This window comes from Klebsiella sp. CN_Kp106 (genome assembly GCF_040064575.1).
Classification (GTDB): Bacteria; Pseudomonadota; Gammaproteobacteria; order Enterobacterales; family Enterobacteriaceae; genus Klebsiella; species Klebsiella michiganensis.
Window position 1 is genome coordinate 1 of sequence record NZ_JBEAIG010000002.1, and the last position, 115343, is coordinate 115343.

Here is a 115343-nt window from a genome sequence, read left to right on the forward strand (position 1 = left end):
AGTTAGCCGGTGCTTCTTCTGCGGGTAACGTCAATCGACAAGGTTATTAACCTTATCGCCTTCCTCCCCGCTGAAAGTACTTTACAACCCGAAGGCCTTCTTCATACACGCGGCATGGCTGCATCAGGCTTGCGCCCATTGTGCAATATTCCCCACTGCTGCCTCCCGTAGGAGTCTGGACCGTGTCTCAGTTCCAGTGTGGCTGGTCATCCTCTCAGACCAGCTAGGGATCGTCGCCTAGGTGAGCCGTTACCCCACCTACTAGCTAATCCCATCTGGGCACATCTGATGGCAAGAGGCCCGAAGGTCCCCCTCTTTGGTCTTGCGACGTTATGCGGTATTAGCTACCGTTTCCAGTAGTTATCCCCCTCCATCAGGCAGTTTCCCAGACATTACTCACCCGTCCGCCACTCGTCACCCGAGAGCAAGCTCTCTGTGCTACCGTTCGACTTGCATGTGTTAGGCCTGCCGCCAGCGTTCAATCTGAGCCATGATCAAACTCTTCAATTTAAGTTTGATGCTCGTAGAATTAAACTTCGTAATGAATTACGTGTTCACTCTTTGAGACTTGGTATTCATTTTTCGTCCGAGGACGTTAAGAATCCATGTCACTTTGAGTGCCCACACAGATTGTCTGATAAATTGTTAAAGAGCAGTGCAACGCGGCTTTCGCTCACCGTTGCGAGGTGGCGTATATTACGCTTTCCTCTTTCAGAGTCAACCCGTTATTTCAGGATTTTTTCTCTTCAACCGACCCGGTTGTTTGTGAAGTGATTCACATCTGCCGTGTCAGTGGGAGCGCATTATAGGGAGTTATTCGGCGGTGACAAGCGGTAAAATGCAATTTTATTTCAACCGCTCACCTTTTATACATAACGCTTATTTTTGCTGCTTTTTGATAGCATCCGGCAGGTCTGCCAGGCTATTAAGTACCCAATCAGCGGCACTTTCGGCTTCTGGGGTCACCGGCTTGCCGGTGCGCACTAATACTTTCGTGCCGACATTGGCCGCCAGAGCTGCCTGCATATCTTCGACTTTATCGCCAACCATAAAGGAAGCCGCCATATCAATATGCAGATAGTCGCGCGCCGAAATCAGCATACCCGGATGCGGCTTGCGGCAGTCGCAGGTCTGGCGAAACTCTTCAACGGTTCCCTGCGGGTGGTGCGGACAATAATAGATACCATCCAGATCAACGCCGCGATCGGCCAGCGACCAGTCCATCCACTCCGTCAGCGTTTCAAACTGCTCTTCAGTAAACTTACCGCGGGCGATACCGGACTGGTTGGTCACCAGCACCAGCGCGTAGCCCATCTCCTTTAATTGACGCATTGCGTCAATGACGCCATCGATAAATTCAAAGTTGTCGATTTCATGGACATAGCCGTGATCGACGTTAATCGTGCCATCACGGTCAAGAAAAATTGCGGGTACTGACATTGCCACCGGTTTGCTCCTGATAAAGGCTAATGCGCGTAGTATCGCATGTTTCCGGACGCAAGAAAGTGCTCATTATACAGAGTCAGATTGATTTAGACGTCTGGATGCCTTAACATCCATTTCATTGACAGGCATCGCCTGGACACGGCAGAAGAAAATGCCACGGCAAACGGCTAAACGATAATAAATAACTGATGATTAAACTTTCGAATATTACCAAAGTGTTCCAGCAGGGAAATCGCAGCATACAGGCGCTGAACGATGTCAGCCTGCATGTCCCCGCCGGGCAAATTTATGGCGTCATCGGCGCTTCCGGCGCGGGTAAAAGTACGTTAATCCGCTGCGTTAACCTGCTCGAACGTCCAACGCAGGGCAGCGTACAGGTGGGCGGTCAGGAACTAACGGCGCTGTCAGAAAAAGAGCTCACTCGCGCTCGTCGCCAGATTGGCATGATCTTCCAGCACTTTAACCTGCTTGCCTCACGCACCGTATTCGGCAACGTGGCGTTGCCTCTGGAGCTGGATAATACGCCGAAAGATGAAATCAAGCGCCGGGTGACCGAGCTGCTCGATCTCGTCGGTCTGGGGGATAAACACGACAGCTATCCGGCAAATCTCTCCGGCGGTCAAAAACAGCGCGTGGCCATCGCCCGTGCGCTGGCGAGCAATCCAAAAGTCCTGCTCTGCGACGAAGCCACCAGCGCTCTGGACCCGGCCACTACGCGTTCAATTCTGGAACTGCTGAAAGATATCAACCGTCGCCTGGGCCTGACGATTTTGCTGATTACCCATGAAATGGATGTCGTCAAACGCATCTGCGATTGCGTTGCCGTTATCAGCAACGGCCAGCTGATTGAACAGGATACGGTGAGTGAGGTCTTCTCTCATCCCAAAACCCCACTGGCACAACAGTTTATTCAGTCAACGCTGCACCTTGATATCCCGGATGATTATCAGGCCCGCCTTAAACCTGAAGCGCTTCCCGATAGCGTGCCCATGCTGCGCATGGAGTTTACGGGTCACTCCGTTGATGCCCCGCTTCTTTCTGAGACTGCCCGTCGTTTTAATGTGAATAACAACATTATTAGCGCGCAGATGGATTACGCGGGCGGCGTGAAGTTCGGCATTATGCTCACTGAGATGCACGGCACGCAGGAAGATACCCAGGCCGCAATCGCCTGGCTACAGGAACACCATGTAAAAGTAGAGGTACTGGGATATGTCTGAACCAATGATTTGGCTGCTGGTTCGCGGCGTATGGGAAACGCTGGCCATGACGTTTGTCTCCGGCTTCTTCGGTTTTGTTCTCGGCCTGCCGGTCGGCGTGCTGCTGTACGTCACCCGTCCGGGGCAAATTGTCGCTAATGCGAAGCTCTACCGCACGCTTTCGGCGGTGGTGAATATTTTCCGCTCGATTCCTTTTATTATCCTGCTGGTGTGGATGATCCCATTCACTCGCGTGATCGTTGGCACGTCGATTGGCCTGCAGGCGGCTATCGTTCCGCTGACGGTCGGCGCCGCGCCGTTCATCGCCCGTATGGTGGAAAACGCCCTGCTGGAGATCCCCACCGGCCTTATCGAAGCATCCCGCGCCATGGGCGCAACGCCGATGCAGATCGTGCGTAAGGTTCTGCTGCCGGAAGCGCTGCCGGGCCTGGTGAATGCGGCAACCATCACGCTCATTACGCTGGTCGGCTATTCCGCGATGGGCGGCGCCGTGGGTGCCGGTGGTCTCGGGCAGATTGGCTATCAGTACGGTTATATCGGCTACAATGCAACGGTAATGAATACCGTACTGGTGCTGCTGGTTATTCTGGTGTACTTAATCCAATTCTCAGGCGATCGTATCGTCCGGGCTGTGACTCACAAATAACATTACACAATACAGAATCTTACAGGAAGGAAATAACATGGCCTTTAATTTCAAAACCTTTGCGGCAGTCGGCGCGTTAATCGGTTCTCTGGCTCTGGTGGGTTGCGGTCAGGACGAAAAAGATCCTAACCATATTAAAGTAGGCGTTATCGTCGGTGCGGAGCAGCAGGTTGCGGAAGTCGCGCAGAAAGTAGCAAAAGAAAAATACGGCCTTGATGTCGAACTGGTGACATTCAACGACTACGTTCTGCCGAACGAAGCGCTGAGCAAAGGTGATATCGACGTTAACGCCTTCCAGCATAAACCGTATCTTGACCAGCAAATCAAAGATCGCGGCTACAAGCTGGTTTCCGTAGGTAACTCTTTTGTTTACCCGATTGCGGGTTATTCGAAAAAAATCAAATCGCTGGACGAACTGCAGCCGGGCTCTCAGGTTGCGATTCCTAACGATCCCACCAACCTTGGCCGCTCTCTGCTGCTGCTGCAACAGGTTGGCCTGATCAAACTGAAAGAAGGCGTTGGTCTGCTGCCAACCTCTCTGGATATTATTGAAAACCCGAAAAACCTGAAAATTGTTGAGCTGGAAGCCCCGCAGCTGCCGCGCTCTCTGGATGATGCGCAAATCGCTCTGGCGGTTATCAATACTACCTATGCCAGCCAGATTGGCTTAACGCCGGCAAAAGACGGTATTTTCGTGGAAGGTAAAGAGTCTCCGTACGTGAACCTGATTGTCGCTCGCGAAGACAACAAAGATGCGGAAAATGTTAAGAAATTTGTTCAGGCCTATCAGAGTGATGAAGTTTACGAAGCGGCTAACAAAATCTTTAACGGCGGTGCGGTGAAAGGCTGGTAATCTTTTCTCAGCGTAATATCATTCAGGACGGGCTTTATGCCCGTCTTGTCATTTATGCAAGCACCTGATTCAATAGCGCCCTGTTTTATTATTTATTGAGGAAATACTATGCGTGCTTTACCGGTCTGTTTGTTAGCACTCATGTTAAGCGGTTGTTCTATGCTAAGCAGATCTCCCGTCGAGCCTGTACAAAGCACCGTAACCCCGCCTGCCAAATCGGAACCGGCAAAACCGAAAGCGACGCGTCCGGCCCCGGTAAGAATCTATACCGATGCAACAGAATTGGTGGGTAAACCTTTCCGCGAACTCGGCGAAGTCACCGGTGAATCATGCCAGGCCTCGAATCAAGACTCTCCGCCCAATATCCCGACGGCGCGCAAGCGCATGCAGATTAACGCTGCAAAAATGAAAGCCAATGCCGTGCTGCTGCACCGCTGCGAAGTGACCAGCGGAACTCCGGGCTGCTACCGCCAGGCCGTCTGCCTTGGTTCAGCGCTTAACGTTACGGCGCAATGAGTGATTTTCAGTTTGCGCAGATAGGCGTTATTCGCTCGCCCTATAAAGAAAAATTTGCCGTCCCCCGCCAGCCTGGGCTGGTTAAAAACGGCGGCGGCGAATTACATCTTCTGCCCCCCTATAACCAGGCCGATGCCGTACGTGGCCTGGAAAACTTCAGCCATCTGTGGATCCTGTTTGTGTTTCATCAGACCATGGAAGGCGGCTGGCGCCCGACCGTGCGCCCTCCCCGCCTCGGCGGTAATGCGCGGATGGGCGTTTTCGCCACCCGTTCGACCTTTCGCCCTAATCCAATCGGTATGTCGCTGGTCGAGCTAAAAGGTATTCGCTGCCAGAAAGAACACGTCGTTCTGGAACTCGGTAGTCTGGACCTGGTGGATGGTACGCCGGTCGTGGACATCAAACCTTACCTGCCCTTTGCCGAAGCGCTGCCGGAAGCCAGCGCGAGCTACGCGCAGCAGGCACCGCAGGCGGAAGTGGCGGTGAGCTTCACGCCCGAAACAGAAGCCCGGCTTTTAGAACTGGAAAAGCGCTATCCCCGACTTAAGGTGTTTATTAGCGAAGTTCTGGCGCAAGATCCGCGCCCGGCATATCGTAAAGAAGAAGACCCGGGAAAGACCTACGCCGTCTGGCTGCTGGATTTTAACGTGCGCTGGCGGGTGATTTCGTCCGGTTTTGAAGTCTTTTCTCTCGAACCACGCTAATTTTATTTTCCTCTCTTTTGGCATCTTTGCCACACTGGTAAACTAAACCACTTTTTTGTGTCAGGCTGGCTCCCAGCCTGTATCGATCGTCCAAATGGAACCGTAACAACATGCGTACTAGCCAATACCTGCTCTCCACTCTGAAGGAGACACCTGCCGACGCCGAGGTTATCAGCCATCAGCTGATGCTGCGCGCCGGGATGATCCGCAAGCTGGCCTCCGGGTTATATACCTGGCTGCCGACCGGCGTGCGCGTCCTGAAAAAAGTCGAAAACATCGTGCGTGAAGAGATGAACAACGCCGGTGCAATCGAGGTGTTAATGCCGGTAGTTCAGCCCTCTGAGCTGTGGCAAGAGAGTGGTCGCTGGGAACAGTACGGCCCGGAACTGCTGCGTATTGCTGACCGTGGCGAACGTCCGTTCGTACTCGGCCCGACTCATGAAGAAGTGATCACCGACCTGATTCGTAACGAGCTGAGCTCTTACAAACAGCTGCCGCTGAACTTCTATCAGATTCAGACCAAATTCCGTGACGAAGTGCGCCCGCGTTTCGGCGTGATGCGTTCCCGTGAATTCCTGATGAAAGATGCTTACTCTTTCCATACCTCCCAGGAATCTCTGCAGGAAACCTACGACGCGATGTACGCCGCGTACAGCAAAATCTTCAGCCGTATGGGCCTGGATTTCCGTGCGGTACAGGCTGACACCGGTTCTATCGGCGGTAGCGCATCTCACGAATTCCAGGTGCTGGCGCAGAGCGGCGAAGATGACGTGATCTTCTCTGACTCTTCCGACTACGCGGCCAATATTGAGTTCGCCGAAGCCGTTGCGCCGAAAGAGCCGCGCGCGGCCGCCACTCAGGAAATGACGCTGGTCGATACGCCGAACGCCAAAACCATCGCCGAGCTGGTTGAGCAGTTCAATCTGCCGATTGAGAAAACGGTGAAAACCCTGCTGGTCAAAGCGGTAGAAGACAGCAAGTCTCCGCTGATTGCCCTGCTGGTTCGCGGCGATCATGAGCTGAACGAAGTGAAAGCGGAAAAACTGCCGCAGGTCGCCAGCCCGCTGACCTTCGCCACCGAAGAAGAGATCCGCGCGCTGGTGCAGGCGGGTCCTGGTTCTCTGGGCCCGGTTAATATGCCCATTCCGGTGATTATTGACCGTACCGTTGCCGCAATGAGCGATTTCGCCGCGGGCGCGAACATCGACGGGAAACACTACTTCGGCATCAACTGGGATCGCGACGTCGCCACCCCTGAAGTGGCTGATATCCGTAACGTCGTGGCGGGTGACCCGAGCCCGGACGGTAAAGGTACGCTGCTGATTAAACGCGGTATCGAAGTGGGCCACATCTTCCAGCTGGGTACCAAGTACTCTGAAGCGATGAAAGCCTCCGTACAGGGCGAAGATGGCCGTAACCAGATCCTGACGATGGGCTGCTACGGTATCGGTGTGACGCGCGTGGTGGCGGCCGCCATTGAGCAGAACTTTGACGATCGCGGGATTCTGTGGCCGGAAGCTATCGCCCCGTTCCAGGTTGCGATTCTGCCGATGAACATGCATAAATCCTACCGCGTGCAGGAGCTGGCCGAGAAGCTGTACGCAGAGCTGAGCGCGCTGGGTATCGACGTGCTGATGGACGACCGTAAAGAGCGTCCGGGCGTGATGTTCGCCGATATGGAGCTTATCGGTATTCCGCACACCATCGTGCTGGGCGACCGTAACCTCGACAACAACGATATCGAATATAAATATCGTCGCAGCGGCGAGAAGCAGCTGATTAAAACCGGCGATATCGTGAATTACCTGGTACAACAAATTAAAGGTTAACGCCAAAAGAGGCTCTGGTTTCAGAGCCTCTTTTTTACAAGGATTGTAATCATGGCTAAACAACGGGCAAATTATGTCCTGCTTTTTCCCGCATTGTTTTTACTTTCGGCCTGCACGGTAGACGTCAGCCGGTCCGCGCCTTCCGCTTCCGCTATTAAGCCACCATCGCAGCAATGGGCAGTTAAACTTCAGCGCCAGAGCTCGGTGGCTAATAACACGCTGACTGAAATTAACGCACAAGACCTGCTCCCCGGCGATCTCCTTTTCTCTTCCAGCATTGGCGTGACGTCCCTGGGGATTCGTGCTTTTAGCACATCGTCCGTTAGCCATGTTGCTATCTATATCGGTGATAACCAGGTTGCAGAAGCAACCGGCGCTGGGGTGCAGATTATTCCGCTCCAGCAAGCAATGCAGCACAGCGATAAGCTGTTTGCCCTAAGAGCGCCTGACCTCACGCCGCAACAGGCCGCAGGCATTAAAAATTTCGCCTATAAAAACAGAAACAGCGGCTATAACTATCGCGGCATCATTGAATTTGTGCCCTTTATGGTAACCAAACAGCTCTGCTCCCTGAATCCCTTTTCGAAAGATTTCCGCCAGCAGTGCGTGAATGGCCTGGCCAAAGCGCAGCTTAGCGATGCCGTTTCCGGGGACAAAAAAATGTGGTTTTGTTCTGAGTTTGTCAGCGATGCCTTCGCGAAGGCCGGACACCCGCTGACCCTGGCTCAACCGGGCTGGATTAGCCCATCAGACCTGCTTCATATGCGTGAGGGGGACGTGGCAAACTTTAAGCCCGAAACACAATTGCAGTATATCGGGCATCTTAAATTGGGAATTTATATCAAGACAAGCCGTCTCGTAGGACTCAATTAACTAACGAGAATTGCAGTCTTCTTTTTGATAAAACTTGCCTGGTGAATCCACCGCCAGAACTTTAACCGGCGCTCCCGAATCCGGATTCGCTTCCAGCGTAAAGTGCCCCTCGACCACCAGCAGCACCGGGCGAGTATCCGTTCCGCGCGCCGCGGCATAATCACGCTCGAGCTGCGCGTTATTCGCGACTGCCACTCGCTTGCCGGTTGCGCAATCGGTAAAGGTCGCGGCATCCGCCATATAGAAGTACATTCCGCGCATCGCCATTGGCGTGATGGGCAGGCTGGCTTTGACTGACTCAAGCGTATAGTTCAGCGTAGACTCGATGGGATTACCGTCGCGATCGAGCATTTCCAGCTTGTCGCCCTTCGCCCGATAGTAAGACTTCTCGCCTTTGCTGTCGGTCAGCACCAGCTTATCGGCCGTGCGCGCCCAGGTGCCATAGGAAGCAAAGGAGGAAGGCTCGCGACTGACGCCCTGATACCGCTCGTTCATCACCCAAGTGCCGTCTTTCTCAAGAAAGAGCGAAGTTTCGATGCCTTCGCAGTCGGCACACGGCAGCATGCCGCGCCAGCTCTGCTGCATCGGCTTTAGCTCTTCCATCGGCGCCGGTTGTAGCGTGTCCATCTCCGCGCGATGGTTACAGCCGAATAGGGCAAAAAGCGAGCATGCCGCCACGACTGAAAATACGATTTTCTTCACTGTAAATTCCTTATTATCCATTCCACCGGTTCGCCATGCCTTTAAGGACGAACTTTCCCACGCAGCGCCTTAACTGAGGATTTTTGCGCCTTTGAGGCAAGCCGGCGCTCTTTTGACGCTCTGGTCGGTCGCGTCTCCCGGCGGTGCTTCTGCACTGCGGTTAATTCTTGTATTAAGGCAACCAGACGCGCAATCGCCGCTTCGCGATTCATCTCCTGGCTGCGATATTCTTGAGCCTTAATGATAACCACACCCTCGGCAGAAATTAAGTGATGGCTGGAGGTAAGCAGACGTTCCTTATAATACTCAGGCAGGCTCGATGCCTTAATATCAAAGCGCAAATGGATAGCCGTCGATGCTTTATTGACATGCTGACCGCCCGCCCCCTGGGCACGTATCCCGGAAAGTGAGACCTCGTCATCCGCAATCGCCACGCTGCGGCTAATCGTAATCATGCGGATGTTTGCCAGGCCGTTAAATGAATTTCCAGATTATTCTTAGCGTCAGATAACCAGATAGCGCCATCCTGGATAGTCGCCTGTAGCGACATTGTCCGATCGGCAAAAGCACTGAGCTGCGCCAGCTGAGTATCATCTAAATACCATACGGTTAGCTTTGAAAACTGTGCCATTTTGCTTTTATTTTGCTGCCACCAGATTTCTGCCGCCCGGCTATTATAGGCAAACAGCGCCACCTCTTGCGCCCGCGAACAGGCTTTTTTAATCCGCCGTTCGTCCGGCAGCCCCAGTTCAATCCATAGATCAACGCCCAGATGATCGTTTAGCAGCCAGAGTTCAGCTTCATCATCGGAAGACAGACCGCGGGTAAACTGCAGACGCTCGTCGGCGTATTTCATCCACGCCAGCAGGCGCAGCATCATGCGCTCCTGGGTTTCTGACGGATGCTGGGCAAGCGTCAAACTGGCATCCAGAAACTGGTTGCGGTCCAGGTCGGCCACGTTCACCGTCGCTTTATAAATCGTCGCTTTCAGCGCCATGAGGAAACTCCTGATAAAAATGGCGTTCATTGTAGCGAAACTGGCGGCAAAAGGCTGTCAGCAATCGCAGGATCCCCTTTCATCCTGCTGATATTGCTTAAATGACTATGGTATAGTCACCTTGCTAAACAGAGTTTATCTTCGTAGGCTTAAACTTACATCCCACGGTTAAGTCAGAACGCTGACAGGAGGGCATGTGGACAAATATTGTGAGTTAATACGCAAGCGGTATGCGGAAATAGCCAGCGGGGACCTTGGGTATATCCCGGATGCGCTAGGTTGCGTGTTGAAAGTATTGAATGAGGTTGCGGCGGATCAGGCCCTTGCTGAGTCAGTCAGGGAAAAGGCCGCATATGCGGCGGCAAACTTACTGGTGAGCGATTATGTCAATGAATGATACTTATCAACCCATCAATTGCGATGATTATGACAACCTCGAACTTGCCTGTCAGCACCATCTGGTCCTGGCGCTGGAGCTCAAAGATGGCGAACAGCTGCAAGCGAAGGCCAACGATCTTATCTCGCGCAAAAATATCGAGTATCTCGTCGTGGAGCTCGCCGGTGATGTCCGCGAACTGCGCCTGGATAAAATCGCCAGCTTCAGCCATCCGGAAATCGGTACGGTAGTGGTCAGCGAGTCCTGAAGCAAAACGGGTGGCTCAGCCGCCCGTTTTCATCCACATCATCTGCACGCCTTCACCTTCCTGAACTTTCCCATCGACGGTAATAAACAGACCATCGGCTGCAGCGATAAGCGTTTCGCCGTAAAACAGCAGCGGCGTGGTATCGCGCCGCCAGGGCGCAACGTTGAGCTCCTGCCAGATTTTCTTCAGCTTGCGGCCGCCCTGGCGACCGACGATATGCAGATTACCGCTGGCGCGAAAACGAATAGTGACCGCTTCATCCTGGCGCGGGCCGCGTAACGGGCCGCCGGCCAGGAGCTTCAGTTCGCCAAGGCCGTCGGGTAACGGCAGCGGCCTGGCAATATCGCGCCACGCCAGCACCGTCTCGCTCTGTCCGGGGAGATATTTCACCCAGTGCAGCCGTTGCTGATAGCGACGAACGGCGAAGTGGCCAAGGCGCAGGCAGGGATACGCATCCTCGCGCGCCATCGCCACTTCACGCCAGATACGCTCCGGCATCTCGCGCGAAGGCATCGGCGCATTGAGCCCAGCCAGCCAGCGGCGCAGCAGCGCGGCCCGACGCGGCGCGCTCATGGCCGCCAACGGTTCGATAGTCAACGCGCCATCCTCCGCCACCAGCGTTGCCAGCTCCGCAGCGAGCATTTCATCCAGCAGCTGTTCCTGCTCGCCGCACAGGCTGGCGCTGCGCGCTACGGCCTCGGCGAAGTGCGGCCAGCGAGCGTTAAGCAGCGGAACAATTCGCAGGCGGAGAAAATTGCGATCGTAGGCGTCGTCCTGGTTACTTTCGTCTTCAATCCAGCTGAGCTGATGGGCTATCGCCCACCGGTGCAGGGAGTCGCGGCTTTCGTTAAGCAGCGGACGCAGCAGTTTCGTCCCGGCAAAATCGGACTCGCCGGCCATCGCCGAAAGCCCGGTTGGGCCGCTCCCCCGCTTAAGCGCCAACAGAAAGGTTTCACACTGGTCGTCAAGATGCTGTGCCGTCACCAGCACTTCGCCGGGTAATAGCGCCGAACGGAAAGCCTGATAGCGCGCCTGACGCGCGTGGGCCTCAATCCCCAGCCCCTCATCGGCGAGCGCCACCCGTTCAACCAAAAGCGGTACCTGCCACTGCTGGCATATTTGTCGGCAGTGCGCCACCCAATCGTCGGCGTTCGCGCTGAGGCCGTGGTGTATATGCATCGCCCGCAGCTGAACGGTAGGATCCTGTTCGCGCCAGCAAACCAGGCGATACAGGAGCACGCTCGAATCCAGCCCGCCGCTAAAGGCCACTAAAAAATGGCGGTGCGGCTGTAGCGTTTGCGCCATGTCTGGGATCATCATCATGAGAGTACTAACTGAGGAAAGCGTGTCCGGCACGTTACCCGGCAGAACACGCTCTGACAAGAATTACTGCTGATAAATCTCCAGCGGTAGCCCGTCCGGATCGTTAAAAAAGGTGAATCGTTTACCGGTGAAGGGGTCGATACGAACGCCTTCACAGGCCACGCCGTGGGCCTCAAGATGCGCAACGGCGGCATCGACATCATCAACGCTAAACGCCAGATGGCGCAGCCCGCAGGCTTCGGGGCGGCTCGGACGCGCAGGAGGAAACGGGAATGAAAAGAGTTCAATAACATATTCGCCATTTAGCGCCAGATCGCCCTTCCATGAATCGCGCTCCTGGCGATAGAACTCGCCCTGCAGGGTGAACCCCAGAATGTCGCAGTAGAAGGCTTTACTCTTCGCATAATCCGTCGCAATGATGGCGATATGGTGAACCCGTTTTAAACCCAGCATGGTACAACTCCTCCAGTTGAAGCCAACAAAGTTACTCGTTCAGTTCGTGAGTGCGCAAGCGCTTAGTCATTTTTTAAGACTCGAACCCAGTACACGCCGTCTTCATCGCGTTTCGCGCCGTGGATATCGGTTTCGAAACCCGGATAGTGGCGGCCGATGGAGCACAGCATAAGCAGGAAATTGAGCACCGCGCGGCTCTCTTCGGCGATCATCTCGCCGGGCATCAGCAGCGGCACGCCGGGCGGGTACGGTAGGATCATATTCGCTGAAATACGCCCGACCAGATTCTCCAGTTCAATGGTTTCCACTTCGCCTTTAATCTGCCGCTGCCAGGCCTGATGCGGCGTCATTTTCATCTCCGGCAGGACGTCGAAAGCGCTAAGCATCAGCTGCGAGAGCTGGTGCTGGCGAATCAGACGATGAATACCCTGAGCCAGATCCTGAATACGCATGTTGCGGTAAAAATCCGGATCTTCGGCGTACAGATCCGGCAGCATGTTTTTCACCCGTAAATTGAGATCGTAAGCGCGTTTGAACTCGGTCAATCCGCGCAGCAGCCCCATCGCCCGGGTTTTATCTATACCGATACTGAACAGGAACAGCAGGTTGTACGGCCCGGTTTTTTCTACCACCACGCCGCGCTCATCAAGGAACTTCGCCACCAGCGCGGCCGGAATGCCTTCGCTATCCATGTTGCCCTGCTCGTCCATACCGGGCGTCAGAATGGTGACTTTCACCGGATCGAGGAACATATGGTCGTCATCGGCGTCCTGAAAGCCATGCCACCTTTCTCCGGGTGAAACCGGCCAGCACTGCGCTTCCCCCACCTCTTCCGGCTGCCAGATATCAAAAAACCAGCCGTCAGACTCTTCGCGCAACCGCTGCACCTCTTTACGAAAATCCAGCGCCCGCTCAATCGAACGCTGAATCAGTCGTCTGCCGGAGTTGCCGCGCAGCATGGCGGCAGCCGTCTCAATGGAGGCAACGATCGGGTAGCTCGGGGAGGTCGAGGTGTGCATCATAAAGGCTTCATTGAAGGTATCCTCATCATAGCTGCCTTTAATATGAATCAGCGAAGCCTGCGATAGCGCGGCCAGCATTTTATGCGTCGACTGCGTTTCAAAGATCACTTTCCCCGCAATGCGATCGCCGCTCATCCCGCTTTTACCCTGATAGATCGGATGAAAATGGGTATAGGGCACCCAGGCGGAATCAAAGTGGATTGACGGTACGTCGAGGGTCTCTTTGATCCAGGTGGTGTTATACAGCAGTCCGTCATAGGTGGAGTTGGTGATCACCGCATGCACAGGCCACCCGGTGCCGCCTGTCGCATTAACCTTTTGCTGAATACTGTCGCGGGTAAATTCGCGCTTGGGTATGCCGCCGAGGATCCCTAGCGCATTGCGCGTCGGCTTTAGCCACAGCGGCACCACGTCGCTCATCATCAGTAAATGAGCCAACGATTTATGGCAGTTGCGATCGATAAGCAGGGTGCTGCCCGCCGGAGCAGAATACATACCGACAATCTTATTCGACGTCGAGGTTCCGTTGGTCACCATATAGCTCTGTTCGGCGCCGAATGCGCGGGCAATATACTCTTCCGCCTCCAGATGCGGACCGCTATGATCGAGCAGCGATCCCAGCTCCGTCACGGAAATAGAGACGTCGGCCTTTAGGGTATTCCCGCCAAAGAAATCATAAAACAGACAGCCCACCGGACTTTTTTGATATGCCGAGCCGCCCATATGCCCGGGGGTACAGAAAGTATATTTCCCCTCCTGCACATAGTTGAACAAGGCTTTGGTAAACGGCGGGGTTATGTTGTCGAGGTATTCGCGGGTGTATTGACCGATGCGGGTAGCGATCTCTTCCGCCAGCCCCAGCGCGTATTCAAAGAACCATAGCGTCATGCGCAGGTCCTGGCTGCTGACGTCCATCGTCGAATGGGCGTTGATAAATGCGTACAGCGGTAGATATTCATTTAAGCAATTAATATCGCTGCACAGATCAACGCTGTATTCATCCCAGTCAAAAATAACCCCGCAGATCCGCGGATTATGCTCGATAAATTGCAAAAGATCGGCGCTATTTTGCGGCCAGATGGTCTGGAAACCTTGCCGTTGCAGGGCGGCTTCCAGTTCTTTGATCGGTTCGTCTTTATAATAGACGCCGTGGGGACCCATGATCGCAATGATATTCACGCTTTCCTCCTGAATTTACCTAAGGAAAGCATCATATCACCCCGCCAGCGCTAAGCACTGGCGGATTTATCTCTATTACAGCGCTTTCCACGCATCGCCCCAGGCAATGCCTGCGCCGGGCTCATAGTAGGTCGGCGCCACGTTGCACCACGCCCCTTCAGGTAGCGGTTTACACTGATACAGCGCGCCGTGGTTATTAACGATATCGCCCGCTTTCCAGGTCTGGGTACTGCTCCAGGAAGGATAGCTGATGGTGTCGCTGTCTTTGCCATCGGTCGTTTCATCCGCAGCAGCAGCTTTAGCCTTCACGTTCAGGGTGTACGTTGCCGTGCTGGATAAGGTCCCGTCGCTTACCGTCAGGCTCACCACATATTGCGCATCGCGATCTTTTTCCGGAGCGGTAAAGGTGATAACGGCTTTATCCTGTCCGCTGATAGTCTGACCGTCCTGCGACATCCAGGTATAGGTGAGCTTATCGCCATTCGCATCGGTAGAGCCCTCCGCGCTCAGGGAAACCCTGGCGCCCGCTTCGATAGCGCCAATCGGACCGGCGATACGCGCAACCGGCGCCACGTTAGTTTCCTGCGCAGGCGTGGTATCGTCAGGCGTCGCCGGGGTAGTATCCTCGGCCTGGCCGGTATCGTCGATGATATTGACGTTGAAGTGGCTCTGGACGCACTTCGCATAGTCACCTTGTTTAAAGGCGCTATACGGCGTCTGGTAGCCCACCAGCTGGCAGGCGTTAGTCTTGCCGTCAGCGGTGTCCGGGCTCCATCCCCAATCCTCTTCCCAGTAAATCGGTAACGCGCCCGCGCCGCCTTCATCGAACTGCTTCATATTCTTACAGCCGAGAACTTCATCATCAGCAATCGGCACTTTCAGGTAGTTTGCGAACTCTTTGTAGTAGGCAATACGGTTCAGAGACTGCGCGTTCTCTTCCGCCCCGCCGCACTCGACGCCGCCGTTGATAATTTGAATGGTGACCCCAAAGCCTTCAACCAGGCCATTCGCTTTATCATGATCGTTTGGTACCCAGGTTCCGTCGATGACGTGCAGCATAGAGGGCTTCGGCGGCTGCGGGTAAACGAAGAAGAACACCGCGCTCGCCAGGTTCATCCAGGTATCCGCCACCCGCTCCGGTTTATCCAGCAGAGGACGAACGTCGCCATCGTACATGGCATCGGAGAACGGGCCGTAGTTGTAGTTATAGGAGAGCTGTTTTGCGCCGCGGCCAAAGTAGCTCAGGTAGTCGCCGTCTTTATCTTTACCGCAGGGCCAGGTCTGCCCCTGCCAGATATCCGGGTTACACTCCCCGTTGTAGCCGCCTTTCTGACCTTCAACCCAGCCCACTTCACGGAGATAAACCAGCGCCTGGCGCCACTCGGGAATATCGCGCCAGCTTTCGTGGCCGCCGGTTTCCTGAGCAAAGTGGGCAAACATGGTTGCCAGAGATTTACGGCATATGGCATCGCTATCGCGTCCGTCGGTATAGGTCCCGCAAACCGCAGGGAATTTACCAATAGCTTTCAGAAAGTTAGAGTAGGTATATTCTGCCGCGCGCATCGGGAACAGATATTCCCAATCCTTTTCGGACAGAATGCTTTCCACGCGCTTCACGTTTGCCGGGTTAGTCGCCAGACCCGGCTCGATTTTTTCAACTTCGCTGTTCGGCAGCGTTTGAATCGATGATTTTACCGATGTCATGAGCGGAAAGTCGGTTAAGGCTTTTTCTTTCGCGGCCAGGTCACTCGCCTTGATGGTTGTCGCTTCCGTTGCGCCAAGCAACGGTGTGGCCTGTGCGGCCCCCAGGCTTAACATGATCCCTGCGGCCACGGCGCTTAATGCGACGGTTTTGTGCAATGCCATAGTATTTCTCCTTTATCCTTGTTAACGGCCTGCCGGGTCGCAATCCCTGGCAGTTGCTGCAGTTTCAGGAGAGATCGGCATCATCGGCTAATCACAATTGCTCTTATTCATCTCATCTCGTCTCAGTAAACAACACATAAAAAAAGGGCCGGAAAATCCGGCCCTTAGGGATAAAAAATGAGTCAGATAATCAGGCGTAGCCGTAGCTCATCAGACGCTGATAGCGACGGTTCAGCAGCTCTTCTTCACTCAGAACATCGAGGTCAGCCAGATCGGCCAGCAGCTGCGCTTTCAGAGAGGCGGCCATGACTTCCGGATTACGATGCGCGCCGCCCAGCGGCTCAGGAATGATGGAGTCAATCAGCTTCAGCTCTTTCAGACGCGGGGCAACAATCCCCATCGCTTCGGCGGCCAGCGGCGCTTTATCGGCGCTTTTCCACAAAATGGAGGCACAGCCTTCCGGGGAGATAACGGAATAGGTGCTGTACTGCAGCATATTCACTTTATCGCCCACGCCGATTGCCAGCGCGCCGCCGGAACCACCTTCACCGATAACGGTGCAGATAACCGGGACGCTCAGACGCGACATTTCACGCAGGTTGCGGGCAATCGCTTCAGACTGGCCGCGCTCTTCCGCACCGACGCCCGGGTAGGCGCCCGGGGTGTCGATGAAGGTGATGATCGGCATTTTAAAGCGTTCGGCCATTTCCATCAGGCGCAGTGCCTTACGATAGCCTTCCGGCGCCGGCATACCGAAGTTGCGGCGAATTTTCTCTTTGGTTTCGCGCCCTTTCTGGTGGCCGATAATCATTACCGGACGCCCGTCCAGACGCGCAATCCCGCCGACGATAGCTTTATCGTCAGCATAGGCACGGTCACCGGCCAGTTCGTCGAATTCGTCGAAAGCCAGGCGGACATAATCCAGGGTGTACGGGCGACGTGGATGGCGCGCCAGTTGCGCAACCTGCCATGCACCAAGATCGGCGAAGATCTTGCGCGTCAGCTCTACGCTCTTTTCACGCAGGCGATGCACTTCTTCATCGATATTAATATCCAGTTTCTCATCCTGGCGGCTAACCGCAGTCAGAGAATCGATTTTCGCTTCCAGCTCTGCAATCGGCTGTTCAAAATCAAGGAAATTCAGACTCATAGTATTCCTGTATTAGTCAAACTCCAGTTCCACCTGCTCCGAGCCGATAAGGCCACGCAGATCGTTAAGTAAACGATCGCTCGGAGAGACGCGCCATGTTGCGCCAAAACGCAACCGCGCGCGTGCATCCGCCCTCTGATAATAGAGGTGTACTGGAATAGTTCCCGAACGGTGGGGTTCCAGAGACTGACGGAGTCGGTTTAAAAGCTGGTCATCAATTTGCCTGTCCGTCAGCGAGATAGCAAGCCCGCGAGCATATTTTTCCCGGGCTTCGTCAATGTCCATGACTTCACGAGCGGTCATTTTAAGCCCCCCGCTGAAGTCATCAAAGCTGACCTGTCCGCTGACGATAAGTATGCGGTCTTTTTCCAGCAGCTGCTGGTATTTATCCAGGGCGTCGGTGAACAACATCACCTCCAGACGCCCGGAACGGTCATCCAGCGTGCAGATGCCGATACGATTGCCGCGCTTGGTGACCATGACCCGCGCGGCAATAACGAGCCCGGCCGCCGTGGTCACTTTACCACGATCGGTCGGATGCATGTCTTTGAGTCGTACGCCGCCTACGTAGCGCTCGATCTCTTTCAAGTACTGGTTAATCGGATGCCCGGTCAGGTACAGCCCCAGGGTCTCCCTTTCGCCATCCAGCACGACCTGTTCCGGCCACGGCTGGCAGCTGGCGTAGGACTGTTCAATTTGCTCAGGCTCTTCCGCCAGTACGCCGAACATGTCCGCCTGACCGATAGCTTCGGCTTTGGCATGCTGATCGGCGGCTTTTAGCGCATCGCCCAGTGAATTCATTAACGCCGCGCGATGCGGCCCGAGGCGGTCGAAGGCCCCGGACATAATCAGTTTTTCCAGCACCCGGCGGTTGAGCTTTTTAATATCCGTACGCGCGCAGAGATCGAACAGCTCGCGGAAATAGCCGCCCTGATTACGGGCTTCAATGATCGCTTCTATCGGACCTTCGCCGACGCCTTTGATGGCGCCGATACCATAAACGATTTCGCCATCGTCGTTAACGTGAAAATGGTACAGGCCGGAGTTAATATCCGGCGGCAGGATTTTCAGCCCCATCCGCCAGCACTCATCCACCAGGCCGACGACCTTCTCGGTGTTATCCATATCCGCGGTCATTACCGCCGCCATAAATTCAGCCGGATAGTGCGCCTTCAGCCACAGCGTCTGATAGGACACTAAAGCATAAGCGGCAGAGTGCGATTTGTTAAATCCATAACCGGCGAACTTCTCTACCAGGTCAAAGATTTTAATCGCCAGTTCGCCGTCAACGCCGCGCTTTCTCGCCCCTTCTTCAAAGGTGCCGCGCTGCTTGGCCATCTCTTCCGGCTTTTTCTTACCCATCGCACGACGCAGCATATCCGCGCCGCCGAGGGTATAGCCGGAAAGCTCCTGGGCAATCTGCATGACCTGTTCCTGGTACAGGATAATGCCATAGGTTGGCTCCAGTACCGGTTTCAGGCATTCGTGCTGCCACTGTACGTCCGGATACGATATCTCTTCGCGACCGTGCTTACGGTCGATAAAGTTATCCACCATTCCCGACTGCAGCGGCCCCGGTCGGAACAGGGCCACCAGAGCGATCATATCTTCAAAGCAGTCAGGCTGCAGACGCTTGATCAGATCCTTCATACCGCGCGATTCAAGCTGGAAGACGGCGGTGGTTTCCGAACGCTGCAGCATGTCGAAGCTTTTTTTATCATCCAGCGGGATAGCGGCAATATCCAGCGGCCCCTCGCCGTTCTTCTCGCGTCGGGCGTTGATCATCTCCAGCGCCCAGTTAATGATGGTGAGCGTACGCAGACCGAGGAAGTCGAACTTCACCAGCCCGGCATATTCAACGTCGTTCTTATCAAACTGGGTAACCGGATGCTGGCCCGCTTCATCGCAGTACAGCGGGGCAAAATCGGTTATTTTGGTGGGCGCAATCACCACCCCGCCCGCATGTTTACCGGCATTACGGGTGACCCCTTCGAGCTTACGCGCCATGTCGATCAGCGCTTTAACCTCTTCGTCCGCCTCGTAAATCTCCGGCAGCTGCGGCTCGGCTTCAAACGCTTTCGCCAGCGTCATACCCGGATCCGGCGGTACCAGCTTAGAAATGCGGTCCACAAAGCCGTACGGGTGGCCCAGCACGCGGCCAACGTCGCGGATAACCGCTTTCGCCGCCATGGTGCCGAAGGTAATAATCTGCGAGACCGCATCGCGACCGTACATGTCCGCGACGTGTTCAATCACCTGGTCGCGCTTCTCCATACAGAAGTCAACGTCGAAGTCGGGCATGGAGACACGTTCCGGGTTAAGGAAACGTTCGAACAGCAGGTCGAACTCCAGCGGATCGAGGTCGGTAATTTTCAGCGCATAGGCCACCAGCGATCCGGCGCCGGAACCACGTCCCGGCCCTACCGGCACGCCGTTATCCTTCGACCACTGGATAAACTCCATAACGATCAGGAAGTAGCCCGGGAACCCCATCTGGTTAATCACCTGCAGCTCAATATCCAGGCGTTCATCATATTCGGGACGGCGTTTAGCCCGCTCATCCGGATCGGGGAACAGGAATTCCAGACGCTCTTCCAGACCCTCTTTGGATTTCTTAACCAGATAATCTTCGGTGGTCATATCCCCCGTCGGGAACTGCGGCAGGAAGTACTCGCCAAGGCGCACGGTCACGTTACAGCGTTTGGCGATCTCCACGGTGTTTTGCAGCGCTTCGGGAATATCGGAAAAGAGCTCGCACATCTCCTCTTCGCTGCGCATATACTGCTGCGGCGAGTAGTTGCGCGGACGCTTGGGATCGTCGAGGGTAAAGCCGTCGTGGATAGCCACGCGGATTTCATGGGCGTCGAAGTCGCCCGGCTCAAGGAAGCGAACATCGTTGGTCGCCACCACCGGTAGGCCGCGGGTTTCCGCCAGTTCTACCGCCGCATGCAGGTAGGGCTCTTCATCCTGACGGCCGGTGCGAATGAGCTCAAGGAAGTAGCAATCAGGGAAATGTTGTTCATAAAAATCAACGCACTGATCCACCAGCGCCATGTTTCCGCGCAGCAGGCTACGACCCACGTCGCCCATACGCCCGCCGGAGAGCAAAATCAGCCCTTCTTTTAATTCGATCAGCCAGTCGCGATCGATAATCGGGCCTGCCGCGCCATAGCCGCGCTGATAGGCTTTGGAGATCAGCAGCGTCAGGTTTTGATAGCCAGCGTTGTTCGCCGCCAGTACCGTCAGCTGGCTCAGTTCATCGCCAAGCAGATCGCTCTGAACGTGGAAATCGGCCCCGACGATGGGTTTAATTCCGGCACCGTGCCCTGCTCCGTAGAACTTCACCAGCCCGCAAAGGTTGGTAAAATCAGTGATCGCCAGCGCAGGCATGCCGAGCGCGGCCGCCTTTTTTACCAACGGTCCGGTTTTCGCCAGACCATCGATCATGGAATAGTCGCTGTGCACCCGCAGGTGTACGAAACGTGGTTCAGCCATCTTCAGATTCCGCGTTACTTAATTGCTTGCGTGTCGGTTCAGGACGCCAGGCCCAGCGCGCGTTTCACCGGGCCAAAGCTGCGCCGGTATTGCTCGATTACGCCATGTTCCAGCAGCTTTTGCAGATGAAAAGCGGTGGGATAACCTTTATGTTGCGCAAAGCCGTACTGCGGGAACTCCCGGTCCAGTACGGCCATTTCAGCATCGCGCGTCACTTTAGCCAGAATAGACGCGGCGCTGATTTCCGCCACTCGGCTGTCGCCTTTGACGACCGCCAGTGACGGCATCGGCAGCGGCGGACAGCGGTTACCATCAATAAGAACAAACTCAGGGGAAACGCGCAAACCGGCAACGGCGCGCTGCATGGCCAGCATGGTCGCGTGCAAAATATTCAGCTCATCGATTTCATGCGGCTCAGCGCGACCGAGGCTCCAGCACAGCGCTTTTTCTTTGATCTCGTCAAATAACGCAAGGCGGCGTTTTTCGCTTAGCTTTTTTGAGTCGTTAAGACCGACGATCGGCTTTGCCGGATCGAGAATAACCGCGGCGGTCACCACTGCGCCAACCAGCGGGCCGCGTCCGACTTCATCGACTCCCGCAACCAGATGGGTATGCGGATATACGAATTCCATCATTTTGCTAACTCCAGTACGGCATCCGCCGCCTGCTCATCAGCGTTGCAGCGGATCTGCTGATGCAGCGCGCGGAAGGTTTCATGCATATCGTGGCTGGTTTTTCCGTCGGCCAGCAGCGGCTTCAGCGCCTCGGCCAGCGCCTGCGGCTGGCATTCATCCTGCAGCAGTTCTTTAACCAGTTCGCGCCCGGCCAGTAAATTCGGCAACGACACATAGTCGGTCTTCACCAGCCGTTTCGCCAGCCAGAAGGTAAACGGCTTCATCCGATAGCCGACAACCATCGGACACTTAGCCAGCATACACTCCAGCGCAGCCGTGCCGGAGGCCAGCAGCGCGGCATCGCTGGCGATCATCGCGTCGCGCGCCCGGCCGTCGAGCAGGTGGACGGCAAGATCCGGCGCCGTTTCCGCTTTGATGCGCTCGAACTGTTCCCGCCGCTTCGCGTTGACCAGCGGGACAACCACTTCCAGGTCGGGATAATGGTCTCGCAGGAGCTGCGCCGTTTTCAGAAAATCAGCGCTGAGCATCTCAACTTCCGCCCCGCGGCTTCCCGGCAGCAGCGCCAGGCAATGCACGTTACGATCGATCCCCAGACGGTCGCGCGCCGCGCCTTTGTCCGGGTCCAGCGGCATCGCATCCGCCATCGTGTGGCCGATAAACCGACAGGGAACGTTGAATTTGTCATAAAACGCTTTTTCGAAAGGCAGAAATGCCAGTACCAGATCGGTGGATCTGCCAATTTTGAAAACGCGTTTTTGCCGCCATGCCCACACCGAGGGGCTGACGTAATGGATGGTTTTGATACCCTGCTTCTTCAGATTACCTTCGAGGGTGATATTGAAGTCAGGCGCATCAATGCCGACGAATACGTCTGGCTTAAGCTCGGTCAATCGACGGGTGAGATCGGCGCGAATATGCAGCAGACGGCGCAGGCGACCCAGCACTTCCACAATGCCCATCACCGCCAGCTCTTCCATCTCATACCAGGCTTCGCAGCCTTCCGCCTGCATCAACGGCCCGGCAACGCCGACAAAGCGGGCATCAGGTATGCGGGCTTTGAGCGCGCGGATAAGACCGGCACCAAGAATATCGCCGGAGGTTTCTCCGGCGACCAGGGCAATCGTCAGGGGACGCAATTCAGCCATTAACGAATCAGGCCGCGCGTGGAGCGGGCAAAAAAGTCGGTAAAGGTCTGCACTTCGGGATACTGCGCCGCCAGCTCGGCAATTTCAGCTTTCGCTTCGTCCAGCGTTTTACCGCTGCGGTACAGCAGCTTATACGCGTTACGAATCGCAGTGATCGCCTCACGGCTGAAGCCGCGGCGTTTCAGCCCTTCGATGTTGACGCCAAACGGCGTCGCGTGGTTGCCCTGCGCAATCACGAACGGCGGAACGTCCTGCGCTACGCCGGAGCAGCCGCCCACCATCACGTGTGCGCCAATAATGCAGAACTGATGCACGGCGGTCATGCCGCCGATGATAACAAAATCATCCAGCGAAACGTGGCCCGCAAGGGTCGCGTTATTGGCCAGAATACAGCGGTCGCCCAGCGTACAATCGTGCGCCACGTGGGCGTTGATCATCAGCAGGTTATCGCTGCCCACCTTCGTTAATCCACCGCCCTGTACTGTGCCACGATGAATGGTGACGCTTTCGCGGATGCGGTTGCGATCGCCAATTTCCACGCGGGTCGGTTCGCCAGCATATTTCAGGTCCTGGTTAACTTCGCCGATGGAAGCGAACTGATAGATCTCGTTATCGCGGCCAATTTTGGTATGGCCGTTGATGACAACGTGAGATTTCAGTACGGTACCTTCGCCGATTTCGACGTTAGCACCAACAATACAAAACGGGCCAACGTGGACGTTAGCGCCAATAACGGCGCCTTCTTCTACAATGGCGGAAGGATGAATAAAGGCGGTTTTATCAATCACGTATCAGGCCTCCCGGCTACGGGCACACATCATCGTTGCTTCGCAAACCACTTTTCCGTCAACGGTTGCAACGCCTTTAAAGCGAGTCAGACCGCGGCGGGTTTTTTCAAAAGTGACTTCCATAATCATCTGATCGCCAGGCACGACCGGACGTTTGAAACGCGCTTCGTCAATCCCGGCAAAATAATACAGCTCGCCCGGTTCCAGTTTTCCAACGCTTTTGAATGCCAGAATGCCGGTGGCCTGGGCCATAGCTTCGAGAATCAATACGCCCGGTAAAATCGGCTTACCAGGGAAATGCCCCTGGAAAAACGGCTCATTTACAGAAACATTTTTAACTGCGCGTAGAAAACGACCTTCTTCAAAATCCAGCACGCGATCGACCAGCAGGAACGGGTATCGGTGAGGCAGAAGTTCCAGAATCTCTTCAATGTGCAGAGTATGAGTGTCAGTAGTCAAAATACTCTTCCTGTCTAAATATCCTAAAAGGCAATAATAACACGGCCTGCGGCAATCTCATGAATGCAACAGGCCGAAAATTTAATGTGGCTGGACGCAGCACTAATCTTGTTGATTAACCTTGCGCTCAATGGCTTTGAGGCGCTTGCTCATATCATCAATATTCAGTACCAGCGCAGCGGTCTTACGCCAGACCTTATTCGGCTGCAGCGGGATACCTGAAGAGTAAACCCCTGGCTCGGTGATAGGACGCATAACCATTCCCATCCCCGTAACGGTGACTTTATCGCAGATTTCCATATGGCCGTTGATCACGCTGGCTCCGCCAATCATGCAGTAGCGGCCGATCTTCAGGCTGCCCGCCATGATGACGCCGCCAGCAACCGCGGTGTTGTCGCCAATCACCACGTTGTGCGCAATTTGACACTGGTTATCAATAATCACGCCGTTACCGATGACGGTGTCGTCCAGCGCACCACGGTCGATGGTCGTACAGGCGCCAATCTCCACGCGATCGCCAATAATTACGCGACCCAGCTGTGGGATCTTAACCCAGTTGCCGCGATCGTTCGCGTAGCCGAAGCCATCTGCGCCAATCACCGTGCTGGACTGGATCAGGCAATTCTCGCCGATCTCAATGTCGTGGTAAACGGTGACGTTGGCCCATAAACGCGAGCCGGCACCTATTTTCGTATTTTTCCCAACGAAGCAGCCCGCGCCGATAACCACGTTATCACCGAGGATGACGCCCGATTCAATCACGGCGTTTGGGCCAATCGCCACGTGGGTACCCAGCTTCGCCGTCGCATCGATGACCGCGCTGGGCGCGATATCCTGCGCCGGCTGCGGCGTGGTATCAAGAATTTGAGCCATGCGCGCGTAGGTCAGGTAGGGATTACGCACTACCAGCGCGGCGCTATGAGCAAAAGGTAAATCATCCTGCGTCATCACGACGGCAGATGCCTGGCAAGCGGCCAGGTGTTCACGGTACTTAGGATTTACCATGAAAGTAATATCGCCCGCTTGTGCGGACTGCATGGACGCAACGCCGGTGATGACGATATCGCCATCACCGTGTAATTCTGCATCCAACTGCTGGGCTAAATCAGCCAGTCGAATTGAAGGCATTACTTATTTAACCTGTTTCAGCACATCAGCGGTGATGTCTTTTACATCGCTGCTGTTGTATGCAACGGCATTAGAGTCAACAACCAGATCGATGCTCTGATCTTTAGCCACGCTCTGCACGGCGCTCTGAATACGAGTCACCAGCTTGCCGCGCTCTTCGTTAGAACGACGTGCACGATCCTGTTCGAAAGACTGCGCTTTCTGGGAGAAAGTCTGGCGCTGAGCCATCACGTCTTTTTCCAGTTTGGTACGGTCAGAGCCCGCTTTCATGGACTGCAGACGCTGCATTTTAGACTGCAGGTCGCCTTCCATACGCTGCAGCTCGCTCGCGCGGCCTTTAAACTCGTTTTCCAGCGTGTTAGAAACGCCTGTTTTCTGGGCAACCTGTTGGAAGAGGCTGTTCATGTTAACCATTGCAATTTTATCTGCCGCCTGAGCGGAAGTTACCATTGCTAAACCCAGACCTGCAGCTAATAACCACTTTTTCACAATTAACTCCTTACCATCCCATGAGTACCCAGGGGTACCGTTATTTGCGTGGCCAGGCGATAACCTCGGTTATCGCCAATAGTCAGCGCTATACTGCAACTGCACTTACATTCCATTGTAGCCAATACCATTACCAGGTTTTACCGATGTTAAACTGGAACTGTTCGGCTTTGTCTCCATCGTACTTTTTAAACGGCTGAGCGTAGGAGAATACCAACGGACCTAACGGCGACATCCACTGTACTGCGATACCCGCAGACATACGGATATTGCTTGGATCGCTGTAGTCCGGGTAACCACCATATGCGGCTGAATCCCAGTGAGTATCCCACACGGTACCCATATCCCAGAAGACGGAAGTACGGACCGAGTTCGCATATTTATCGCTAATAAACGGCGTCGGGGTGATCAGCTCAAGGCTGGCAACCGCCATGGCGTTACCGCCCACCGCATCATCAGACTTACACGGTGCGGACTCGCTGCTCTTACATTCGTTATCGTAGCTGCTGTCGTCGTCATGACGGCTGCTGGCCGGGAAATAAACCGCTTTCGGACCGATAGTATTGGACTGGAAGCCACGCACGGTGCTTGAACCACCGGCATAGAAGTTCTCATAGAACGGCATCTCTTTACCGCCCAGACCATCGCCATAACCAAAGCGGGTACGACCCAACATCACCCATTTATGATCGTCATCGATCGGTACATAGGTCGCGGTATCGAGCGTCGCTTTGTAGTATTCGTTATCCGATCCCGGAATCGTCACTTTACCGTTCAGGTTGACGCGTGAGCCTTCGGTCGGGAAGAAGCCACGGTCGAGCTTGTTATACGTCCAGCCGTAGTTGAAGGTGAAGTCGTCAGCGCTGAACGAGTTTCTGTCGTTGGTGTTGTCCGGATACTGCCCCATCGAATTCAGATAACGCCACATGGATACCTGAGGCTGCATGTTGGACAGCTTGTTATGCACATAGCCCAGGCCCGCGCGCAGCGTATTGTATTCGTTAACCGGGAAGCCCAGCGTGATGTCTGTACCATAGCTTTTGTTGGTATAGTCAGACAGGTCCGCATCGTTAGCGTCGAAGTCGTTATAGAAAACACGACCGCCGAGGCTGACGCCATCCACGGTAAAGTACGGGTTCGTCACCGACAGTTCAGTATAGGTCTGATAGTCGTTTTTGGTGCCGTTAATCCCAACGGAATAGCCGGTACCGAGCCAGTTATCCTGCTGAACGCCGGCCTGGAAGCTGACGCCGCTTTCCGTACCGTAACCAACGCCGAAGTTAAAGCTACCGGTGTTACGCTCTTTAACCTTATAGACCACGTCAACCTGATCCGGGCTGCCCGGAACGCGCTGCGTATCGGTATCAACCGTTTCAAAGTAGCCTAAACGGTTCAGACGATCTTTACCCTGATCGACCAGGTCGCTGCCTAGCCAGGCGCCTTCCATCTGACGCATTTCGCGACGCAGAACGGCATCTTTCGAGGTATCGTTGCCTTCGAAGCGAATTTTACGCACGTAGTAGCGGTTACCCGCATCGACGTTCACGTGCAGCTTCACGGTCTTATCGCTATCGCTGATTTCCGGCTGGGACTGAACGCGCGGATAGGCATAGCCGTAGCGACCGAGGAGTTTCTTAATGTCATTCTCCATTTTGGTCACTTTGGTGCCGTTATACAGCTCGCCCGGCTCCACTTTGGTCAGCGCTTCGATTTCTGCCGAATGCCCCGCCAGATCACCCGTCACCTGCACACCAGAAAGCTTGTACTGATCGCCTTCGGTAATGTTGATGGTGATGTAGATACCTTTTTTGTCCGGCGTCAGGCTAACCTGCGTGGAGTCAATGTTGAAACGAGCATAGCCGCGATCCAGATAGTAGCTGCGCAGCGTTTCAAGATCTCCCGCCAGCTTCTGTTTCTGATATTTACGATCGCCCACCACGTTCCACCACGGCACTTCATCGCGCAGCTGGAAGGTAGAAATGAGTTCATCGGTGCTGAATGCGTGGTTGCCAACGATATTAATCTGCTGGATTTTCGCCGAGACGCCTTCCTGGAATACCAGCTTCAGGTCGACACGGTTACGCGGCAGCGGCGTCACGACAGCTTTAACGCTGGCGCTGTACTTACCGACGCTGTAGTAGAAATCCTCCAGCCCCTTTTCGATATCAGCCAGCGTGGTGCGATCGAGGGATTCCCCTACGCGCACGCCGGATGCCTCAAGGTTTTGCTTGAGCATGTCATCTTTCACCGACTTGTTACCGGAGAAAGTGATGCTGGCAATCGTTGGACGCTCTTTCACCTGCACCAGCAGGGTATCACCATCGCGCAGTACGCGGACGTCCTCAAAGTTGCCGGTGGCGAACAGAGCACGGATGGTGTTACTGATATCATCATCGGTTACGGTATCGCCAGGACGCACTGGCATACTGAGGAGGGCCGCACCAACAGCGACTCGCTGAAGGCCTTCGAAATGAATGTCCTTCACCACGAACCCGTCAGCACCGTATACGGTTGCGCTGCTAAACAGCAGCGACGCTATGAGCAACTTTTTCATCGCCATCGTTATTATGCGTTCTTCCTAACAAACTCTCTTACAACCGAGAGAAATCATTGAAAAGTGCAAGCCCCATTAACAGCACCAGCAATATTGAGCCAATGCGATAACTAAAGTCTTGAACTCGCTCGGATACCGGCCCGCCTTTCAGCTTTTCAATCGCCAAAAACAGCAGATGTCCCCCGTCGAGAACGGGAAGCGGGAACAGGTTGATTATGCCGAGGTTCACGCTGATCAGCGCAAGGAACATCAGATAGTAAATCAACCCAAATTCCGCTGACATCCCAGCCCCCTGGGCGATAGAAATCGGCCCGCTGAGGTTGTTCAGTTTGACATCACCGGTTATCAATTTGCCCAGCATTCGGACCGTTAACGACATCAGCTGCCAGGTTTTATCCGTGGCTTCAGCGATGGCGGCAAACGGCCCGTACTGACGCACTGTCTTATATTCATCAGGCAGCGGGATGACCTTAGGTACGACCCCTGCAAACCCCTCCGCTTTGCCTTTGGTAGACTTCGTATCCGGCGTCAAGGTCACCGACAGGGGGCTACCCTGCCGCTCGATGTCCAGAACTAATGCCCTACCCGGATTATCACGCACCAGATTAACAAACGTCATCCACTGCGTTAACGGTTGACCATCGACTTTAACGATCCTGTCGCCCGCTTGCAAACCCGCCTTCTGCGCCGCCGAGTCAGATTGTACTTCAGCCAGGACGGTATCAATCTGCGCGCTGCGAGGCTGAATGCCCAACGAGGCAACCGGATCTTGTTTATCCGGCTCAAACGCCCAGTGCTGCAGATCGAGGATTTTATCCTGACGTTGATTGGTCCCGAAAGGGGCGACCGTAACTATTGTTTGCCGATCGCCTATCTTCGCCACCAGCGCCATACGTACTGCATCCCAATCAGGCGTTTCGATGCCATCTATCGCTTTAAGTTCCGTTCCTTTTGCAATTTGTGCTTGCGCGGCGATCGAGTTGGGCGTTATGTCGCCAACGACCGGACGCACGCCTGGCACGCCGATAATAAACACCAGCCAGTAGGCAAAAATGGCAAAAAGGAAGTTCGCGATTGGCCCCGCGGCAATAACGGCGGCGCGCTGGCCAACGGTTTTGTTGTTAAACGCGGAGTGACGCATCTCTGGGGCCACGGGCTCAACGCGTTCGTCAAGCATTTTGACATAACCGCCCAGCGGAATAAGGGCGATAATAAATTCCGTTCCTTGCTTGTCAAAACGGCGCCACAGCGCTTTGCCAAAGCCGATTGAGAAACGCTCAACGCGGATACCGCAGCGGCGAGCAACCCAGAAATGGCCAAACTCATGGACGGTGATCAACACGCCCAGCGCAATAATAAAAGCAGCCAAATTCCAGAGAACGCTCAGCATAAAACCTTCCGTCAAATCGTCCTGAAAACCAACAAGAGTAGGCAAGCAAACACGGGCACCGCGGCCGTCAGGCTATCGATACGATCGAGGATACCGCCGTGTCCGGGAATCAGATTTCCGCTATCTTTAATGCCAGCTTCGCGTTTAAACATGCTTTCGGTCAGGTCGCCGAGTACCGAAGCCAGGGCCGCGACAATAGAACACACCAGCAGCACCATCGGCGTGACATTCAGATGGGCCCACCAGCCGTAAGCCCAGGAGATAACCGCTGCCGTTAACAGACCGCCGAAAAAACCCTGCCAGGTTTTACCCGGAGAAACCTTCGGCGCCAGCTTATGCTTACCGAACATTTTTCCGAACATGTAAGCGCCGGAATCCGCGCCCCAGACCAGAATCATTACGTACAGCAACCACAGCGCACCGCTATAATGGTCATCGGTATAATGCCAGGCCCGAAGCGCCAGCATGCCCCAAAAAAACGGCACGATGGTCAGGACGCCAAAAATCAGACGGAGCGTTTTTGAATTGCGCCAGAAAGCCGCTGAAGCAGGGTAAGTGAGCACTAAAAGCAGCGCGACGACCCACCAGCCTAATGATGCCCATAGCGCGCCTTCAACCAGCGGTTGATGAACGTCATAATGGTATTCCGGCATCAGGAATAGCATCAGCGCCAGCAGCAGACCGCAAAGCACTGACAGCCAGACTCTCTGGGTAGTTGAAGTGAAACCGCTAAATTGCCCCCACTCCCACGCGGCGAGCATACAGACGACTAGCGTAACGATGGCAAAACCCGCGGGCGGCAGTAAAAAAAGCGCCGCAATAACAACGGGTATTAAGACGAAAGCAGAAATCAGGCGATACTTCAGCAAAAGTGACCCCCATCAGGCATTGTTGCCGCCCGGCTCAGTGCCGCCGAAGCGACGCTCTCGATTAACAAAGGCATGGAGTGCACCTTCAAAGTCCTGTTCAGCGAAATCGGGCCAAAGAACATCCGTAAAGTAAAGTTCGGCATAGGCAATTTGCCAAATCAAAAAATTACTAATGCGATGCTCTCCCCCGGTCCTAATAACTAAATCTACGGGAGCCAGTTCATGCATGCAGACCTGCTGGCTCAGCATCTCTTCTGTGATTTGCTCGGGCTGAAGCACCCCGTCTTGCACCTGTTTGGCCAGATGACGAACGCCCTGTACGATATCCCAGCGACCGCCGTAGTTCGCCGCAATATTCAGGGTCAAACCGGTGTTGTTCTCAGTCAGCGCCTCCGCTTTGCGAATACGCTCCTGGAGACGCGCATTGAAGCGCGTGGTCTCGCCGATAATACGCAGACGCACATTATGCCGGTGCAGACTTTTCACTTCGCTATCCAGCGCCCAGACAAACAGCTCCATCAGCGCGCTGACTTCCTGCGCCGGGCGATTCCAGTTTTCACTGCTGAACGCGTATAACGTCAACGCTTCAATACCATTATTCGCCGCGAAAGAGACGGCGCGACGAACAGATTTAGCGCCGGCTTTATGGCCAAAGGCGCGGATCTTTCCTTGCCGTTTTGCCCAACGCCCGTTGCCATCCATAATAATGGCCACATGACGACAGCCATGCGCAGGCAACATTTCGCTGACAGTTTGATTAGCAGACAACATAACGCGTTTTAAGTCCATAATAAGGATTAGCTAAGCTACTAAACACGGGCCACCGGTCAGCGCTGGATACGCATTTTTATCCGGTGCCGGAGCTACGGCCAATCGCAGAGAACAACCAAAAGCTTTACGCAAAAAAGCCGTGTCTTGCCACGGCCACCGTAATCTTTCACACCAAAATGCAACGATCGGATGGCGCAGACTATATCACTGAAGCACAGCGCCCACAAATATCACAACGCGTATCAGAATTTGCGCCACGCCGTCAGGAGCTGGCCTGCGCTTACCCGGGCCATCGCATCAATAGCCAGCACTTCATCAATACTTTGCGGCTCATTTAACGCCTGTTGATCCAGCACCGCCTGATTTATCGCCGCAATATCGGTAAAGCGAATATCCCCGTTCAGAAACGCCGCGACCGAAACTTCATTTGCCGCATTCAGCGCCGTGGTCGCCGCCTGGCCGACATCAAAAGCCTCCATGGCCAGCTTCAGACAGGGGTAACGGCCGTAATCCGGCGCCGAGAAGCTCAGAGTGCTCAACTGACAGAAATCCAGCGGTTTCACGCCAGAATTAAGGCGTTTTGGCCAGCCCATCGTGTGGGCAATCGGCGTACGCATATCCGGCTCGCCGAGCTGCGCCAGGACGCTGCCATCCTGATAACGTACCATCGAGTGAATCACCGATTGCGGATGGATCAGGACTTCCATCTGCTGCGCCGAGGCGTTGAACAGCCAGCGGGCTTCGATATACTCCAGCCCTTTGTTCATCATGGTGGCCGAATCGACAGATATTTTGCGCCCCATCGACCAGTTTGGATGCTTGCATGCCCGATCGGGGGTCATCGCCGCCAGTTCAGAAATCGCCGTTTCCCGGAAGGGACCGCCGGAGCCGGTGAGCAGAATCGACGCCACGCCGTTCTGGGTTAAATCAGCGTATCCCAGATTATGTTGAATTGTTTCCGGCATACTCTGAAAAATCGCATTATGCTCGCTATCAACCGGCAACAATCGTGCGCCGTACTGCTGCACGGCATCCATAAACAGACGGCCGCAGGTCACCAGCGACTCTTTGTTCGCCAGCAGCACCGTTTTACCCGCACGAATGGCTGAGAGCGTCGGCACCAGGCCTGCTGCGCCGACAATCGCCGCCATCACCTGCTCAACCTCGTCGAGCGCCGCCACTTCTGCCGCCGCCTGCTGGCCGCTCATGACTTCCGTTCGGCTGCCCTGCTCGCGCAGTTGCGCACGCAGCAGCTCCGCGCTGTGCGCATCGTCCATTACCGCGTAACGAGGGGAGAATTCCAGACATTGTTCAACCATACGGTCGACATTTTTCCCGGCGACCAGCGCGGTGATAGAAAAGCTATCAGGATTATGGCGCACCACATCCAGCGTGCTGCAGCCGATAGAACCGGTCGAACCAAGAATGGTTAATTGCTTCATGAGGCGTCCAGAATAATGAAGACAGGATAAAAAGCAAAACGCCGCCAGCAAACCCTTATGCATCAATTATCGGTTGACAGAGCGGAGGCGCAAGGCCTTTGACATGGCGCCAAAGGCTACAAGGCCAGCCGTCTAAACGCAATCCCGAAAATTGAGCGTACGGTCTCCTGTACGGCGTTTCAGATTTTACGCAGGCCGATCGTCAGACCTGCGTGTCGGCAGAGAATCAGAACTGCATCAGTTCCGCTTCTTTATCCGCCAGCGCCGCATCAACTTTCTTGATAGCAGCATCAGTCATTTTCTGCACATCTTCCTGAGAGCGGCGATCGTCATCTTCGCTGATCTCTTTCTCTTTCAGCAGCGCTTTGACTTTGTCGTTGGCATCGCGACGAACGTTACGTACGGCAACGCGCGCCTGTTCAGCTTCGCCACGCACGATTTTGGTCAGATCTTTACGACGCTCTTCGGTCAGCGGCGGCAGCGGAACGCGGATATCGCTGCCCGCAGAGCTTGGGTTCAGACCGAGGTCGGAAGCCATAATCGCTTTTTCAACGGCCGGGCTCATGGAACGATCGAAGACGTTGATCTTCAGCGTGCGGGAGTCTTCTACCGTTACGCTAGCCAGCTGACGCAGCGGAGTCGGCGTGCCGTAGTATTCCACGATAATGCCATCCAGCAGGCTGGGAGAAGCACGACCCGTGCGTATTTTGCTGATTTGGGTTTTGAACGCTTCAACGCATTTGTCCATGCGTACTTCAGCATCTTTTCTGATATCGCTAATCACGTTACGAATCCTTGAAAACTTGTCTCAGACAGACCAGACGGTCGCCCACTGCAAAAGTGAGCTAAGTATAGTCATGTTTATGCTCAGCGTCTTTCAGGCTGCGGGTCAGCCGCAGCATTCCGTCCACAGAGCATGTTGAAAACCATCGGGTCAAAAACCCGAAAAAGTAAGGCCGAATATTACCCGTATTTGACGCTAACGGGAATTACTCAGTAATTAATGTGCCTTCTTTTTCACCCATCACCACGCGGCGCAGCGCGCCAGGCTTATTCATATTGAATACGCGAATCGGCAGTTTGTGGTCACGCGCCAGGGTAAAGGCCGCAAGATCCATCACTTTCAGCTCTTTATCCAGTACTTCGCTGTAGGTCAGCTGATCGTACATCGTTGCGGAAGGATCTTTGGCCGGGTCAGCGGTAAATACACCGTCGACTTTGGTGGCTTTCAGTACCACATCGGCTTCAATTTCAATGCCGCGCAGGCAGGCAGCGGAATCGGTGGTAAAGAATGGGTTGCCGGTACCCGCGGAAAGAATCACCACGCGGTTGTTACGCAGCAGGCTGATAGCTTCCGCCCAGCTGTAGTTATCGCACACGCCATTCAGCGGAATCGCTGACATCAGGCGGGCGTTCACATAGGCGCGATGAAGTGCATCACGCATTGCAAGGCCGTTCATGACCGTTGCCAGCATGCCCATGTGGTCGCCCACAACGCGGTTCATACCCGCTTTCGCCAGACCAGCACCACGGAAAAGGTTACCGCCACCAATCACTACGCCAACCTGAATACCCAGCTCAACCAGTTCTTTGATTTCCTGAGCCATGCGGTCAAGTATGCTCGCATCAATACCGAAGCCTTCTGAACCTTGCAGAGCTTCGCCACTTAACTTAAGCAGAATACGTTTGTAGACGGGTTTTGCATTGGTAGCCATGTTTCTTTCCTGAGACTGTCAACGAATGAGATGAATTAATTCTGGCGACATTGTACGTCGCTTTTCAGCGTGCCCACTATAGCGGTTGGCTGAATTTACACATTAGGCGCAAAAAGAAGCCGCCCTCAGGCGGCTCCTTTTGAAAATTAAGACTGCTTGGACATCGCAGCAACTTCTGCTGCAAAGTCAGTCTCAACTTTCTCAATGCCTTCGCCCACTTCAAAGCGGATGAAGCCAGTCACGTCAGCGTTGTGCTCTTTCAGCAGCTGAGCAACGGATTTGCTCGGGTCCATAACGAACGGCTGACCGGTCAGAGAAACTTCGCCGGTGAATTTCTTCATGCGGCCTTCAACCATTTTCTCTGCGATTTCTTTCGGCTTGCCAGACTGCATGGCGATGTCCAGCTGAACCTGGTACTCTTTTTCGACCACTTCAGCGGAAACGTCTTCCGGCTTAACGAATTCAGGCTTGCTTGCAGCGATGTGCATAGCCAGCTGTTTAACCAGCTCTTCGCTCGCGCCTTTAGCGGCAACCAGAACACCGATACGCGCGCCGTGCTGGTAAGAGCCCAGAACTTCGCCTTCCAGGGAAGAAACGCGACGGATGTTGATGTTCTCACCGATTTTAGCAACCAGCGCAACGCGTTCTTCTTCGAACTGTGCTTTCAGAACTTCAACGTCGGTGATTTTGCCTGCAACAGCTGCATCCAGAACTTTGTTAGCAAATGCCTGGAAGCCACCATCTTTAGCCACGAAGTCAGTCTGGCAGTTAACTTCCAGAATGATGCCGTAGGTGCCATCGATTTTAGTGATGATCACGCCGTCAGCGGCAACGTTGCCCGCTTTTTTCGCTGCTTTAATAGCACCGGATTTACGCATGTTTTCGATTGCCAGCTCGATGTCGCCGTTCGCTTCAGTCAGCGCTTTTTTGCAATCCATCATGCCTGCGCCAGTACGCTCGCGCAGCTCTTTTACCAGGGATGCGGTAATTTCAGCCATTCTTTATTCCTCGGGAGATGTGATCGGCCCGGTTCCAGGAACCAGACAGATTTGAAAGTGAAAAAGGGGCCGCTAAGAGGCCCCTATTTATACACGGTACTAAATAAGGGTATGCCTTATTATTCAGCTTCTACGAAGCTTTCTTCCGCCTGAGAAGCCAGATCCTGAGAACGGCCTTCACGAACGGTAGCAGCAACAGCGCTCAGGTACAGGCTAACTGCACGGATTGCGTCGTCGTTACCCGGGATAACGAAGTCAACGCCGTCCGGATCGGAGTTAGTATCAACGATAGCAAATACCGGAATACCCAGGTTGTTTGCTTCTTTGATTGCGATGTGCTCGTGGTCAGCGTCGATAACGAACAGCGCGTCCGGCAGGCCGCCCATGTCTTTGATACCGCCCAGGCTGTTTTCCAGCTTGTCCAGCTCACGAGTGCGCATCAGCGCTTCTTTCTTGGTCAGCTTGTCGAAAGTACCGTCCTGGGACTGAGTTTCCAGGTCTTTCAGACGTTTGATAGACTGACGAACGGTTTTCCAGTTAGTCAGCATACCGCCCAGCCAGCGATGGTTCACGAAGAACTGGTCGCAGCTGTTAGCAGCGTCTTTTACCGCTTCGCTTGCAGCGCGCTTAGTACCAACGAAAAGGATTTTGCCTTTGCGAGAAGAGATCTTGTTCAGTTCAGCCAGAGCTTCGTTGAACATCGGTACAGTTTTCTCAAGGTTGATGATGTGAACTTTGTTACGCGCGCCGAAGATGAAAGGCTTCATTTTCGGGTTCCAGTAACGGGTCTGGTGACCAAAGTGAACACCAGCCTTGAGCATGTCGCGCATGGAAACAGTTGCCATGTTTAAAACCTCTATAGATAAAAGTTGGGGTTATGCCTCCACGTATCCCATATTACCGACCCCAAAGGGCACCCCGGAATATGTGCCGATACGTGTGTGTTGTTACACAAAGTGAGATTTGTCGCTTCAGTCCATCTTGTGTATCTGAGAATGGAACAGAAGTCCGGCGCGCTTTATACCACAAAACAGGACCAGACACCAACTGTTGTTGACGTCGCGTGCTGCTAATGATTCTCAATTTGGCAGCAGGACGCCCGGACTGTTAACATTGTTCAGACATAATCTATTATTGTCGAAAAAATCGACACTGCTGGACACAATCCATGGCTATTTCTATCAAGACATCTGAAGACATCGAAAAAATGCGCGTTGCCGGCCGCCTGGCCGCTGAAGTGCTGGAAATGATCGAACCCTACGTAAAACCGGGCGTCAGCACCGGCGAACTGGATCGCATCTGCAACGATTATATCGTTAACGAACAAAAAGCCGTATCCGCCTGCCTGGGCTACCACGGCTTCCCGAAATCCGTCTGCATCTCTATTAATGAAGTGGTGTGCCACGGGATCCCGGACGACGGCAAGCTGCTGAAAGATGGCGATATCGTCAACATTGACGTCACCGTCATTAAAGATGATTTCCACGGTGACACCTCGAAGATGTTTATCGTCGGTAAACCGACCATTCTGGGCGAGCGCCTGTGCCGCATTACCCAGGAAAGCCTCTATCTGGCCCTGAAAATGGTCAAACCGGGCGTTAATCTGCGCGCTATCGGCGCGGCTATCCAGAAATACGTCGAAGCCGAAGGTTTCTCCGTCGTGCGCGAGTACTGCGGCCACGGTATCGGCCGCGGTTTTCATGAAGAACCGCAGGTGCTGCATTACGACTCTCCGGAAACCAACGTGGTGCTCAAACCCGGCATGACCTTTACCATTGAACCGATGGTCAACGCGGGTAAAAAAGAGATCCGCAGTATGAAAGACGGCTGGACGGTAAAAACCAAAGACCGGAGCTTGTCTGCGCAGTATGAGCATACTATTGTGGTGACAGACAGCGGCTGCGAAATACTGACGTTACGCAAGGATGACACCATCCCGGCGATAATCTCGCACAACGAATGATGAAAAGCCGGCGCCAGCCGGCTTTTTTATGACGGGCACCCTATGGGCCGCCGCAAGCGACGTTAAAAATCGCTCCCGGCGATTTTTTATGACGGGCGTCCTGCCCGTTACCCTATGGGCCGCCGCAAGCGACGTTAAAAATCGCTCCCGGCGATTTTTTATGGGCGATAGTTTTTTATTATGGTGGCGCGATGAGCAACTCTTTATCTGATACTGTCTCCCCTGCCCTGGCCGACCAGCCGGCGAATCCGGGCTGCTGGCCGCAGAGCGACTTCAACTGCGCGGCTATCAAGGCGCACATCGACGCTTTTCAGCGCTGGCTGGGCGAAGCGTTTGACCACGGCATCGCCGCAGAGAGATTGATTGAGGCGCGCACCGAATTTATCGATCAACTGCTTCAGCGGCTATGGGTCGAGTACGGGTTCGGGTCGATGAACGACATCGCGCTGGTCGCCGTCGGCGGTTACGGCCGCGGCGAACTGCACCCGCTTTCCGATATCGACCTGCTTATCCTGAGCCGTAAAAAGCTGCCCGATGAGCAGGCGCAGAAGGTCGGCGAGCTGCTGACGCTGCTGTGGGATATCAAGCTGGAAGTCGGCCACAGCGTGCGCACCCTCGAAGAGTGCCTGCTGGAGGGGCTGTCGGACCTCAGCGTCGCCACTAACCTGATTGAATCGCGTCTGCTTATTGGCGACGTCGCGCTGTTCCTTGAACTGCAAAAACATATATTCAGCGACGGCTTCTGGCCATCGGAAAAGTTCTTTGCGGCAAAAGTCGAAGAGCAGAATGTACGCCATCAGCGCTATCACGGGACCAGCTATAACCTCGAGCCGGACGTGAAAAGCAGCCCCGGCGGCCTGCGCGATATTCACACCCTGCAGTGGATCGCGCGCCGCCATTTCGGCGCCACCTCGCTTGATGAAATGGTCGGCTTCGGTTTCCTGACCGAAGCCGAGCGCAACGAGCTTAACGAATGCCTGCATCAGCTGTGGCGCATTCGCTTTGCGCTGCATCTGGAGCTCAACCGCTACGATAATCGTCTGCTGTTCGACAGGCAGTTCAGCGTCGCCCGTCGCCTGCGTTACGAAGGCGAAAGCAACCAGCCGATCGAGCATATGATGAAGGATTTCTTTCGCGTCACCCGCCGGGTGAGCGAGCTGAACCAAATGCTGATCCAGCTGTTCGAAGAGGCGATTCTGGCGCTCACCGAAGATGAGAAGCCGCGGCCGATTGACGATGATTTTCAGCTGCGCGGCACGCTAATCGATCTGCGCGATGACACGCTGTTCATCCGCGAACCGCAGGCGATTCTGCGCATGTTCTTTATGATGGTGCGCAACAGCAGCATTACCGGCATCTACTCCACCACGCTTCGCCACCTGCGCCACGCTCGCCGTCATCTGACGCAGCCGCTTTGCTATATTCCGGAAGCGCGGACCCTGTTCCTCAGCATGCTGCGCCATCAGGGCGCGGTCAGCCGGGGGCTGCTGCCGATGCACCGCCATAGCGTGCTGTGGGCCTATATGCCGCAATGGTCGCATATTGTCGGTCAGATGCAATTTGACCTGTTTCACGCCTATACCGTTGATGAACACACGATCCGCGTGCTGCTTAAGCTTGAGAGCTTCGCCAAAGAAGAGACCCGCAGCCGCCATCCGCTGTGCGTTGAACTGTGGCCGCGCCTGACGCATCCGGAGCTGATCCTTATCGCCGCCCTCTTCCACGATATCGCGAAAGGACGCGGCGGCGACCATTCGATTCTCGGCGCGCAGGACGTGCTGAAATTCGCCGAGCTTCACGGTCTTAACTCGCGCGAAACCCAGCTGGTGGCGTGGCTGGTGCGTCATCATCTGCTGATGTCGGTCACCGCCCAGCGTCGCGATATTCAGGATCCGGAAGTGATCAAGCAGTTTGCCGAAGAGGTGCAAACGGAGAACCGTCTGCACTACCTGGTTTGCCTGACCGTCGCCGATATCTGCGCCACCAACGAAAACCTGTGGAACAGCTGGAAGCAGAGCCTGCTGCGCGAGCTCTATTTCGCCACCGAAAAACAGCTGCGCCGGGGGATGCAAAACACGCCGGATATGCGCGAGCGGGTGCGTCACCACCAGCTACAGGCGCTGGCGCTGCTGCGGATGGAAAATATCAATGAGCAGGCGCTGCACCAAATCTGGAACCGCTGCCGCGCCAACTACTTTGTGCGCCATACGCCAAACCAGCTCGCCTGGCACGCGCGTAATCTGCTGCAGCACGATCTCAGCAAACCGATGATCCTGCTCAGTTCCCACGCCTCGCGCGGGGGCACCGAGATCTTCATCTGGAGTCCGGATCGTCCTTACCTCTTCGCCGCCGTTTGCGGCGAGCTGGATCGACGTAATCTTAGCGTTCACGATGCGCAGATCTTCACCACCCGCGACGGCATGGCGATGGATACCTTTATTGTTCTTGAGCCGGACGGCAGCCCGCTTTCCGCCGACAGGCACGAAATGATCCGCGTGGGCCTGGAACAGACCATCAGCCAGCGCAGCTGGCAGCCGCCGGCGCCCCGTCGTCAGGCGGCGAAGCTGAGGCATTTTTCCGTGCCGACGGAGGTGAATTTCCTGCCGACGCATACCGACCGGAAATCCTTTCTTGAGCTGATTGCTCTCGACCAGCCGGGTCTGTTAGCGCGCGTCGGCCAGGTGTTTGCCGACCTCGGAATTTCGCTCCACGGCGCGCGAATTACGACAATTGGTGAGCGAGTAGAAGATTTATTTATAATCGCCACCGCAGACCGGCGCGCCCTTAATAATGAGCTACAGCAAGAAGTGCAACAACGGTTGACAGAGGCCCTCAATCCAAACGATAAAGGGTAACGTATTTTTTTAAGTAAATGGAAAGAGTAAACAATGCAGCAATTACAGAACGTTATTGAGTCCGCTTTTGAGCGTCGCGCCGACATCACGCCGGCAAACGTGGATACCGTAACCCGCGAAGCGGTTAACCAGGTGATTTCTCTGCTTGATTCCGGCGCGCTGCGTGTCGCTGAAAAAGTTGACGGCCAGTGGGTCACCCATCAGTGGCTGAAGAAAGCGGTTCTGCTCTCTTTCCGTATTAACGATAACCAGGTTATCGATGGTGCGGAAAGCCGCTACTTCGATAAAGTCCCAATGAAGTTCGCGGATTATGATGAAGCGCGTTTCCAGAAAGAAGGTTTCCGCGTCGTTCCGCCGGCGGCCGTTCGTCAGGGGGCGTATATCGCTCGCAACACGGTTCTGATGCCGTCCTATGTGAACATCGGCGCCTACGTTGACGAAGGTTCGATGGTTGATACCTGGGCGACCGTGGGTTCCTGCGCGCAGATCGGCAAAAACGTCCACCTGTCCGGCGGCGTCGGCATCGGTGGCGTACTGGAGCCGCTGCAGGCGAACCCGACCATTATCGAAGATAACTGCTTTATCGGCGCGCGTTCGGAAGTCGTTGAAGGCGTCATCGTCGAAGAGGGTTCCGTTATCTCCATGGGCGTCTACCTCGGCCAGAGCACCAAAATCTACGACCGCGAAACCGGTGAAGTGTTCTACGGCCGCGTTCCGGCGGGATCCGTCGTCGTCTCCGGCAACCTGCCGTCAAAAGATGGCAAGTACAGCTTGTACTGCGCGGTTATCGTCAAAAAAGTCGATGCCAAAACCCGCGGCAAGGTTGGAATCAACGAACTTCTGCGTACCATCGACTAAGCAGCATGAAAAGCGGGAGGCATCCCGCTTTTTTTATATATTGAGCTGGCGAAGATGGATTTTTTCGTTAATTATTCAAAGATTACGATGATATCAAAGGTACCGTTATGTACGATAATCTGAAAAGTCTTGGTATTACCAATCCTGATGAAATCGATCGCTATAGCCTGCGGCAGGAAGCCAACAACGACATTCTGAAAATCTACTTTCAGAAGGATAAAGGCGAGTTCTTCGCCAAGAGCGTCAAGTTCAAATATCCGCGTCAGCGCAAAACCGTTGTCGCCGACGGCGTGGGCCAGGGATATAAAGAAGTCCAGGAGATTAGCCCTAATCTACGCTATATCATCGACGAGCTGGATCAAATCTGTCAGCGCGATCGCACCGAAATCGATCTGAAACGTAAGATCCTCGACGATCTGCGTCACCTCGAAAGCGTGGTGACGAATAAGATCAGCGAAATCGAATCCGATCTGGAAAAACTGACCCGCAATAAGTAAGCCTGATACGGGCCAGATGCTGGCCCTGTTTCTCTCTGCCTCATCCTCTTTTTTCTCACTTACCCCCACCGGCAGCATCAGCGAATATCAGCTATTCCTCTCTGATATCATTTCATCTCATATCCCTATCTACATGAATGACATAATAAAATAAGTCGCTGTATGTTCAATTTCCACCTGAAAGGAGATCATACGATGACACAGGAAATTGAACAAAAATTTTATACCCTACAATCTGCGCCCTGGCTGGATAAGACCGGTTTTGAAAAAGGACGGCAGCACGATCGCCAGCCGCTGGGCTTTATTCTGCCCGCCAATACGCCGCTGCACATTCGCCAACCGGATATCAGCAACGGCAACTCGATTCTGCGCCTGCTTTGCAATGATACCGCGCTAGAAAGCACCAGCACGATCGCCACCGGCTGGAAAACGGTCAGCGCCACGGTCGACACCGTTCCTTTTGTCGATACGCTGTTTACCGACCAGTCCAGCGAATTCACCGTCATCTACCAGCAACCTGCGGCAACTAAACCGCTGCCGTGCTGGAAAGCAGGACAATCTGAGGATGAATTTTTCCTCAGCTGGGAGAAAAATCAATCCGCACTCGCGCTGCTTGATTTAGATGTGATTAACCTGCTGCTGCCCTACGCCGACCGCGATAATGCGATGAAAGCGGGCTTATCCTCGCTACACGCTTATTACACCCACCTTTTCAAATGCTATAACGACTGGGCTGGGCTAAGCGATCGCCCGGATGCGCCGTGGAACCAGGATGTCGCCAACCGCTACTTTGTGCGGGCAGATAAACACGGCGTCGGCGCAGCCTATTATCACCCCTGGTGGTGCGCACATACATCATCAACGTTAGGTGAAGGCTGGCTGGATAACGTTGCGACGCAGTGGGTTATTCTTCATGAAATTGCGCACGGGTATCAGGGCAAATTTATGCAGGACACCACTCTGCCCGTCAATGAGATGTGGAACAATATTTACGCCGCTTTCTATCAGCAGCTTACCCTGAGCCAGGATAATCATCTCTATGTGGATGGCTGGCTCTATAACTATGGTCAGCAGGCCGTACAGGAACTCCAGCTGATGACCTATATAAAAGACCAAACGCCGGTCGCCAGCTGGGGCCTGCGTCCGCGCCTGCAGTTCCTGATGCTGATGTTGCTAAAAGCAGGAACCAAAGCCTTCAGCGCCTTTAACCAGAACTATCGTGAACTGGCCAACGGCGATAGCTTCCGGCCGTCCGATTATCAGCTTATCGATATGTTGGCTACCGCCATTGCCGCCGCCGCAGGGTATGATGTCACGCCGTTTATCGAGCTATGCGGCTTAACGCTGGAAATTACCACTAAGGGAGATATCGCCGCGCTGGCGGCAAAACCGCTCTATCCGCTATATCTTTTCCTTCCGCAAAGCGAATGGGATAGCGCGCGGCGGCAGCTGGGGCTGGACTCCTTCGTCTGGCTGGTGGATAACAGCGAACTGGTGGCATTAGGCAAAACGGGGACGCTATCCCTGACGTTCAATATCGACCAGCTGGAACAAATTTACGGGCGAACGCTGACGATTAAAGATAATTGTGGCACGCATTATTCACTGGTTGTTAATGATGACACGTTGATCCTGAATGATATTCCAGTCGGCGTTTACCAGATCGATCCTCCGAAAGGCCGTTCACAAAAATATCGTCCGGATATCAGCTATCTCGTCGTAAAAGAAGGGGCGAATGCGGCTACCATCAACTACACCCGACAACGCGATACCCGCGGGCGTAACGTGACAATGAGCTTTTTAGGTATTGGCGACACGCCGTTTGCATATCTGGATATCGATTTCGAAAATCAGCAGCTTACGCTGAATATTACCAGCGCCACGCCGCACAACAACTACCCTGACGCGCTCTATGCCGGCGTATGCGTACTTTCCGCCAGCGGCGAAAAAGTCTTTGAGCGCAATATGAACGGCACAAACTGCGCCACCGGTAAGGTGATTATTCCCTTCGGCCCTCACTATCACTTGTATATTACTCACGTCGAGCCGGGACGTCTAAAAGCCTCCCCGGAGTATTTACCGCTGATCGCGGGCGAGAAATGCCAGCTGATGCGTATTGATGAGAGTGGGCTTTACAACTTTATCCTCGATAATAATCCGGCGGAAGATTTACTGGCTATTTTCGAGCATGACGCTCAGGCGATGCGTAACCAGCCTTCGCTATTAGCGCAGGAAGAGAGCGTATGTAAAAACGATCTCTGGCTGATGCTCTCCCATATTGAAGAGCCCCAGCGCAGCAGGCTGCTTAAAGAGTATGCCGATGTTCTGCCTCAGGATAATAGTGAACCGGGCGAGTTGACGGGCAAGAGCGTGACCCTCAATCTCAGAGGACAGGGCAACAAAGATTTTTGCCAGATCGTTATCGATAATCAACAGCACGCCATGACGGTCACCACCCGTACCGGCGCGCCGCACCCGTATTATGTCTCCCATACCTACGCCAGCATTACGGTAACCGGGGCGGACGAAACGGTGGTTTATCACCGCAGCTATGCCGGAGCGACCAACAACCTGGCAAACAGCGAAACTATCGCCCTCGCTGAAAACATGATCATTGAGGTTTTCCATGATGAGCCATTCCGCTCCAGCGCCAGCAATGATACGACGCATCGCGCCATTACGCTGAAGCAGCACAACCGCTGGCGGGTAGTGAAGGATGGGCTGGAGGCCTGTTCGCTGGTGCCAGACCCGGAGGATAAAGAAACTACGGATGCTGAGGACGAGGCTACAGAGCTGTATGGCGATCTCTTCTGCTGGCAGCTACTTGGCAATGATAATATTCGTTTTGCGACGATGGAGATGGATATTGGCCGCGGCGCGCTCACCTTTACCGCCAGCCCCGTGGTGCCGAATAAGCACTTTACGACGGCCTATGCCGCGGTGAATATCTACAATACGCGCGGCTCGGTGGTTTATCGCCAGTCCATTAAAGGCTCATCGCAGCTTGGCGACTATATAGATACGGCAATACTTGATGAGGGCTATATCATCGAAGTCTTCCATGCCGAAGCCGGCGGTCGCTCCGTCATTATCAACCCACAAAACGGTAACGCCTGGCCACAGCCTCATACCGTCTCCTGGCAAGTCACGGCCCGCGGACTGCAGCGCCTGTAATTGCCGTCCCCGCTCCCGCCGCAGGCGGGAGTGTTTTTAGCGCTGCTCATCGAGCTGTAGCGCAATATACAGCAGCAGACGATCGTCAAAATTACCCAAATCCAGCCCCGTCAGCTCAGAGATACGGTTCAAACGGTATTCCAGCGTATTACGGTGGATAAACAGTGCTTTCGACGTCGCCAGCGGCTGCACGTTATGACGAAACCAGGCCTGTAAGGTGCGACGCAGCAGGCCGTTGTTATCCATCGCCTTCAGGCGAACCAGCGGGCGCGCCAGCTCATTAGCCTGCCAGCCACCGCGCAGGCTATCCAGCAGTACCGGCAGCATCAAATCCTGGTAAAAATAGCTACGGCTCTCCGGCATCCGCTGTTTACCGACCATCATGGTGGTTCTGGCGGTGCGATACGAGCGAGCAATGCTGCCCGGTCCGGTAAAAAAGTTTCCCAGCGCCACGCGAAAACGCAGCTGACCGTTCTCTTTCATCCTGCTAATGAGCTGCTCGACCCGTTTGCAGTGATCTTCCGCATCCCAGCGGCCAAAGGCGTTCAGCGCGGGCTTCAGTACCACCATTTCGGTCAGCGAGACAATGGCCACCAGATTATTACGGTCCGGCGTGGTCAACGCGGTCTGGAGCTGCTGCAGCTCCGCCATCGCGCTGTCTACGCCCAGCTGGCCGCTATCCACTTCAATCATAGCCACCACGCGCGGTTGGTTGAGATCGATCCCCAGACGCTGGGCCCACTCGGTCAGCGCCGGGGTGTTCTCTTCCGCCTGAATTAGGTTCATCACCAGCTCTTCGCGCAGACGGCTATCCTGGGCCAGGAGATGCATCAGCCGCGATTGTTCCAGCATCATCTCGGCGGTCATACACACCAGTTCACCGTATTTACGCAGCGACTCCGGTTCGCCGGTCAGGCCGATAACGCCGACGATCTCCCCTTCCAGACGCAGCGGCAGGTTGATCCCCTGGCGCACGCCGTGCAGATGTCGGGCAACGGCATCATCAATATCGACAACGCGGCCCTGGGAAAGCACTAATAGCGCGCCTTCGTGCAATTCACCAATTCGCTCGCGGTCTCCGCTACCGATAATGCGCCCGCGGGCATCCATTACGTTAATATTGGTATCAATGATGCGCATCGTACGCGCCACGATATCCTGAGCCATTTTGGTATCAAGATGCCAGCCAGCCATGTAACCCTCCCGTGAGCAGGCTAACAGCATAAAAGAGTTGGCAACACGCCGCATTGTGCATTTGCACAAAGCCGGGCTAAGAAATATGGAGTTGTGGAAGATATCACAGAACGAAAAATGGAAGGGGCGGCAGAAATAAAAAAGCCCCTTTCCTCCGCAAGGAGAAAAGGGGCTTTGCGAACCGTCAGGGATTACTGCATCAGCAGATAAATCGACGTATCGCCGCGCTGGATATTCAGCGCCAGAACCGACGGTTTGGCATCAAAAATTTTGCGCAGATCGGCAATATTTTTCACCGGCTGCTGGTTCGCGCCAACGATAATATCGCCTTTCTTCAGGCCAATCTGCGCCGCCGGCGTTCCCGCTTTCACGTTACTCACCACGACGCCTTTATCCTGACCTTTGTTGCTCATTTCCGCACCTTCAATACCGTTGAAGATGGTGCTTGAGTCAACCTGGTTCTGATTGCTCTGCTGCAGCTCAACGGTCACTGTCACCGGCTTGCCGTCACGCAGCAGGCCAAGCTCGACTTTGCTGCCGATCGGCATGGTCCCCACCTGGGCACGCAGCGCGGCAAAGCTGCTGATCGATTTACCGTTCAGCGTGGTAATCACGTCGCCGGCTTTAATCCCCGCCTTAGCGGCCGCCGAGTTCGGCATCACCTGGCTGACGAACGCGCCGCGCTGAGCGTCAACTTTCATCGCTTTCGCCAGTTCGGAATTCAGCTCGGTCCCCATGATGCCCAGCTCACCGCGCTTAACCTGGCCAAATTTGACCATCTGATCGGTCAGGTTTTTCACCATGTTGCTCGGAATAGCGAAGCCGATACCAATGTTGCCGCCGTCCGGCGCCAGAATCGCGGTGTTGATACCGATCAGCTCGCCGTTCAGGTTAACCAGCGCGCCGCCGGAGTTACCGCGGTTGATCGCCGCATCGGTCTGGATAAAGTTTTCATAGTTTTCAACGTTCAGGCCGCTACGGCCCAGGGCGGAAACGATCCCCGAGGTCACGGTTTCGCCCAGGCCAAACGGGTTACCGATCGCCACGGTGTAATCACCGACGCGCAGGGCGTCAGAGTCCGCCAGCTTAATCGCGCTCAGGTTTTTCGGATCCTGGATTTGAATCAGCGCAATATCAGAACGCGGGTCTTTGCCGACCACTTTCGCGTCGAACTTGCGGCCATCGCTGAGCTGAACTTTGATAGTGGTCGCGTTATCCACAACGTGGTTGTTAGTCACGACATAGCCTTTAGCGGCATCAATAATCACCCCGGAACCGAGGGCCATAAATTTTTGCTGCTGGCCGCCGTCGCTACCCGGCGCACCGCCCTGCCCGCCGCCCTGACAGAACGGAGAGCTCTGGAACGGAGAACCATCCTGACAGAACGGCGAATTGTCGCCAAAGAACTGCTGGAAGTTACGCGGCATCCGCGGCGTATTAACGGTGGTGCTCCCCTCAACGTTAATGCTCACGACCGACGGCATCACTTTTTCCAGCATCGGCGCCAGGCTTGGCATCTGCTGCGCATTAGTCGCCGAAGAAGCTGTTTCCGCCGCGCTCGCAGAGAGAGGGGACAACGCCAGACCTAAACTCAGAGCCAGGGCACTCATTGCTAACGTGGTTTTTTTCATAGGTTTCAATCTCAATTTCAGATAACGAATAGTTGCTGTGTTGGTGACTATCAGAGTCATTTTATAGCGCGAAGTTCCGGAATGAAGTTTTGGTAAAAGTAAAAATTTATTGTCCGTCTTTACAAAACTCACCCTTATTCTACGGCCATCAATCGTCGATATTCATCCCATGCATACAAGTCGGTCATTCCGCTGATATAGTCCTGAATGAGACGACAGCGATAATAATATTCCATCACTGGAAACTCCGGATTATTGCGCGAAATCTTATTTACGGCTTCTATGTAAGCTAACCGATGACGAGTTGAAAGTTTCTGAAAAAGACGTGATGCAATCGGTAAACTTCGCACCCGCTCTTTTTCCACCAGCAAACTAAACTCATCCAGCGATAATTTTAACAGCGGCTGGTATATATCTAACAGACCGCTGATCACGCGATAGCCCTGCAGCTCCAGCTGCTCGACATCCGGATGGCTAAACACATGTTTTACCGCGACATTTTTATATAGTTCAAGAAGCTGGCTGCAATCGCTATCGTCCTCAAGCAGCGCATGGTTAAAGTCACCGCTAAAAATCTTCGCCAGGTTATCAATAAACCGCCGCGCCGCATACGGTACCAGCCTATTGAGCGTATTAACCCGTAAATACATAAAAAACTGTTCTTCGGTACTCCGGCTCAGAGAATTCGCACGCGATTTCTCCCAGGCGTTTTCGACAACCTGATTAAACAAGGAGCCTTTTTCGTGAACGCCCCAGGCTTCATAGAGATGCTGATAAAGCTGCTCTACGCTGAAGATGCGTTTTTCTACCGCATCTTCAAGGTCGGCGACGCAATATGAGATATCATCCGCGGCTTCCATAATCCACGTTAATGGGAAGCGATTGTAAGGAGCCAGATCCAGTTCTTTACGCAACCTCGCAACATAGCCCTCTTCGGCTAAATAATAACCAGGTTTTTTCATTAAATAATTGTGGCTAGCCGGCGGTTCCCCGCGCCACCATGCCGGACGCGTATATTTTAGAATACAGCCCACCTGCGCCCAGGTGAGATTCATGCGCATCAGCGTATGCACTAAGCGAATACCCTGCGCATTGCCTTCAAACCAGCATAAGTCCTGGCGAACCTTACGCCGCAGCTCATTCAGCTGGCTATCGCCTTCCTGCAGGCGCAGCGCCGCGACCACGCAGCGATCGTCGGTTAACGGCTGGCTGGCCGCATCGCCGGGGAAAAGCCGCTGGCTGAACCAATCATTAATTGCCGCCTCGCCAAAATGGCCAAATGGCGGATTGCCGATATCGTGCATCAGGCAGGCCATTTCAACAATGCTCTCGAACGGCCCGGTAAGCTCATCCAGCCCGTAGCTTTCCAGCAGCTTCTGCTCTTTCAGACGACTCAGCACCTCTTTGGCGATGTAGCGGCCCACCTGCTGAACTTCCAGAGAGTGGGTCAGCCGCGTACGCACCGCGGCATTGCGCTCCAGCGGGAAAACCTGCGTTTTTTGCTGCAGCCGGCGGATTGCCGGCGAGTTGATGATGCGTCCGCGATCGCTTTCGAAAATTCGCAGGATTTCACGCTCCGTCTCAACGCCCTGCGGTGAACGGTAGCGGCGACGCCAGTTAATCTTGTTGCGAAAATCGATCTTAGCCATGATCTCCCCCGAGCGAGCAATAACGTTTCCTTCTAAGCGCATGATAGACTATGCCGCTAAAACCCACACATCGCGAGTAAATCTATGAAAATCGGTATTATTGGCGCAATGGAAGAAGAAGTTACCCTTCTGCGCGACAAAATCGACAACCGCCAGACCATCACTATCGGCGGCAGCGAAATCTACACCGGCCAGCTGCAGGGCGTTGATGTCGCTTTGTTGAAATCGGGCATTGGCAAAGTCGCCGCCGCCATGGGAGCCACTCTGCTGATGGAGCACTGCAAGCCGGATGTGATTATTAACACCGGTTCTGCGGGCGGCCTCGCGTCGACCCTGAAGGTTGGCGATATCGTCGTCTCCGACGAAACGCGCTATCACGACGCGGACGTCACCGCGTTTGGCTATGAGTATGGCCAGCTGCCGGGCTGCCCTGCCGGTTTCAAAGCCGATGATAAGCTGATTGCCGCGGCAGAGACCTGCATCAGCGCGCTGAATCTTAATGCGGTTCGCGGACTCATTGTCAGCGGCGATGCATTCATCAACGGTTCCATTGGTCTCGCCAAAATCCGCCACAACTTCCCGCAGGCCGTCGCGGTAGAAATGGAAGCCACCGCCATCGCGCACGTCTGCCACAACTATGGCGTACCGTTTGTTGTCGTTCGCGCGATCTCCGATGTTGCCGACCAACAGTCGCATCTGAGCTTCGACGAGTTTCTCGCCGTTGCCGCGAAGCAATCCACCCTGATGGTGGAAAACCTGGTGCAGCACCTGGCTCGTGGCTAAGTCGCTCAACGCGGCGCTTGCCGTCCTGATGCTGCTTGCCCCGGCGTGGCTTTTCGCCGCGCCGCGGGTGATTACGCTCTCTCCCGCCAATACTGAACTGGCGTTTGCCGCCGGTATTACGCCGGTTGGCGTCAGCAGCTATTCCGATTATCCCCCGGAAGCCGCAAAGATAGAGCAGGTCTCCAGCTGGCAGGGGATGAATCTGGAACGCATCGTCGCCCTTAAGCCCGACCTGGTGCTGGCGTGGCGCGGCGGTAACGCTGAACGCCAGGTGAATCAGCTAAGCTCGCTCGGGATAAAAGTCATCTGGGTCGAAACATCGACCATCGAAGAGATTATCGCAACGCTTCGCCAGCTGGCGCAGTGGAGCCCGCAGCCGGAAAAGGCGCGGCAGGCGGCGCAGAAAATGCAGGACGCGTACCAGGCCTTAAAAACCCGCTACGCGAGCGGGCCGAAAAAACGCGTTTTTTTACAGTTCGGCGCCAACCCTCTCTTTACCACCAGCAAAGGCTCGATTCAGGATCAGGTTCTGACGCTGTGCGGAGGAGAAAACATTTTTGCCGCCAGCCGGGTTCCCTGGCCGCAGGTGAGCCGTGAACAGGTACTGGCAAGGCAGCCGCAGGCCATTGTCATCGCCGGCGACGCCAGTCAACTTCCCGCCGTTGAGCGCTATTGGCAGAATCAGCTAAAAATTTCTTTTATTGCGCTACATGGCGACTGGTTTGAACGCGCGAGCCCACGTATTATTCTCGCCGCAAAACAACTCTGTACTGCGCTCGAGCAGATAAAATAATCACCTGCTAACCCAGGTGCTAAAAGGCTATCCCACCAGGCGCAATTGTTGCAGCCAGTTTGGACACGGGCGGCGCGGAACACCCGGAGCGTACATGTGGTACGTGGGGGCTGTGAGCACTGCCCGGGGCCAGACTGGCAAATAAAAAAGCCTAATGGGATAGATTCTAAGTGGGAACTGACGATGCTTGTCTATTGGCTGGATATCATTGGCACCGCCGTGTTTGCCATCTCCGGCGTCCTGCTGGCTGGAAAGCTGCGCATGGACCCTTTCGGCGTGCTGGTATTAGGCGTGGTGACCGCGGTGGGCGGTGGCACCATTCGCGATATGGCCCTTGCTAACGGCCCGGTATTTTGGGTTAAAGACCCTACCGATCTGGTGGTGGCGATGGTCACCAGCATGTTCACTATCCTGCTGGTACGCCAGCCGCGCCGGTTACCGAAATGGGTGCTGCCGGTGCTGGACGCCGTTGGTCTGGCGGTATTTGTCGGTATTGGCGTCAACAAAGCCTTTCTTGCCCATAGCGGACCGCTGGTGGCCGTCTGCATGGGGGTCGTCACCGGCGTCGGCGGGGGGATCATCCGCGACGTGCTGGCGCGTGAAATCCCGATGATTCTGCGTACGGAAATCTACGCGACGGCCTGCATCGTTGGCGGCATCGTGCATGCGACGGCGTACTACACCTTTCAGGTTCCGTTAGAAAACGCGGCGATGATAGGTATGGTGGTCACGCTGGTCATCAGGCTGGCGGCCATCCGCTGGCACCTGAAGCTGCCAACGTTCGCGCTTGATGAGAATGGACGGTAATAAAAGCAAAACGGTAACCTTAACGTTACCGTTTTTAGCGTTTGCTCCCTCTCGCTGTATGAGAGGGCTGGGGAGAAGAGGCTCCCGGGCACACTATCTTTAGACGCTGAACGAGGAGCCGCAGCCGCAGGTGCTTTTCGCATTCGGGTTGGTCACGATAAAACGCGAGCCTTCCAGACCTTCGGTATAATCGACGGCGCCGCCGACCAGATACTGCAGGCTCATTGGGTCAACCACCAGGCCGACGCCCTGCTTCTCGATAGTCATATCGCCTTCGTTAACCTGATCGTCGAAGGTAAAGCCGTACTGGAAACCGCTGCAGCCACCACCGGTGATGTACACGCGCAGTTTCAGGTTCGGATTGTCTTCATCCGCAATCAGGTCTTTTACTTTAATCGCCGCGGCTTCGGTAAACTCCAGCGGCAACGCTACGTCATCACTCATTTTATGCTCCCATTGATACTTCTGACCGGTTAAAGAATAACCCGACCTTTTGAGCCATTATCCAATACCCGAGTAAATCGTTCAAGTATTCTCCCCGCCGACCGGCTGCGCCTTTGCTTCCTGTTCCGCCTTTTGTTTTGCCAGGGTGCGCTGCAGAATAGTCGAGTATAAAGGCTTACCGCCGAGGAATTGTGCCAATAGTGTTGCGCCGAGACAGGTAATAATCATTGGCAAAATGAGCTGATAGTTATCGGTCATCTCCAGCACCAGCACGATGCCGGTCAACGGCGCGCGAACCGAGGCGGCGAGCAGCGCCCCCATCCCGGCGATGGCAAAGGTGCCGGCATCCAGATGATAGGCCGGAAATAGAGGCGTCGCCGCCATGCCAAACGCCGTGCCCAGCAGCGTCCCCAGCGCCAGCATCGGCGCAAAGATACCGCCGGGCGCGCCGGAAGAGAAGCAAAGCAGCGTGGTAATCACCCGCGCGATAAAAATAAACAGCAGCAGGCCGACGGAAAAATTGCCCGCCGCGGCGATGGGAATCAGGTTAAACCCGCCGCCGGACGCCGCCGGCTGAATCAGGCCCAGCACGCCGCAGCTTCCGCCGATCAGGCCGCCAATCAGCACCCATTTTTTAATGTTGCCGCCGTGGAGCCGCTGGAACATATCCTGGGTGCGCAGCACCAGCGTATTAAACAGCGGGCCAACACAGCCAAAAATCATCCCGAGGATCAAATACAGCCACAGGGTGTTGACCGGCGCATTGCTGAGCTTACCGACCTCGATAACCGCTTTATCGCCGTTGAAGATACGGAAGACGATGGTGGCCATAATGACGCCGGTAAACACGGCTTTAATGGAGATCAGGTTGTAGCGAAACTGCGGGCGCATCTCTTCAATAATAAACAGAATCCCGGCCAGCGGCGCGTTAAAGGCGGCGGAAAGGCCCGCCGCGGCGCCGGTCGCCAGCAGCGTATGGCGCGCTTCCGGACTGCGCATGCGAAAAACGTCCACCACCATGCGCCCAAGATTGCCCCCAAGCTGCACCATCGGCCCTTCGCGCCCCAGCACCATGCCCGCACCCAGCGTCCCCATGCCGCCGATAAACTTCACCGGCAGTACGCGCCACCAGCGAACGGGACGCAGCTCCTCCAGCGCGCCTTCAATTTCCGGGATCCCGGAGCCGCCCGCTTCCGGCGCAAAACGACGGACGAGAAAATAGCCCACCATCGCCAGCAAAGCGGAGAGGATAAAGGCCAGCGGCCAGACCAGAAACCAGTGGTCTGCCACCTCTACCAGCGCGCCTATGCGCAGGTTCTGCACCCAGTTGACGCTTTTTTCAAACGCGACGCCGATCAGCCCCGCCAGCGTGCCGACAACGGCCGCCATTAATAACACCGCCAGCGGCGTTTTATCACGCTGAATCAACCGACGCACGGCATCGCTGCGGCGAACGCGTACGAACTGATGTGCTGAAGAAGAGGGGTTTTCTGCTTTCATGCCATTATCAATAATAAGTAATACAAATAGAAAGAAGGTCATTCTAGCCAACCGGACAGGCTCCGTCGTCAAAAAAATGCGCCGTGACCCCATTGTTTCAATTGGGCAAAACTTTCATAACCTTCCTGGAATAACTTAGAATAGTCGACAAAACATTTTTCACGAACCAGGACCCTGGCAATGAGCAAATCTGAAAATCTGTATAACGCTGCGCGTGAACTTATTCCCGGCGGCGTGAACTCTCCGGTACGTGCGTTCACCGGCGTCGGCGGTACGCCGCTGTTTATCGAGCGCGCCGACGGCGCTTACCTTTACGACGTTGATGGTAAAGCGTATATCGATTATGTCGGCTCCTGGGGCCCAATGGTGCTGGGTCATAACCATCCGGCCATCCGCAACGCGGTCATTGAAGCCGCCGAACGCGGCCTGAGCTTTGGCGCGCCGACGGAGATGGAAGTTAAAATGGCGGCGCTGGTCACCGAGCTGGTCCCGACCATGGATATGGTCCGCATGGTGAACTCCGGTACCGAAGCCACCATGAGCGCCATTCGCCTGGCCCGCGGCTTCACCGGCCGCGACAAAATTATCAAGTTCGAAGGCTGCTACCACGGCCACGCCGACTGCCTGCTGGTAAAAGCCGGCTCAGGCGCGCTGACGCTCGGCCAGCCGAACTCGCCGGGCGTGCCGGCGGATTTCGCCAAACACACCCTGACCTGCACCTATAACGATCTGTCCTCGGTTCGCGCCGCGTTCGAACAGTATCCGCAGGATATCGCCTGCATCATCGTTGAGCCGGTAGCCGGTAATATGAACTGCATCCCGCCGCAGCCGGAGTTTCTGCCGGGCCTGCGCGCGCTGTGCGACGAGTTCGGCGCGCTGCTGATTATTGATGAAGTCATGACCGGCTTCCGCGTGGCGCTGGCCGGCGCGCAGGATTACTACGGCGTTGTGCCGGATCTGACCTGCCTTGGCAAAATCATCGGCGGCGGTATGCCGGTTGGCGCATTCGGCGGTCGTCGTGAGGTGATGGATGCCCTGGCGCCGACCGGCCCGGTTTACCAGGCAGGCACCCTCTCCGGCAACCCCATCGCGATGGCGGCAGGTTTCGCTTGCCTGAGCGAAGTGGCGCAGCCCGGCGTGCACGAGACGCTAACCGAGCTCACTAACCAGCTGGCCCAGGGTCTGCTGGACGCCGCGCGCGATGCCGGTATTCCGCTGGTGGTGAATAACGTCGGCGGCATGTTCGGCATTTTCTTTACCGACGCGCCAACCGTGACCTGCTACCAGGACGTGGTCAAATGCGATGTCGAGCGGTTTAAACGCTTCTTCCACCTGATGCTGGAAGAGGGCGTCTACCTGGCGCCGTCGGCGTTTGAAGCGGGCTTTATGTCCATCGCCCATAGCGAAGAAGATATCGACAACACCGTCGCCGCCGCGCGTAACGCCTTCGCGAAGCTGTAACCTCAACGCCGGGGCCCCCTGCCCCGGCAATACGCATCTTGTTTAAAAGCATCATTTTGCGTCGGCCCACGCATAACAAGATGCAAACGCGATCGCCTTGAAAGATTGTTATCATCCCGTCTCGTAGAACCCAAAATCGTCGGCAGACAATGGGCAGGCAAAAGCAGATTCTCAGCGGAAACTCAGCCGCAAGGATTGCTCAGAATGACAACACAATCATCCCCTACACCGCATGACGCCATTTTTAAACAGCTACTGGTCCATATCGATACCGCCAGAGACTTTATTGATATCCATCTTCCGGCAGACCTGCGCTCGCTGTGCGATCTCAACACGCTTCAGCTGGAATCAGGTAGTTTTATTGAAGAAGATCTGCGGGCTTACTATTCCGACGTGCTGTACTCATTGGAAATCAATAATAAGACGGGCTATATCTATGTGCTTATTGAGCATCAAAGCTCACCGGACAAGCAGATGCCGTTTCGTCTCATGCGCTATAGCGTCGCCGCCATGCAGCGCCATCTGGAAGCGGGAAATACACATCTCCCGTTGGTTGTTCCCATTTTGTTTTATCAGGGCAAAACCTCGCCCTACCCCTTCTCAATGAACTGGTACAGTATGTTCGACTTGCCGGAGTGGGCAAAAATAATCTACAACCGCCCTTTTCCGCTGGTCGATATCACGGTGATACCTGATAACGCGATTATGCAGCATCGGCGTATTGCGATCCTGGAGCTCCTGCAAAAGCATATTCGCCAGCGGGATCTCATGTTGCTGCTCGAGCAATTGGGGATTCTGCTTAACGCGGGATACACTACCGCCGAGCAGCTAAAAGTGTTATTTAGCTATATGGGGCAGCGCGGTCACACCGAAAACCCTAAGGCTTTTTTCAATGGACTGGTAAGTCATATACCGCAGGAGGAGTCGATGGAAACGCTGGACGAATGGCTGGAAAAAAACGGCAAAGAGCTTTTTATTGAATGGGGCCAGGAAAAGGGTGAGGCAAAGGCCCGACTAAAAATTGCCAACCGGATGCTGGAAAACGGCATGGAGCGATCGCTGGTTATCCAGCTCACGGAAGTGACGGAAAACGAATTAGAGCAGTTGCAGAACTCCGCAGTTAGTCCTAACTGAATCCGGGCAAAAAAGGGAATAACATCGCGACGCCCGCCGGGCATCGCGATGGTGAAACGCTACCGGCTCTGCTTTCTCAACAGATAGATAAAGTACGGCGCGCCGATAAACGTCGACAGCAATCCTGCCGGGATTTGGTACGGGAACATCAGCATCCGGCCGCACCAGTCGGCAAACACCAGCAGCACTCCGCCAATCAGGCCGGAGATCGCCATATGCGGCATCGTACGCCGGAATCCCATCATACGCGCAATATGCGGCGCCATTAACCCCACGAAGCTGAGCGGGCCAATCGTTAGGGTTGCGGCCGCGGTCAGACATGCCGCCAGCAGCAGCAGCCCGATACGTGACGGCGTCAGCGCCATCCCGACCGCCCTCGCCGCCTCGCCGCCCAGCGGCAGAATCGTCAACCAGCGTCGGCAAAGCGGCGTCAGCGCCAGCAGAATAAGCATCACCGCGCCGCTGCGCATCACGAGCTCCGGCGTGGCGCTGTAGGTTGAGCCGGAAATCCACGTCAGGATCTGCGCCATTCGCGGATCGCCGCTGGCCTGCAGCATCATCAGCAGCATGGTAAACGCCGTGCTCAGCGCCATCCCCGCCAGCAGCATGCGATGCGGCGAGAACCCGCCGCGTCCGGCGGCAATCAGAATGACCAGCAGCGTCGCCGCCGCGCCGAGGCTACCGGCGGGCAGCAGCCAGCCAAAGGCATTTCCCGGCACGAAGAACAGCATCACCACCACGCCAAACGCCGCGCCCGAGCTGATCCCGAGCACTTCCGGACTGGCCATCGGATTACCGGTTAAGCGCTGGATAATGCAGCCCGCCACCGCCAGCATCACGCCAGCGAACAGCGCCGCCAGAATGCGCGGCCAGCGCCAGGGCATTAGCTCATCCAGTAGCGTACCGCTGGCCCAGTGCCAGCCCTGCGCGTCGCGGCCGAAAGCCAGCGCCGCGACGATGGCCAGCAGCAGAATCGCCAGCCCGCCCAGCGCAAACCACAGCACATGTTGCCGTTCAGCCAGCACGCTATCGCCACCGTTCATCACCGGCGCGCTAATGCTGCGCAGGCGCGGCAGCAGCCATAGCAGCAGCGGCGCGCCAATCAGCGCGGTCACCGAACCGGTGGAGATCTCCATCCACACCCGGGCCAGCCAGAGGATAACCTGATCGGAGAGCCACAGCAGCAGCGCGCCAATCAGGGCCGCCAGCAGCAGGCGCGAGAGGAGGCGACGCGCGCCCAGCATCTTCGCCAACAGCGGCGCGAACAGGCCGATAAAGCCAATAATCCCCACCGCATTCACCAACAGGGCGCTAATGATAATCGCCAGGGTCAACGCCCCCAGCCGCGCCAGCGAGAGCGCCAGTCCGAGGTTGCGCGCCACGCCGTCGTCCAGCCCCATCAGGGTCAGCGGACGCAGCAGCAGTAGCGTTAAAATCGCTCCGCCCAGCAGCTGCGGCCACAGCCGCTGCACCACGCTCCAGTCGGTCTGCGTCAGGGTACCGGTACTCCACAGGAACATACTTTGCAGCCGATCGTGATGGAAAATAGCCATTAGTTGATTAAGCGCGCCGCAGTACAGGCTCACCACCAGCCCTGCCAGAATCAACGTCACCGGCGAGAGGCGTTTGCCCCACGACACGCCAAACACCAGCGCGCCGACAATGCACGCCCCGGCCAGCGCGGCGAACTGCGACGCCAGCACGCCAGGGATCGCCCACAGCGTGGTGACCGTCATGCCCAGCTGCGCCCCGGTCGCCACGCCGAGCGTCGTCGGCTCCGCCAGCGGGTTACGTAGTACCTGCTGGAACAGCACGCCCACCAGCCCCAGCCCGGCGCCGACCAGCAGCGATATCGCCAGCCGCGGCAGCAGGCTGTAGTGGAACAGCATCTGAGCGATATTATCGATATTCGGCTGCCAAAGCGCCTGCCCCCATTCGCTTCGCGGCAGCGCCACGTTGAGGTTGAACAGCGTCAGCGCAGCAGCGACGAGAAGGAGCGTCAACAGCAGTGGTGTCGCCAAAGGCGAAATTCGCGATCTCATGCCGGGCCTCCCTGAGCGTCGGCCAGCACGCGGGCAAAATGCATCGCCGATAGCGTCGCGCCATAGAACCACACCGCCGGGACGCGCTGAAAATGCCCTGCGCGAACAAACGGCATCGCTCGCCACAGCGGCGTCGCCATAAGCTGCGCCATCTCCCGCGCATTGCCGTGGTCGAAGCAGATAACGTCGGCGTCTCTGTAGGCCGCCAGCCGGTCAATGCCAACGGTGACGCTGCCCCAGAAGGTGGTTTCGCCCTGCCAGGCATTTTTGATGGCAAAGCGGTCGAGCACCTCCTGGAACAGGCAGTTTTGCGCAAAAACCAGCACGTGACGGCTATCAAGCAGAGTAATCATCAGCAGCGGACGATCGCCGCGGCGGGCAAAGCGCGGACGCAGGCTCTCCATCAGCGCGTCAAATTCCGCCAGATGGCGCTTCGCTTCCCGCTGCCTGCCGATCAGATCAGCCATTTCGCTAAGCGACTGCTGAGCCATCATCAGCGGGCGCTTGCCGTCGCTGAAGGTGAATCCTCGTCCGGGAGCAATACGCGCCAGCTTTTCCGCCGACGGGCCGTATCCCGCCGACCAGACCAGAAACGACGGCTTCATCTGCGTCAGCAGCTCCAGATTGGGCTCGGTACGCAGCCCGACGTCAATCACCGAATCAGGTAGCGCCGGTTCATTGACCCACAGCCGGTAGTTAGGGATATCGGCAACGCCGTAGGGCGTGACGCCCAGCGCCAGCAGCAGCTCTACCGGCAGCCATTCGAGCGCGACAATACGCTGCGGATCCACTTCCGCCGCCCGCGCGCCGCGCATCTGCCACAGCAGCGGAGACAGCGCCATTGCGGTCAGCAGGCGCCGCCGCGTGATGAATGTGAGGTTTTCCATCAATAGACAAAACTTACCGGCGCTGCGCCAGCCGGATGCGGCAGAATCCCCATCGGGATGCCGTAAATTTGTTCCAGGGTTTCGCTGCGCATCAGCTCCGCGGGCGTTCCCTGAGCGATCATCTCACCGCCGCGCAGCGCAACCAGATAGTCGCAGTAGCGCGCCGCCATATTGATATCATGCAGTACGGCGATCACCGTCAGCCCGCGCTGCTGGCTGAGGCGATGGACCAGCGCCAGCACATCCACCTGGTGGGCGATATCCAGCGCCGAGGTCGGTTCATCGAGCAGCAGGCAGCGGCTATCCTGAGCCACCAGCATGGCAATCCACGCGCGCTGGCGTTCACCGCCGGAGAGGCTGTCCACCAGCCGGTGGGCCAGCGGTTTTAGCCCGACCAGCGCAATCGCCTCTTCCACTTTCTCCCGATCCGCCGCGCCAAAACGCCCCAGCGCTCCGTGCCACGGGTAGCGGCCGATCGCCACCAGCTCACGCACCGTCATGCCTTCCGCCGGCGGCAGCTGCTGCGGCAGATAAGCCACTTTGCGGGCAAAGGCTTTACTCCCCCAGCTGTCGAGCGGCTGACCGTCGAGCAAAACCTCCCCGTCCGAGGGCGCCTGATGGCGGCCAAGCATTTTCAGCAGCGTCGATTTGCCGGAGCCGTTATGGCCAATCAGGCCCGTGACTTTTCCCGCCGGGAAGGTTAACGACAGAGGATGCAGCAGCGTTCGGCCGGGCACGCGGAAGGTCACGCGGTCCAGTGAAAACGTCGTATCGGAGTGCGGAGTGATTTCCTGCATAACAGAACCTGGTCAGAGGCGCGGCGAACCGCGCCCGTTAAGTGGTTAGAAACGGAAAGTCGCGGTCGCCACAACCTGGCGCTCAGCGCCCCAGAAGCAGCCATAAGTATTAAAGCAGCTTGCCACGTACTCTCGGTCAAACAAGTTGTTCACGTGAAGCGCCACGTTAGAACCCGCCATACCCACGCGGGCCAGGTCATAACGGACTAATGCATCAACAACCGTGTAACTACCCACCTTAAAGGAGTTCACTGGATCACCATAGCTGGAGCCAGTGAAACGTGCGCCAGTACCCAATGTCAGTCCAGACAGCGGGCCGTTAAATAAGGTGTAGTCCCCCCACAGTGATGCCATATGTTTTGGCACCTGTGCCGGCGTGTTACCTTTGTAGGTGGTATCCGTAGTGTATTGCGCATCGGTATAGGTATAAGAACCGACAACGTTGACGCTAGCTGAAAGCGCAGCTTTGGCTTCAATCTCCACGCCGCGCGAACGAATTTCACCACCTTCAACCGAGAAGAACGAACCTGCAGGATCGGCCATCAGGTTATTGGTTTTGGTCAACTGATAGAGGGCACCGGTAATCACAATAGGACGATCGTTGGGTACGTATTTCACACCAGCTTCGTACTGTTTACCTTTAGACGGAGCAAAAACATTACCGCTTGCGCCGGTCTGCGAGGCTGGCTCAAACGATTCGCTATAGCTGAAATAAGGCGTTATACCATTATCGAACAGGTAGTTAACACCACCGCGCCAGGTAAATTGTTTATCATTTCTGGAACTCTGCGTCGCGGTAACACGGTTCAACGAATCCTGTTTCGCCCAGTCATAACGACCCCCCAGAGTAACCAGCACTTTATCCCACTGCGCCTGGTCCTGTACGTAAAGACCAGTCTGTTTCTGTTTATTCAGCACTTGATAAGCACCTGATGGCCCTGGGTGCGAACCAAAATCAAAATCGCTGCGATCGAGATTATAGATATCGGATGGCGTCACTGAACCCGCATAGCCAAACCAGGAATCGATATCGTTACGCATCCGCATGAAATCAACGCCAGTCAGCAGGATATGATCTACTGAGCCGGTCGCGAACTTGCTTTGCAACTGGGTATCGACAGAGAAATTCTGTAATTTTTCATTATCAATTACGTACTGTCGGGTCAGCGTATGGCCCCATTGTGACTGGGGAACACTGGCGCAAGGGCTAGTGGCTGGGTTGCTCGAATAAAGTGGGTCAGAACACATCCCATAGCCGTAGACACTGTTCTGCGAAACTTTATTTTGCGCGTAACGCAGGTTCTGGCGCACGGTAAAGGTATCGTTGAATTCGTGGTCAAAGCTATAGCCAACCATTTTCTCATTACGTGAGTAAGTGTTGTTGTTGGCGCCTTCATTGAAGTCGGTTGGGAGACGATTACCGTTCGGTAACGGTGACACCGTTCCCTCTTTCGGCAACCAGCCGTAGTAACCAGTCTCCGGTTCATTCTGAAAATAGGAGAGGAACGTAAAGTTGGTTTTGTCATCCGGGCGCCAGCTAAAAGCGGGTGCAATCGCGTAACGTTGCTCCTCAGCGCCTTTCTGCTGTGCATTGGCAGAGCGCGCCAGACCAGTCAGGCGATAAGAATAAACGCCGTCCTCGTCAATCGCATCGCTGAAGTCAAAACCGGTCTGCCATAGATTATCGGTGCCCATTTTAAACTGGACTTCTTTTAGCGGCTCCGTTGTAGGACGTTTGCTGACCATATTCAGCAAACCACCCGGGCTGCTCTTTCCGTAAAGTACGGAAATCGGACCGCGCATAACTTCCGCACGCTCCAGCATATAGGGATCAATCACCGCATCATTATAGAAGTTACCCTGCATTTTCAGGCCATTCAGAAAGTTATTCTGGCTTTGGCCATCAGCAGCGAAACCGCGGATGATCAGATAGTCATAAGTATTAGAGGCACCACGCGTTCCCACGGCAACGCCAGGCGTATAGCTCAGTGCTTCTTTAACGGACTTCGGTTGATGTAGCGCCATCTCCTCGGCGGTCACCACGGAAATAGACTGCGGCACCTTTTGAATAGGAGTATCTGTTTTGGTACCGGTGGCCGATTGTCGCGCCGCGATGGTCGCTGCCGGTCCCCAGGCGCTCTCCTGCGGGGCCGGAGCGGCGGTGACGGTAATGGTTTCTTCTTTCGGTTCAACTGCCGCCTGTGCATAAACAGACATGCCGCTAACCGCCGTGGCTACTACAACTGCGATTTTACGCAGCGAGTGATTTGGCTGAGCAGTTTTAAGACGCGCCATGGGTATATCTCTAATAGAAGTGAATGATAACGTAAACGAGAATTATTATTATAACGGGTGACATAATAGGCGAAACGCGCGCGGCAAGGCAAGAAATATGCCCCCTGTGAGCGATCAAAGGATGAATAAATAACCAGACGGTAAGTGTGGGGTTAAACGGCTGTTAATTAAATGACAGAGATAAAAAGGCCCTCTACTACCGGAGTAGTAGAGGGCCTATATTTCCGCCTCCATTTAACCGACACAGCGCCGGTTTACAGGATGCAGCGGCGGGTTAATTGCTGCCGAACATATCCTTAATCCAGCCCGCTACGCCATCGCTCTTCTCCTGCTTCGGCGGTTGCTGCTGCTGATTTTGCTGCTGCGGCTGCTGCCCGGACTGATTGAACGGGTTATTCGCCTGCTGCTGCTCAAGCTGCTGCTGTTGGATCTGTTCGCCCTGGCGGCACAGCGCGTCCGGCGAGGTCGTCCATACCGGCAGCGAGCGCATGCCGCCGCTGCAGACAAAGTTACCGCTGCCATCGACGCCCATATCCACCACGTCTTCAGGCGGGGTCAGCACCAGCGGCGTCGGCGTCTGGTTAGCCAGGTAGCGCTGATAAATTGACATCGCGCCGCTGGCGCCGTACAGCTTGGTCGGCTGGTTATTATCGCGACCCACCCAGGTAATGGTCACCTGACCGCCGTCAATACCGGCAAACCAGGTATCAACGTTGTTGTTGGTGGTCCCGGTTTTACCCGCCAGATGCAGGCCCGGATACTTCGCGCCCAGCTGGCGACCGGTACCGCGCTGCACCACCTGCTGCATGGTCCATAGCGTCATATACGCCGCCTGCGCCGGCACCGCGCGTTCCGCCTGCGGATAGCTCTGATAGAGCACGGTACCATCTTCAGCGATAACGGAACGCAGCGCGGACAGCGGTGCGCGGTTACCCCCGCTGGCAATGGTCTGGAACGCCTGCGCCACTTCAATCGGCGTCAGGTTCAGCGCCCCCAGCAGCATAGACGGCACGGCGTTCAGCTGATTCTTCGGCGCGCCCAGCTTAGTCCAGGTATCGACCACCGCCGGCAGACCCAGCGCCATCCCAAGGTTCACCGTCGGCACGTTCATTGAACGCGTCAGCGCGTCAACCAGCATCACTTTACCGCTATCGCTGTAGCGACGATCGTCGTTCTGCGGCGACCACGTCTGGCCATTAGACAGGCGAATCGAGATAGGCGCATCGGCAATCCAGGTATTGAGACGATACTGGTTCGGCTGGCTTAGCGCGGTCAGATAGGTCGCCGGTTTTGCCAGTGAACCAATTGAACGACGCGCCTGCATCGCGCGGTTATAGCCGGCAAACTGCGGCTCCGCGCCGCCGACCATCGCCCGCACCTCGCCGGTGAAGCGGTCGACCACCACCATCGCGGTTTCCAGATCCGGCAGCTTACGCTGTTTCTTCAGCGCCGGAATACCTTCCGTCGCCGCTTTTTCCGCCGCGTCCTGCGCGACCGAGTCGAAGGTGGTAAAGATCTTCACGCCGGAGAGATCTTTCACTTTGTCGCCCAGCTTCGCCTGCAGCTCCTGGCGTACCATCTGCATAAACGCCGGCTGCGGAGAGATCACCCCGCCGCGCGGCTGTACGCCCAGCGGACGCGCGCTCAGCATGTCATACAGCTCCTGATCGATAACCTGCTGCTGCTGCAGCAGACGCAGCACGAGGTTGCGTCGCTCCAGCGCCAGCTTCGGGTTACGCCACGGGTTGTAGACCGACGCGCCTTTTACCATCCCCACCAGCAGCGCCTGCTGATCGAGGCTCAGCTCTTCCACCGGACGACCAAAGTAATAGAGGCTCGCCAGCGGGAAGCCGCGGATCTCGTTATCGCCACTCTGACCGAGGTACACCTCGTTCATATACAGCTCAAGGATACGATCCTTGCTGTAGCGGGCATCGACGATCAGCGCCATATAGGCTTCATTAATCTTGCGCCAGTACGAACGTTCGCTGGAGAGGAACAGGTTCTTCACCAGCTGCTGGGTCAGCGTACTCGCCCCCTGCACCGTACGCCCGGCGGTCAGATTCGCCAGCACCGCGCGGCCAATCGAGTAGAGGCTGATGCCGTCGTGTTCGTAGAAATGACGATCTTCCGTCGCCAGCAGGGTATCGACCAGCAGATCCGGGAAGCCGTTGCGCTTAACAAACAGACGCTGTTCGCCGTTGGCCGATTGCAGCATGGTGATCAGGCGCGGATCGAGACGGAAGAAACCGAACTGGCGGTTGTTATCCATATTCTCGATAGTGTCCAGACGATCGCCATTAAAGGTCAGACGCGCGCGCACCTGCCCTTCTTTACTGTCCGGGAAATCGAACGGACGGCGGATCATCTCGATACTGTTGGCCTGTACCGTGTATTCGCCCGGGCGCGTCATCGCGCTCACCTGGCGATACTGCGTGGCGTTGAGCAGGCGCACCATTTCATTTTTGCTGATCTGCATATCCGGCTCAAGGTTGACCATCCGGCCATAAACCGCGGCGGGCAGATCCCAGACTTTACCGTCGATGCGGCTGCGGATTTTCTGATCGAGGTAGACGCCATAGGCGGCAATCAACACCGCGCAGACGACCCCAACCTTAATCAGCAGCCATAGCCAGGCGCGTTTACGACGAGGGGGTTTACCGCCTTTGCCTTTTCCTTTCCGCGGCATCGGTTTTTCATCCTCATAGTCATCATCATCGTAATCGTCGTCGTAGTCCTCTTCCCGGACCCGACGGCGAGTTACCTTTTGTTTTGCCGGGCGCGAGGGTCTCCCCTTACGTCCGATCGGCTCGCGGTCATCTCCCGCCATGCTTTTTCTCCGCAACTTACAGGCGTAAAGGCCTGATTCTCAATGTTTCCCCGAATGGGGGAAAGAAGAAATCTCTCAAATTGACGCCCGAATATTTTGGCCTTCAGGCGACCATTTATGTACTGCGCGACGCGTTATCATGTCGCTCGTATGATTTTCACTTTAAAAATTCACCATACAAATCATCTTGTTACACGTTTCATCATCAGAATAGTTCGGGACACGGAACGAATTGTCCAGGCGATACAGGATAGCACTAAACCGCGACATTCTTAACCAGCATTTTACATCCTCATCGAATAACGAAAGGGAAATTATTATGTTTTTTAACAACATAAAAATGTGCGCCCGTATCGATCCGCAGGCCGCCCAAAGAAACCGGAACGGCGCCGGCGGGAAAGAATATTTCCGCCGTAAAAGAAAAATCATGCAGGTGAAAGAAAAAGAAATTTAAAAGACGACAATGATAAAAAAGCGAGCCGCTTAACATTGATAATTTGGCAGATTTTCTGATGACTGCGGACAAATATTTGTTAAACTGTCAGCCAATTAATTTTTCCGATTAATATATTATGCGCAACTTTATTCTATTCCCGCTTATGGCGGTCGCCCTGCTCTCAGGCTGTCAGCAAAATCGTTCGACAACTCTCAGTCCTGCCGTGAGCGGTCAGGCCCAGCTTGAGCAGCTTGCCTCCGTCGCCGCCGGGGCGCGCTATCTGAAGAATAAATGCAACCGCAGCGATCTGCCCGCCGATGAAGCGATTAATCGCGCGGCAATAAACGTGGGTAAAAAACGCGGATGGGCGAATATTGACGATAATCTGCTAAGTCAGCGCAGCACGCAGCTATATCAACAGCTCCAGCAGGACAGTACCCCGGAAGCCACAAAATGCAGCCAGTTTAATCGCCAGCTGGCGCCATTTATTGATAGCCTGCGCGGCAATAAATAGCGCTTATTTTTATTCCGCTCGCACTATTTTATTCAGCCTGCGGACTCTCCTCAATCGCCCCGCCCGGCCAGTCATCCAGCGCCGCGAGGGTAAACGTTTTACCGTTGAAGCTAAATACGGTGAGATCCTGCTGAATCTGCTCAATAACCAGGTTCGGCAGCGGCGAGTCGCCCTCCTTCCAGGACTGTCCGTTTAATACAATGCTGCGTTTCTCCGCCAGCGAGGCGTAGACGTGCGCGCTATAGCGCAGAGGCGGCAGAGTATCTTCATCGATCGCTATTTCTGGTTCAGCCTTCATTTCTGGCTCGGCTTTAACCGCCGTCACGGCAGTTTTGACCGCCGGTTGATTCAGCGGCACTAACGCCGCATGCGCTACTGGCTGGCTCATCGGCTGCGGCTCGGGCTTATTCCGCCACTGCTCGCCGCCGAACCAGCCGAGCGCAATCAGCAGCGCGGCGTACAGCGGTACGGTCACATAGGGGATCTGCACCATTTTTCCAACTACCGTCGGGGGCGCGGACTGCGGGTACGGCTCTTGCTGACGAACAAGCACGGGCTTCTCCTTAATCAAGACACGCCATCCCGGCCCGTGGTTATGACGCCGCGGGCCGGGAGGTTCAGGTCTTACTTGCTGCTGACCGGCAGCCCGGCGCCCTGGGCATCGCCCTGCGGCATTTCCAGCACCGCCACCGACCATGCCGGCAGCGTGACCGTGCCATCAGCGGCAATCTGCACGCCGTTTGCCAGCGAATTTTCACCCGCCGCCTGCTGGATCGCGCTCAGCTGCAGCGCTTCACCGGCAAACTCATTCAGCGTACGGCTTTCCGGCGCGGCGTTAATCACCACCACCAGGCCGTCAAGACGGCTATCCAGGCTGGCGCCCGCTTTCACTCCGTCATCCACGGTCATAACCAGCAGACCGGCCTGCTGGTCTGAACCGGTATTACGGAAATCAACGCGCTTCATCACCGCGCTGCCGTCGCCTAAGGTGAACAGCGGGGAGGATTTACGCAGCTCGGTCAGCTCCTGGTAGAACGCGGTCATCTGCTTCAGCTCCGCTTCGCCCGGAGTGGCAACCATCTCTTTGACGCGAGTAATCACGTCATAGTTGCTGCCGTCATCGCTGATGCGCGGCATCCCAACGTTGTAGTTGTTATCCTGCAGGGAATAATCCACGCGGTTGAACCAGTCGCCGGAGTCGTAGGAGTCGCGGGTAAAGGATTTCGAGCGCAGCAGTTCAGAACCCTGCTGGTCGAAAGCGATCCCCTGCCCGAGCATCACCGTCGCCAGCGAAACGGCCTGCATGCGAACGCGGGTCGCCAGGTCGGCTTCCTGGGACGCTTTATAGCTGATCATGTCCCACAGCGTCTGGTTGTCGTGCTTCGAAACATAGTTGACGACCTCCGTCGGGTCCGCGGCATAGCCGCCAGGCGCGCCGTTATAGTCAATTTCGCTGCCTTTCTTCACCGCGCCGTCTTTGTCGATCATCACAAAGTCAGCGAGGTTACCGGCCATGCCCAGACGGGTCAGATCGGCCAGATGACGCACCTGGTCATCACTCAGGCTGGCGAGTTCGTTTGGCAACACGCCCGCGCCGCTGCCGACGCCCTGGTTCTGACGCAGAGCATCGCCGGAATCGAACGGGCCGCCGCCGCGCACGGAGTCGCGCAGGCGATCGGAGAACGTGCCGATGCCGGTACCTTTCAGGTTGATCTGCGAGGCGATTTCAAAACGGTCGCTCTGGTTAGAGTCCCAGCCTTCGCCGAAGAAGTAGATATCCGGGTTCAGGGCCTTAATGCGCTCCCACGCCGACAGAATTTGCGCTTTCGGGTGATAGCCCATCAGATCGAAGCGGAAGCCATCGATTTTATAGTCCGTGGTCCACACCGCCAGCGAGTCGGCGATCAGCTTGGCGAACATCCGATGCTCCGGCGCAGAGTCGGAACAGCAGGTGGCGGATTCAACGCTGCCGGTAATTTCATTCAGACGCTGATAGTACCAGGGTACGATCTTATCCAGCACCGACGTGCGGTCGGTCGGGCCCGCGGCGTTGGTGTGGTTGTATACCACGTCCATAATGACGTTCATCCCCAGATCCTGCTTGATCGCCTGAATCATGGTGCGGAACTCTTTGATGCGCGTCGTGCCTTCCGGATCGGTCGCGTAGGAGCCTTCCGGAACCGTGTAGTGGAACGGATCGTAGCCCCAGTTGTAGGAGTCGGTCTGCGCCACCAGCGTATTCAGCGCCTGCACCTGCGGATTATCCTGGCTATCGCTCTGCTTAAGCTGATTCAGCACCTCTTCCACGGTGGAGCCGCTGTCGCAGTATCCGGCGAACTCGCTGCTTTTCACCGCGCTGTTCACTTCGCACAGGCGGCTGAACGGCTGCTGAATATCGGCGACTTTGTCGCTGAACTCGTTTACCGTCGCCAGATCGAAGACCGGCAGCAGTTCAACGTGCGTGACGCCTGAAGCGGAGAGCTTCTTCAGATGCTGCACCATATTGCTGTCGCCGGCGGTCAACGCAAGGTATTTACCGCGCAGTTCGGCAGGAACGGTCTGGTCCCAGGCGGAGAGATCGCGAATATGCGATTCATGAATCGTCATCTTCGCTAAATCCGCTTTTGTCTTCTGGGCATGCGGCATCGTCAGGCTATCCCAGCCGTCAGGCTTCAGGGCGCTGTCGTTGAGATCGACCACCTGGCTGTACTCCGAGTTGGTCGACAGGCTATGCGCATACGGGTCGGTGACTTCGTACTGTTCAACCTTGCGCGACTGCGGGTGATAAACCGTCATCGCATAGCGGTAGAACGCGCCTTTCAGATCGCTACCGCCCTGCCACGACCACGCGCCGGAAGCGCTGTCGCGGGTCATCGGATGGCTGCCAATCACTTTTTTGTCCGCGCTGTAGACCACCACATCCACCTGCTGAGCGGTCGGCGCCCAGACGCGGAAGGTGACGCCGCCGTCGGCCAGCTGCGCGCCGTAGCTCAGGGCTTCCGCCGCTTCGGCATAGGTATCATCCAGCACGCCCGCCGTCTGTACCTGGGTGGCGGAAATCAGGATCCCGTCCTCTGCGGCGGCAATGGCGACCGTTTCTCCCTGCAGCAGCTCGTCAACGTTGGCGTTGTCCGGCAGCTTAAAGGCCGCATAGCTGGAAAGGTGCGGGAAGCGCATGCTGACCTGCTGGCTGACGGTAGTCGGCGTCAGTTTCAGATAGCGGTCGGTAAATTTGCCTTCGCCGTCGGCCGCCACTTTACTGCTGTGGCTGTAGTAGAGGCGCACGAGGGGCTTATCCTGCCCGCCCGGCCACAGCAGCGTATTTTTATCGACCCAGTGGGCTTCGGCCAGCGCGACGCCAAAAGCGGCGCGGAAGGCGTCGGCGCGGGAGTCATAGACCGCGCTGTTGCCGGCGATCACCGATACCGTACGATCGGTAAAGTCGCCAAACGACACCCGCAGGTCGCTATCGATCAGCTTATCGGTGCCGTCGCGAACGATAACGTTAATACAGCCGCTCTCTTTGTTGAGCGGGATCACCCAGTACGGGCCATATTTATCGCTGCCGCTCGGCGTGGTGCTGACGTCATTCCAGTCCGCTACCGGCGCGCTCAGCGCGTCGCAGGTTTCGTTGTTCCATAAGTAGAGGTTTTTACTGCTGTAGTCCGCAGCGCTACTGCTGGTGATGCCGGCGATATCCACCAGGTGAATGACCGCCTGCTTTTCTGTCGCCGTGGCCGCTTCGCCGGGTACGGCAACGTCAGGTAAACGTACAACCACATCCTGATTACCAGGAGTGTCGGGATTTCCAGAGGAAGAAGAGGATCCGTTATCGCAGCCGCTAAGTAAAACCAGCGATCCCAGAACCAGGGCATTACGGGTATATCTGAGCATTCGATAGTCCCTATACATGCTGATTAAATTATATGAAGGGTTATATACGCGAAACTATTTCTGGCGCACTTAAGCACCATAAAAAAATAACGAGCATATCTTTAAAGCGCCGATAATTAGATATTCTTGCTCTCTCCGGTTCAATCATCCATTCGCTCATTACGTGGGGGCGTAGGCGGCCGGAGGAGAAAAAATAAAAAGGGAATGACGACCGCAATAGCCAAACTCTTTATGATTCGCAGCGACCTACGCAGATTCCCGCAATAAGCACGCTCACAATAAAAAATGCCCCACCAATATCGGTAGGGCGGTACCTTTTGCTGAGGGAAATAGAATGAGCAAAGGAATAAAAATGCATAATTCCGTGATGAGATTAACAATATCAAATAAAAAAATAATTAATTACGCGCCTCATATTGTGACGTCCATCATATTATTTTTTATCTGCCAGCAGCTCGCCCAATTAACCTGGAAAATAATTCTCCCGGTAAACTTTACGGATAACGCATTGAGCCCTGCCGATATGACGGCGCCCGCAACCCCCTCCCCGGAAACGGCGCTGCCGCGCTTTACGCTGTTTGGCCTTGCGGAGAAAACCTCCGCCTCCGCGCACGGCGGCAACCTCGACCAGGCGCCCGTTTCGGCGCTCAAACTGCGCGTTACCGGCCTGCTCGCCAGCACCGTTCCCTCTCGCGCCATCGCCATCATGATGAAAGGGAATCAACAGGTTAGCCTCGGGATTGGCGATAACACGCCGGGCGGAGAGGCGAAAATCGTCGCCATTTTCCCCGACCGCCTGATCGTTAATTACCGCGGCAGAAATGAGGCTATCCCGCTGTTTAACGACCCGCCCGCCGCCGGCAAAAATAGCGCCGCGCCGCCAGCCCGCCAATTGGCGCAGGAGCTCCGCGAGCAGCCGCAAAATATTCTTCATTACCTCAATATTTCGCCGGTCATGGTTAACGACAAGCTCAGCGGATATCGTCTGAATCCGGGCAAAGACCCGGCGCTATTTCGCCAGGCGGGTCTCAAGGAAAACGATCTGGCGATAGCCCTGAACGGCCTGGATCTTCGCGATAAAGAACAGTCCCGCCAGGCATTAGCCCAGCTACCGGAATTAACTGAAATAACTCTTACCGTTGAACGCGACGGCCAGAAACAAGATATTTATCTAGCCCTGAGGGATGAATAATTGATCATCGCCAACGTCATTCGCCCATTTTCCCTGATGCTGCTGGTATTCGCCGCGCTGTTATTCAAACCGGCCGCGGCGGAAGAGTTTTCCGCCAGCTTTAAGGGCACCGATATTCAGGAATTTATCAATACGGTGAGTAAAAACCTGAATAAAACGGTCATTATCGATCCCAGCGTACGCGGCACCATTACCGTGCGCAGCTACGATATGCTCAACGAAGAGCAATATTATCAATTCTTCCTCAGCGTCCTCGATGTCTATGGCTTCGCGGTGATTAATATGAATAACGGCGTACTGAAAGTCGTTCGTTCGAAGGATGCGAAAACCGCCGCGGTGCCGGTGGCGAGCGATGCCGCGCCGGGCATTGGCGATGAGGTCGTCACCCGCGTCGTGCCCCTGACCAACGTCGCGGCCCGCGATCTGGCGCCGCTGCTGCGCCAGCTTAACGATAACGCCGGCGCGGGCAGCGTGGTGCACTATGAACCCTCCAACGTCCTGCTGATGACCGGCCGCGCGGCGGTCATCAAGCGCCTGCTAACCATCGTCGAACGCGTCGATAACGCCGGAGACCGCAGCGTGGTGACCGTTCCCCTCGCCTGGGCCTCCGCCGCCGATGTGGTCAAGCTGGTGACCGAACTCAACAAAGACACCAGCAAATCGGCGCTGCCCGGCTCAATGGTCGCCAACGTGGTGGCCGATGAACGCACCAACGCGGTGCTGGTCAGCGGCGAGCCGAACTCCCGCCAGCGGATCATCGCGATGATTAAGCAGCTCGACCGCCAGCAGGCGACCCAGGGCAATACCAAAGTGATCTACCTGAAATACGCCAAAGCCTCCGACCTGGTGGAAGTGCTGACCGGCATCAGCAGCACGATGCAGAGCGAAAAGCAGGCCGCGAAGCCGGTGGCGGCGCTGGATAAAAATATCATTATCAAAGCGCACGGTCAGACCAACGCCCTGATTGTCACCGCCGCCCCGGACGTAATGAACGATCTGGAGCGGGTGATCGCCCAGCTGGATATCCGCCGCCCGCAGGTGCTGGTCGAAGCGATTATCGCCGAAGTGCAGGACGCTGACGGTCTCAACCTCGGCATCCAGTGGGCCAATAAAAATGCCGGGATGACCCAGTTCACCAACAGCGGTCTGCCGATATCCACGGCCATCGCCGGGGCCAACCAGTACAACAAAGACGGCACCGTCAGCAGCTCGCTGGCGAGCGCCTTAAGCTCCTTCAACGGCATTGCCGCTGGCTTCTACCAGGGCAACTGGGCGATGCTGTTAACCGCCCTTTCCAGCAGCACCAAGAACGATATTCTCGCGACGCCGAGTATCGTCACCCTCGACAACATGGAAGCCACCTTTAACGTCGGCCAGGAGGTCCCGGTGCTGACCGGCTCGCAAACCACCTCCGGCGATAACATCTTCAATACCGTCGAGCGCAAAACCGTCGGCATCAAGCTAAAAGTGAAGCCGCAGATCAACGAAGGCGATTCGGTTCTGCTGGAGATCGAACAGGAGGTCTCCAGCGTGGCGGACGCCGCCTCCAGCACCAGCTCGGATCTCGGCGCGACCTTCAATACCCGTACGGTCAATAACGCCGTGCTGGTCGGCAGCGGCGAAACGGTGGTCGTCGGCGGACTGCTGGATAAAAGCGTCTCCGACACCGCCGACAAAGTCCCTCTGCTCGGCGATATCCCGGTGATTGGCGCGCTGTTCCGCTCCACCAGCAAAAAGGTCTCCAAGCGCAACCTGATGCTGTTTATCCGCCCGACGGTGATCCGCGACCGCGACGAGTACCGTCAGGCTTCATCCGGGCAGTACACCGCGTTTAACGACGCCCAGAGCAAACAGCGCGGCAAAGAGAACAACGACGCGATGCTGAGTAACGATCTGCTGGAGATCTACCCGCGCCAGGATACCGCCGCGTTCCGCCAGGTCAGCGCCGCCATCGACGCCTTCAATCTGGGAGGCAATCTATGACCCCCGCCGCTGAACGACGCCCGCTGCTCCCCTTCGGCTACGCCCGCGCGCACAACGTGATGCTCCTGAGCAACGGCGAAAGCTGCGAGGTTTTCTGCCTCGCCGCCACCGCGCCGCAGGCGCTGCTGGAAGCCCGCAGGGTGGCCGGGATGCCGTTCAGCCTCGAGCGACTGGAAGCGGAGGCGTTCGAAAAGCTGCTGGTGCTGAGCTATCAGCGCGACTCCGCCGAGGCCCGGCGCATGATGGCGGATATCGGCAACGAGCTGGATCTGTACACCCTTGCCGAAGAGCTGCCGGACACCGACGACCTGCTGGATAGCGAAGACGACGCGCCGATTATCCGCCTGATTAACGCCATGCTCACCGAGGCTATCAAAGAGAAAGCGTCGGATATTCATATCGAAACCTATGAACGCCACCTGCAAATTCGCTTTCGCGTCGACGGCGTACTGCGCGAAATTCTGCGCCCCCAGCGCCGCCTCGCTGCGCTGCTGATCTCGCGCATTAAGGTGATGGCGAGCCTTGATATCACCGAAAAGCGCATTCCTCAGGACGGTCGCATGGCGCTGCGCATTGGCGGACGCGCCGTCGACGTGCGCGTCTCCACCCTGCCGTCGAGCTACGGCGAACGCGTTGTGCTGCGTCTGCTCGATAAAAACAGCGTCAATCTCGACCTGCTGACCCTCGGCATGTCGCCCGCGCTGCTTCAGCAGGTGGATGGACTGATCGCCCGCCCGCACGGCATCGTGCTGGTGACCGGGCCGACCGGTTCGGGAAAAAGCACCACCCTCTACGCCGCGCTGAGCCGCCTCGATGCCCGCGAGCGCAACATCATGACCATTGAAGATCCTATCGAATATGAGCTGGAGGGCATCGGTCAGACCCAGGTTAACGCGAAAGTCGATATGACCTTTGCCCGCGGGCTGCGCGCCATTTTGCGCCAGGACCCTGACGTGGTGCTGGTGGGCGAAATTCGCGACGGCGAAACGGCGCAGATCGCCGTTCAGGCTTCGCTAACCGGTCATCTGGTGCTCTCAACGCTGCACACCAACAGCGCGCTGGGCGCCATCTCGCGCCTGCAGGATATGGGCGTGGAGCCTTTTCTGCTCTCCACCTCGCTGCTGGCGGTGATGTCGCAGCGGCTGGTGCGCCGGCTCTGCCCGCACTGTCGCCAGCAGGAACCGGCGAATGCCGACACCGCCCGCCAGATGGAGATCGCTCCCGGCACGGCGCTCTGGCAGCCCCGGGGCTGCGCCGAGTGCGGCTTTACCGGCTATCGCGGACGTACCGGCATTCACGAACTGCTGCTGGTGGACGATCGCGTGCGTATGGCAATCCACCGCGGCGAAAACGAGGTGACGCTGATCCAGCAGCTGGGGGCGGACTATATCACCCTGCGCCACGCCGGACGGGACAAGGCGCTGGCGGGGATCACCAGCTGGCAAGAGGTGCTGCGGGTTAGCGAACAGCAGATCGCGGAGGCCTCCTGACATGGCGCTTTTTCGCTATCAGGCTGTTGATGAAAACGGTAAAACCCGGCGCGGCGTCCAGCAGGCGGACTCCGCCCGCCACGCTCGCCAGCTGCTGCGGGAAAAGGGCTGGCTGGCGCTGGACATCGCCCCGGCAGCCGGCAGCGGCGGGCAACTGCGCTTTATTCGCCGCACCAACGCCCGCGATCTCGCCCTCGTTACCCGCCAGTTGGCGACGCTGGTCGCCGCCGCCATCCCGCTGGAAAAAGCGCTCGACGCGGTGGCCCAGCAGTGTGAAAAAAACCAGCTGAAAACCCTGATTGCCGGCGTGCGCGGCAAAGTGCTGGAAGGCCATTCGCTGGCGGAAGCGATGCGCGGCTACCCGGGCTGCTTCGACGCGCTCTACTGCGCGATGGTCGCCGCCGGAGAAGCCTCCGGCCACCTCGACGGCGTGCTGAACCGGCTGGCGGACTATACCGAACAGCGCCAGCAGCTGCGCGCCCGGCTGCTGCAGGCGATGATTTACCCCATCGTGCTGACCCTGGTGGCGGTCAGCGTGATCGTCATTCTGCTATCGACGGTGGTGCCGAAGGTTGTCGAGCAGTTTATCCACCTTAAGCAGGCGCTGCCGTTTTCCACCCGCCTGCTGATGGCGATGAGCGATGTGCTGCGCGCCGCCGGTCCGTGGCTGCTGCTGGCCGCCATGCTCGTCGCTCTGCTGCTGCGCTACCTGCTGCGGCAGCCGGCAAAGCGGCTGGCCTGGCACAGGCTGCTGCTGCGCCTGCCGCTGATTGGCCGGGTCGCGCGCAGCGTTAACAGCGCCCGCTACGCCCGCACCCTGAGCATTCTCAACGCCAGCGCCGTTCCGCTGCTGCTGGCGATGCGCATCAGCGCGGAAGTATTAAGCAACGCCTGGGCGAAGCGCCAGCTGGAAGCCGCCAGCGACGCGGTTCGCGAAGGCGTCAGCCTGCATCGCGCGCTCGAAATGACCAAGCTGTTCCCGCCGATGATGCGCTACATGGTCGCCAGCGGCGAACAGAGCGGCGAGCTCAACGGCATGCTGGAGCGCGCGGCGGATAACCAGGACCGGGATTTGAGCGCGCAAATTCAGCTGGCCCTCAGCCTGTTTGAACCTTTGCTAATAGTGGCGATGGCCGGCATGGTGCTGTTTATCGTCCTCGCCATCCTGCAACCGATACTGCAGCTCAATACCCTGATGAGTATGTAATTGTTCTAATGGAGAAAAATATGCAACGACAGCGCGGATTCACCTTACTGGAAATCATGGTGGTGATTGTTATCCTCGGCGTGCTCGCCAGCCTCGTGGTGCCCAACCTGATGGGCAACAAGGAAAAGGCCGACCGGCAAAAAGTGGTCAGCGATCTTGTGGCGCTCGAGGGGGCGCTGGACATGTACAAACTGGATAACAGCCGCTATCCCACCACCGAGCAGGGGCTGCAGGCGCTGGTCAGCGCGCCATCGGCCGAGCCGCACGCGCGCAACTATCCTGAAGGCGGCTATATTCGCCGTCTGCCGCAGGATCCCTGGGGCAGCGATTACCAGCTGCTGAGCCCCGGCCAGCACGGACAGGTGGATATTTTCAGCCTCGGGCCGGACGGCGTACCGGAGAGCAATGACGATATCGGTAACTGGACAATCGGGAAGAAATAGTGCGACAGCGCGGCTTTACGTTGCTGGAGATGATGCTCATTTTGCTGCTGATCGGCGTCAGCGCGGGCATGGTGATGCTGGCCTTCCCCGCCTCGCGCGACGATAGCGCGGCGCAGGCGCTGGCGCGCTTTGAGGCGCAGCTGCGCTTTGTCCAGCAACGAGGGCTGCAAACCGGCCAGTTTTTTGGCGCCTCGGTGCATCCCGATCGCTGGCAGTTTCTGGTCTTACAGCCCCGCGAAAGCAACGACCCGCCCCCGGCCGGCGACGACTGGAACGGCTATCGCTGGCTCCCCCTGCGCGCCGGACGCGTCGCCACCTCGGGCAGCATCGCCGGGAACACGCTGCATCTCACTTTTCCGCAGGGCGAGGCCTGGACGCCGGGCGACAATCCCGATGTGCTGATCTTTCCCGGCGGTGAGATGACGCCGTTCCGGCTGACCGTCGGCGAGGGACCGGGTATCGCGTTTAATGCGCGCGGCGAAAGCCTGCCCGAACCGCAGGAGGCGCCATGAAAAAGCAGGCCGGTATGACGCTGATTGAAGTGATGGTCGCCCTGGCGGTCTTCGCCCTCGCCGGGCTGGCGGTGATGCAGGCCACGCTCCAGCAAACCCGCCAGCTGGGTCGTATGGAGGAGAAAACCCTGGCCGGCTGGCTGGCGGATAATCAGCTGGTGCAGCTCCGGCTGGAAAATCGCTGGCCCGCGCTGAGCTGGTCGGAAACCACGGTGCAGGCGGCGGGCGTCAGCTGGCACATTCGCTGGCAGGGGGTGGAGACCGACCTGCCGCAGCTGCGGGCGCTGGACGTTGAAGTCCGCCGCGCCAAAAGCGATAAAATGCCCGTCTCTTCGCTGCGCACCTACGTGACGCCGCCATGATCCAGCGCGCTCGCGGATTTACCCTCGTCGAAATGCTGCTGGCGCTGGCTATCCTCGCCGCGCTCAGCGTCGCTGCGGTCACGGTGCTGCAAAACGTGATGCGCGCCGATACGCTCACCCGCGATAAGGGCGGGCGCATGCAGGCGTTACAGCTAACGTTCAGCCAGATAGCGGCGGACTTTAGCCAAATCATTCCCCGCCGCAGCCGCGACAGCGCGAGCCTCTTTTTTGCCGGACGTTTTCAGCTCGGCAGCGACGACTGGGCGATCGCCTTTAACCGCAACGGCTGGCCCAATCCTTTGGGGATCCTGCCGCGTTCGGAAATTCAGAACGTCAGCTACCGCCTGCGCGGGGATCGGCTGGAGCGTCTGAGCTACGACCAGCAGGACCCGCTGCCCGGTAGTCTGCCCACGGTGACCGTTATGCAGCGCAACGTGCAGGCGTTTCGCCTGCGCTTTTACGCCAGCGGCCGCTGGCAGGATGAATGGCAGCAGACGCAGACGCTGCCGCAGGGGCTGGAAGTCACCCTGACGCTGGAGCAGTCCGGCGAGATCCGCCGGCTGTTTCTGCTTACGCCAGGAGGCAGCCAATGAATACCCGCCAGCGCGGCGTCGCCCTGCTTATGGTGCTGCTGATCCTCGCTCTGATGATGGTGCTGGCGAGCGCCATGACCGAACGCAGCGCGCGGATGTATCAGCAAACCGCCACTACCCTCGATAACCTGCAGGCTAAATGGTACGCGCTGGGGGCGGAAACCCTGGCGGCGGCGCTGCTGCAACGCGACGCGCTCGACTCGCCGAACCAGACCCATCTGGCGCAGAACTGGGCCCAGCGGGGGCGCCGCTTTGCGGTCAATGATGGCGAGATCTACGCCACGATTACCGACGCTCAGGCCTGCTTCAACCTCAACGCCATTAACCAGCTCAGCGGCGACGAAAGCGTTGAAATCCCTTATCCCGCGCAGGTTTTTACCCGACTGCTGGAAAACCTCGGCAGCGAGCCGCTGCGCGCCTTACATCTGACCGCCGCCCTGCGCGACTGGGTGGATAGCGATCGCCAGGCGCTGCTGAACGGCGCGGAAGACGAAGTCTATATGGCGCAATCCCCCGGCTATCTGACCGGCAATCAGCCGCTGCAGGACGTCAGCGAGCTGCGTCTGCTGGCCGGGATGGACGCCGCGCTCTATCAGCGTCTGCTGCCCTACGTTTGCGCCCTGGCGGACGAGACGCTGCAGGTGAACGTCAATACCCTGCAGCCCGCTCAGGCCGCGCTGCTGGCGGCGCTCTTCCCCGCTGAACTCACCCTCGTCGAAGCCCGGCAACTGCTGCAGGCCCGCGCGGCCACCGGCTGGAGCAGCGTCGCCGCCTTCCTGTCGCAGCCGCTATTACAAAAAACCGATACCGCCGCCGCGCGTCCGTGGCTGGCGGTGCACAGCGAGCGCTTTATCGCCACCTTCAGCGTGGTGATGGGCAGCGCCCGCTATCAGCAACGCAGTCTCCTGCAAAAGCAGGGGCGAACCTTCAGCGTCGTCCAGCGGCGCTACGGAATCTATTGGGTAGCCGATGAATAACCACCATACTTTTTCCGCCGCCGTGCTGATTATTCGCCTCAATCCCGATGCCGCGACGGCGATATGGCGGCTAGCCGCGCCGGGCGACGCGGCGCAGACTGGCGAGTGGCATCCTGACGCTGGCGACCCGACGCTCAGCCTGCTGGCGCAGCGTCATCCGGCCTGGGTGCTGGTGCCCGCCAGCGACTGCGCGTTTCATCGCGTTACCCTGCCCGCCGGCGCGCGCCGAAATGCGCAGCAGGCGCTGGCGTTTTTACTCGAAGAACAGCTGGCAACGGAGATCGAAGAGAGCCATTTTGCCCTGATCCACCGGGATAAAAGCGACTGTGCCGTGGCGGTGGTCGGGCGGGAGAAGATGCGCGCATGGCAGGCCTGGTGCGAGGGGCTCGGACTGAACGTGCTGGCCCTGACGCCGGATGCCCTTGCCCTGCCGCAGAACCCGACCGGCTGGAGCGCCGTACGCTGCGGCGAACAGTGGCTGTTTCGCTGCGAGACGTGCAGCGGTATGGCGGTGGAAACCCCATGGCTCGGCGAACTGCTGGCCCACTGGCCCCATATCGCGCCCATCGCCTGCTACTCGCCGCCGCCGGATATCGCCGCGCCGTGGCAGCCTCGCCCGGCGCAGGATTTGCTGGCGCTGGCGGCGAGCAACCCGCAGGCGCGCAAAATCTGCTTACGCCAGGGCAATTTTGCCGCGAAACGCCGGCCGCCGACGCCTCGACGCTGGCGGCCGGCGATTGTCGCAACCCTGGCGCTACTGCTGCTGTGGAGCGGAAATCGCCTCCACGACCATCTCGCCCTGGCTCGTCAGGCCGACGCCGCCGTGCAGGCCAGCCGTGATTTTTACCGCCAGTGGTTCAAAGCGGAAAAAAATCTCGTCAATCCACGCCTGCAAATGCAGCAGCATCTGCGCCGTCTGGAAAGCGTGAGCGCCCGGCCGGCGCTCATCTCACGGCTCGGCGCCCTACAGCAAATCATCGCCGAAACGCCGGGCATTCGCCTGCGAACCCTGAGCTATGATGCCGGGCGCAACGCGCTGCAGCTGGAGATATCCGCCGTTTCATCGCAGGCCCTGGCGCAGTTCAGCCAGCGGGCGCGGGCGGGGTTTCGCGTGCAGACCGGCGAGATGAAGCCGCGCGCCGACGGTATTGAAGGGCGTCTGACGCTGGAGGGGAACGATGGATAACCTGCTTGCCTTATGGCAACAGCGTACGCGCCGCGAACGGCATCTGCTGCTGGGGATGGGCGTCATGCTGCTTATTGGCCTGATTTATTACGCCCTCTGGCAGCCCTGGCAAAATCGCGAGGCGCAGTGGCGGCAAACGCTGGCCAGGGAGCAGTCCAGCCTGCGGTGGATGCGCCAGCAGACCCCGCTTCTCCAGCAGCTTAACCAGCGGAAACCTTCTGCCGCGCCGGAAGAACCCTCGACGGTGATTATGCGCGAAGCCGGCCGCCACGGTATCGCTATCGTTCGCCTGCAGCCGCAGGGCTCCCGCCTGAGCCTTACCGTGCAGCCCGCCGATTTCCAGGCGCTGATGGCATGGCTGGACGCGCTGGGGCAGGCGGGGATGACCACCGCCACCCTGGCGGTGACCGCCGTGGCGCAGCAGCCCGGTTGGGTGACGATTAATACGCTGGTGCTGGAGCGCAGCGATGAAAAATAAACTCACTATCGCCCTGCTGCTGGCGGCGGTCTATCTCTTCTGGCTGCTGTTTAGCGCGCCGGCGCGGCTGCTTACTCTGGCGCTACCGGACGGCGCGCGGCTCGGCGAAACCACGGGCACCCTGTGGCAAGGAGAAGCCCGTCAGGCCAGCTGGCGCGGTTTTGACATCGCCCATTTACGCTGGGAGTTTGGCTTTTCGTCGTGGCTTCCCGGCTGGCATATCGCGTTTAACGACCCCTCCGGCCTGCGCGGCCAGGCCTGGCTGCACGGTCTGAACGACGTTGTGGTGCGCGAGGGACGACTCGCGGCGCCGGCCCGGACGATCGGCCAGCGGTTAGCATCCGGCATACCGCTGGAGGCTCGCGGTCAGGTTGTGCTGACGCTGCCCGAGGCCCGCTTTAACGCCGGCGGTTGCCGACAGATGACCGCCGGCACCGTGCAGTGGCGGGACGCGGCGCTCAGCTCCCCCGCCGGGTCGCTCGAACTGGCCCAGGTCAACGGCAAACTAAGCTGTACCCCGGCGGGCGCGCTGGCTGTCGCCCTGACCCAGGACTCCCGTCAGCTTAGTCTCGCAGGACAGGGCGTTCTGACGCCCAACGGGCGCTATACGTTTAACGGTACGCTGCAGACCCGCCAGACGGCTCCGGCGCTGCTGACGCTGCTGCTCGCGCAAAACGGCCGCAAAGATGAGCAGGGGCGCACGCCGTGGCAGTGGCAGGGGCAGTGGCGCTCCGGGGAGAAAAAATAGAGATGGAAAATATCGCGCTGTTACCCGAGTTCGCCGCGCAATTCCCGTTAATCTGGGGCGGCTTTTTATTCCTGTCCGGACTGGCGTTCGGCAGCTTTTTTAACGTCGTTATCCATCGTTTACCGCTGATGATGGAACGCGCAGAGGGGGTGAATCTCTGCCTCCCCGCGTCGTTCTGCCCGCAGTGCCGTCAGCCTATCGCCTGGCGGGACAATATCCCGCTGCTGAGCTTTTTATGGCTCAGGGGGCGCGCGCGCTGCTGCGGGCAGCCGATCTCGCGTCGCTATCCCCTGATGGAGCTGACGACCGGCGCGCTGTTTGTACTCGCGGGGTACCTGATGGCTCCGGGCATGCCGCTGCTGGGCGGGCTAACTTTCGTGTCCGTACTGCTGATCCTCGCCGCCATCGACGCGCAAACGCAGCTGCTGCCTGACAGGCTGACGCTGCCGCTGCTGTGGGCCGGTCTGCTGTTCAATCTTTCCGATACCTTCGCGCCGCTGGCGGAGGCGGTCATTGGCGCGATGGCCGGGTATTTGTCGCTGTGGTCGGTGTACTGGGTGTTCCGTCTGCTGACCGGTAAAGAGGCGCTGGGCTACGGCGATTTCAAGCTGCTGGCGGCGCTCGGCGCGTGGCTCGGCTGGCAGCCGCTGCCGCAGACGCTGCTGCTGGCTTCCGCCAGCGGTCTGGTCTGGACGCTGCTGCAGCGCCTGGTAACCCGTCGTTCGCTCGAACAACCTCTGGCCTTCGGCCCCTGGCTGGCGCTGGCGGGCGGCGGCATCTTTTTGTGGAGCCAGGTATAACCCCCCCTGCTCGCGCTGCGCTTAGCAGGGCTACGGGCGGTGCTGGTCCGGTAGCCCGGGTAAGGCGTTTATGCCGCAACCCGGGAACTCTCCGGCTACGAATACTTTTTGGTGCGCCGGGTCGGGGCGGTATTGGCCGGATCGTCGGGCCAGACGTGCTTGGGATAGCGCCCTTTCATCTCTTTTTGCACCTCGCGGTAGCTCCCCTGCCAGAAGGCGCCTAAATCGCGGGTGATCTGCAGCGGGCGCTGCGCCGGTGAAAGCAGCTCCAGCACCAGCGGCACGCGCCCCTGGGCGATAGTCGGAGTGGTCGCTTCGCCAAACATCTCCTGCATCCGCACCGCCAGCGCCGGCGGGTTTTCATCGTGATAACGAATGGCGATGCGGCTACCGGTCGGCACCGTATAGTGCGTGGGCAGCTCGCTGTCCAGCTTCTGGCGCAGCGGCCACGGCAGCCAGTTTTGCAGCGCCTGACGCACGTCCAGCGCCTTCAGGGCGCGCAGCGAATGGACGCCCGCCATCTGCGGCAGCAGCCACTGTTCAAGCGAGGCCAGCAGCGACGCCTCGTCAACGGCCGGCCACGCCTCCTCCGGCAGCCACCGCGCCGCACAGTGTAGCCGCAGACGCAGCTGCTCCGCCTCCGGCGTCCAGCTGAGCACGCTCAGTCCCTTCTCGCGGATCCCGTTGAGCATCGCCTGGTGCAGCTCCTCCTCCGACGGCTTCGCCAGCGGCTGGGTCTTAATCACCAGGCGTCCGATACAGGTGCGCCGCCAGGCCTTCAGCGTTCCTAACGCCTCATCCCACTCGACGATATCGGAACGCCGGGCCAGGGCCGGACACTGCTCAATCAACGCGTGAATATCGACCGGCAGCGCCAGCAGGATCCGCGCGTCCGGCGATGCGCTTCCCTGCAGCAGCAGCGGCGCAATCAACCATTCGTGGCGGCCCAGCGCATCGTCGGCGTCGAGCATCGCCCCCATCCCGTTAGCCAGCTGGTAGCGCCCCTCCTGGCCGCGACGATGGGCGATACGGTCGGCAAAAGCGGAGGCCAGCAGCGCCGCGATGCTGTCGGCGTCGGGCTGACCGCCGCGAACCGCCAGCCTTTTCATCAGCTGCTGCGCCCGCTGCTGCCAGTTACCCTGCTGACGGGCAAACGCCGCGCTAAGATCGCTATTGCCGCCGCGCGGCGGCTCTTCAAGGATCGCCGCCAGTTTAGCCGCCGTGGCGGCGCTATCGGCATCCTCCGCCGCGGTCAGCATCGCCGCCAGGCGCGGATCGTTGCCCAACGCCGCCATTTTGCGCCCGTGCGCCGACAGCCGCTCGCCTTCCAGCGCAGAAAGGTCGGTGAGCAGACGCCGGGCCGCCGCCAGGTTGGTCGCAGGCGGCAGATCCAGCCAGCTGAGCTGGGCCGGGTCCTGGCATCCCCACTGCAGCAGCTCCAGCAGCAGCGACGACAGATCGCTTTGCAGAATTTCCGGGTCGCCCTGCGCCGCCGCGCGCTCGGCCTGCTCTTTAGCCAGCAGATGCAGGCAGATCCCCGGTTCCAGACGCCCGGCGCGTCCGGCGCGCTGGGTCATTGAGGCCTGGCTGATGCGCTGCGTCACCAGGCGAGTGAGCCCGGTGCGGGCGTCAAAGCGGGCGACGCGCTCCTGGGCGCTATCCACCACCAGCCGAATCCCCTCGATGGTCAGACTGGTCTCGGCGATATTGGTCGCCAGCACCACTTTGCGCATCCCGGCGGGCGCGGGCAGTATCGCCTTACGCTGCTCGCTCAGCGGCAGCGCGCCGTACAGGGGGCAAAGGATCACATCGCTCGCCACCCGCTCCGCCAGCCGCTCCTGAACGCGCTGAATCTCTCCCACCCCGGGCAGAAACAGCAGCATTGAGCCATTTTCGCTGCGCAGCAGCTCCGCGGCGGCCACCGCCACCGCCTCGTCAAAGCGCTGATGGGCCGGCAGCGGCAGAAAACGCCGCTCAACCGGAAACGCGCGCCCTTCGGAAACGATAACCGGCGCCTCCGGCAGCAGCCGCTGCAGGCGTTCATTGTCCAGCGTCGCCGACATAATCAGCAGTTTGAGATCGTCGCGCAGTCCCTGCTGAACGTCGAGCAGCAGCGCCAGCGCCAGATCCGCCTGCAGGCTGCGTTCGTGGAATTCATCGAGGATCGCCAGCCCCACGCCGCTCAGCTCCGGATCGCGCTGGATCATCCGCGTTAAAATACCTTCGGTCACCACTTCGAGGCGCGTGTTCGGCCCGACGCAGGTCTCCGCGCGCATGCGATAGCCCACGGTCTCGCCGGGCTTCTCTCCCAGCAGTTCCGCCAGCCGCTGCGCCACGTTACGCGCGGCCAGCCGCCGCGGCTCCAGCAGGATTATGCGTCCGTTGATGTTACCTTCGGCGAGGATTTGCAGCGGCAGCCAGGTGGATTTCCCGGCGCCGGTTGGCGCATTAAGCAGAACCTGCGGCGCATGCTGCAGGGCAGAGAGAAGTTCAGGGAGGACGGCGGCAACCGGCAATGAGGACACGAAACGCTCCGGAGGTTAACATTTGCGGGCAAGCATTGTAGCATCCCGGTAATTCATTACCGAGTCTCTATCATGTCCGAGCCGAAAAGGCTGTTTTTCGCCATTGAACTTCCCGGGGACGTTCAGCAGCAGATCGTGCACTGGCGCGCCGCCAGCTTTCCCGGCGATGCGGGTCGACCGGTGGCGGCGGCTAACCTCCATCTGACGCTGGCGTTTCTTGGCGAGGTGAGCGCGGACAAGCAGCGGGCGCTGTCAGCGATGGCCGGACGGATCCGCCAGCCGGGCTTTACCCTGACGCTTGACGATGCCGGGCAGTGGCTGCGTTCGCGGGTAGTGTGGCTGGGCACCCGTCAGCCGCCGCGCGGGGTGCTGCAATTAGCGAATATGCTGCGCGCCCAGGCCGCCCGCAGCGGCTGCTATCAGAGCCCGCAGCCGTTTCATCCGCATATCACCCTGCTGCGCGACGCGCGCCACGCGGTGCCGATTCCGCCGCCCGGATTTAGCTGGGCGTTTGCGGTCAACGAATTTGTGCTCTACGAATCCAGCTTTAGCCGCGGGCGCACCCGCTATCAGGCGCTGGAACGTTATCCCTTCGACAAGGAAAGCTGATGCTGTTCACTCCTCCCCTGCAGTCCGCCACCCTGGTTAAACGTTACAAACGGTTTCTCGCCGACGTGGTCACCCCCGACGGCCGCGAGCTGACCCTGCACTGCCCCAACACCGGCGCCATGACCGGCTGCGCCGCACCGGGGGATACCGTCTGGTATTCCACCTCAGATAATCCTAAGCGCAAATATGCCCACACGTGGGAATTAACTGAAACCGTAGAGGGCGCGACAATTTGTGTTAATACTCTACGTGCTAACACGTTGGCAAAAGAGGCGATTCTGGCAGGAAATATTCCCGAGCTTTTGGGCTATAACACGCTGAAAAGCGAAGTGAAGTATGGTGATGAAAGCAGCCGCATTGATATTCTGTTACAAGCAGATGACCAACAAAACTGCTATATTGAAGTGAAATCGGTTACGTTGGCGGAAAAGGAATACGGTTACTTCCCCGATGCGGTTACCGCACGCGGTCAGAAGCACCTGCGGGAGCTGATGAGCGTGGCGGCAGCGGGCGATCGGGCGGTGATTTTGTTCGCCGTGCTGCACTCGGCGATAGACCGTTTCTCACCCGCGCATCATATTGATGCCAGATACGCACAGCTATTGATTGAGGCGCAAAACAAGGGGGTGGAAATTCTCGCCTACAAGGCGGAACTTTCTACCGAGATGATGACTCTGAATAAGCCGATTACCGTGGTGTTAACCCCCGGTAAATAAACGGCTAAATAGTATTCGGGTCGCGAGCGCAAATACGCTTTTCCTCACAGGGTTGTCAAGTGTAACGTTTAGATAATTGCTATCCGGAAAAGCATCTGCTATTTATAGCGGCCTGATTTTTCCCCCAACACGGGGATCGATAGTGCGTGTTAAGGAGAAGCAACATGCAAGAAGGGCAAAACCGTAAAACATCGTCCCTGAGTATTCTCTCCATCGCTGGGGTGGAGCCGTACCAAGTGAAGCCGGGCGAAGAGTATATGAACGAAGCCCAGCTGGCGCACTTCAAGCGCATTCTTGAAGCGTGGCGTAATCAACTTAGGGATGAAGTGGATCGCACCGTAACGCATATGCAGGATGAAGCTGCTAACTTCCCGGATCCGGTAGACCGTGCCGCTCAGGAAGAAGAGTTCAGCCTGGAGCTGCGTAACCGCGACCGCGAACGTAAACTGATCAAAAAGATCGAGAAAACGCTGAAAAAAGTCGAAGACGAAGATTTCGGCTTCTGTGAATCCTGTGGCGTTGAGATTGGTATCCGTCGTCTGGAAGCGCGTCCGACCGCCGACCTGTGCATTGATTGCAAAACGCTGGCGGAAATTCGCGAAAAACAGATGGCAGGCTAATCACTTCGCTGACGCATCTCTGGCGGGAGCTTTCTCCCGCCCTGATGCTTTAGTCATACGATGACAGATTCCCACTACATCGGGCGCTTTGCCCCCTCACCTTCCGGCGAACTCCACTTCGGCTCATTGATTGCCGCGCTTGGCAGCTATCTGCAGGCTCGGGCACAGAACGGTATCTGGCGCGTGCGCATTGAAGATATCGATCCGCCGCGTGAAGTCCCCGGCGCCGCCGAGACTATTCTTCGTCAGTTAGAGCACTTCGGCCTGCACTGGGACGGAGAGGTACTCTGGCAGTCAAAACGCCACGAAGCCTATCGTGAGCGCCTGGCCTGGCTACGCGAGCAGGGCCTCTGCTACTACTGCACCTGCACCCGCGCGCGTATCCACGCTATTGGCGGCCTTTACGACGGCCACTGCCGGGATTTACGCCTCGGCGCGGAAAACGCCGCTCTGCGCCTGCGGCAAACGCGTCCGGTCCTTGAATTTTATGACCAGTTGCGCGGTACGATCGTCGCCGACGAGCCTCTGGCGCGTGAAGATTTTATTATCCACCGTCGCGATGGGCTGTTCGCCTATAATCTGGCGGTGGTGGTGGACGATCATTTTCAGGGCGTCAGCGAAATCGTCCGCGGCGCCGATCTTATCGAGCCGACGGTGCGGCAAATTTCGCTCTATCAGCATTTTGGCTGGCAGGCGCCGGACTATATCCATTTGCCGCTGGCCCTCAACGCGCAGGGCAATAAACTGTCGAAGCAAAACCACGCTCCGGCGTTATCTACAGGCGATCCGCGCCCGGAAATTGTGCGGGCGCTAACGTTTCTTAATCAGGATGTCATTCAGGAATGGCAGACGCTGAGCATTGAGGATTTACTCAAGTACGCGGTAGCGAACTGGCGGCCGGAGCAAATCCAGCATTCTCAAATGCGTTCTGCTGAGCTATGATTAGCCGCTATTTTTTTGTCCTGAAGTCCGTCTGACACTACGAGGTGTACCATTTTTACCCGAGTCGCTAATTTTTGCCGTAAGGTGCTAAGCCGTGAAGAGCGCGAGGCAGAAGCCGCCGTCGAACAACTACATATGACGGTTATCCCGCGCGAGCAGCATGCAATTTCCCGCAAAGATATCAGTGAAAATGCCCTCAAGGTCATGTACAGACTCAATAAGGCGGGCTACGAATCGTGGCTGGTCGGCGGCGGCGTACGCGATCTGCTGCTGGGCAAAAAACCCAAAGATTTTGACGTCACCACCAACGCCACGCCGGAGCAGGTGCGTAAGCTGTTCCGCAACTGCCGTCTGGTCGGCCGTCGCTTCCGCCTGGCGCACGTAATGTTCGGGCCGGAAATTATCGAAGTCGCGACCTTCCGCGGCCACCATGAAGGCCACACCACCGATCGCGTCACCTCCCAGCGCGGCCAGAACGGCATGCTGCTGCGCGACAACATCTTCGGTTCGATTGAAGAAGACGCCCAGCGTCGCGACTTTACCATCAACAGCCTCTATTACAGCGTGGCGGATTTCACCGTCCGCGACTACGTCGGCGGCATGAAAGATCTGCAGGATGGCGTCATCCGGCTGATCGGCGATCCGGAAACCCGCTATCGCGAAGATCCGGTGCGCATGCTGCGCGCGGTGCGTTTTGCGGCGAAGCTCGGCATGAGCATCAGCGAAGAGACCGCCGAGCCGATCCCACGCCTGGCGACGCTGCTGCACGATGTGCCGCCGGCGCGCCTGTTTGAAGAGGTGTTAAAGCTGCTGCAGGCCGGCGACGGCTATCAAACCTATCTCCTGCTGCGCGAATATAATCTGTTCCAGCCGCTGTTCCCGACCATTACCCGCTACTTCACCGAGCGCGGCGATAGTCCGATGGAGCGCATCATCAGCCAGGTGCTGAAGAATACCGATAACCGCATTCGCAACGATATGCGCGTTAACCCGGCGTTCCTGTTCGCGGTAATGTTCTGGTATCCGCTGCTGGAAACGGCGCAGAAAATCGCCCAGGAAAGCGGGCTGGCCTACTACGACGCCTTCGCGCTGGCGATGAACGACGTGCTGGACGAAGCCTGCCGCACGCTGGCGATCCCGAAACGCATCACTACTCTGGTGCGCGATATCTGGCAGCTTCAGCTGCGGATGTCCCGCCGTCAGGGCAAACGCGCGTGGAAGCTGATGGAGCATCCCAAATTCCGCGCCGCCTACGATCTGCTGGAGCTGCGCGCCGGCGCCGAAAACAGCAGCGAACTGCAGCGTCTGACCAAATGGTGGGGCGAGTTCCAGGTCGCCGCGCCGCCGGATCAGAAAGATATGCTGGATGATTTAGGCGACGATCCGGCTCCGCGCCGCCGCCACCGTCGTCCGCGTAAACGCGCGCCGCGCCGCGAAGGCAGCGCATGACGCTCGCTTATATCGCTATCGGCAGCAATCTGGCCTCGCCGTTGGAGCAGGTTAACGCTGCCGTTAACGCGCTGGCGGAGATTCCTGACAGCCGGGTGATAAGCGTTTCCTCTTTCTACCGTACGCCGCCGCTGGGGCCGCAGGATCAGCCTGACTACCTCAACGCCGCCGTGGCGCTGGAGACGTCTCTCGCCCCAGAGGCGCTGCTCGACCACACTCAGCGCATTGAGCTGCAGCAGGGCCGCACGCGTAAAGCTGAACGCTGGGGACCGCGCACGCTGGACCTCGACATCATGCTGTTCGGCAATGAGGTGATTAACACCCCGCGCCTGACCGTGCCGCACTACGATATGCAAAACCGCGGCTTTATGCTGTGGCCGCTGTTTGAAATTGCGCCTGAGCTATGTTTCCCCGACGGTTTGGCATTGCGCGACGTGCTGGCCAATCTCGGCGCGGAAAAACCCGCGAGCTGGTAATACCCCTTCATTTTTTAGCAATTACGGCGATCGTGGTAATCGGTTGCCTAAAACCATTGCCCCCCTGAATGCGGCTGCTAGAATGCCGGTTAAAATGACTTTCATCATCAGGAAACGTTATGAAACCGACCACTATCGCCCTGCTGCAGAAATGCAAACAGGAGAAGAAACGCTTCGCCACTATCACCGCCTACGACTACAGCTTTGCAAAGCTGTTTGCCGATGAGGGTATCAACGTGATGCTGGTCGGCGATTCGCTGGGCATGACGGTGCAGGGCCACGACTCCACCCTGCCGGTGACCGTAGAAGACATTGCCTATCACACGCGCGCGGTGCGCCGCGGAGCGCCCAACTGTCTGCTGCTCGCCGATCTGCCGTTTATGGCTTACGCCACGCCGGAACAGACCTTCGAGAACGCCGCCATCGTGATGCGCGCGGGAGCCAATATGGTCAAAATCGAGGGCGGCGCATGGCTGGCGGACACCGTGAAAATGCTTGCCGAGCGCGCGGTGCCGGTGTGCGGGCACCTCGGTCTGACGCCCCAGTCGGTGAACGTCTTCGGCGGCTATAAAATTCAGGGCCGCGGCGATGCCGGGCAAGTTCTGCTGGATGACGCGCTGGCGCTAGAAGCGGCGGGCGCACAGCTGCTGGTGCTGGAGTGCGTACCGGTCGAGCTGGCGAAACGCGTCACCGAGGCGTTAACCATCCCGGTGATCGGCATCGGCGCGGGCAACGTCACCGACGGGCAAATCCTCGTCATGCATGACGCATTCGGCATCACCGGCGGCCATATTCCCAAATTTGCCAAAAATTTCCTGAGCACAGCGGGCGACATGCGCGCCGCGGTACGGCAATATGTTGCCGAAGTGGAGTCCGGCGTCTATCCGGGCGAAGAACACAGTTTCCATTAAGGAGTGTTGTTGTGCTGATTATTGAAACCCTGCCGCTGCTGCGCCAGCATATCCGTCGTTTACGCCAGGAAGGCAAGCGCATTGCGCTGGTTCCCACCATGGGCAACCTGCACGATGGTCATATGAAGCTGGTTGATACCGCCAAAGCCAGCGCGGATGTGGTGGTGGCCAGTATCTTCGTCAACCCCATGCAGTTCGACCGCGCCGAGGATCTGGCGCGCTATCCGCGTACCCTGCAGGACGATTGCGAAAAGCTGAACAAGCGTAAGGTCGATTTTGTCTTTGCCCCTGCCGCGGCGGAAATCTATTCGCACGGCCTCGAAAATCAGACTTACGTGGATGTTCCGGGGCTGTCGACGATGCTCGAGGGCGCCAGTCGTCCAGGCCACTTCCGCGGCGTTTCCACTATCGTCAGCAAGCTGTTCAACCTGATCCAGCCGGACGTCGCCTGCTTCGGCGAAAAAGACTTCCAGCAGCTGGCGCTGATCCGCAAAATGGTGGCCGATATGGGCTACGACATCGAGATTATCGGCGTGCCGATTATGCGCGCGAAAGATGGGCTGGCGCTCAGTTCGCGCAACGGCTATCTCAGCGCAGACCAGCGCAAAGTTGCGCCGGGGCTGTATAAGGTGATGAATGGCGCGGCGGAGAAGCTGGCGGCCGGCGAGCGCAATCTTGACGAGATTATCGCGATTGCCGCGCAGGAGCTGAACGAAAAAGGCTTCCGCGCCGATGATATCCAGATCCGCGATGCCGACACGCTGCTCGACCTGACGGAAAACAGCCAGCGCGCGGTGATCCTGATGGCGGCATGGCTCGGCGAAGCGCGTTTGATCGACAACCAGATAGTGGCGCTCGTTCGGTAGACACGGGTTAAAAATCGGGCAATACTGCCTGGAATTTCCTCAAGGCGGGCGTCACGTCCGCTTTGTTATCGTTAAGCTTTAAAGGTAGACGTTATGATTCGTAATATGCTGCAGGGCAAACTCCACCGCGTAAAAGTCACGCAGGCCGACCTGCACTATGAAGGCTCCTGCGCTATTGATCAGGATTTCCTGGATGCGTCCGGCATCCTTGAAAACGAGGCTATTCATATCTGGAATGTGACCAACGGTAATCGTTTCTCCACCTACGCCATCGCCGCGGAGCGCGGTTCGCGAATTATCTCCGTGAACGGCGCGGCGGCACACTGTGCAAGCGTCGGCGATATTCTGATTATCGCCAGCTTCGTCACCATGCCTGACGAAGAAGCCCGCACCTGGCAGCCGAAAGTGGCCTATTTCGAAGGCGAAAACGAAATGAAGCGCCAGGCCAAAGCTATTCCGGTGCAGGTTGCCTGATCTACCCCTGCGGCTGGTTGCTTATCAGCCGCGACATTGTCTCCAGCGAATCCGTTCTTAATATATACAGCCTTTTCAACAAGAACGGATTATCGCCCGGCTTTACCTTCCCTCTCACCGTAGTCACCGCCAGATGAAAACCGGCGTCGTTGGCGGCCTGGACCGCCTTAGCGTTATAGCCGCCAAACGGATAAGAGAGATACAGTACGTGGGGGTTAAACTGCGCCAGCGCCCGCCGCGAATGCGCAAAATCAAACAGAATATTGTGATAGCTGCGGCTGAGGAGAATCGGATGACGTTCAGCATCAACCCGATGCAGGAAATGGGTATGCGACTGCACGTCAAAGACGTCCTGGATCTGTTTTAGCTCGGAAATACTCATAAACTGCAGCGATTTCGGCGCCCATTTCTGCGGATGGCGCTTGATGCGCGACGAGATAATAAACGCCGTGGCGTGAAAGCCATACTGCTTGAGGATCGGGTAGGCATAGCGGTTGACCGACTTCAGCCCATCGTCAAAGGTGATCGCCACCGCACGCGCCGGAAGATTCACTTTATTACGCAGATAGCCTTCCAGTTGATACATGCTGAGCGTGGTGTAGCCCTGGTCGCGTAGCCAGGTCATCTGATTGCTGAAGGCGCGCACGGAAGTCGTCGTTGAGGTATGGCGAAAGCGGGTATTTTCTTCATCACGCAGAATATGGTGATAAGTCAGTACTGGGATGCCGTTATCTTCTTGCGCATCCAGACTGCTCACCCACGCCAGGCGGTTGCCGATACGAATCTGAAACCAGGTTTGATTAAGCCGATCTTTGAGTTTGCTGATAATCGGATAACGCAAATTATTCGCCAGGGTGCCAAATGGCGCGCTGCCCACGGCGGGGGCATCATAGATTGGCGTATCTTTCCAGGTAATGAGATTTTGGTTGCTTAGAGGCTTATGCAGATCGCCAAGGCTATCCTCCACCCGCTGCTTACCCTGTACCGGCCCCAGGTGGCCTTTATCGATAAAGCCGGTCGCAAAGCCAAAATTAAACTCATAGTAATCCGCCGCCGTCGGTACTACCGCCAGAATTTGCCCTGCCCGCACGTTGCCGACGCTCACCACCTGATTGCCAACCTGCGCCCAGATATCCGCATCTTCGGTCGTTTGCATATAACGTGCCGGCACACCCTGCTGGCTTAACAGGCTGGCAGAGGCGCTTAGCGCCGTGAACAGGAGGAGTAAAGCAAGAATTCGGGCAAACATGCGCATCGAGCCGGTAGACAAGAACTGCCGTCATTGTAACAAAAGCCTCATCAATACCAACGCTTAATTCCCGTACGGCTCATGCAGTAGTCGAAAAGGTGGATTTTTTTGCTGCTGATGCCAGAGGCTGCTCACCGCCGGGCCTCCGGCGCTGACAATGGCGTGTCGGAAGGCTTCGCTGCTCAGGTTCTGGCGCAGCAAATACATGCTTTCCAGTAATGGATAGTCGATCCCGGAAATCACTTCACAGTGGGTGTGCTTATGGCTCAGCAGCGCCGCCACGCGATAAGGCGCCGCGCCGGTATTATCGGTCAGAAAAATGACCCCGTCTCCACCGTCCGTCTCATGCAGCGCGTCGCACAACATGCGGCTCAGCATATTGCTGCTGAGATTACGCCAGTAGTTGACCGCCCGACACTGCGTCAGCGGCCCAAACTTTTTCTCCAGACGATCCAGCATCTCCTGCGCCAGTTCGTCATGACAGGTAATCACCCAACCTAACATCGCCCACCTCCTTAGCAGGCAAACAATGTAGCAAGGGAAGAGATGAATATCGGTGATGACAATCAAAATTGTTTGCCGGCGCTTCGCTGAACGGGGCAGCGAAGCGCCGTGGTTGACTAAATTAGCTGCGAAGCCCGCGTCCGCGCTGGATCAGATACCAGCACAAGAGATAAAACGCGACGATAAACACCACCAGCACGCCGAAGGTGGTGGCGAGCGGAACATCGTTAATGCCGAGGAAACCGTAGCGGAAACCGCTGATCATGTAGACGATCGGGTTCAGATGCGACAGCCCTTGCCAGAACGGCGGCAGCAGGGTCAGCGAATAAAAAACCCCGCCGAGATAGGTCAGCGGCGTCAGCACGAAGGTCGGAATAAGGCTGATATCGTCAAAGGTTTTGGCAAACACCGCATTCAGCAGACCGGCCAGCGAAAATAGCACGGCGGTCAGCACCAGGGTCAGGGCGACGAATATCCATGAGTGAACCTGGAACGGTACGAAAAACAGCGAAATCGCCGTCACCAGAATCCCGACGCACAGACCGCGGGCAACGCCGCCGCCCACATAGCCGGCGATAACCACGTGGGTGGGAACCGGCGCGACCAGCAGTTCTTCAATATTGCGCTGAAATTTCGCGCTGAAGAAGGAGGACGCCACGTTGGCGTAGGCGTTGGTGATCACCGCCATCATAATCAGGCCCGGCACGATAAACTGCATATAGGTGAAACCGTGCATTTCACCGATGCGCGAGCCGATCAGATTGCCGAAAATAACAAAGTAGAGGGTCATGGTTATGACCGGCGGCACCAGCGTCTGGATCCAGATACGCATAAAGCGGTGGATCTCTTTGGTCCAGATGCTTTTCAGCGCGACCCAATAAAGCTGCATCATGCTGATTCTCCTTTCCGGTCATGGACCAGCGTGACAAACAGCTCTTCCAGACGGTTAGCTTTGTTACGCATACTTAATACCTGTACGCCCTGCGCGCTTAACTGAGTAAATACGCTGTTAATCCCCTGCTCACGCAGCACCTCAACCTCCAGCGTCGACGTATCAACCAGACGATACTGATAGCCTTCCAGTACCGGTAATGGACTCTTAGGTGCCAGATCGAGAATAAAGGTTTCCGATTTCAGTTTGGAAAGCAGCGACTTCATCGAGGTGTTTTCCACCAGCTCACCGTTCTGAATAATGCCAATATTGCGACACAGCATCTCGGCCTCTTCCAGATAGTGGGTAGTGAGGATAATCGTCGTGCCTTTATCGTTGAGATCTTTCAGGAAGCCCCACATCGAACGACGCAGCTCGATATCCACCCCCGCCGTGGGCTCATCAAGAATCAGCAGCTTCGGCTCGTGCATCAACGCGCGGGCAATCATCAGGCGGCGCTTCATGCCGCCGGAGAGCATCCGCGCGCGTTCGTTGCGTTTTTCCCAAAGATCGAGCTGTTTAAGGTACTTTTCGCTACGGGCGATCGCTTCTTTGCGCTCGACGCCGTAGTAGCCCGCCTGGTGAATCACAATCTGCTGCACGGTTTCGAACGGGTTAAAGTTGAACTCCTGCGGCACCAGACCGAGCTGGCGCTTGGCGTTCACCACATCCTTTTGCAGGTCATAGCCAAACACGTTGACCTCGCCGGAGGTTTTATTCACCAGCGAACTGATAATGCCGATAGTGGTGGATTTTCCCGCGCCGTTTGGCCCCAGGAGCGCGTAAAAATCGCCCGCCTCAACCTGCAGATCGATTCCGCGCAGCGCCTGAACCCCGCCGGGGTAGGTTTTTTTAAGCTGTTTTAATTCCAGAGCAATGGTCATTAAATGTCTCTTCTCGTGTCGTGACACGCGATGGGTTGTTTTAAAAAATGTGAGGTTAACCTATATTAGCGCAACGCACTTACTTGGTTACAGGCCCGTAAACATCCATGAACGATATAGATACACTCATCAGCAACAATGCACTATGGTCAAAAATGCTGGTGGAGGAAGACCCCGGTTTCTTTGAGAAACTGGCACAGGCGCAGAAGCCGCGCTTTCTGTGGATTGGATGTTCAGATAGCCGCGTCCCCGCTGAACGTTTGACCGGCCTGGAACCTGGCGAGCTGTTTGTACACCGTAACGTCGCCAACCTGGTGATTCATACCGATCTGAACTGTCTTTCCGTCGTGCAGTACGCGGTCGACGTACTGGAAGTTGAACACATCATCATCTGCGGCCACTACGGCTGCGGCGGCGTGCAGGCGGCGATTGAAAATACCGAGCTTGGCCTTATCGACAACTGGCTGCTGCATATTCGCGATATCTGGTTTAAGCACAGCTCGCTGCTGGGGGAAATGCCCGAAGAGCGCCGCCTTGATACGCTGTGTGAATTGAATGTGATGGAGCAGGTTTACAACCTTGGCCATTCAACGATTATGCAGTCGGCGTGGAAGCGTGGACAGAAGGTGACAATTCACGGCTGGGCCTACGGCATTCACGATGGCATGTTACGCGATCTGGACGTGACCGCTGTCAGCCGCGAAACGCTGGAGCAGCGCTATCGCCAGGGCATTTCCAACCTTAAAAGCAAGCACGTCAATCACAGATAATTCACGCGCCCCTCTTAACTATCCCGGATAAGCCGGGATAGGCACTCCGCGTTACTCGTCCAGCAGCGTCACTTTGCCGATATACGGCAGGTGGCGATAGCGCTGAGCATAGTCGATACCGTACCCCACCACGAACTCGTCCGGGATCGCAAAACCGACAAACTCAACCGGCACCTTCACTTCGCGGCGGCTTGGCTTATCGAGCAGCGTACAAATCGCCAGCGATTTCGGTTCACGCAGGCTAAGGATTTCACGCACTTTTGACAGCGTATTGCCAGAGTCGATGATGTCTTCCACGATCAGCACATCTTTACCGCGGATATCTTCATCCAGGTCTTTGAGGATTTTGACGTCACGGGTGGTGGACATGCCGCTGCCGTAGCTCGAGGCGGTCATGAAATCCACTTCATGGGGTACCTGAACCTCACGGCACAGGTCGGCCATAAACATAAATGAACCGCGTAATAGCCCCACCAGCACCATTTCGCTGCCGCTATCTTTGTAATGTTCATTAATTTCACGACCGAGCTCAGCAATACGGGCTTTGATCTCAGTTTCCGGGATCATCACTTCTACAGTATGTTTCATAAAACTAACCATTTGATTCTTAATGTAAATCATCAAAGCCGCTGCGATTGCACCGACGTTGACCGGCAAGCCACGCAGTATACCAGTAAAAAGAAATATGCGATGCAGTGATTAATAAAGCCCATTTTGTGATTCCGATCACACTTGTTAAATCCTATAATTAATTGCAGTTAAAAAATTAACAAACAAACGAGTGTCCTTCTATGGCAGAAACAAAATCTCAACAATCACGGCTACTCGTGACGCTGACGGCTCTTTTTGCAGCGTTCTGTGGCCTGTATCTTTTAGCGGGCGGGGCCTGGCTGGTCGCTCTTGGCGGCTCATGGTACTACCCTGTCGCAGGCCTGGTCATGCTTGGCGTCACCGTCCTGCTGTTCCGCGGCAAGCGTTCTGCGCTTTGGCTGTACGCCGCGCTGCTGCTTGCCACTATGATCTGGGGAGTATGGGAAGTTGGTTTCGACTTCTGGGCGCTGACCCCGCGTAGCGACATTCTGGTCTTCTTCGGCATCTGGCTTATCCTGCCGTTTGTCTGGCGCCGCCTGCCGATTCCCTCCTCTGGCGCCGTTGCCGGGCTGGTTGTCGCCCTGCTGATTAGCGGCGGTATCCTGACCTGGGCCGGCTTCAACGACCCGCAGGAAGTCAACGGTACGCTGAGCGCTGATGCAACGCCAGCGGCCCCCATTTCCGACGTAGCCGATGGCGACTGGTCGGCGTATGGCCGCAATCAGGAAGGCCAGCGCTACTCGCCGCTGAAGCAGATCAACGCCGATAACGTGAAGAACCTGAAAGAAGCCTGGGTCTTCCGTACGGGCGATCTCAAGCAGCCTAACGATCCGGGTGAAATCACCAATGAAGTCACGCCGATTAAAGTGGGCGACACGCTTTATCTGTGTACCGCTCATCAGCGCCTGTTCGCGCTTGACGCGGCCACCGGTAAAGAAAAGTGGCATTTCGATCCGCAGCTCAACGCTGACCCCTCTTTCCAGCACGTGACCTGCCGCGGCGTTTCATATCATGAAGCCAAAGCGGATAACGCGCCGGCGGATGTGGTTGCCGACTGCCCGCGTCGTATCATTCTTCCGGTCAACGATGGTCGCCTGTTCGCCATCAATGCCGAAACCGGTAAGCTGTGCGAGTCCTTTGCCAATAAAGGCATTCTCAATCTGCAAACCAACATGCCTGTCACTACGCCGGGTATGTATGAACCAACATCACCGCCGATTATTACCGACAAAACTATCGTCATTGCCGGCGCCGTGACCGATAACTTCTCCACCCGCGAGCCGTCGGGCGTTATCCGTGGCTTTGATGTGAATACCGGTAAACTGCTGTGGGCCTTTGACCCGGGCGCGAAAGATCCCAACGCGATTCCTGATGATGAACATCATTTCACGCTGAATTCACCAAACTCCTGGGCGCCAGCGGCCTATGACGCGAAGCTGGATCTGGTCTACCTGCCTATGGGCGTAACCACCCCGGATATCTGGGGCGGCAACCGTACGCCTGAACAAGAGCGCTATGCCAGCTCCATCGTGGCGCTGAACGCGACGACCGGTAAACTGGCGTGGAGCTACCAGACCGTTCACCACGATCTGTGGGATATGGATATGCCGTCTCAGCCGACGCTGGCGGATATCGACGTCAACGGTAAAACCGTGCCGGTGATCTACGCTCCGGCAAAAACCGGTAATATTTTTGTCCTCGATCGCCGCAACGGTGAACTGGTTGTCCCGGCGCCGGAAAGACCGGTTCCGCAAGGGGCGGCGAAAGGTGACTACGTCGCGAAAACTCAGCCGTTCTCCGACCTGAGCTTCCGTCCGAAGAAAGACCTGACCGGCGCGGACATGTGGGGCGCCACCATGTTCGACCAGCTGGTGTGCCGCGTTATCTTCCATCAGCTGCGCTACGAAGGGATTTTCACCCCGCCGTCAGAACAAGGCACGCTGGTATTCCCGGGTAACCTGGGGATGTTCGAATGGGGCGGCATCTCCGTCGATCCGAACCGCCAGGTGGCGATTGCTAACCCGATGGCGCTGCCGTTTGTCTCAAAACTGATCCCTCGCGGCCCAGGTAACCCGATGGAGCAGCCAAAAGACGCCAAGGGTTCCGGTACCGAAGCCGGTATTCAGCCACAGTACGGTGTCCCTTACGGCGTTACGCTTAATCCGTTCCTGTCACCGTTTGGTCTGCCCTGCAAACAGCCAGCCTGGGGCTATATCTCCGCGCTGGATCTGAAAACCAACGAAGTGGTGTGGAAAAAACGTATCGGTACGCCGCAGGATAGCCTGCCGTTCCCGATGCCGATTAAGCTCCCGTTCACAATGGGTATGCCGATGCTGGGCGGTCCAATTTCGACGGCCGGCAATGTGCTGTTTATCGGCGCGACCGCGGATAACTACCTGCGCGCGTACAATATGAGCAACGGTGAAAAATTATGGCAGGCACGTCTGCCGGCGGGCGGCCAGGCGACGCCGATGACCTATGAAGTGAATGGCAAGCAGTACGTTGTCATCTCTGCGGGCGGTCACGGTTCGTTTGGCACGAAGATGGGCGACTATATCGTCGCTTATGCTTTACCGGACGACGCGAAGTAAAAAACAGAAGGCCCGGTTTCCGGGCCTTCTCTCTATGGTACATCTCTCTCTTTTCTATCGAAGCAAGTCACACGCCCCGCCCTTAGACGGGAAGCGAATTCTACACCGTAAATCCCAGCATCATTCCCGTATCTTCATGCTCCAGCAGATGGCAGTGCGCCATATAGGCATGTTCTTTCGGCGCATCGTGATCAAATTTCACCAGTACTTCACTGACATCGCCTTCAACCCTGACGGTATCTTTCCAGCCGCTCCTGTGGGGTGCCGGCGCTTTACCGTTTTCGGACAAAATACGGAACTGAGTGCCGTGAATATGGAACGGATGCAGCATCATGTCGCCTTTGCCAGAAATCACCCACCGCTCATACTGCCCTTTCGCCGCCGCAAACAGGGGAACATTCATATCAAAGGCTTTACCGTTGATCCGATTCGCATTATGGAAATCAAACTCCTTATTACCGTGCTTCATCTGCGCCGTGCCGCCATGATTCATGCTTCCCATGTCACCGTGGTTCATATTGTTCATATTCCCCATCTCTCCGTGATTCATCATCATGCCATGGTCCATGCCGGACATGGCCTGGTCGCCATATTTTTGCATCAGCGCCTGCATGCCCATCATATCGAGCATCGGATCCATCGAGAGCTGCAAAGTACGCTGAGTCAGGCCCTGAAGCGAGGGCAGCGCTGGCATAGCGGCCAGCACATCCGGCAGCTTACCGGAAGCCTGGATAGTCAGCGGCTGCACGCGTAACACTGGCTGCGGCCGATCAAACGGAGCGATCGCCATCCCCATCTGGTTGACCGGGAGCGTAATTAAATCGAAGGGCTTCCCGTCAGTGGTATCCACCAGCACTTCGAAACGCTCGCCCATCAGCACCGGCAGCGCGTTAACTTTCACCGGCTCAGCCAGGAGACCACCATCGCTTGCCACGACGTACATGGGCCGCTTATCGCTGGTGGCGAAATTCAAAGAACGCGCATTACAGCCGTTCAGCAGACGTAAACGTAGCCAGCCGCGAGGCGCAGCGTGCTCCGGGTACAGCGCGCCGTTAGTGAGCAGCGTATCGCCAAACCAGCCCACGGCTGCGCTCATAATATCGAGCTGATAATCAATCTCTCCCGCTGAGGTGAATTTTTTATCCTGCACAATCACCGGGACATCATCAATTCCCCACTGCTTTGGCAGGAGCAGCTTTTCGCTTTCTGCATCAGAAATCAGCACCAGCCCTGCCAGCCCCATCGCGACCTGTCTGCCGGTTTTACCATGCTGATGGGGATGGAACCAGCAGGTCGCCGCCCGCTGCGTTGGGGTAAAGGTCACCGTGCGGGAGCCTCCGGCGGCAATCACGCCCTGGGGACCGCCGTCCACGGCGCCGGGAACCTCCAGACCGTGCCAGTGCACGGTGGTCTCTTCCGCCAGACGGTTATGAATATCGATGGTCGCCTCCTCACCCTGCTTAAGCTGTAGGGCCGGGCCCAGCAGATTGCCGTTATAGCCCCAGGTGGTCGCCAGATGAGGGCCGAACTGCGTTTTTCCAGCCTGAATGATTAACGAGATGCGATTACGCGCGTCGGCGGTAAGCAGTTCGGGTACAGGCAAAGATGGGCGGCTGGCGGCAAAAACCGAGCGGCTCCATAGCGGCAATGCGCTGGCCACGCTGACCGCAGCGGTTAGTTTAAGAAACTCACGACGTTGCATTTTCACATCCTTTTTATTCTGCTGGTGAATAATTGAGCTTAAACCCTCCCCCAACAGGAAGGTCAAGCAGAAGAGTAAGAATAAAGCTCGGCGCACTGTAATGAAGTGTGCTAACTTTGTTTGTCCGTGATTCAATGGTAGAAAAAATGAAGACGCTTTTCAGAACAATAGTGCTTGGCAGCCTGCTGACTCTCTCCGCCAATAGCTATGCATTAAGCGAGTCCGAAGCGGAAGATATGGCTGATTTAACGGCAGTATTCGTCTTCCTGAAGAACGACTGCGGTTATCAAAATCTGCCTAACACGCAGATTCGCCGTGCCCTGGTCTTTTTTGCTCAGCAGAATCAATGGGATTTAAGCAATTACGACAGCTTCAATATGAAAGCGCTCGGCGAAGATAGCTACCGGGACCTTAGCGGAATCCAGATTCCCACCACTAAAAAATGCAAAGCGCTGGCCCGCGATTCGCTTAGCCTGCTCGCTTACGTGAAATAACCCCCCTTCATTTCATAATACGGTAGCCGTGCGAATACGGCTATGACGCCGCGTAATAATAGCAATTCAATTAACAACAGCACTTAATTTATATCTCAATTCATAGAATTCAATGATAATTCATTAAGCATTCAACATATTAATATATACCCTAAATAATTAGAGTTACTTGAAGGCGGCAAGGGGTAAGCGAGCGTAGCCAACGCATAAGCAGCGTGAAATATGACGGGTATAACTAATATTAAAAGTACGCCATCAAAAATCATAAACTCTATTATTGCATTCTTCTTTTTCGCACACTATTATCGCCCGATAACACCTCTTTTTATCAATGGAATGAAACCTTGAACAGATCCTTATTTACAAGCATAGCCCCTCTGGCCCTCATTTTATTAGCGGGTTGTAATTCAATACAACCCAGGCAATCCGCCGGATTAGTGAAACCCTTATCTGAGTCGACATTAAGCCAACAGCAAACCGAACAGCAGAGAATCGCCGATGAGCAAGCGCGTTTAGACACTTGCCGTAAAGCGCTGGAGTCGCTGAAAGAAGTGAACCCCAAACAGGCGGACAAACTCGGCAATGAGTTCACTGCCCTGCTTAGCGCGGCATCACAATATAATTCTGTGCGCAGTAAAGTGGCAGAACCGACAAAACAGGGGATCGATTCGATGTACCAGTTCAAATCAATCAAGCTGTGCGCTGATATTGAAAAGGAGCTGATCGATAGCCTTGTTAAACGTGGTGAAAATGTTCAGCCATGAACGGGAAAATAGCCAAAAACTTCAATCCGGTATCGCTGGCAGCAGTTTTTGTGCTGGCGCTATCGCCGGATGCCTATGCGGAAAAAGACGCCCTTATCAGCGTCACGGCGAGCTCAAATAGCGATGCCTCAGGCCCGGCATTTTTAAATTATGCTAAAGAGCATCAGGCGCAAAAAATCAGCGAGCCGGTAAAGCCCGTTGAGGAGAAAAGCAATAATACAAAAACAACGAATAAAAAAACCGTCCTGAATACCCATGAAGTTTCCCGTCAGGCTGCAATCATTGCTCAAAAAGATAAACTCATCCGCCAACTTCGGCAGCAGCTTGATGCGAAGCCGGCCACGGTGAACGCCGAAGCAGACAACCAAAAAGCGCTGAAAGATAAAATTCAGCTGCTTGAGAAAAAGTTAGCGACTGCCGTAGCCGAAAAACAACAATTAATAGATAACGCGCTATCCGCCGCGGCTGAAATAAAACAGATCGAGGGCCAGCGTAATGCCACAGAAAATAAAACGCTGCAGCAGGAAAAAAGAGTGGCATTAGTAGAATCCGCGAAACAAAAAGTTGAGCTTCAGCTGGCTGAGGCAACCGCCGAAAAGCAATCCCTGCAGCAGAAGCTCGCGGCGCTGGAAACAGAAAAGCAAGATACGCTCTTAAAGCTGGCGGCGGCCGCAGCGGAGAAACAAGCGCTCACCGGTAAGTTCACGACAGAGGCGAAAGAGAGGCAAGCTCTCGCAACAAGGCTCGCTGCTGCAGAGGCAGCTCAGCAGGAAATGCTAACAAAACTCGCCGCGGCTGACGCCGCACAGCGGGCGCTGCAAACGAAACTGGATGCGTCTCAAACCGAGCAGAAAGCAGCGATAGCGAAGCTCAACGCCAGTGAAGCGGAAAAAACAGATTTAACGACAAAGCTGGCGGCCGCGGCAGTAGAAAAACAGGCGCTCACGGCTAAACTGGACGCCGTTATCATCAGTACGCCGCAGACGTCCCTTCAGGCGGATGCTGGCCGTCAGCAGGCCGGTCAGGACAACGCCCTACAGCAGGCCAGCGCCGATGAAATTACCCGGCTAAAGGCCAGGCTTGCTGACGCCGAGGCGAAAAAGCCGCTGGCTATCGACTTTGCAAAAGAGCCTCTGCGACAGGCTTACGCTATCGGTGTATCGATGGGCGAGGAGGTGCTGCAGCTCTTATCTACCCGGGCATCTCAGGGCGTAAAAACCAGTAAAGATACCGTTTTACAGGGGATTATGGATTCTTTTTCAGGGGATATCGCCCTTGATGAGAAAGCGCGCAATAAAGCCTTATTCGATGTGTCTAAAAAAGTCTTTCAGAACCTAAAGAAGCTCGAACAGCAAACCCTTAGCGAAGGAAAGAAATATCAACAAAACTTCGCGAAGCAAAAAGGGGTGGTATTGAAAGACGGCATTTACAGTCGCATAGATTATGCCGGCAAGGGCAAGATTCTCGACAGCGATATCGTTACCGTCACTATCAAGGAAACGCTTACCGATGGAACCGTCATTAACGATATGGAAGCGGAGGGGAAAGTCTGGTCCCAGCCTCTGAAATCTTATCCTCCCATCTTCCTTGGGCCACTCAAGCGGCTGGGAAACCACGGAGCGATAACGGTCGTGATCCCCGCCAATCTCGCCTACGGCAGCGAAGGCAAGCCGCCTAAAATCCCACCGGGAGCGACCATGGTATATACCGTCAGAATCGTTGACGCCACTGCGGCAGAACCACAGGCTAAAAAACCCTGATCCTGGCGCCTCCCATCGGGGAGGCGCTTTCCCCTCTTTGTGAACGGGTAATGCCCCACGCTTCATTTGCTGAAATATCCACCGTGCATCATCTTCTATAGTTGGCTATGATGTTGCGCTCATTTTTGATGGGTGTAACAGGTGTTAACAAAGGAGGATCTGCCCGTGGCCGATAGCAATCTGTGGCATGAAACGCTGCACGACCATTTTGGTCAGTATTTCAGCGTTGATAACGTTCTGTATCATGAGAAAACCGATCATCAGGATTTAATTATTTTCGAAAACGCAGCCTTTGGCCGCGTGATGGCGCTGGACGGCGTGGTACAAACCACCGAACGTGATGAGTTTATCTACCATGAAATGATGACCCATGTTCCTCTGATGGCCCACGGCCAGGCGAAACATGTGTTAATTATCGGCGGCGGCGATGGCGCCATGCTGCGCGAAGTCTCCCGTCACCGCAGCGTCGAAACCATCACCATGGTAGAAATTGACGCTGGCGTGGTTTCATTCTGTCGCCAGTACCTCCCCAACCATAACGCGGGTGCGTACGACGACCCGCGCTTTACCCTGGTGATTGACGATGGCGTCAATTTTGTTAACCAGACGGCGCAAACGTTTGACGTCATTATCTCCGACTGCACCGATCCTATCGGTCCCGGCGAGAGCCTGTTTACTTCCGCCTTCTATGAAGGCTGCAAGCGCTGCCTCAACCCCGGCGGGATCTTCGTCGCTCAGAACGGCGTCAGCTTCCTGCAACAGGATGAGGCCGTCGATAGCCATCGCAAGCTCAGCCATTACTTTAGCGACGTAAGCTTCTATCAGGCGGCGATTCCCACCTACTACGGCGGCATCATGACCTTCGCATGGGCCACGGACAACGAAGCGCTGCGCCATCTTTCCAGTGAAATCATCCAGGCCCGTTTTCACAAGTCGAACCTGAAGTGCCGTTATTACAATCCGGCCATTCACGCGGCGGCATTTGCTTTACCGCAGTATTTACTGGATGCGCTATCCACCGTTAAGTAAGGAGGTGAGCTAAATTGAAAAAATTGAAGCTGCACGGCTTTAACAATCTGACCAAAAGCCTGAGTTTTTGCATTTACGATATCTGTTACGCAAAAACGGCAGAGGAGCGCGATGGCTACATCGCCTATATTGACGAACTCTACAACGCCAACCGCCTGACGGAAATTTTGTCAGAGACCTGTTCGATTATCGGCGCCAATATTCTTAACATTGCCCGCCAGGATTATGAACCGCAGGGCGCCAGCGTGACGATCCTGGTCAGCGAAGAGCCTGTCGATCCGCAGCTTATCGATCAGACAGAACACCCGGGTCCGCTACCGGAAACCGTGGTGGCGCATCTCGATAAAAGCCATATCTGCGTTCACACCTATCCGGAAAGCCATCCTGAAGGCGGACTGTGCACCTTCCGCGCCGATATTGAAGTCTCAACCTGCGGGGTCATTTCACCGCTGAAGGCCCTGAACTATCTGATTCACCAGCTAGAATCCGATATCGTCACGATTGATTATCGCGTTCGCGGTTTTACCCGCGATGTGAACGGCATGAAGCACTTCATCGATCATGAAATTAACTCCATTCAGAACTTCATGTCCGAGGATATTAAGTCTTTGTATGACATGGTGGACGTGAACGTTTATCAGGAAAATATTTTCCATACCAAGATGTTGCTTAAGGAGTTCGACCTTAAGCACTATATGTTCCACACGAAGCCGGAAGATTTGAGCGAAGAGGAGCGTAAGGTGATTACCGACCTGCTCTGGAAAGAGATGCGCGAAATCTACTACGGACGCAATATCCCGAGCGTGTAACACCGTATCGGCTGGCGGTATCCTTAACGTTCAGGCTGTACCAGCGTAAGGGCAACGGACTGCGCTTTCAGCTCAGCCTGAACGGGAAGAGGCAACCCCCCATCGGTAATAATGTCAGTGAAGCGGCTCAGCGGAGCGACGTTGAACAGCGAGTGGGCGCCATATTTGCTGCTGTCGGCCAGTAAGATCTTACGCTGGGCGTTGGCAATGATCTCCTGCTTCAGCCCCGCCTTTTCTTCCGTCGGCGTCGTCACGCCCTTTTCCACGCTCCAGCTGTTACAGCTCATAAAAGCGATATCGGGATAGACGCTACGTAACATCTTACGACCAAACTCGCCGATACAGGACTGGCTGCTGTCATCAATGCGGCCACCGACGATGGTCACTTCTATCTGGCGGAACTCGGATAAAAACAGAGCGATATGCAGATCGACTGTGATCACCCTGAGCGGAAGATGGGTCAGGCATTTTGCCAGCTCCAGCATGGTGGTGCCGGCATCCAGTACCACCGCGTCGCCCGCCTGCACCATCGAGGCGGCAAAACGCGCAATCGCCCGCTTTTCCGCAGGCGATCGTAGCTGCTTTTCATTGGTGGTAGGCTGAGAAGGCTCAAAGCGCCGCAGGGCAACACCGCCGTGGCTGCGGCTGATCACGCCCTGCTCATCCAGTTTGATCAGATCGCGTCGTATCGTTGCAGGCGATGCTTCTACCGCATCCACCAGCTGTTCCACGGTCACCAGCGTATGATTTTTCAAATACGCCACAATCTTATCCAGACGGTGTTGTCCTTTCATAACAGGAAATTACGCCAGTTGCATTGCCAGTTTAATCGATACGGCCATGCTCTCAGATTTTGCTTTTCCCGTCCAGGCTATATCAAACGCGGTGCCGTGATCGGCAGAGGTGCGGATGAACGGCAGACCCGCGGTGATATTCACCCCATCGTAGAAGCCAAGCAGTTTGAGCGGAATATGTCCCTGATCGTGGTACATCGCCACCACCATGTCATATTGCCCCTCGTACGCCTGTAGAAACACGGTGTCCGGCGGGCAGGGCCCGTAAACATCGATTCCCTTCGCTTTCATGTTTTCAATGGCCGGCGACACAATGCGTATTTCTTCATCGCCAAACAGACCGTTTTCGCCCGCATGGGGATTGACCCCGGCAACGGCAATGCGCGGCTGGGTGAATCCGACGCGTTTCAGGAAGCGATCCGCGATGCCGATGACCGTCTCCACGCGCTGGCCATTAAGCGTATCGAGGAACTTACGCAACGCAATGTGGGTCGAGACATGAATGACCTTCAGCTTGTCGGTGTAGAGCACCATGGCGTAATCGCGGCTTTCAGTCAGCGTCGCCAGCAGCTCGGTATGACCAGGATAATTGTGCCCGGCCAGATGAAGCGCTTCTTTATTCAGCGGTGCGGTCGCGATGGCGTGTACGTCGCCTTTCATCGCCAGCGCCGTCGCCCGCTTCACGCAGCGGTAGGCCAGATCGCCCGCCTGGGCCTGCACTTTACCCGGCTCCAGCGCGTCCGGCTGGGCCAGCGGCTCGTCGATGACATGAATCACGCCTGGAGCAAATCGCGCCTCCGCGACCTCGGCGATCGCGCGAAAGGTGACGCCTTCCGCCAGCCCTTTGTCCTGCAGACGTTTCAGGGTTTTCAGACACCCGACCACCACCAGCGGCGCGCCGTTGAGCTCGTCTTCACAAAGCGCTTTGACAATAATTTCCGGACCGATGCCCGCCGGGTCGCCCATCGTAATCGCAATTGTTTTAGTTACCACTGTACATCTCCTCAATAAAATAAAGCGCATCACAAAGGGTGCTGTCTGAACCGAATCCGCCGGCTTTAGTGATAACCGGCAGATCGTCGATTTCACTGTTAACGAACGTCCCGCAGGGAATACAGGGCGCCACCTCACTCTGAATGCGATAGCCTTCCGCCCCGAGCGCGGCGGCGACCGCGGTGGCGATATCTCCTCCGGTCAGGAACAGCCCGCCAATACGAGCCTGTTCGATAATGCGCAGCGTAATCATCCCGAGGCGTTCGCTAAGCATCTCACCGAGCTGCTGGCGGCTCAGGCCAGCCTGAGCGCACAGGCCGTCGATCATCTGCCGATCGTCCGCACTCCGGCTGGTACGTAAAATGGTGTGCTGCTGGCGACTGAGCAGCGCACAGGCCTGTTCAACCGCCGCGGCCATTTCCTGCTCGCACTGCGCCGAGGCCAGCCGCGAGGCATCAATATCCACGACGCTGGCGCGCGCCTGGCAGAGCGCTTTTTCAACCTGCCGCCGCGTGGCCTCGCTCATCGATCCGGCCACCACCAGTACCGGTAGTTCCTGCTTTTCCTGCATGAAGGTGCTGACCGGTAGCGCGTTCGCCAGCCCGGCAGCGCCCACCAACAGCGGCATCTCCTTTTGTTCACAAATAGCCTGGGCAATCAGCAACAGATCGCGATCTTCCACGGCATCCACCACCACCATGCACTCCCCCTCGGCGGAAAAAGCCGTCAACAGGGCGCTCAATTGCCCCCGACGAACGTCTTCGAGCGACACTTCATGAACCGGGATATCGCTTTGCAGGGCGATCAACGTCGCAATTCGCGAGGAGATAATGGGCGTTTTCGGATCGCTGGCGAATTCGGTTTCCAGCAGTGGCGTACCGTTGACCAGGCATAATCCGTCGCGGGTGGTGCGCCCGGCTGCGGGGATAGCCGCCGCAATTACGGCCAGCTTCCGGTTTGCAGCACGCATTGCCGCCGTCACTTCAGCCCCCACGTTGCCGCGGAAAGTAGAGTCGATTTTCTTGTAAACCAGCGGACGCGCATCACCATCGCACCACGGCGCTAACGCCTGCGCTACCGCTTTCCCGGCCTCAGCTGCAGGCATCGCGCGGCTTTCGGTGTTGATCACCAGCACATCAGCGCGACGCGAAGGTTTTTGATCCGGCGTTAGCATCACTTCCGTGCGCGCCCCCTTCTTTGCCAGCTGCACGCCGGTATCGTTAGAACCCGTAAAGTCGTCGGCGATAACGATCATTTTCATGCTTTTTTCTCCTCTGCAACCTGACGCGCTTGCTTCTTAGCCACCCATGAGGTGAGGACCGGCGTCAGAATCGCGGTGGTGATCACCGATGCGGCAATCAGCGGCGCGGCCGCGGCGGCAACCTCTGCCAGAGAGGGATCGGCCTGGGCAATCGCCAGCGGCGTCGCCACGGCGTTTCCGGCGGTACTGGACGCCGCCGCGCCGGCAATCCCGGTTCCGCCCACCAGACGGTCGGCACGAATGTTAAAGAAACCGCCGATAAAGGTCGTCAGCACGCCGAGCAGAATGCCCGCCAGACCGCCCTGTAGCAGCATTTCAAGGTTGATCCCTGCGCCCAGCGCAAAAGCGAAGAACGGAATCAACAGCGGGCCGCCTTTGGTCAGGAAGTCGCGCATGTTGGGATCGAGGTTACCCAGGATCATTCCCACCACCAGCGGCACCAGCACGGCGACCAGCGCCATAATGGGAATGTTGGCCATCCCCGCCGCGCCCAGCGCGATCATCGTAAAGAATGGCCCGTCATTCAGTGACAGGATGGAGATCGCTCCCACATCACGCTCGTTACCAAACTCGCCAACCAGCGCGGCGTAAAGCCCGCCATTCGAGTTACTCATCGCGGCGATGATCGCCACGCCGCTTAAGCCGAAGATCCCTTCAGCGCCAAAGAGCTGTTCCACGCCGAGGCCAATCGCAATTGCGATCAGGAGTTTGGTCAGCGTAATGGTACCGCCCTGCAACAGCGCCTGTGGCGCTGCCTTGACGCTAATTCCCGCCCCCATACAGAGCAGGAAGGCGCCAATCAGCGGCGCTGCGCCGTTTTTAAACAGCGCGGTGGTGAACCCGCCGATCTCAAGCGCTTGCGGGGCAAAGGTATTGATAATGGCGCCGATCACCAGTGGCACAACCATCATGCCGCCAGGTACACGTTCTATAGCCTTTTTGATGTTCATGGTCTTCCCGCCTGTTGTTATGCCGTGATTAAATAAAATCATAAAGATTATATTCAATCAAATAAACTTCACAAATGCGCCAGATCACAGTTTTAAAATGATTAATAAAAATCAAACCAGGCCGTTAAGGCTAAAAAAAAGCCGGACATAACTGTCCGGCCGTGGAAATGATTAACATTGCTCAGGATTGACCTACAAATTTTCGATAGGCGTTGACGACCTGAAGAAAGTCTTCCACGCCGCATAGCGAGAGGCTTTCTTCGTCATAGTAGCTCATCCCCTCTTCTATCTCATCGCCGGAAAAATCCAGTTGGTTAGCGCGGATCATCACTTCTTCGCCGTCCAGCCATAGCGTGTATTCATGGCCGACGCGTTGCCAGGAACGTTCACTGCCTTTAACGGTGCGCGCGGCCTGCTCGACTTCGTCCAGCAGGGCAAGGTTATCTTTAACCTCTTCGTTGAACCAGTGGCCGATCGCCTCATGATCCATCGACATTCGCACCTTTACCACTCCGGTAATATCGCGCAGAAATTCGTAATCCATAGTCTTTTCCTCTGCAAGGGCAGTGCGTCACCGCTGCACTGTACCCATACAGTCATTATCGCAGCAGTGGAATAGAAAAAAAGCGTGGTAGACGGAGGGACGGGAAATAAAAATGCCCGGTGACGCAAAGTTCACCGGGCATTGGCGGGATTATGTACAGCGCTGAGTTAGCGCATTACACCGCGGTCTGGAAAATAACCCCGTCGGCCTTCTCGGTGTACTGACCGAGCTGGTCGAAGTTCAGATAACGATAGGTATCCGCTGCGGTTTTATCCACCTGAGCAACATAGGTCTGATACTCTTCCGGCGTCGGCAGTTTACCGATAAGCGCGGCCACGGCCGCCAGCTCCGCAGAGGCCAGGAAGACGTTAGCGCCGGTACCTAAACGGTTCGGGAAGTTACGGGTTGAGGTAGAGACCACCGTCGCACCGTCGGCAACGCGCGCCTGGTTACCCATGCACAGGGAACAGCCAGGGATTTCAATACGCGCACCGCTCTTACCAAACACGCTGTAGTAGCCCTCTTCAGTCAGCTGCGCGGCGTCCATACGAGTTGGCGGCGCCACCCACAGACGAGTCGGCAGCTGGCCTTTGTGGTTGTCCAGCAGCTTACCGGCCGCGCGGAAGTGGCCGATGTTGGTCATGCAGGAACCGATAAACACTTCATCGATCTTCTCGCCCTGCACGTCGGACAGCAAACGCGCATCGTCCGGATCGTTCGGCGCGCAGAGGATGGGCTCTTTGATATCGGCCAGATCGATATCGATCACCGCCGCATATTCCGCATCCGCGTCGCCTTCCAGCAGCTGCGGATCCGCCAGCCATTTTTCCATGCCCTGAACGCGACGCTCCAGCGTACGACGATCGCCGTAACCTTCGGCGATCATCCACTTCAGCAGGACGATGTTGGAGGTCAGATACTCAACGATCGGCTCTTTGTTCAGCTTAATGGTACAGCCCGCAGCGGAACGCTCGGCGGAGGCATCGGTCAGCTCAAACGCCTGCTCAACTTTCAGATCCGGCAGACCTTCAATTTCCAGAATGCGGCCGGAGAAGATGTTTTTCTTACCTTTCTTCTCCACGGTCAGCAGACCCTGTTTGATCGCATACAGCGGGATGGCGTGTACCAGATCGCGCAGGGTGATGCCCGGCTGCATTTTGCCTTTAAAACGTACCAGTACCGATTCCGGCATATCCAGCGGCATGACGCCAGTTGCGGCGGCAAACGCCACCAGGCCTGAGCCTGCCGGGAAGGAGATACCGATCGGGAAACGGGTATGCGAATCACCACCGGTACCCACGGTATCAGGCAGCAGCATACGGTTCAGCCAGGAGTGGATAACGCCATCGCCCGGACGCAGCGATACGCCGCCGCGGTTCATGATGAAGTCCGGCAGCGTGTGGTGCGTGGTGACGTCCACCGGCTTCGGATAGGCGGCGGTATGGCAGAAGGACTGCATCACGAGGTCGGAAGAGAAGCCCAGGCACGCCAGGTCTTTCAGCTCATCACGGGTCATCGGGCCGGTGGTGTCCTGAGAGCCTACGGAGGTCATCTTCGGTTCGCAGTAAGCGCCCGGACGAACCCCGGCCACGCCGCAGGCGCGACCCACCATTTTCTGCGCCAGAGAGTATCCGCGGCTGCTTTCCGCCACGTCTTTCGCCTGACGGAACACATCGCTGTGCGGCAGGCCCAGCGCTTCACGCGCTTTGGTGGTCAGGCCACGGCCGATGATTAGTGGGATACGGCCGCCGGCGCGCACTTCGTCGATCAGCACGTCGGTTTTCAGCTCGAAGGTCGCCAGCAGTTCGCCGGTTTCGTGGTTACGGACTTCACCTTTGAACGGATAAACGTCGATCACGTCGCCCATGTTCAGGTTGTTTACGTCCACTTCAATCGGCAGCGCGCCGGCATCTTCCATGGTATTAAAGAAGATAGGCGCAATTTTGCCGCCGAGAACCAGACCGCCGCCGCGCTTGTTCGGCACGTTCGGAATATCGTCGCCCATAAACCACAGCACCGAGTTGGTGGCGGATTTACGCGATGAGCCGGTACCCACGACATCGCCGACGTACGCCAGCGGGAAACCTTTTTGCTGCAGTGCTTCAATTTGTTTAATCGGGCCAACGGCGCCGGGCTGATCCGGGTCGATGCCTTCGCGGGCGTTTTTCAGCATTGCCAGCGCGTGCAGCGGAATGTCCGGGCGGGACCAGGCGTCAGGGGCCGGAGACAGGTCATCGGTGTTGGTTTCGCCGGTGACTTTAAAAACGGTCACGGTGATTTTGTCAGCCAGTTGAGGACGGCTCAGGAACCACTCAGCGTCGGCCCAGGATTGCATAACCTGTTTGGCGTAGGCATTGCCCGCCTTGGCTTTCTCTTCTACATCGTAGAAGTTGTCGAACATCAGCAGGGTGTGGGACAGCGCTTTCGCGGCGATCGGCGCCAGTTTTGCGTCGTCCAGCGCGTCAATCAGGGGATGGATGTTGTAACCGCCCTGCATGGTGCCCAGCAGTTCGACAGCTTTTTCACGGGTAACCAGTGGAGAAGTCGCTTCGCCTTTGGCGATCGCGGCAAGGAATCCGGCTTTAACATAGGCGGCTTCGTCGACGCCCGGCGGTACGCGGTTAATTAACAGGTCTAACAAGAATTCTTCTTCACCCGCTGGCGGGTTTTTCAGCAGTTCTACCAGCGCGGCCATTTGGGTTGCATCTAAGGGTTTCGGTACAATCCCCTCGGCGGCACGCTCAGCTACGTGCTTACGGTATTCTTCTAGCACGACGGTTCTCCTCGCTCTCATTGTAAAATGCGGTAGGCGATTCTCTTCACGCTCCTGTGAGACAGCAGTTTGTAGGGTAAATGCCCGATACCGCGTCGGCAGCATAGCAGGATTTTGGCGGGGTGTTAATCTGTTTACAAAAAAGCAACATTAAAAATTAGCTGAATCGTTAAGGGCAGAATAATGCAGGTTTTCTGTCAATTTAGCGGTATATAAAATTAATTCTGTTACACATAATTGAGCGAAATCCCAACTAAAATCAAAAACGCAAATACGCGCTCTCTATACTCAGGCAATCCCCCGCTTTTCGACAATACTCTGTCAAAACGGGCCAATTATTGTGCCGGGAGTTCTCATGACACTGCCTTTCAAACCCCATCTGCTCGCGCTGCTCTGTAGCGCCGGGCTATTAGCCGCCGCGGGTACGCTCTACGTTAAAAGCCGGGAGCCGCAAACGGTTCCCGAGCCCCCCGCCGTTGCGCAAACGGCGCAGGCAACCGCCGCCGCCCAGCCGGTGACCACGACCTATACACCCGCGCAGATAGACCAGTGGGTCGCGCCAATCGCGCTCTATCCGGACAATCTGCTGTCGCAGGTGCTGATGGCTTCGACCTACCCGAGTAACGTTGTCCAGGCGGTAGAGTGGTCGCAGGATAACCCCACAATGAAGGGCGATGCGGCGGTGCAAGCGGTGGCAAATCAGCCCTGGGATCCCAGCGTAAAATCGCTGGTCGCCTTCCCTTCCCTGCTCGCGTTAATGGGAGAAAATGCGCCGTGGGTGGAAAACCTGGGTAACACCTTTCTCGCCCAGCCGCAGGCCGTCATGGATTCGGTGCAGCGCTTACGCGCCATCGCCCAGCAGACCGGAACGTTAAAATCCACGCCGCAGCAGAAAGTCATCACCGCCACCCGCTCCGCGGCACCGGCTCCGGCAACGTCCACGGCCACCGCTTCCCGCAGCAGCAGCAGCAGCGCCGTGACATCCACCGCCCCGGCGCAGGTGATTAAAATCGAATCCACCAATCCAAATGTGGTGTACGTGCCGGCCTATAACCCTTCAGTTGTTTACGGCGCCTGGCCTGACACCTCCTATCCGCCGGTCTACCTGCCGCCGCCTCCGGGGGAGCAGTTTACCGACAGCTTCGTCAAGGGGTTTGGCTATAGCCTCGGCGTCGCCACAACCTACGCTCTGTTCAGCAGCATCGACTGGGATGATGACGATCATCACCACCATGACGATGACGATCACCATCACGATGATGATCATCACGGCGGCTACGCGCACAACGGCGATAACATCAACATCAACGTCAATAATTTCAACCATATTACCGGGCAGAACCTGCCGGGAAACCACGCCAGCTGGCAGCATAATCCGGCCTACCGCGGCAATATTCCCTATCCGAACAATACGATTGCGCAGCATTACCATCAGACCAATGTTCCCGGCGGCCTTAGCGCGACCCAACATCAGCCCGCCGATCGCAACGCGCAGCGCCAGGCGGCCATGACGCAGCTACAGCAGCGTACCGGGCCTGCGGATAACGCGCTTAATCACGCGCCTTCCCGCGATGCCCAGCGCCAGGCCGCGTCGCAGCAGCTCCATCAGGTGACCCAGCGCAATAACTATCGCGGCTATGACGCCACGCCGGCGGTAAAAAATAGCGCCGTACAACAGCAGCATCGGGAAGCGGTCAAAACGCAAATTCAGCATCCGACGGCGCAGCAGCAACAGCGCCGTGAACAGTTCCGGGCCGCAACGCCCGAACAACGTCAGCAGAAGCTGAATAATCTGCACGCCAATGCCCTGAGCGGTAACGATATCCGCTCTCCCTCCTGGCAGTCTCAGCAGGAGCGCGGCCTGCAGAGCCGCCATATCTCGGGTTTAAGCAGCGAGCAGCGCAGCGCGGCCAGAGAACATCTTTCCGAACACCGTGAACTGCGCCGCCGCTGAGGATAATCAGATGAAAAAATTATTAAAAATGACGCTGCTGGCGCTGGCCCTGACGCCCGCCATGGCGCTGGCTCAGCAGCAGTTTTCCTCTCCGGAACAGGCCGCAAGCGCGCTGGCTGAGGCAATCGGCAGGCATGATGAATCTGCCCTCAACGGGCTGCTCGGCGATAGCTGGCAGCAATTTTTACCGCCGGAGGGCATCGACCCTGACGCCGTCACTCGCTTTCAGCGCGACTGGAAAGTCAGCCATCGTATCGTTCAGCAGCAGAATAGCGCCTGGCTGGAGGTGGGACAGGAAGCATGGCGGCTACCGATCCCCATCATTAAGGATAAGAGCGGCTGGCGTTTTGATATGGCCGCTGCTGAAGATGAGATCCTGACTCGCGCGATTGGCCGCAATGAGCTGTCAGCCATTCAGGCGATGCACGCTTACGTTGATGCCCAGCAGGATTTTTATCGGCTAAACCACACCTGGGCACAGAGGATTATCAGCAGCGATGGTAAGAAAGACGGCCTCTACTGGCCTGCCGCTCCCGGCGAAGCGCCCAGCCCGCTAGGACCCGCGTTTAGCCCCGCCGAACCCGGCGAAGGCTATCACGGCTACCGTTTTCGCATCATTCAAGATGACGATGGTCAGGGCTTCGCCCTGCTGGCGTGGCCTGTGGAATGGGGAAAAACCGGCATCATGAGCTTTATGG

At 56.6% G+C, this 115343-nt stretch carries 102 protein-coding genes and 1 rRNA gene (1 of these 103 running past the window's edge); 52 read left to right on the plus strand and 51 right to left on the minus strand.

Features of this window, described 5'->3' with window-relative positions; genetic code table 11:
* Both ABLU96_RS01935 and gmhB read right to left on the minus strand, forming a co-directional pair.
* Nucleotides 1-510: ribosomal RNA gene (locus ABLU96_RS01935) — 16S ribosomal RNA — on the minus strand; the annotation flags it as partial.
* Between the two features lie 369 nt (nt 511-879).
* A complete protein-coding gene (gmhB, locus tag ABLU96_RS01940) occupies nt 880-1446 on the minus strand; it encodes a D-glycero-beta-D-manno-heptose 1,7-bisphosphate 7-phosphatase (protein WP_014837457.1) in 567 nt (188 codons plus the stop codon).
* 188 nt (nt 1447-1634) lie between these two features.
* Here gmhB and metN point away from each other — a divergent pair, with 188 nt between their 5' ends.
* The 7 genes from metN (at nt 1635) to ABLU96_RS01975 (ending at nt 8087) form a co-directional block, all read left to right on the plus strand.
* A complete protein-coding gene (metN, locus tag ABLU96_RS01945) occupies nt 1635-2666 on the plus strand; it encodes a methionine ABC transporter ATP-binding protein MetN (RefSeq protein WP_004098793.1) in 1032 nt (343 codons plus the stop codon).
* The gene (locus ABLU96_RS01950; RefSeq protein ID WP_004098792.1) at nt 2659-3312 is read left to right on the plus strand and encodes a methionine ABC transporter permease MetI; all 654 of its coding nucleotides are present in this window, start codon (nt 2659-2661) and stop codon (nt 3310-3312) included. The genes metN and ABLU96_RS01950 overlap by 8 nt, the downstream gene beginning before the upstream one ends.
* A gap of 37 nt (nt 3313-3349) precedes the next feature.
* Nucleotides 3350-4165 carry a methionine ABC transporter substrate-binding lipoprotein MetQ gene (gene metQ / locus ABLU96_RS01955; protein ID WP_004098791.1) on the plus strand — a complete coding sequence of 272 codons (816 nt, stop codon included), beginning with the start codon at nt 3350-3352 and terminating at the stop codon, nt 4163-4165.
* Between the two features lie 108 nt (nt 4166-4273).
* A complete protein-coding gene (rcsF, locus tag ABLU96_RS01960; protein ID WP_004098790.1) occupies nt 4274-4681 on the plus strand; it encodes an Rcs stress response system protein RcsF in 408 nt (135 codons plus the stop codon).
* Nucleotides 4678-5385, plus strand: coding sequence for a tRNA (N6-threonylcarbamoyladenosine(37)-N6)-methyltransferase TrmO (gene tsaA / locus ABLU96_RS01965; protein ID WP_032748069.1), 708 nt, complete (start codon nt 4678-4680; stop codon nt 5383-5385). Before rcsF ends, tsaA begins: the two co-directional genes overlap by 4 nt.
* A gap of 110 nt (nt 5386-5495) precedes the next feature.
* Complete coding sequence (proS, locus tag ABLU96_RS01970) at nt 5496-7214, plus strand: proline--tRNA ligase (protein ID WP_064405725.1); 1719 nt, start codon at nt 5496-5498, stop codon at nt 7212-7214.
* Nucleotides 7215-7265: 51 nt separating this feature from the next.
* On the plus strand, nt 7266-8087 hold the full coding sequence (locus ABLU96_RS01975; protein WP_047724396.1) for a YaeF family permuted papain-like enzyme: 822 nt from the start codon (nt 7266-7268) through the stop codon (nt 8085-8087).
* Here the strand turns inward: ABLU96_RS01975 and nlpE are convergent, their stop codons facing one another.
* From nlpE to ABLU96_RS01990, 3 genes are read right to left on the minus strand one after another with little or no spacing between them, the layout of a single operon-like run.
* Nucleotides 8088-8789 carry an envelope stress response activation lipoprotein NlpE gene (gene nlpE, locus ABLU96_RS01980; protein ID WP_285196300.1) on the minus strand — a complete coding sequence of 234 codons (702 nt, stop codon included), beginning with the start codon at nt 8787-8789 and terminating at the stop codon, nt 8088-8090.
* A gap of 41 nt (nt 8790-8830) precedes the next feature.
* Entirely contained in the window at nt 8831-9244 is a 414-nt protein-coding gene (gene arfB / locus ABLU96_RS01985; protein WP_025107391.1) for an alternative ribosome rescue aminoacyl-tRNA hydrolase ArfB, read from the minus strand.
* Nucleotides 9241-9786, minus strand: coding sequence for a YaeQ family protein (locus ABLU96_RS01990; RefSeq protein ID WP_004098780.1), 546 nt, complete (start codon nt 9784-9786; stop codon nt 9241-9243). Before ABLU96_RS01990 ends, arfB begins: the two co-directional genes overlap by 4 nt.
* Before the next feature lie 196 nt (nt 9787-9982).
* Between ABLU96_RS01990 and ABLU96_RS01995 the strand changes: the two genes are divergently transcribed.
* Nucleotides 9983-10183 (plus strand): YaeP family protein, encoded by a 201-nt coding sequence (locus ABLU96_RS01995; protein WP_004098778.1) that lies wholly within the window; start codon nt 9983-9985, stop codon nt 10181-10183.
* Entirely contained in the window at nt 10170-10430 is a 261-nt protein-coding gene (rof, locus tag ABLU96_RS02000) for a Rho-binding antiterminator (RefSeq protein WP_004098776.1), read from the plus strand. Before ABLU96_RS01995 ends, rof begins: the two co-directional genes overlap by 14 nt.
* A gap of 15 nt (nt 10431-10445) precedes the next feature.
* On the opposite strand, the gene tilS is transcribed toward rof, so the two are convergent.
* From tilS to rpsB, 21 genes are all read right to left on the minus strand, one after another.
* Complete coding sequence (gene tilS, locus ABLU96_RS02005; RefSeq protein WP_047725170.1) at nt 10446-11747, minus strand: tRNA lysidine(34) synthetase TilS; 1302 nt, start codon at nt 11745-11747, stop codon at nt 10446-10448.
* Between the two features lie 69 nt (nt 11748-11816).
* On the minus strand, nt 11817-12206 hold the full coding sequence (locus ABLU96_RS02010; protein WP_004098774.1) for a VOC family protein: 390 nt from the start codon (nt 12204-12206) through the stop codon (nt 11817-11819).
* A gap of 62 nt (nt 12207-12268) precedes the next feature.
* A complete protein-coding gene (locus ABLU96_RS02015) occupies nt 12269-14407 on the minus strand; it encodes a lysine decarboxylase LdcC (RefSeq protein WP_348862299.1) in 2139 nt (712 codons plus the stop codon).
* Between the two features lie 75 nt (nt 14408-14482).
* Nucleotides 14483-16273 (minus strand): chitinase, encoded by a 1791-nt coding sequence (locus ABLU96_RS02020; RefSeq protein WP_014228007.1) that lies wholly within the window; start codon nt 16271-16273, stop codon nt 14483-14485.
* A 190-nt stretch (nt 16274-16463) separates the two neighbouring features.
* A complete protein-coding gene (gene accA, locus ABLU96_RS02025; RefSeq protein ID WP_004137983.1) occupies nt 16464-17423 on the minus strand; it encodes an acetyl-CoA carboxylase carboxyl transferase subunit alpha in 960 nt (319 codons plus the stop codon).
* Nucleotides 17424-17435: 12 nt separating this feature from the next.
* Nucleotides 17436-20918: a DNA polymerase III subunit alpha gene (gene dnaE, locus ABLU96_RS02030; protein ID WP_014228006.1), complete on the minus strand. Its 3483-nt coding sequence runs from the start codon at nt 20916-20918 to the stop codon at nt 17436-17438.
* Nucleotides 20919-20956: 38 nt separating this feature from the next.
* Nucleotides 20957-21553 carry a ribonuclease HII gene (gene rnhB, locus ABLU96_RS02035; RefSeq protein WP_014228005.1) on the minus strand — a complete coding sequence of 199 codons (597 nt, stop codon included), beginning with the start codon at nt 21551-21553 and terminating at the stop codon, nt 20957-20959.
* The gene (gene lpxB, locus ABLU96_RS02040) at nt 21550-22698 is read right to left on the minus strand and encodes a lipid-A-disaccharide synthase (protein WP_025107387.1); all 1149 of its coding nucleotides are present in this window, start codon (nt 22696-22698) and stop codon (nt 21550-21552) included. Before lpxB ends, rnhB begins: the two co-directional genes overlap by 4 nt.
* Nucleotides 22698-23486, minus strand: coding sequence for an acyl-ACP--UDP-N-acetylglucosamine O-acyltransferase (gene lpxA / locus ABLU96_RS02045; RefSeq protein WP_004098763.1), 789 nt, complete (start codon nt 23484-23486; stop codon nt 22698-22700). The genes lpxB and lpxA overlap by 1 nt, the downstream gene beginning before the upstream one ends.
* 3 nt (nt 23487-23489) lie before the next feature.
* On the minus strand, nt 23490-23945 hold the full coding sequence (fabZ, locus tag ABLU96_RS02050) for a 3-hydroxyacyl-ACP dehydratase FabZ (RefSeq protein ID WP_004098761.1): 456 nt from the start codon (nt 23943-23945) through the stop codon (nt 23490-23492).
* A gap of 102 nt (nt 23946-24047) precedes the next feature.
* Nucleotides 24048-25073 carry a UDP-3-O-(3-hydroxymyristoyl)glucosamine N-acyltransferase gene (gene lpxD, locus ABLU96_RS02055; protein ID WP_014837448.1) on the minus strand — a complete coding sequence of 342 codons (1026 nt, stop codon included), beginning with the start codon at nt 25071-25073 and terminating at the stop codon, nt 24048-24050.
* Nucleotides 25074-25076: 3 nt separating this feature from the next.
* The gene (gene skp, locus ABLU96_RS02060; protein WP_004098757.1) at nt 25077-25562 is read right to left on the minus strand and encodes a molecular chaperone Skp; all 486 of its coding nucleotides are present in this window, start codon (nt 25560-25562) and stop codon (nt 25077-25079) included.
* Nucleotides 25563-25692: 130 nt separating this feature from the next.
* Nucleotides 25693-28122, minus strand: coding sequence for an outer membrane protein assembly factor BamA (gene bamA, locus ABLU96_RS02065; RefSeq protein ID WP_014228002.1), 2430 nt, complete (start codon nt 28120-28122; stop codon nt 25693-25695).
* A 31-nt stretch (nt 28123-28153) separates the two neighbouring features.
* The gene (rseP, locus tag ABLU96_RS02070) at nt 28154-29506 is read right to left on the minus strand and encodes a sigma E protease regulator RseP (RefSeq protein ID WP_014228001.1); all 1353 of its coding nucleotides are present in this window, start codon (nt 29504-29506) and stop codon (nt 28154-28156) included.
* A gap of 11 nt (nt 29507-29517) precedes the next feature.
* Nucleotides 29518-30375, minus strand: coding sequence for a phosphatidate cytidylyltransferase (gene cdsA / locus ABLU96_RS02075; protein ID WP_014228000.1), 858 nt, complete (start codon nt 30373-30375; stop codon nt 29518-29520).
* A gap of 12 nt (nt 30376-30387) precedes the next feature.
* Nucleotides 30388-31146 carry a (2E,6E)-farnesyl-diphosphate-specific ditrans,polycis-undecaprenyl-diphosphate synthase gene (gene ispU, locus ABLU96_RS02080; protein WP_004098751.1) on the minus strand — a complete coding sequence of 253 codons (759 nt, stop codon included), beginning with the start codon at nt 31144-31146 and terminating at the stop codon, nt 30388-30390.
* A gap of 242 nt (nt 31147-31388) precedes the next feature.
* A complete protein-coding gene (gene ispC / locus ABLU96_RS02085; protein WP_057173044.1) occupies nt 31389-32588 on the minus strand; it encodes a 1-deoxy-D-xylulose-5-phosphate reductoisomerase in 1200 nt (399 codons plus the stop codon).
* Nucleotides 32589-32814: 226 nt separating this feature from the next.
* A complete protein-coding gene (gene frr, locus ABLU96_RS02090; RefSeq protein WP_004098748.1) occupies nt 32815-33372 on the minus strand; it encodes a ribosome recycling factor in 558 nt (185 codons plus the stop codon).
* A gap of 205 nt (nt 33373-33577) precedes the next feature.
* Nucleotides 33578-34303: a UMP kinase gene (gene pyrH / locus ABLU96_RS02095; RefSeq protein WP_004098747.1), complete on the minus strand. Its 726-nt coding sequence runs from the start codon at nt 34301-34303 to the stop codon at nt 33578-33580.
* A 146-nt stretch (nt 34304-34449) separates the two neighbouring features.
* Nucleotides 34450-35301, minus strand: coding sequence for a translation elongation factor Ts (gene tsf / locus ABLU96_RS02100; RefSeq protein ID WP_004098746.1), 852 nt, complete (start codon nt 35299-35301; stop codon nt 34450-34452).
* A 119-nt stretch (nt 35302-35420) separates the two neighbouring features.
* Nucleotides 35421-36146 carry a 30S ribosomal protein S2 gene (rpsB, locus tag ABLU96_RS02105; protein ID WP_003856207.1) on the minus strand — a complete coding sequence of 242 codons (726 nt, stop codon included), beginning with the start codon at nt 36144-36146 and terminating at the stop codon, nt 35421-35423.
* Between the two features lie 323 nt (nt 36147-36469).
* On the opposite strand from rpsB, the gene map reads away from it, so the two are divergent.
* From map to ABLU96_RS02130, 5 genes are all read left to right on the plus strand, one after another.
* Nucleotides 36470-37264 (plus strand): type I methionyl aminopeptidase, encoded by a 795-nt coding sequence (gene map, locus ABLU96_RS02110; protein WP_004098745.1) that lies wholly within the window; start codon nt 36470-36472, stop codon nt 37262-37264.
* A gap of 191 nt (nt 37265-37455) precedes the next feature.
* On the plus strand, nt 37456-40119 hold the full coding sequence (gene glnD / locus ABLU96_RS02115) for a bifunctional uridylyltransferase/uridylyl-removing protein GlnD (protein ID WP_046878565.1): 2664 nt from the start codon (nt 37456-37458) through the stop codon (nt 40117-40119).
* Between the two features lie 33 nt (nt 40120-40152).
* A complete protein-coding gene (dapD, locus tag ABLU96_RS02120; RefSeq protein WP_004098743.1) occupies nt 40153-40977 on the plus strand; it encodes a 2,3,4,5-tetrahydropyridine-2,6-dicarboxylate N-succinyltransferase in 825 nt (274 codons plus the stop codon).
* A gap of 107 nt (nt 40978-41084) precedes the next feature.
* Entirely contained in the window at nt 41085-41474 is a 390-nt protein-coding gene (locus tag ABLU96_RS02125) for a DUF3461 family protein (protein WP_004098742.1), read from the plus strand.
* 195 nt (nt 41475-41669) lie between these two features.
* A complete protein-coding gene (locus ABLU96_RS02130) occupies nt 41670-44648 on the plus strand; it encodes a putative mucin/carbohydrate-binding domain-containing protein (protein WP_348862301.1) in 2979 nt (992 codons plus the stop codon).
* Between the two features lie 36 nt (nt 44649-44684).
* Here the strand turns inward: ABLU96_RS02130 and cdaR are convergent, their stop codons facing one another.
* The 3 genes from cdaR to dgt form a co-directional block, all read right to left on the minus strand.
* Entirely contained in the window at nt 44685-45842 is a 1158-nt protein-coding gene (gene cdaR, locus ABLU96_RS02135) for a DNA-binding transcriptional regulator CdaR (RefSeq protein WP_004098741.1), read from the minus strand.
* A 191-nt stretch (nt 45843-46033) separates the two neighbouring features.
* Nucleotides 46034-47473, minus strand: coding sequence for a serine endoprotease DegP (gene degP / locus ABLU96_RS02140; RefSeq protein WP_004098740.1), 1440 nt, complete (start codon nt 47471-47473; stop codon nt 46034-46036).
* Nucleotides 47474-47607: 134 nt separating this feature from the next.
* Nucleotides 47608-49122: a dGTPase gene (gene dgt, locus ABLU96_RS02145; RefSeq protein ID WP_064358577.1), complete on the minus strand. Its 1515-nt coding sequence runs from the start codon at nt 49120-49122 to the stop codon at nt 47608-47610.
* 84 nt (nt 49123-49206) lie between these two features.
* Between dgt and mtnN the strand changes: the two genes are divergently transcribed.
* The 3 genes from mtnN (at nt 49207) to ABLU96_RS02160 (ending at nt 51505) form a co-directional block, all read left to right on the plus strand.
* Nucleotides 49207-49905 (plus strand): 5'-methylthioadenosine/S-adenosylhomocysteine nucleosidase, encoded by a 699-nt coding sequence (mtnN, locus tag ABLU96_RS02150; RefSeq protein WP_014227993.1) that lies wholly within the window; start codon nt 49207-49209, stop codon nt 49903-49905.
* Entirely contained in the window at nt 49898-50698 is an 801-nt protein-coding gene (gene btuF / locus ABLU96_RS02155; RefSeq protein WP_025107381.1) for a vitamin B12 ABC transporter substrate-binding protein BtuF, read from the plus strand. The genes mtnN and btuF overlap by 8 nt, the downstream gene beginning before the upstream one ends.
* Nucleotides 50699-50881: 183 nt before the next feature.
* Nucleotides 50882-51505 (plus strand): TRIC cation channel family protein, encoded by a 624-nt coding sequence (locus ABLU96_RS02160; protein ID WP_009654554.1) that lies wholly within the window; start codon nt 50882-50884, stop codon nt 51503-51505.
* A gap of 99 nt (nt 51506-51604) precedes the next feature.
* Here the strand turns inward: ABLU96_RS02160 and erpA are convergent, their stop codons facing one another.
* Together erpA and clcA are read right to left on the minus strand one after the other, a co-directional pair.
* Nucleotides 51605-51949 (minus strand): iron-sulfur cluster insertion protein ErpA, encoded by a 345-nt coding sequence (erpA, locus tag ABLU96_RS02165; protein ID WP_004098733.1) that lies wholly within the window; start codon nt 51947-51949, stop codon nt 51605-51607.
* Nucleotides 51950-52030: 81 nt separating this feature from the next.
* Nucleotides 52031-53449 carry a H(+)/Cl(-) exchange transporter ClcA gene (gene clcA / locus ABLU96_RS02170; protein ID WP_032694441.1) on the minus strand — a complete coding sequence of 473 codons (1419 nt, stop codon included), beginning with the start codon at nt 53447-53449 and terminating at the stop codon, nt 52031-52033.
* Nucleotides 53450-53629: 180 nt separating this feature from the next.
* Between clcA and hemL the strand changes: the two genes are divergently transcribed.
* Both hemL and ABLU96_RS02180 read left to right on the plus strand, forming a co-directional pair.
* Nucleotides 53630-54910, plus strand: coding sequence for a glutamate-1-semialdehyde 2,1-aminomutase (gene hemL, locus ABLU96_RS02175; protein WP_046877771.1), 1281 nt, complete (start codon nt 53630-53632; stop codon nt 54908-54910).
* A 204-nt stretch (nt 54911-55114) separates the two neighbouring features.
* Nucleotides 55115-56044, plus strand: coding sequence for an Rpn family recombination-promoting nuclease/putative transposase (locus tag ABLU96_RS02180; RefSeq protein ID WP_064358579.1), 930 nt, complete (start codon nt 55115-55117; stop codon nt 56042-56044).
* 59 nt (nt 56045-56103) lie between these two features.
* Here ABLU96_RS02180 and fhuB read toward each other — a convergent pair whose 3' ends face one another.
* The 5 genes from fhuB to mrcB form a co-directional block, all read right to left on the minus strand.
* Nucleotides 56104-58086 (minus strand): Fe(3+)-hydroxamate ABC transporter permease FhuB, encoded by a 1983-nt coding sequence (gene fhuB, locus ABLU96_RS02185; RefSeq protein WP_064358580.1) that lies wholly within the window; start codon nt 58084-58086, stop codon nt 56104-56106.
* Nucleotides 58083-58973, minus strand: coding sequence for a Fe(3+)-hydroxamate ABC transporter substrate-binding protein FhuD (gene fhuD, locus ABLU96_RS02190; RefSeq protein WP_064358581.1), 891 nt, complete (start codon nt 58971-58973; stop codon nt 58083-58085). The genes fhuB and fhuD overlap by 4 nt, the downstream gene beginning before the upstream one ends.
* Complete coding sequence (fhuC, locus tag ABLU96_RS02195) at nt 58973-59770, minus strand: Fe3+-hydroxamate ABC transporter ATP-binding protein FhuC (protein ID WP_004098728.1); 798 nt, start codon at nt 59768-59770, stop codon at nt 58973-58975. The genes fhuD and fhuC overlap by 1 nt, the downstream gene beginning before the upstream one ends.
* A gap of 45 nt (nt 59771-59815) precedes the next feature.
* Entirely contained in the window at nt 59816-62065 is a 2250-nt protein-coding gene (gene fhuA, locus ABLU96_RS02200) for a ferrichrome porin FhuA (RefSeq protein WP_233933093.1), read from the minus strand.
* Nucleotides 62066-62339: 274 nt separating this feature from the next.
* Nucleotides 62340-64895 carry a bifunctional glycosyl transferase/transpeptidase gene (gene mrcB, locus ABLU96_RS02205; RefSeq protein WP_064358582.1) on the minus strand — a complete coding sequence of 852 codons (2556 nt, stop codon included), beginning with the start codon at nt 64893-64895 and terminating at the stop codon, nt 62340-62342.
* 319 nt (nt 64896-65214) lie between these two features.
* Between mrcB and ABLU96_RS02210 the strand changes: the two genes are divergently transcribed.
* Nucleotides 65215-65349 carry a hypothetical protein gene (locus tag ABLU96_RS02210; RefSeq protein WP_254903915.1) on the plus strand — a complete coding sequence of 45 codons (135 nt, stop codon included), beginning with the start codon at nt 65215-65217 and terminating at the stop codon, nt 65347-65349.
* A gap of 118 nt (nt 65350-65467) precedes the next feature.
* A complete protein-coding gene (gene pulS, locus ABLU96_RS02215) occupies nt 65468-65845 on the plus strand; it encodes a GspS family T2SS pilot lipoprotein variant PulS (RefSeq protein WP_025107373.1) in 378 nt (125 codons plus the stop codon).
* A gap of 28 nt (nt 65846-65873) precedes the next feature.
* Here pulS and gspB read toward each other — a convergent pair whose 3' ends face one another.
* Both gspB and pulA read right to left on the minus strand, forming a co-directional pair.
* Nucleotides 65874-66398 carry a type II secretion system assembly factor GspB gene (gspB, locus tag ABLU96_RS02220; RefSeq protein WP_048262345.1) on the minus strand — a complete coding sequence of 175 codons (525 nt, stop codon included), beginning with the start codon at nt 66396-66398 and terminating at the stop codon, nt 65874-65876.
* A 71-nt stretch (nt 66399-66469) separates the two neighbouring features.
* On the minus strand, nt 66470-69739 hold the full coding sequence (gene pulA, locus ABLU96_RS02225; RefSeq protein WP_064405730.1) for a pullulanase-type alpha-1,6-glucosidase: 3270 nt from the start codon (nt 69737-69739) through the stop codon (nt 66470-66472).
* A gap of 352 nt (nt 69740-70091) precedes the next feature.
* On the opposite strand from pulA, the gene gspC reads away from it, so the two are divergent.
* From gspC to ABLU96_RS02290, 13 genes are read left to right on the plus strand one after another with little or no spacing between them, the layout of a single operon-like run.
* Nucleotides 70092-70931 carry a type II secretion system protein GspC gene (gene gspC / locus ABLU96_RS02230; RefSeq protein WP_025107370.1) on the plus strand — a complete coding sequence of 280 codons (840 nt, stop codon included), beginning with the start codon at nt 70092-70094 and terminating at the stop codon, nt 70929-70931.
* Nucleotides 70932-70967: 36 nt separating this feature from the next.
* Complete coding sequence (gene pulD, locus ABLU96_RS02235) at nt 70968-72914, plus strand: GspD family T2SS secretin variant PulD (protein ID WP_029946937.1); 1947 nt, start codon at nt 70968-70970, stop codon at nt 72912-72914.
* On the plus strand, nt 72911-74404 hold the full coding sequence (gspE, locus tag ABLU96_RS02240) for a type II secretion system ATPase GspE (RefSeq protein ID WP_064405733.1): 1494 nt from the start codon (nt 72911-72913) through the stop codon (nt 74402-74404). Before pulD ends, gspE begins: the two co-directional genes overlap by 4 nt.
* A 1-nt stretch (nt 74405) precedes the next feature.
* Entirely contained in the window at nt 74406-75611 is a 1206-nt protein-coding gene (gspF, locus tag ABLU96_RS02245; protein ID WP_064405735.1) for a type II secretion system inner membrane protein GspF, read from the plus strand.
* A 20-nt stretch (nt 75612-75631) separates the two neighbouring features.
* Entirely contained in the window at nt 75632-76054 is a 423-nt protein-coding gene (gspG, locus tag ABLU96_RS02250; protein WP_004098709.1) for a type II secretion system major pseudopilin GspG, read from the plus strand.
* Nucleotides 76054-76566: a type II secretion system minor pseudopilin GspH gene (gene gspH, locus ABLU96_RS02255; RefSeq protein WP_064405737.1), complete on the plus strand. Its 513-nt coding sequence runs from the start codon at nt 76054-76056 to the stop codon at nt 76564-76566. Before gspG ends, gspH begins: the two co-directional genes overlap by 1 nt.
* Nucleotides 76563-76928, plus strand: a complete 366-nt coding sequence (gspI, locus tag ABLU96_RS02260) for a type II secretion system minor pseudopilin GspI (protein WP_009654631.1) — start codon at nt 76563-76565, stop codon at nt 76926-76928. The genes gspH and gspI overlap by 4 nt, the downstream gene beginning before the upstream one ends.
* A complete protein-coding gene (gspJ, locus tag ABLU96_RS02265; RefSeq protein ID WP_064405739.1) occupies nt 76925-77521 on the plus strand; it encodes a type II secretion system minor pseudopilin GspJ in 597 nt (198 codons plus the stop codon). The genes gspI and gspJ overlap by 4 nt, the downstream gene beginning before the upstream one ends.
* Nucleotides 77518-78498 (plus strand): type II secretion system minor pseudopilin GspK, encoded by a 981-nt coding sequence (gene gspK / locus ABLU96_RS02270; protein ID WP_064405740.1) that lies wholly within the window; start codon nt 77518-77520, stop codon nt 78496-78498. Before gspJ ends, gspK begins: the two co-directional genes overlap by 4 nt.
* Nucleotides 78491-79684 (plus strand): type II secretion system protein GspL, encoded by a 1194-nt coding sequence (gene gspL / locus ABLU96_RS02275; protein WP_064374754.1) that lies wholly within the window; start codon nt 78491-78493, stop codon nt 79682-79684. The genes gspK and gspL overlap by 8 nt, the downstream gene beginning before the upstream one ends.
* Complete coding sequence (locus ABLU96_RS02280; RefSeq protein ID WP_032748031.1) at nt 79677-80162, plus strand: type II secretion system protein M; 486 nt, start codon at nt 79677-79679, stop codon at nt 80160-80162. Before gspL ends, ABLU96_RS02280 begins: the two co-directional genes overlap by 8 nt.
* A complete protein-coding gene (locus ABLU96_RS02285) occupies nt 80152-80910 on the plus strand; it encodes a type II secretion system protein N (RefSeq protein ID WP_064405742.1) in 759 nt (252 codons plus the stop codon). Before ABLU96_RS02280 ends, ABLU96_RS02285 begins: the two co-directional genes overlap by 11 nt.
* 2 nt (nt 80911-80912) lie before the next feature.
* Nucleotides 80913-81710 (plus strand): A24 family peptidase, encoded by a 798-nt coding sequence (locus ABLU96_RS02290; RefSeq protein ID WP_064405744.1) that lies wholly within the window; start codon nt 80913-80915, stop codon nt 81708-81710.
* A gap of 95 nt (nt 81711-81805) precedes the next feature.
* On the opposite strand, the gene hrpB is transcribed toward ABLU96_RS02290, so the two are convergent.
* Nucleotides 81806-84235: an ATP-dependent helicase HrpB gene (gene hrpB / locus ABLU96_RS02295; protein WP_064358587.1), complete on the minus strand. Its 2430-nt coding sequence runs from the start codon at nt 84233-84235 to the stop codon at nt 81806-81808.
* 72 nt (nt 84236-84307) lie between these two features.
* On the opposite strand from hrpB, the gene thpR reads away from it, so the two are divergent.
* The 9 genes from thpR (at nt 84308) to panD (ending at nt 91298) form a co-directional block, all read left to right on the plus strand.
* Nucleotides 84308-84844, plus strand: coding sequence for an RNA 2',3'-cyclic phosphodiesterase (gene thpR, locus ABLU96_RS02300; RefSeq protein ID WP_014837425.1), 537 nt, complete (start codon nt 84308-84310; stop codon nt 84842-84844).
* Entirely contained in the window at nt 84844-85560 is a 717-nt protein-coding gene (gene sfsA / locus ABLU96_RS02305; protein ID WP_004098690.1) for a DNA/RNA nuclease SfsA, read from the plus strand. The genes thpR and sfsA overlap by 1 nt, the downstream gene beginning before the upstream one ends.
* 164 nt (nt 85561-85724) lie before the next feature.
* The gene (gene dksA, locus ABLU96_RS02310; RefSeq protein WP_004098689.1) at nt 85725-86180 is read left to right on the plus strand and encodes an RNA polymerase-binding protein DksA; all 456 of its coding nucleotides are present in this window, start codon (nt 85725-85727) and stop codon (nt 86178-86180) included.
* Between the two features lie 60 nt (nt 86181-86240).
* The gene (gene gluQRS, locus ABLU96_RS02315; RefSeq protein WP_014837424.1) at nt 86241-87122 is read left to right on the plus strand and encodes a tRNA glutamyl-Q(34) synthetase GluQRS; all 882 of its coding nucleotides are present in this window, start codon (nt 86241-86243) and stop codon (nt 87120-87122) included.
* A gap of 51 nt (nt 87123-87173) precedes the next feature.
* Entirely contained in the window at nt 87174-88571 is a 1398-nt protein-coding gene (gene pcnB, locus ABLU96_RS02320) for a polynucleotide adenylyltransferase PcnB (protein WP_072065680.1), read from the plus strand.
* On the plus strand, nt 88568-89047 hold the full coding sequence (gene folK / locus ABLU96_RS02325) for a 2-amino-4-hydroxy-6-hydroxymethyldihydropteridine diphosphokinase (RefSeq protein WP_025106514.1): 480 nt from the start codon (nt 88568-88570) through the stop codon (nt 89045-89047). Before pcnB ends, folK begins: the two co-directional genes overlap by 4 nt.
* Before the next feature lie 119 nt (nt 89048-89166).
* Nucleotides 89167-89958, plus strand: coding sequence for a 3-methyl-2-oxobutanoate hydroxymethyltransferase (panB, locus tag ABLU96_RS02330; protein WP_004098680.1), 792 nt, complete (start codon nt 89167-89169; stop codon nt 89956-89958).
* Between the two features lie 11 nt (nt 89959-89969).
* Nucleotides 89970-90824 (plus strand): pantoate--beta-alanine ligase, encoded by an 855-nt coding sequence (panC, locus tag ABLU96_RS02335; RefSeq protein WP_025106513.1) that lies wholly within the window; start codon nt 89970-89972, stop codon nt 90822-90824.
* 93 nt (nt 90825-90917) lie between these two features.
* Nucleotides 90918-91298: an aspartate 1-decarboxylase gene (gene panD, locus ABLU96_RS02340; RefSeq protein WP_004098675.1), complete on the plus strand. Its 381-nt coding sequence runs from the start codon at nt 90918-90920 to the stop codon at nt 91296-91298.
* A 1-nt stretch (nt 91299) separates the two neighbouring features.
* Here panD and ABLU96_RS02345 read toward each other — a convergent pair whose 3' ends face one another.
* From ABLU96_RS02345 to ABLU96_RS02360, 4 genes are all read right to left on the minus strand, one after another.
* Nucleotides 91300-92553: a polysaccharide deacetylase family protein gene (locus ABLU96_RS02345; RefSeq protein ID WP_025106512.1), complete on the minus strand. Its 1254-nt coding sequence runs from the start codon at nt 92551-92553 to the stop codon at nt 91300-91302.
* A 57-nt stretch (nt 92554-92610) separates the two neighbouring features.
* Nucleotides 92611-93051 carry a PTS sugar transporter subunit IIA gene (locus ABLU96_RS02350; RefSeq protein ID WP_032748011.1) on the minus strand — a complete coding sequence of 147 codons (441 nt, stop codon included), beginning with the start codon at nt 93049-93051 and terminating at the stop codon, nt 92611-92613.
* A gap of 121 nt (nt 93052-93172) precedes the next feature.
* The gene (locus tag ABLU96_RS02355) at nt 93173-93943 is read right to left on the minus strand and encodes an ABC transporter permease (protein ID WP_004098668.1); all 771 of its coding nucleotides are present in this window, start codon (nt 93941-93943) and stop codon (nt 93173-93175) included.
* The gene (locus ABLU96_RS02360; protein WP_004098667.1) at nt 93940-94866 is read right to left on the minus strand and encodes an ABC transporter ATP-binding protein; all 927 of its coding nucleotides are present in this window, start codon (nt 94864-94866) and stop codon (nt 93940-93942) included. The genes ABLU96_RS02355 and ABLU96_RS02360 overlap by 4 nt, the downstream gene beginning before the upstream one ends.
* A gap of 107 nt (nt 94867-94973) precedes the next feature.
* Between ABLU96_RS02360 and can the strand changes: the two genes are divergently transcribed.
* Nucleotides 94974-95636 (plus strand): carbonate dehydratase, encoded by a 663-nt coding sequence (gene can / locus ABLU96_RS02365; protein WP_004098666.1) that lies wholly within the window; start codon nt 94974-94976, stop codon nt 95634-95636.
* 51 nt (nt 95637-95687) lie between these two features.
* Here the strand turns inward: can and hpt are convergent, their stop codons facing one another.
* Nucleotides 95688-96224, minus strand: coding sequence for a hypoxanthine phosphoribosyltransferase (hpt, locus tag ABLU96_RS02370; RefSeq protein WP_064374774.1), 537 nt, complete (start codon nt 96222-96224; stop codon nt 95688-95690).
* A gap of 203 nt (nt 96225-96427) precedes the next feature.
* On the opposite strand from hpt, the gene ABLU96_RS02375 reads away from it, so the two are divergent.
* A complete protein-coding gene (locus ABLU96_RS02375) occupies nt 96428-98818 on the plus strand; it encodes a glucose/quinate/shikimate family membrane-bound PQQ-dependent dehydrogenase (RefSeq protein ID WP_064405747.1) in 2391 nt (796 codons plus the stop codon).
* Nucleotides 98819-98918: 100 nt separating this feature from the next.
* Here the strand turns inward: ABLU96_RS02375 and cueO are convergent, their stop codons facing one another.
* Nucleotides 98919-100520 carry a multicopper oxidase CueO gene (cueO, locus tag ABLU96_RS02380; protein ID WP_014227948.1) on the minus strand — a complete coding sequence of 534 codons (1602 nt, stop codon included), beginning with the start codon at nt 100518-100520 and terminating at the stop codon, nt 98919-98921.
* 146 nt (nt 100521-100666) lie between these two features.
* On the opposite strand from cueO, the gene ABLU96_RS02385 reads away from it, so the two are divergent.
* The 5 genes from ABLU96_RS02385 to speD all read left to right on the plus strand — a co-directional run bounded on the left by ABLU96_RS02385 (nt 100667) and on the right by speD (nt 105376).
* A complete protein-coding gene (locus ABLU96_RS02385) occupies nt 100667-101014 on the plus strand; it encodes a YacC family pilotin-like protein (protein ID WP_014227947.1) in 348 nt (115 codons plus the stop codon).
* 344 nt (nt 101015-101358) lie between these two features.
* Complete coding sequence (locus ABLU96_RS02390; RefSeq protein ID WP_025106509.1) at nt 101359-101778, plus strand: hypothetical protein; 420 nt, start codon at nt 101359-101361, stop codon at nt 101776-101778.
* Nucleotides 101775-103538, plus strand: coding sequence for an FKBP-type peptidyl-prolyl cis-trans isomerase N-terminal domain-containing protein (locus ABLU96_RS02395; protein ID WP_064405750.1), 1764 nt, complete (start codon nt 101775-101777; stop codon nt 103536-103538). The genes ABLU96_RS02390 and ABLU96_RS02395 overlap by 4 nt, the downstream gene beginning before the upstream one ends.
* A gap of 165 nt (nt 103539-103703) precedes the next feature.
* Entirely contained in the window at nt 103704-104567 is an 864-nt protein-coding gene (speE, locus tag ABLU96_RS02400; RefSeq protein ID WP_004098658.1) for a polyamine aminopropyltransferase, read from the plus strand.
* A gap of 14 nt (nt 104568-104581) precedes the next feature.
* Entirely contained in the window at nt 104582-105376 is a 795-nt protein-coding gene (gene speD, locus ABLU96_RS02405) for an adenosylmethionine decarboxylase (RefSeq protein ID WP_004098656.1), read from the plus strand.
* Nucleotides 105377-105399: 23 nt separating this feature from the next.
* Here the strand turns inward: speD and ABLU96_RS02410 are convergent, their stop codons facing one another.
* The 6 genes from ABLU96_RS02410 to acnB all read right to left on the minus strand — a co-directional run bounded on the left by ABLU96_RS02410 (nt 105400) and on the right by acnB (nt 112691).
* A complete protein-coding gene (locus ABLU96_RS02410; protein WP_032748007.1) occupies nt 105400-106170 on the minus strand; it encodes a DeoR/GlpR family DNA-binding transcription regulator in 771 nt (256 codons plus the stop codon).
* Nucleotides 106171-106179: 9 nt separating this feature from the next.
* Nucleotides 106180-107163: a D-threonate 4-phosphate dehydrogenase gene (locus tag ABLU96_RS02415; protein WP_014227943.1), complete on the minus strand. Its 984-nt coding sequence runs from the start codon at nt 107161-107163 to the stop codon at nt 106180-106182.
* Nucleotides 107153-108424, minus strand: a complete 1272-nt coding sequence (locus ABLU96_RS02420) for a D-threonate kinase (RefSeq protein ID WP_046877793.1) — start codon at nt 108422-108424, stop codon at nt 107153-107155. Before ABLU96_RS02420 ends, ABLU96_RS02415 begins: the two co-directional genes overlap by 11 nt.
* Nucleotides 108421-109374, minus strand: a complete 954-nt coding sequence (locus tag ABLU96_RS02425) for a 2-keto-3-deoxygluconate permease 1 (protein WP_025106505.1) — start codon at nt 109372-109374, stop codon at nt 108421-108423. The genes ABLU96_RS02420 and ABLU96_RS02425 overlap by 4 nt, the downstream gene beginning before the upstream one ends.
* A gap of 181 nt (nt 109375-109555) precedes the next feature.
* Nucleotides 109556-109918 carry a protein YacL gene (gene yacL, locus ABLU96_RS02430; protein ID WP_004098646.1) on the minus strand — a complete coding sequence of 121 codons (363 nt, stop codon included), beginning with the start codon at nt 109916-109918 and terminating at the stop codon, nt 109556-109558.
* Nucleotides 109919-110093: 175 nt separating this feature from the next.
* Nucleotides 110094-112691, minus strand: coding sequence for a bifunctional aconitate hydratase 2/2-methylisocitrate dehydratase (acnB, locus tag ABLU96_RS02435; RefSeq protein WP_025106504.1), 2598 nt, complete (start codon nt 112689-112691; stop codon nt 110094-110096).
* Nucleotides 112692-113046: 355 nt separating this feature from the next.
* Between acnB and ABLU96_RS02440 the strand changes: the two genes are divergently transcribed.
* Both ABLU96_RS02440 and ABLU96_RS02445 read left to right on the plus strand, forming a co-directional pair.
* Nucleotides 113047-114645 carry a DUF3300 domain-containing protein gene (locus tag ABLU96_RS02440; protein WP_064405752.1) on the plus strand — a complete coding sequence of 533 codons (1599 nt, stop codon included), beginning with the start codon at nt 113047-113049 and terminating at the stop codon, nt 114643-114645.
* A 10-nt stretch (nt 114646-114655) separates the two neighbouring features.
* On the plus strand, nt 114656-115343 hold the 5' portion of the coding sequence (locus ABLU96_RS02445; protein ID WP_049069180.1) for a DUF2950 family protein. 113 nt of this gene lie beyond the right edge of the window; only the first 688 of its 801 coding nucleotides appear in the window; its start codon is at nt 114656-114658; its stop codon lies beyond the right edge, outside the window.

Bases quoted from the DNA above. Each gene is read 5' to 3' on its own strand.
- ABLU96_RS02360 (WP_004098667.1), bottom strand. From the start codon at position 94,866: ATGACCATTGCTCTGGAATTAAAACAGCTTAAAAAAACCTACCCCGGC.
- ABLU96_RS02290 (WP_064405744.1), top strand. From the start codon at position 80,913: ATGGAAAATATCGCGCTGTTACCCGAGTTCGCCGCGCAATTCCCGTTA.
- dnaE (WP_014228006.1), bottom strand. From the start codon at position 20,918: ATGGCTGAACCACGTTTCGTACACCTGCGGGTGCACAGCGACTATTCC.
- ABLU96_RS02410 (WP_032748007.1), bottom strand. From the start codon at position 106,170: ATGAAAGGACAACACCGTCTGGATAAGATTGTGGCGTATTTGAAAAAT.
- ABLU96_RS01975 (WP_047724396.1), top strand. From the start codon at position 7,266: ATGGCTAAACAACGGGCAAATTATGTCCTGCTTTTTCCCGCATTGTTT.
- dapD (WP_004098743.1), top strand. From the start codon at position 40,153: ATGCAGCAATTACAGAACGTTATTGAGTCCGCTTTTGAGCGTCGCGCC.
- ABLU96_RS02425 (WP_025106505.1), bottom strand. From the start codon at position 109,374: ATGAACATCAAAAAGGCTATAGAACGTGTACCTGGCGGCATGATGGTT.
- clcA (WP_032694441.1), bottom strand. From the start codon at position 53,449: ATGAAAGCAGAAAACCCCTCTTCTTCAGCACATCAGTTCGTACGCGTT.
- fhuD (WP_064358581.1), bottom strand. From the start codon at position 58,973: ATGGAAAACCTCACATTCATCACGCGGCGGCGCCTGCTGACCGCAATG.
- ispU (WP_004098751.1), bottom strand. From the start codon at position 31,146: ATGTTGTCTGCTAATCAAACTGTCAGCGAAATGTTGCCTGCGCATGGC.
- ABLU96_RS02285 (WP_064405742.1), top strand. From the start codon at position 80,152: ATGAAAAATAAACTCACTATCGCCCTGCTGCTGGCGGCGGTCTATCTC.
- pulD (WP_029946937.1), top strand. From the start codon at position 70,968: ATGCTGCTGGTATTCGCCGCGCTGTTATTCAAACCGGCCGCGGCGGAA.
- glnD (WP_046878565.1), top strand. From the start codon at position 37,456: ATGAGCAACTCTTTATCTGATACTGTCTCCCCTGCCCTGGCCGACCAG.
- cdaR (WP_004098741.1), bottom strand. From the start codon at position 45,842: ATGGCTGGCTGGCATCTTGATACCAAAATGGCTCAGGATATCGTGGCG.
- ABLU96_RS02180 (WP_064358579.1), top strand. From the start codon at position 55,115: ATGACAACACAATCATCCCCTACACCGCATGACGCCATTTTTAAACAG.
- metN (WP_004098793.1), top strand. From the start codon at position 1,635: ATGATTAAACTTTCGAATATTACCAAAGTGTTCCAGCAGGGAAATCGC.
- dksA (WP_004098689.1), top strand. From the start codon at position 85,725: ATGCAAGAAGGGCAAAACCGTAAAACATCGTCCCTGAGTATTCTCTCC.
- arfB (WP_025107391.1), bottom strand. From the start codon at position 9,244: ATGATTACGATTAGCCGCAGCGTGGCGATTGCGGATGACGAGGTCTCA.
- tsaA (WP_032748069.1), top strand. From the start codon at position 4,678: ATGAGTGATTTTCAGTTTGCGCAGATAGGCGTTATTCGCTCGCCCTAT.
- fhuB (WP_064358580.1), bottom strand. From the start codon at position 58,086: ATGAGATCGCGAATTTCGCCTTTGGCGACACCACTGCTGTTGACGCTC.
- folK (WP_025106514.1), top strand. From the start codon at position 88,568: ATGACGCTCGCTTATATCGCTATCGGCAGCAATCTGGCCTCGCCGTTG.
- ABLU96_RS01950 (WP_004098792.1), top strand. From the start codon at position 2,659: ATGTCTGAACCAATGATTTGGCTGCTGGTTCGCGGCGTATGGGAAACG.
- ispC (WP_057173044.1), bottom strand. From the start codon at position 32,588: ATGAAGCAATTAACCATTCTTGGTTCGACCGGTTCTATCGGCTGCAGC.
- panB (WP_004098680.1), top strand. From the start codon at position 89,167: ATGAAACCGACCACTATCGCCCTGCTGCAGAAATGCAAACAGGAGAAG.
- degP (WP_004098740.1), bottom strand. From the start codon at position 47,473: ATGAAAAAAACCACGTTAGCAATGAGTGCCCTGGCTCTGAGTTTAGGT.
- ABLU96_RS02010 (WP_004098774.1), bottom strand. From the start codon at position 12,206: ATGCTGGGTTTAAAACGGGTTCACCATATCGCCATCATTGCGACGGAT.
- map (WP_004098745.1), top strand. From the start codon at position 36,470: ATGGCTATTTCTATCAAGACATCTGAAGACATCGAAAAAATGCGCGTT.
- lpxB (WP_025107387.1), bottom strand. From the start codon at position 22,698: ATGGCTGAATTGCGTCCCCTGACGATTGCCCTGGTCGCCGGAGAAACC.
- fhuA (WP_233933093.1), bottom strand. From the start codon at position 62,065: ATGGCGCGTCTTAAAACTGCTCAGCCAAATCACTCGCTGCGTAAAATC.
- pulS (WP_025107373.1), top strand. From the start codon at position 65,468: ATGCGCAACTTTATTCTATTCCCGCTTATGGCGGTCGCCCTGCTCTCA.
- can (WP_004098666.1), top strand. From the start codon at position 94,974: ATGAACGATATAGATACACTCATCAGCAACAATGCACTATGGTCAAAA.
- ABLU96_RS02355 (WP_004098668.1), bottom strand. From the start codon at position 93,943: ATGATGCAGCTTTATTGGGTCGCGCTGAAAAGCATCTGGACCAAAGAG.
- bamA (WP_014228002.1), bottom strand. From the start codon at position 28,122: ATGGCGATGAAAAAGTTGCTCATAGCGTCGCTGCTGTTTAGCAGCGCA.
- ABLU96_RS02130 (WP_348862301.1), top strand. From the start codon at position 41,670: ATGACACAGGAAATTGAACAAAAATTTTATACCCTACAATCTGCGCCC.
- sfsA (WP_004098690.1), top strand. From the start codon at position 84,844: ATGCTGTTCACTCCTCCCCTGCAGTCCGCCACCCTGGTTAAACGTTAC.
- gspI (WP_009654631.1), top strand. From the start codon at position 76,563: ATGAAAAAGCAGGCCGGTATGACGCTGATTGAAGTGATGGTCGCCCTG.
- panD (WP_004098675.1), top strand. From the start codon at position 90,918: ATGATTCGTAATATGCTGCAGGGCAAACTCCACCGCGTAAAAGTCACG.
- yacL (WP_004098646.1), bottom strand. From the start codon at position 109,918: ATGGATTACGAATTTCTGCGCGATATTACCGGAGTGGTAAAGGTGCGA.
- pulA (WP_064405730.1), bottom strand. From the start codon at position 69,739: ATGCTCAGATATACCCGTAATGCCCTGGTTCTGGGATCGCTGGTTTTA.
- lpxD (WP_014837448.1), bottom strand. From the start codon at position 25,073: ATGCCTTCAATTCGACTGGCTGATTTAGCCCAGCAGTTGGATGCAGAA.
- erpA (WP_004098733.1), bottom strand. From the start codon at position 51,949: ATGAGTGATGACGTAGCGTTGCCGCTGGAGTTTACCGAAGCCGCGGCG.
- ABLU96_RS02160 (WP_009654554.1), top strand. From the start codon at position 50,882: ATGCTTGTCTATTGGCTGGATATCATTGGCACCGCCGTGTTTGCCATC.
- gspF (WP_064405735.1), top strand. From the start codon at position 74,406: ATGGCGCTTTTTCGCTATCAGGCTGTTGATGAAAACGGTAAAACCCGG.
- gluQRS (WP_014837424.1), top strand. From the start codon at position 86,241: ATGACAGATTCCCACTACATCGGGCGCTTTGCCCCCTCACCTTCCGGC.
- cueO (WP_014227948.1), bottom strand. From the start codon at position 100,520: ATGCAACGTCGTGAGTTTCTTAAACTAACCGCTGCGGTCAGCGTGGCC.
- proS (WP_064405725.1), top strand. From the start codon at position 5,496: ATGCGTACTAGCCAATACCTGCTCTCCACTCTGAAGGAGACACCTGCC.
- ABLU96_RS01990 (WP_004098780.1), bottom strand. From the start codon at position 9,786: ATGGCGCTGAAAGCGACGATTTATAAAGCGACGGTGAACGTGGCCGAC.
- rnhB (WP_014228005.1), bottom strand. From the start codon at position 21,553: ATGATGGAATTCGTATATCCGCATACCCATCTGGTTGCGGGAGTCGAT.
- tsf (WP_004098746.1), bottom strand. From the start codon at position 35,301: ATGGCTGAAATTACCGCATCCCTGGTAAAAGAGCTGCGCGAGCGTACT.
- ABLU96_RS02020 (WP_014228007.1), bottom strand. From the start codon at position 16,273: ATGGCATTGCACAAAACCGTCGCATTAAGCGCCGTGGCCGCAGGGATC.
- ABLU96_RS02395 (WP_064405750.1), top strand. From the start codon at position 101,775: ATGAACGGGAAAATAGCCAAAAACTTCAATCCGGTATCGCTGGCAGCA.
- gspC (WP_025107370.1), top strand. From the start codon at position 70,092: ATGCATAATTCCGTGATGAGATTAACAATATCAAATAAAAAAATAATT.
- gspJ (WP_064405739.1), top strand. From the start codon at position 76,925: ATGATCCAGCGCGCTCGCGGATTTACCCTCGTCGAAATGCTGCTGGCG.
- ABLU96_RS02210 (WP_254903915.1), top strand. From the start codon at position 65,215: ATGTTTTTTAACAACATAAAAATGTGCGCCCGTATCGATCCGCAGGCC.
- thpR (WP_014837425.1), top strand. From the start codon at position 84,308: ATGTCCGAGCCGAAAAGGCTGTTTTTCGCCATTGAACTTCCCGGGGAC.
- gspG (WP_004098709.1), top strand. From the start codon at position 75,632: ATGCAACGACAGCGCGGATTCACCTTACTGGAAATCATGGTGGTGATT.
- rpsB (WP_003856207.1), bottom strand. From the start codon at position 36,146: ATGGCAACTGTTTCCATGCGCGACATGCTCAAGGCTGGTGTTCACTTT.
- accA (WP_004137983.1), bottom strand. From the start codon at position 17,423: ATGAGTCTGAATTTCCTTGATTTTGAACAGCCGATTGCAGAGCTGGAA.
- mtnN (WP_014227993.1), top strand. From the start codon at position 49,207: ATGAAAATCGGTATTATTGGCGCAATGGAAGAAGAAGTTACCCTTCTG.
- ABLU96_RS02375 (WP_064405747.1), top strand. From the start codon at position 96,428: ATGGCAGAAACAAAATCTCAACAATCACGGCTACTCGTGACGCTGACG.
- pyrH (WP_004098747.1), bottom strand. From the start codon at position 34,303: ATGGCTACCAATGCAAAACCCGTCTACAAACGTATTCTGCTTAAGTTA.
- rseP (WP_014228001.1), bottom strand. From the start codon at position 29,506: ATGCTGAGCGTTCTCTGGAATTTGGCTGCTTTTATTATTGCGCTGGGC.
- gspK (WP_064405740.1), top strand. From the start codon at position 77,518: ATGAATACCCGCCAGCGCGGCGTCGCCCTGCTTATGGTGCTGCTGATC.
- mrcB (WP_064358582.1), bottom strand. From the start codon at position 64,895: ATGGCGGGAGATGACCGCGAGCCGATCGGACGTAAGGGGAGACCCTCG.
- ABLU96_RS02280 (WP_032748031.1), top strand. From the start codon at position 79,677: ATGGATAACCTGCTTGCCTTATGGCAACAGCGTACGCGCCGCGAACGG.
- rof (WP_004098776.1), top strand. From the start codon at position 10,170: ATGTCAATGAATGATACTTATCAACCCATCAATTGCGATGATTATGAC.
- ABLU96_RS02385 (WP_014227947.1), top strand. From the start codon at position 100,667: ATGAAGACGCTTTTCAGAACAATAGTGCTTGGCAGCCTGCTGACTCTC.
- ABLU96_RS02125 (WP_004098742.1), top strand. From the start codon at position 41,085: ATGTACGATAATCTGAAAAGTCTTGGTATTACCAATCCTGATGAAATC.
- ABLU96_RS02420 (WP_046877793.1), bottom strand. From the start codon at position 108,424: ATGAAAATGATCGTTATCGCCGACGACTTTACGGGTTCTAACGATACC.
- rcsF (WP_004098790.1), top strand. From the start codon at position 4,274: ATGCGTGCTTTACCGGTCTGTTTGTTAGCACTCATGTTAAGCGGTTGT.
- ABLU96_RS02440 (WP_064405752.1), top strand. From the start codon at position 113,047: ATGACACTGCCTTTCAAACCCCATCTGCTCGCGCTGCTCTGTAGCGCC.
- fhuC (WP_004098728.1), bottom strand. From the start codon at position 59,770: ATGCAGGAAATCACTCCGCACTCCGATACGACGTTTTCACTGGACCGC.
- gspL (WP_064374754.1), top strand. From the start codon at position 78,491: ATGAATAACCACCATACTTTTTCCGCCGCCGTGCTGATTATTCGCCTC.
- hpt (WP_064374774.1), bottom strand. From the start codon at position 96,224: ATGAAACATACTGTAGAAGTGATGATCCCGGAAACTGAGATCAAAGCC.
- metQ (WP_004098791.1), top strand. From the start codon at position 3,350: ATGGCCTTTAATTTCAAAACCTTTGCGGCAGTCGGCGCGTTAATCGGT.
- ABLU96_RS02345 (WP_025106512.1), bottom strand. From the start codon at position 92,553: ATGCGCATGTTTGCCCGAATTCTTGCTTTACTCCTCCTGTTCACGGCG.
- gspE (WP_064405733.1), top strand. From the start codon at position 72,911: ATGACCCCCGCCGCTGAACGACGCCCGCTGCTCCCCTTCGGCTACGCC.
- ABLU96_RS02350 (WP_032748011.1), bottom strand. From the start codon at position 93,051: ATGTTAGGTTGGGTGATTACCTGTCATGACGAACTGGCGCAGGAGATG.
- tilS (WP_047725170.1), bottom strand. From the start codon at position 11,747: ATGATCCCAGACATGGCGCAAACGCTACAGCCGCACCGCCATTTTTTA.
- dgt (WP_064358577.1), bottom strand. From the start codon at position 49,122: ATGGCTAAGATCGATTTTCGCAACAAGATTAACTGGCGTCGCCGCTAC.
- hemL (WP_046877771.1), top strand. From the start codon at position 53,630: ATGAGCAAATCTGAAAATCTGTATAACGCTGCGCGTGAACTTATTCCC.